Source organism: Kitasatospora sp. NA04385 (genome assembly GCF_013364235.1).
In the GTDB taxonomy this organism is placed as follows: domain Bacteria; phylum Actinomycetota; class Actinomycetes; order Streptomycetales; family Streptomycetaceae; genus Kitasatospora.
In genome coordinates this window covers 7209604-7319186 of the sequence record NZ_CP054919.1, presented here as the reverse complement: position 1 = coordinate 7319186, position 109583 = coordinate 7209604, and the positions used below count along the sequence as shown (strand labels likewise).

General features: G+C 74.5%; 117 protein-coding genes, 4 tRNA genes and 2 pseudogenes (2 of these 123 only partly in view). 65 read left to right on the top strand and 58 right to left on the bottom strand.

The features are described 5' to 3' along the window. Positions 1-520 carry the 3' portion of an SGNH/GDSL hydrolase family protein gene (locus HUT16_RS32440; protein ID WP_176191578.1) on the top strand. It extends 350 nt beyond the left edge of the window, so 520 of the gene's 870 nt are visible here — the last part of the coding sequence; the start codon falls outside the window, past its left edge; it ends in the stop codon at positions 518-520. Between the two features lie 106 nt (positions 521-626). Then, the gene (locus tag HUT16_RS39470) at positions 627-749 is read left to right on the top strand and encodes a hypothetical protein (protein WP_303392116.1); all 123 of its coding nucleotides are present in this window, start codon (positions 627-629) and stop codon (positions 747-749) included. Here the strand turns inward: HUT16_RS39470 and HUT16_RS32435 are convergent. Continuing rightward, a complete protein-coding gene (locus HUT16_RS32435; protein ID WP_176191577.1) occupies positions 746-1606 on the bottom strand; it encodes an SDR family oxidoreductase in 861 nt (286 codons plus the stop codon). The two genes, HUT16_RS39470 and HUT16_RS32435, sit on opposite strands and share 4 nt — an antisense overlap. Before the next feature lie 89 nt (positions 1607-1695). Between HUT16_RS32435 and HUT16_RS32430 the strand changes: the two genes are divergently transcribed. Further along, the gene (locus tag HUT16_RS32430) at positions 1696-2424 is read left to right on the top strand and encodes a TetR/AcrR family transcriptional regulator (protein ID WP_176191576.1); all 729 of its coding nucleotides are present in this window, start codon (positions 1696-1698) and stop codon (positions 2422-2424) included. Positions 2425-2531: 107 nt separating this feature from the next. Here HUT16_RS32430 and HUT16_RS32425 read toward each other — a convergent pair whose 3' ends face one another. Continuing rightward, positions 2532-3068, bottom strand: a complete 537-nt coding sequence (locus HUT16_RS32425; RefSeq protein WP_176191575.1) for a GNAT family N-acetyltransferase — start codon at positions 3066-3068, stop codon at positions 2532-2534. 186 nt (positions 3069-3254) lie between these two features. On the opposite strand from HUT16_RS32425, the gene HUT16_RS32420 reads away from it, so the two are divergent. Continuing rightward, positions 3255-4124, top strand: coding sequence for an NAD(P)-dependent oxidoreductase (locus tag HUT16_RS32420; RefSeq protein WP_176191574.1), 870 nt, complete (start codon positions 3255-3257; stop codon positions 4122-4124). A 93-nt stretch (positions 4125-4217) separates the two neighbouring features. Here HUT16_RS32420 and HUT16_RS32415 read toward each other — a convergent pair whose 3' ends face one another. Together HUT16_RS32415 and HUT16_RS32410 are read right to left on the bottom strand one after the other, a co-directional pair. Next, positions 4218-4793 carry a serine hydrolase gene (locus tag HUT16_RS32415; RefSeq protein WP_176191573.1) on the bottom strand — a complete coding sequence of 192 codons (576 nt, stop codon included), beginning with the start codon at positions 4791-4793 and terminating at the stop codon, positions 4218-4220. Positions 4794-4841: 48 nt separating this feature from the next. Beyond that, the gene (locus HUT16_RS32410) at positions 4842-5189 is read right to left on the bottom strand and encodes a hypothetical protein (RefSeq protein WP_176191572.1); all 348 of its coding nucleotides are present in this window, start codon (positions 5187-5189) and stop codon (positions 4842-4844) included. 493 nt (positions 5190-5682) lie between these two features. On the opposite strand from HUT16_RS32410, the gene HUT16_RS32405 reads away from it, so the two are divergent. The 3 genes from HUT16_RS32405 (at position 5683) to HUT16_RS32395 (ending at position 7994) form a co-directional block, all read left to right on the top strand. Then, a complete protein-coding gene (locus HUT16_RS32405) occupies positions 5683-6768 on the top strand; it encodes an SPFH domain-containing protein (protein ID WP_254898088.1) in 1086 nt (361 codons plus the stop codon). Continuing rightward, positions 6765-7664: an NAD(+)/NADH kinase gene (locus HUT16_RS32400; RefSeq protein WP_176191571.1), complete on the top strand. Its 900-nt coding sequence runs from the start codon at positions 6765-6767 to the stop codon at positions 7662-7664. Before HUT16_RS32405 ends, HUT16_RS32400 begins: the two co-directional genes overlap by 4 nt. A 99-nt stretch (positions 7665-7763) precedes the next feature. Beyond that, positions 7764-7994, top strand: coding sequence for a DUF6296 family protein (locus tag HUT16_RS32395; RefSeq protein ID WP_176191570.1), 231 nt, complete (start codon positions 7764-7766; stop codon positions 7992-7994). Positions 7995-8100: 106 nt separating this feature from the next. Here the strand turns inward: HUT16_RS32395 and HUT16_RS32390 are convergent, their stop codons facing one another. Further along, positions 8101-9096, bottom strand: a complete 996-nt coding sequence (locus tag HUT16_RS32390) for an aldo/keto reductase (protein WP_176191569.1) — start codon at positions 9094-9096, stop codon at positions 8101-8103. Positions 9097-9241: 145 nt separating this feature from the next. Then, complete coding sequence (locus HUT16_RS32385) at positions 9242-9817, bottom strand: TerD family protein (protein ID WP_176191568.1); 576 nt, start codon at positions 9815-9817, stop codon at positions 9242-9244. A gap of 287 nt (positions 9818-10104) precedes the next feature. Between HUT16_RS32385 and HUT16_RS32380 the strand changes: the two genes are divergently transcribed. Both HUT16_RS32380 and HUT16_RS32375 read left to right on the top strand, forming a co-directional pair. Then, positions 10105-10467, top strand: a complete 363-nt coding sequence (locus HUT16_RS32380) for a UBP-type zinc finger domain-containing protein (RefSeq protein WP_176191567.1) — start codon at positions 10105-10107, stop codon at positions 10465-10467. Between the two features lie 147 nt (positions 10468-10614). Further along, on the top strand, positions 10615-10953 hold the full coding sequence (locus tag HUT16_RS32375; RefSeq protein WP_176191566.1) for a MazG-like family protein: 339 nt from the start codon (positions 10615-10617) through the stop codon (positions 10951-10953). A 13-nt stretch (positions 10954-10966) separates the two neighbouring features. On the opposite strand, the gene HUT16_RS32370 is transcribed toward HUT16_RS32375, so the two are convergent. Further along, on the bottom strand, positions 10967-11134 hold the full coding sequence (locus HUT16_RS32370) for a DUF6126 family protein (RefSeq protein ID WP_176184180.1): 168 nt from the start codon (positions 11132-11134) through the stop codon (positions 10967-10969). 152 nt (positions 11135-11286) lie between these two features. Here HUT16_RS32370 and HUT16_RS32365 point away from each other — a divergent pair, with 152 nt between their 5' ends. Further along, positions 11287-12069 carry an SGNH/GDSL hydrolase family protein gene (locus HUT16_RS32365; protein ID WP_176191565.1) on the top strand — a complete coding sequence of 261 codons (783 nt, stop codon included), beginning with the start codon at positions 11287-11289 and terminating at the stop codon, positions 12067-12069. A gap of 99 nt (positions 12070-12168) precedes the next feature. Here HUT16_RS32365 and HUT16_RS32360 read toward each other — a convergent pair whose 3' ends face one another. Next, positions 12169-12579 (bottom strand): organic hydroperoxide resistance protein, encoded by a 411-nt coding sequence (locus tag HUT16_RS32360; protein ID WP_176191564.1) that lies wholly within the window; start codon positions 12577-12579, stop codon positions 12169-12171. A 185-nt stretch (positions 12580-12764) separates the two neighbouring features. On the opposite strand from HUT16_RS32360, the gene HUT16_RS32355 reads away from it, so the two are divergent. Continuing rightward, positions 12765-13247: a MarR family winged helix-turn-helix transcriptional regulator gene (locus HUT16_RS32355; protein WP_176191563.1), complete on the top strand. Its 483-nt coding sequence runs from the start codon at positions 12765-12767 to the stop codon at positions 13245-13247. A gap of 44 nt (positions 13248-13291) precedes the next feature. Here the strand turns inward: HUT16_RS32355 and HUT16_RS32350 are convergent, their stop codons facing one another. Continuing rightward, the gene (locus HUT16_RS32350; RefSeq protein ID WP_176191562.1) at positions 13292-13561 is read right to left on the bottom strand and encodes a DUF2630 family protein; all 270 of its coding nucleotides are present in this window, start codon (positions 13559-13561) and stop codon (positions 13292-13294) included. A gap of 181 nt (positions 13562-13742) precedes the next feature. Between HUT16_RS32350 and HUT16_RS32345 the strand changes: the two genes are divergently transcribed. Next, on the top strand, positions 13743-14132 hold the full coding sequence (locus tag HUT16_RS32345) for an SCO5389 family protein (RefSeq protein WP_176191561.1): 390 nt from the start codon (positions 13743-13745) through the stop codon (positions 14130-14132). Between the two features lie 130 nt (positions 14133-14262). Here the strand turns inward: HUT16_RS32345 and HUT16_RS32340 are convergent, their stop codons facing one another. Continuing rightward, entirely contained in the window at positions 14263-15708 is a 1446-nt protein-coding gene (locus tag HUT16_RS32340) for an MFS transporter (RefSeq protein WP_176191560.1), read from the bottom strand. Between the two features lie 437 nt (positions 15709-16145). Between HUT16_RS32340 and HUT16_RS32335 the strand changes: the two genes are divergently transcribed. Next, positions 16146-16724: a TetR/AcrR family transcriptional regulator gene (locus HUT16_RS32335; RefSeq protein ID WP_176191559.1), complete on the top strand. Its 579-nt coding sequence runs from the start codon at positions 16146-16148 to the stop codon at positions 16722-16724. 8 nt (positions 16725-16732) lie between these two features. Here the strand turns inward: HUT16_RS32335 and HUT16_RS32330 are convergent, their stop codons facing one another. Continuing rightward, positions 16733-17335 (bottom strand): TIGR03086 family metal-binding protein, encoded by a 603-nt coding sequence (locus HUT16_RS32330; protein WP_176191558.1) that lies wholly within the window; start codon positions 17333-17335, stop codon positions 16733-16735. A gap of 58 nt (positions 17336-17393) precedes the next feature. Further along, positions 17394-17960: a DJ-1/PfpI family protein gene (locus tag HUT16_RS32325; RefSeq protein ID WP_176191557.1), complete on the bottom strand. Its 567-nt coding sequence runs from the start codon at positions 17958-17960 to the stop codon at positions 17394-17396. Positions 17961-18236: 276 nt separating this feature from the next. On the opposite strand from HUT16_RS32325, the pseudogene HUT16_RS32320 reads away from it, so the two are divergent. After that, positions 18237-19036 (top strand): annotated as a pseudogene (locus HUT16_RS32320) (tyrosine-protein phosphatase). 7 nt (positions 19037-19043) lie between these two features. Here HUT16_RS32320 and HUT16_RS32315 read toward each other — a convergent pair. Together HUT16_RS32315 and HUT16_RS32310 are read right to left on the bottom strand one after the other, a co-directional pair. Next, complete coding sequence (locus HUT16_RS32315) at positions 19044-19718, bottom strand: VOC family protein (protein WP_176191556.1); 675 nt, start codon at positions 19716-19718, stop codon at positions 19044-19046. A 63-nt stretch (positions 19719-19781) separates the two neighbouring features. Continuing rightward, on the bottom strand, positions 19782-20786 hold the full coding sequence (locus tag HUT16_RS32310) for a PHP domain-containing protein (protein WP_176191555.1): 1005 nt from the start codon (positions 20784-20786) through the stop codon (positions 19782-19784). Positions 20787-20941: 155 nt separating this feature from the next. Here HUT16_RS32310 and HUT16_RS32305 point away from each other — a divergent pair, with 155 nt between their 5' ends. Then, positions 20942-21922 (top strand): diiron oxygenase, encoded by a 981-nt coding sequence (locus HUT16_RS32305; protein ID WP_254898087.1) that lies wholly within the window; start codon positions 20942-20944, stop codon positions 21920-21922. A 63-nt stretch (positions 21923-21985) separates the two neighbouring features. Continuing rightward, positions 21986-23524: an MFS transporter gene (locus HUT16_RS32300; RefSeq protein WP_176191554.1), complete on the top strand. Its 1539-nt coding sequence runs from the start codon at positions 21986-21988 to the stop codon at positions 23522-23524. Here HUT16_RS32300 and HUT16_RS32295 read toward each other — a convergent pair. Then, complete coding sequence (locus tag HUT16_RS32295) at positions 23521-23994, bottom strand: GNAT family N-acetyltransferase (RefSeq protein ID WP_176191553.1); 474 nt, start codon at positions 23992-23994, stop codon at positions 23521-23523. The genes HUT16_RS32300 and HUT16_RS32295 overlap by 4 nt on opposite strands. 90 nt (positions 23995-24084) lie before the next feature. After that, entirely contained in the window at positions 24085-25524 is a 1440-nt protein-coding gene (gene purB / locus HUT16_RS32290) for an adenylosuccinate lyase (protein ID WP_176191552.1), read from the bottom strand. Between the two features lie 84 nt (positions 25525-25608). Here purB and HUT16_RS32285 point away from each other — a divergent pair, with 84 nt between their 5' ends. After that, positions 25609-25965, top strand: a complete 357-nt coding sequence (locus tag HUT16_RS32285) for a DUF6204 family protein (protein ID WP_176191551.1) — start codon at positions 25609-25611, stop codon at positions 25963-25965. Positions 25966-25980: 15 nt separating this feature from the next. Here HUT16_RS32285 and HUT16_RS32280 read toward each other — a convergent pair whose 3' ends face one another. The 4 genes from HUT16_RS32280 to HUT16_RS32265 form a co-directional block, all read right to left on the bottom strand. After that, a complete protein-coding gene (locus HUT16_RS32280) occupies positions 25981-26916 on the bottom strand; it encodes a DUF2797 domain-containing protein (protein WP_176191550.1) in 936 nt (311 codons plus the stop codon). A gap of 11 nt (positions 26917-26927) precedes the next feature. Continuing rightward, entirely contained in the window at positions 26928-27377 is a 450-nt protein-coding gene (locus HUT16_RS32275; RefSeq protein ID WP_176191549.1) for a MarR family winged helix-turn-helix transcriptional regulator, read from the bottom strand. A 115-nt stretch (positions 27378-27492) separates the two neighbouring features. After that, a complete protein-coding gene (locus HUT16_RS32270) occupies positions 27493-27882 on the bottom strand; it encodes a DUF3037 domain-containing protein (protein WP_176191548.1) in 390 nt (129 codons plus the stop codon). Continuing rightward, positions 27882-28637 (bottom strand): HipA family kinase, encoded by a 756-nt coding sequence (locus HUT16_RS32265; RefSeq protein WP_176191547.1) that lies wholly within the window; start codon positions 28635-28637, stop codon positions 27882-27884. Before HUT16_RS32265 ends, HUT16_RS32270 begins: the two co-directional genes overlap by 1 nt. A gap of 153 nt (positions 28638-28790) precedes the next feature. Between HUT16_RS32265 and HUT16_RS32260 the strand changes: the two genes are divergently transcribed. Then, positions 28791-30149, top strand: coding sequence for an NAD(P)/FAD-dependent oxidoreductase (locus HUT16_RS32260; protein WP_176191546.1), 1359 nt, complete (start codon positions 28791-28793; stop codon positions 30147-30149). A gap of 95 nt (positions 30150-30244) precedes the next feature. Here the strand turns inward: HUT16_RS32260 and ykgO are convergent, their stop codons facing one another. The 3 genes from ykgO to HUT16_RS32245 all read right to left on the bottom strand — a co-directional run bounded on the left by ykgO (position 30245) and on the right by HUT16_RS32245 (position 32139). Further along, positions 30245-30367: a type B 50S ribosomal protein L36 gene (gene ykgO, locus HUT16_RS32255; protein WP_030918741.1), complete on the bottom strand. Its 123-nt coding sequence runs from the start codon at positions 30365-30367 to the stop codon at positions 30245-30247. 85 nt (positions 30368-30452) lie between these two features. Beyond that, entirely contained in the window at positions 30453-30809 is a 357-nt protein-coding gene (locus tag HUT16_RS32250) for a hypothetical protein (RefSeq protein ID WP_176191545.1), read from the bottom strand. A 13-nt stretch (positions 30810-30822) separates the two neighbouring features. Next, positions 30823-32139: an aminotransferase class I/II-fold pyridoxal phosphate-dependent enzyme gene (locus HUT16_RS32245; protein WP_176191544.1), complete on the bottom strand. Its 1317-nt coding sequence runs from the start codon at positions 32137-32139 to the stop codon at positions 30823-30825. 34 nt (positions 32140-32173) lie between these two features. Between HUT16_RS32245 and HUT16_RS32240 the strand changes: the two genes are divergently transcribed. From HUT16_RS32240 to HUT16_RS32215, 6 genes are all read left to right on the top strand, one after another. Continuing rightward, positions 32174-32839, top strand: coding sequence for a pyridoxamine 5'-phosphate oxidase family protein (locus HUT16_RS32240; RefSeq protein ID WP_176191543.1), 666 nt, complete (start codon positions 32174-32176; stop codon positions 32837-32839). Beyond that, a complete protein-coding gene (locus HUT16_RS32235) occupies positions 32833-33480 on the top strand; it encodes an FMN-binding negative transcriptional regulator (protein ID WP_176191542.1) in 648 nt (215 codons plus the stop codon). Before HUT16_RS32240 ends, HUT16_RS32235 begins: the two co-directional genes overlap by 7 nt. A 180-nt stretch (positions 33481-33660) precedes the next feature. Next, entirely contained in the window at positions 33661-34995 is a 1335-nt protein-coding gene (locus HUT16_RS32230) for a sugar porter family MFS transporter (protein ID WP_254898401.1), read from the top strand. Between the two features lie 201 nt (positions 34996-35196). Then, a complete protein-coding gene (locus HUT16_RS32225) occupies positions 35197-35481 on the top strand; it encodes a hypothetical protein (protein ID WP_176191541.1) in 285 nt (94 codons plus the stop codon). Positions 35482-35851: 370 nt separating this feature from the next. Beyond that, positions 35852-36646, top strand: a complete 795-nt coding sequence (locus HUT16_RS32220; protein WP_254898086.1) for a ferritin-like domain-containing protein — start codon at positions 35852-35854, stop codon at positions 36644-36646. Continuing rightward, a complete protein-coding gene (locus tag HUT16_RS32215) occupies positions 36643-37449 on the top strand; it encodes a ferritin-like domain-containing protein (protein WP_254898085.1) in 807 nt (268 codons plus the stop codon). Before HUT16_RS32220 ends, HUT16_RS32215 begins: the two co-directional genes overlap by 4 nt. 103 nt (positions 37450-37552) lie before the next feature. Here HUT16_RS32215 and HUT16_RS32210 read toward each other — a convergent pair whose 3' ends face one another. The 7 genes from HUT16_RS32210 to HUT16_RS32180 form a co-directional block, all read right to left on the bottom strand. Further along, positions 37553-38038 carry a DUF427 domain-containing protein gene (locus tag HUT16_RS32210; protein ID WP_176191539.1) on the bottom strand — a complete coding sequence of 162 codons (486 nt, stop codon included), beginning with the start codon at positions 38036-38038 and terminating at the stop codon, positions 37553-37555. A gap of 158 nt (positions 38039-38196) precedes the next feature. Further along, positions 38197-39081: a MurR/RpiR family transcriptional regulator gene (locus HUT16_RS32205; protein WP_176191538.1), complete on the bottom strand. Its 885-nt coding sequence runs from the start codon at positions 39079-39081 to the stop codon at positions 38197-38199. Between the two features lie 130 nt (positions 39082-39211). Next, positions 39212-40516, bottom strand: coding sequence for a cyanophycinase (locus HUT16_RS32200; protein ID WP_176191537.1), 1305 nt, complete (start codon positions 40514-40516; stop codon positions 39212-39214). 97 nt (positions 40517-40613) lie between these two features. Then, the gene (locus HUT16_RS32195) at positions 40614-41828 is read right to left on the bottom strand and encodes a M20/M25/M40 family metallo-hydrolase (RefSeq protein WP_254898084.1); all 1215 of its coding nucleotides are present in this window, start codon (positions 41826-41828) and stop codon (positions 40614-40616) included. Continuing rightward, positions 41825-42577 (bottom strand): amino acid ABC transporter ATP-binding protein, encoded by a 753-nt coding sequence (locus tag HUT16_RS32190; protein WP_176192977.1) that lies wholly within the window; start codon positions 42575-42577, stop codon positions 41825-41827. Before HUT16_RS32190 ends, HUT16_RS32195 begins: the two co-directional genes overlap by 4 nt. Positions 42578-42593: 16 nt before the next feature. Further along, a complete protein-coding gene (locus HUT16_RS32185) occupies positions 42594-43544 on the bottom strand; it encodes an amino acid ABC transporter permease (RefSeq protein ID WP_176191536.1) in 951 nt (316 codons plus the stop codon). Position 43545: 1 nt separating this feature from the next. Then, complete coding sequence (locus HUT16_RS32180; protein ID WP_254898083.1) at positions 43546-44496, bottom strand: ABC transporter substrate-binding protein; 951 nt, start codon at positions 44494-44496, stop codon at positions 43546-43548. Positions 44497-44919: 423 nt separating this feature from the next. On the opposite strand from HUT16_RS32180, the gene HUT16_RS32175 reads away from it, so the two are divergent. Both HUT16_RS32175 and HUT16_RS32170 read left to right on the top strand, forming a co-directional pair. Next, positions 44920-45891, top strand: a complete 972-nt coding sequence (locus HUT16_RS32175) for an ABC transporter substrate-binding protein (protein WP_176191535.1) — start codon at positions 44920-44922, stop codon at positions 45889-45891. A gap of 386 nt (positions 45892-46277) precedes the next feature. Beyond that, the gene (locus tag HUT16_RS32170) at positions 46278-47735 is read left to right on the top strand and encodes a pre-peptidase C-terminal domain-containing protein (protein ID WP_176191534.1); all 1458 of its coding nucleotides are present in this window, start codon (positions 46278-46280) and stop codon (positions 47733-47735) included. An 82-nt stretch (positions 47736-47817) separates the two neighbouring features. On the opposite strand, the gene HUT16_RS32165 is transcribed toward HUT16_RS32170, so the two are convergent. After that, positions 47818-48570, bottom strand: a complete 753-nt coding sequence (locus HUT16_RS32165; RefSeq protein ID WP_176191533.1) for a Gfo/Idh/MocA family protein — start codon at positions 48568-48570, stop codon at positions 47818-47820. 125 nt (positions 48571-48695) lie between these two features. Continuing rightward, on the bottom strand, positions 48696-48851 hold the full coding sequence (locus HUT16_RS32160; protein WP_254898082.1) for a hypothetical protein: 156 nt from the start codon (positions 48849-48851) through the stop codon (positions 48696-48698). Between the two features lie 349 nt (positions 48852-49200). Here HUT16_RS32160 and HUT16_RS32155 point away from each other — a divergent pair. The 4 genes from HUT16_RS32155 to HUT16_RS32140 all read left to right on the top strand — a co-directional run bounded on the left by HUT16_RS32155 (position 49201) and on the right by HUT16_RS32140 (position 49561). After that, positions 49201-49273: transfer RNA gene (locus tag HUT16_RS32155), tRNA-Gln, on the top strand. 10 nt (positions 49274-49283) lie between these two features. Then, positions 49284-49354: transfer RNA gene (locus HUT16_RS32150), tRNA-Ala, on the top strand. Positions 49355-49373: 19 nt separating this feature from the next. Continuing rightward, positions 49374-49465: transfer RNA gene (locus HUT16_RS32145), tRNA-Ser, on the top strand. A gap of 13 nt (positions 49466-49478) precedes the next feature. Next, positions 49479-49561: transfer RNA gene (locus HUT16_RS32140), tRNA-Tyr, on the top strand. Between the two features lie 234 nt (positions 49562-49795). Here HUT16_RS32140 and HUT16_RS32135 read toward each other — a convergent pair. Continuing rightward, complete coding sequence (locus HUT16_RS32135; protein WP_176191532.1) at positions 49796-50329, bottom strand: hypothetical protein; 534 nt, start codon at positions 50327-50329, stop codon at positions 49796-49798. Between the two features lie 191 nt (positions 50330-50520). Here HUT16_RS32135 and HUT16_RS32130 point away from each other — a divergent pair, with 191 nt between their 5' ends. Next, positions 50521-50943: a hypothetical protein gene (locus HUT16_RS32130; protein WP_176191531.1), complete on the top strand. Its 423-nt coding sequence runs from the start codon at positions 50521-50523 to the stop codon at positions 50941-50943. A 360-nt stretch (positions 50944-51303) separates the two neighbouring features. On the opposite strand, the gene HUT16_RS32125 is transcribed toward HUT16_RS32130, so the two are convergent. Continuing rightward, positions 51304-52860, bottom strand: coding sequence for a WD40 repeat domain-containing protein (locus HUT16_RS32125; RefSeq protein WP_254898437.1), 1557 nt, complete (start codon positions 52858-52860; stop codon positions 51304-51306). A 100-nt stretch (positions 52861-52960) separates the two neighbouring features. Next, positions 52961-53491 (bottom strand): annotated as a pseudogene (locus tag HUT16_RS38785) (serine/threonine-protein kinase); the annotation flags it as partial. A gap of 485 nt (positions 53492-53976) precedes the next feature. On the opposite strand from HUT16_RS38785, the gene HUT16_RS32115 reads away from it, so the two are divergent. Further along, positions 53977-54393 (top strand): hypothetical protein, encoded by a 417-nt coding sequence (locus HUT16_RS32115; protein ID WP_176191530.1) that lies wholly within the window; start codon positions 53977-53979, stop codon positions 54391-54393. A gap of 69 nt (positions 54394-54462) precedes the next feature. Here HUT16_RS32115 and HUT16_RS32110 read toward each other — a convergent pair whose 3' ends face one another. Next, positions 54463-55113, bottom strand: coding sequence for a hypothetical protein (locus HUT16_RS32110; protein ID WP_176191529.1), 651 nt, complete (start codon positions 55111-55113; stop codon positions 54463-54465). Positions 55114-55422: 309 nt separating this feature from the next. On the opposite strand from HUT16_RS32110, the gene HUT16_RS32105 reads away from it, so the two are divergent. Next, positions 55423-55644: a hypothetical protein gene (locus tag HUT16_RS32105; RefSeq protein ID WP_176191528.1), complete on the top strand. Its 222-nt coding sequence runs from the start codon at positions 55423-55425 to the stop codon at positions 55642-55644. A gap of 60 nt (positions 55645-55704) precedes the next feature. Here the strand turns inward: HUT16_RS32105 and HUT16_RS32100 are convergent, their stop codons facing one another. The 5 genes from HUT16_RS32100 to HUT16_RS32080 all read right to left on the bottom strand — a co-directional run bounded on the left by HUT16_RS32100 (position 55705) and on the right by HUT16_RS32080 (position 59677). Beyond that, positions 55705-55956 (bottom strand): hypothetical protein, encoded by a 252-nt coding sequence (locus HUT16_RS32100; RefSeq protein WP_176191527.1) that lies wholly within the window; start codon positions 55954-55956, stop codon positions 55705-55707. Positions 55957-56137: 181 nt separating this feature from the next. Next, the gene (locus HUT16_RS32095; RefSeq protein WP_176184178.1) at positions 56138-56599 is read right to left on the bottom strand and encodes a recombinase family protein; all 462 of its coding nucleotides are present in this window, start codon (positions 56597-56599) and stop codon (positions 56138-56140) included. 248 nt (positions 56600-56847) lie between these two features. Then, positions 56848-57144, bottom strand: coding sequence for a hypothetical protein (locus HUT16_RS32090; protein WP_176191526.1), 297 nt, complete (start codon positions 57142-57144; stop codon positions 56848-56850). 136 nt (positions 57145-57280) lie between these two features. After that, the gene (locus HUT16_RS32085; protein ID WP_176191525.1) at positions 57281-58069 is read right to left on the bottom strand and encodes a CPBP family intramembrane glutamic endopeptidase; all 789 of its coding nucleotides are present in this window, start codon (positions 58067-58069) and stop codon (positions 57281-57283) included. A 108-nt stretch (positions 58070-58177) separates the two neighbouring features. Further along, entirely contained in the window at positions 58178-59677 is a 1500-nt protein-coding gene (locus HUT16_RS32080) for a glutamate--cysteine ligase (RefSeq protein ID WP_176191524.1), read from the bottom strand. A 371-nt stretch (positions 59678-60048) separates the two neighbouring features. On the opposite strand from HUT16_RS32080, the gene HUT16_RS32075 reads away from it, so the two are divergent. After that, complete coding sequence (locus HUT16_RS32075; RefSeq protein WP_176191523.1) at positions 60049-60741, top strand: hypothetical protein; 693 nt, start codon at positions 60049-60051, stop codon at positions 60739-60741. A 311-nt stretch (positions 60742-61052) separates the two neighbouring features. Further along, positions 61053-61244, top strand: a complete 192-nt coding sequence (locus HUT16_RS32070; RefSeq protein ID WP_176191522.1) for a DUF5999 family protein — start codon at positions 61053-61055, stop codon at positions 61242-61244. 142 nt (positions 61245-61386) lie between these two features. Here the strand turns inward: HUT16_RS32070 and HUT16_RS32065 are convergent, their stop codons facing one another. Continuing rightward, positions 61387-62094, bottom strand: coding sequence for a GNAT family N-acetyltransferase (locus tag HUT16_RS32065; protein WP_176191521.1), 708 nt, complete (start codon positions 62092-62094; stop codon positions 61387-61389). Between the two features lie 244 nt (positions 62095-62338). Between HUT16_RS32065 and HUT16_RS32060 the strand changes: the two genes are divergently transcribed. The 10 genes from HUT16_RS32060 to HUT16_RS32015 all read left to right on the top strand — a co-directional run bounded on the left by HUT16_RS32060 (position 62339) and on the right by HUT16_RS32015 (position 72804). Continuing rightward, positions 62339-62779, top strand: coding sequence for an ATP-binding protein (locus HUT16_RS32060; RefSeq protein ID WP_254898081.1), 441 nt, complete (start codon positions 62339-62341; stop codon positions 62777-62779). A gap of 59 nt (positions 62780-62838) precedes the next feature. Further along, positions 62839-63939 (top strand): AAA family ATPase, encoded by a 1101-nt coding sequence (locus HUT16_RS39465; protein ID WP_176191520.1) that lies wholly within the window; start codon positions 62839-62841, stop codon positions 63937-63939. A 148-nt stretch (positions 63940-64087) separates the two neighbouring features. After that, complete coding sequence (locus tag HUT16_RS32050) at positions 64088-65608, top strand: hypothetical protein (RefSeq protein ID WP_176191519.1); 1521 nt, start codon at positions 64088-64090, stop codon at positions 65606-65608. Then, positions 65581-65733 carry a helix-turn-helix transcriptional regulator gene (locus HUT16_RS32045; RefSeq protein ID WP_176191518.1) on the top strand — a complete coding sequence of 51 codons (153 nt, stop codon included), beginning with the start codon at positions 65581-65583 and terminating at the stop codon, positions 65731-65733. Before HUT16_RS32050 ends, HUT16_RS32045 begins: the two co-directional genes overlap by 28 nt. 227 nt (positions 65734-65960) lie before the next feature. Then, positions 65961-67487, top strand: coding sequence for a family 16 glycosylhydrolase (locus HUT16_RS32040; protein WP_176191517.1), 1527 nt, complete (start codon positions 65961-65963; stop codon positions 67485-67487). Between the two features lie 154 nt (positions 67488-67641). Next, positions 67642-68580, top strand: a complete 939-nt coding sequence (locus HUT16_RS32035; protein WP_176191516.1) for a carbohydrate ABC transporter permease — start codon at positions 67642-67644, stop codon at positions 68578-68580. Further along, positions 68580-69509, top strand: a complete 930-nt coding sequence (locus HUT16_RS32030; protein ID WP_176191515.1) for a carbohydrate ABC transporter permease — start codon at positions 68580-68582, stop codon at positions 69507-69509. Before HUT16_RS32035 ends, HUT16_RS32030 begins: the two co-directional genes overlap by 1 nt. A 68-nt stretch (positions 69510-69577) precedes the next feature. After that, positions 69578-70888, top strand: coding sequence for an ABC transporter substrate-binding protein (locus HUT16_RS32025; protein ID WP_176191514.1), 1311 nt, complete (start codon positions 69578-69580; stop codon positions 70886-70888). A gap of 210 nt (positions 70889-71098) precedes the next feature. Beyond that, positions 71099-71926 (top strand): IclR family transcriptional regulator, encoded by an 828-nt coding sequence (locus HUT16_RS32020; protein WP_176191513.1) that lies wholly within the window; start codon positions 71099-71101, stop codon positions 71924-71926. Then, complete coding sequence (locus tag HUT16_RS32015) at positions 71923-72804, top strand: SMP-30/gluconolactonase/LRE family protein (protein ID WP_176191512.1); 882 nt, start codon at positions 71923-71925, stop codon at positions 72802-72804. The genes HUT16_RS32020 and HUT16_RS32015 overlap by 4 nt, the downstream gene beginning before the upstream one ends. A gap of 377 nt (positions 72805-73181) precedes the next feature. Here the strand turns inward: HUT16_RS32015 and HUT16_RS32010 are convergent, their stop codons facing one another. Genes HUT16_RS32010 through HUT16_RS32000 form a run of 3 tightly spaced genes read right to left on the bottom strand, consistent with a single transcriptional unit; the run spans position 73182 to position 76018 of the window. Next, positions 73182-73904, bottom strand: a complete 723-nt coding sequence (locus HUT16_RS32010; protein ID WP_176191511.1) for an SDR family NAD(P)-dependent oxidoreductase — start codon at positions 73902-73904, stop codon at positions 73182-73184. Beyond that, positions 73901-74857, bottom strand: coding sequence for a dihydrodipicolinate synthase family protein (locus HUT16_RS32005; protein ID WP_176191510.1), 957 nt, complete (start codon positions 74855-74857; stop codon positions 73901-73903). The genes HUT16_RS32010 and HUT16_RS32005 overlap by 4 nt, the downstream gene beginning before the upstream one ends. 3 nt (positions 74858-74860) lie before the next feature. Then, a complete protein-coding gene (locus HUT16_RS32000; RefSeq protein ID WP_176191509.1) occupies positions 74861-76018 on the bottom strand; it encodes a mandelate racemase/muconate lactonizing enzyme family protein in 1158 nt (385 codons plus the stop codon). A 111-nt stretch (positions 76019-76129) separates the two neighbouring features. Here HUT16_RS32000 and HUT16_RS31995 point away from each other — a divergent pair, with 111 nt between their 5' ends. Together HUT16_RS31995 and HUT16_RS31990 are read left to right on the top strand one after the other, a co-directional pair. Then, positions 76130-76777 (top strand): bifunctional 4-hydroxy-2-oxoglutarate aldolase/2-dehydro-3-deoxy-phosphogluconate aldolase, encoded by a 648-nt coding sequence (locus HUT16_RS31995; protein WP_176191508.1) that lies wholly within the window; start codon positions 76130-76132, stop codon positions 76775-76777. Further along, the gene (locus HUT16_RS31990; protein ID WP_176191507.1) at positions 76774-77709 is read left to right on the top strand and encodes a sugar kinase; all 936 of its coding nucleotides are present in this window, start codon (positions 76774-76776) and stop codon (positions 77707-77709) included. Before HUT16_RS31995 ends, HUT16_RS31990 begins: the two co-directional genes overlap by 4 nt. A 134-nt stretch (positions 77710-77843) precedes the next feature. Here the strand turns inward: HUT16_RS31990 and HUT16_RS31985 are convergent, their stop codons facing one another. Further along, on the bottom strand, positions 77844-78941 hold the full coding sequence (locus HUT16_RS31985) for a glycoside hydrolase family 19 protein (RefSeq protein ID WP_254898080.1): 1098 nt from the start codon (positions 78939-78941) through the stop codon (positions 77844-77846). A 497-nt stretch (positions 78942-79438) separates the two neighbouring features. Here HUT16_RS31985 and HUT16_RS31980 point away from each other — a divergent pair, with 497 nt between their 5' ends. After that, the gene (locus HUT16_RS31980) at positions 79439-81250 is read left to right on the top strand and encodes a glycoside hydrolase family 18 chitinase (RefSeq protein WP_254898400.1); all 1812 of its coding nucleotides are present in this window, start codon (positions 79439-79441) and stop codon (positions 81248-81250) included. Between the two features lie 64 nt (positions 81251-81314). On the opposite strand, the gene HUT16_RS31975 is transcribed toward HUT16_RS31980, so the two are convergent. Continuing rightward, positions 81315-81983, bottom strand: a complete 669-nt coding sequence (locus HUT16_RS31975; RefSeq protein ID WP_176191505.1) for a hypothetical protein — start codon at positions 81981-81983, stop codon at positions 81315-81317. A gap of 107 nt (positions 81984-82090) precedes the next feature. Here HUT16_RS31975 and HUT16_RS31970 point away from each other — a divergent pair, with 107 nt between their 5' ends. Continuing rightward, entirely contained in the window at positions 82091-82762 is a 672-nt protein-coding gene (locus tag HUT16_RS31970; RefSeq protein ID WP_176191504.1) for a TetR/AcrR family transcriptional regulator, read from the top strand. A gap of 222 nt (positions 82763-82984) precedes the next feature. Here the strand turns inward: HUT16_RS31970 and HUT16_RS31965 are convergent, their stop codons facing one another. Continuing rightward, positions 82985-83746: an SDR family oxidoreductase gene (locus HUT16_RS31965; protein ID WP_176191503.1), complete on the bottom strand. Its 762-nt coding sequence runs from the start codon at positions 83744-83746 to the stop codon at positions 82985-82987. A gap of 206 nt (positions 83747-83952) precedes the next feature. Here HUT16_RS31965 and HUT16_RS31960 point away from each other — a divergent pair, with 206 nt between their 5' ends. Continuing rightward, positions 83953-84810 (top strand): helix-turn-helix domain-containing protein, encoded by an 858-nt coding sequence (locus HUT16_RS31960; RefSeq protein WP_176191502.1) that lies wholly within the window; start codon positions 83953-83955, stop codon positions 84808-84810. Between the two features lie 24 nt (positions 84811-84834). Here HUT16_RS31960 and HUT16_RS31955 read toward each other — a convergent pair whose 3' ends face one another. Continuing rightward, a complete protein-coding gene (locus tag HUT16_RS31955) occupies positions 84835-85185 on the bottom strand; it encodes a beta/gamma crystallin domain-containing protein (protein WP_176191501.1) in 351 nt (116 codons plus the stop codon). A 122-nt stretch (positions 85186-85307) separates the two neighbouring features. After that, positions 85308-86060: an SseB family protein gene (locus HUT16_RS31950; RefSeq protein ID WP_176191500.1), complete on the bottom strand. Its 753-nt coding sequence runs from the start codon at positions 86058-86060 to the stop codon at positions 85308-85310. Between the two features lie 373 nt (positions 86061-86433). Here HUT16_RS31950 and HUT16_RS31945 point away from each other — a divergent pair, with 373 nt between their 5' ends. The 4 genes from HUT16_RS31945 (at position 86434) to HUT16_RS31930 (ending at position 90724) form a co-directional block, all read left to right on the top strand. Beyond that, on the top strand, positions 86434-87123 hold the full coding sequence (locus tag HUT16_RS31945) for a serine hydrolase (RefSeq protein WP_254898079.1): 690 nt from the start codon (positions 86434-86436) through the stop codon (positions 87121-87123). A gap of 609 nt (positions 87124-87732) precedes the next feature. After that, positions 87733-88953 carry an alanine racemase gene (locus HUT16_RS31940; protein WP_176191499.1) on the top strand — a complete coding sequence of 407 codons (1221 nt, stop codon included), beginning with the start codon at positions 87733-87735 and terminating at the stop codon, positions 88951-88953. A gap of 191 nt (positions 88954-89144) precedes the next feature. Then, entirely contained in the window at positions 89145-89552 is a 408-nt protein-coding gene (locus tag HUT16_RS31935) for a YciI family protein (protein WP_176191498.1), read from the top strand. Positions 89553-89572: 20 nt separating this feature from the next. Next, positions 89573-90724, top strand: a complete 1152-nt coding sequence (locus HUT16_RS31930) for an RNA polymerase sigma factor (RefSeq protein ID WP_176192971.1) — start codon at positions 89573-89575, stop codon at positions 90722-90724. A 9-nt stretch (positions 90725-90733) separates the two neighbouring features. Here the strand turns inward: HUT16_RS31930 and HUT16_RS31925 are convergent, their stop codons facing one another. Then, positions 90734-91894, bottom strand: a complete 1161-nt coding sequence (locus HUT16_RS31925) for a DUF2510 domain-containing protein (protein ID WP_176191497.1) — start codon at positions 91892-91894, stop codon at positions 90734-90736. 219 nt (positions 91895-92113) lie between these two features. Between HUT16_RS31925 and HUT16_RS31920 the strand changes: the two genes are divergently transcribed. The 3 genes from HUT16_RS31920 to HUT16_RS31910 all read left to right on the top strand — a co-directional run bounded on the left by HUT16_RS31920 (position 92114) and on the right by HUT16_RS31910 (position 95121). Further along, positions 92114-92869, top strand: a complete 756-nt coding sequence (locus HUT16_RS31920) for a gamma-glutamyl-gamma-aminobutyrate hydrolase family protein (protein WP_176191496.1) — start codon at positions 92114-92116, stop codon at positions 92867-92869. A 232-nt stretch (positions 92870-93101) separates the two neighbouring features. Continuing rightward, positions 93102-94136 carry a cation diffusion facilitator family transporter gene (locus HUT16_RS31915; protein WP_176191495.1) on the top strand — a complete coding sequence of 345 codons (1035 nt, stop codon included), beginning with the start codon at positions 93102-93104 and terminating at the stop codon, positions 94134-94136. 82 nt (positions 94137-94218) lie between these two features. Then, positions 94219-95121, top strand: coding sequence for a 5'-3' exonuclease (locus HUT16_RS31910; RefSeq protein ID WP_176192970.1), 903 nt, complete (start codon positions 94219-94221; stop codon positions 95119-95121). Between the two features lie 18 nt (positions 95122-95139). Here HUT16_RS31910 and HUT16_RS31905 read toward each other — a convergent pair whose 3' ends face one another. Further along, positions 95140-95874 carry a LuxR C-terminal-related transcriptional regulator gene (locus tag HUT16_RS31905; RefSeq protein WP_176191494.1) on the bottom strand — a complete coding sequence of 245 codons (735 nt, stop codon included), beginning with the start codon at positions 95872-95874 and terminating at the stop codon, positions 95140-95142. Between the two features lie 396 nt (positions 95875-96270). Here HUT16_RS31905 and HUT16_RS31900 point away from each other — a divergent pair, with 396 nt between their 5' ends. The 4 genes from HUT16_RS31900 (at position 96271) to HUT16_RS31885 (ending at position 101695) form a co-directional block, all read left to right on the top strand. Continuing rightward, complete coding sequence (locus HUT16_RS31900) at positions 96271-97371, top strand: AfsR/SARP family transcriptional regulator (RefSeq protein WP_176191493.1); 1101 nt, start codon at positions 96271-96273, stop codon at positions 97369-97371. After that, entirely contained in the window at positions 97263-99206 is a 1944-nt protein-coding gene (locus HUT16_RS31895; RefSeq protein WP_176191492.1) for an NB-ARC domain-containing protein, read from the top strand. The genes HUT16_RS31900 and HUT16_RS31895 overlap by 109 nt, the downstream gene beginning before the upstream one ends. Before the next feature lie 675 nt (positions 99207-99881). Continuing rightward, positions 99882-101186, top strand: a complete 1305-nt coding sequence (locus HUT16_RS31890; protein WP_176191491.1) for a DUF6271 family protein — start codon at positions 99882-99884, stop codon at positions 101184-101186. Next, entirely contained in the window at positions 101183-101695 is a 513-nt protein-coding gene (locus tag HUT16_RS31885) for a GNAT family N-acetyltransferase (protein WP_176191490.1), read from the top strand. The genes HUT16_RS31890 and HUT16_RS31885 overlap by 4 nt, the downstream gene beginning before the upstream one ends. 89 nt (positions 101696-101784) lie before the next feature. On the opposite strand, the gene HUT16_RS31880 is transcribed toward HUT16_RS31885, so the two are convergent. From HUT16_RS31880 to HUT16_RS31865, 4 genes are read right to left on the bottom strand one after another with little or no spacing between them, the layout of a single operon-like run. Continuing rightward, positions 101785-102579, bottom strand: a complete 795-nt coding sequence (locus HUT16_RS31880) for a 4'-phosphopantetheinyl transferase superfamily protein (protein WP_176191489.1) — start codon at positions 102577-102579, stop codon at positions 101785-101787. After that, on the bottom strand, positions 102576-103385 hold the full coding sequence (locus HUT16_RS31875; RefSeq protein WP_176191488.1) for a hypothetical protein: 810 nt from the start codon (positions 103383-103385) through the stop codon (positions 102576-102578). The genes HUT16_RS31880 and HUT16_RS31875 overlap by 4 nt, the downstream gene beginning before the upstream one ends. A gap of 4 nt (positions 103386-103389) precedes the next feature. Then, entirely contained in the window at positions 103390-103704 is a 315-nt protein-coding gene (locus HUT16_RS31870) for an acyl carrier protein (protein ID WP_176191487.1), read from the bottom strand. Between the two features lie 58 nt (positions 103705-103762). Beyond that, complete coding sequence (locus tag HUT16_RS31865; protein ID WP_176191486.1) at positions 103763-104695, bottom strand: 3-oxoacyl-[acyl-carrier-protein] synthase III C-terminal domain-containing protein; 933 nt, start codon at positions 104693-104695, stop codon at positions 103763-103765. 122 nt (positions 104696-104817) lie between these two features. On the opposite strand from HUT16_RS31865, the gene HUT16_RS31860 reads away from it, so the two are divergent. The 4 genes from HUT16_RS31860 to HUT16_RS31845 all read left to right on the top strand — a co-directional run bounded on the left by HUT16_RS31860 (position 104818) and on the right by HUT16_RS31845 (position 108097). Next, complete coding sequence (locus HUT16_RS31860) at positions 104818-105111, top strand: hypothetical protein (protein WP_176191485.1); 294 nt, start codon at positions 104818-104820, stop codon at positions 105109-105111. After that, positions 105108-106265: a glycosyltransferase gene (locus HUT16_RS31855; RefSeq protein WP_176191484.1), complete on the top strand. Its 1158-nt coding sequence runs from the start codon at positions 105108-105110 to the stop codon at positions 106263-106265. Before HUT16_RS31860 ends, HUT16_RS31855 begins: the two co-directional genes overlap by 4 nt. Before the next feature lie 89 nt (positions 106266-106354). Then, the gene (locus HUT16_RS31850; protein WP_176191483.1) at positions 106355-107308 is read left to right on the top strand and encodes an ATP-binding cassette domain-containing protein; all 954 of its coding nucleotides are present in this window, start codon (positions 106355-106357) and stop codon (positions 107306-107308) included. Between the two features lie 24 nt (positions 107309-107332). Next, the gene (locus HUT16_RS31845) at positions 107333-108097 is read left to right on the top strand and encodes an ABC transporter permease (protein WP_176191482.1); all 765 of its coding nucleotides are present in this window, start codon (positions 107333-107335) and stop codon (positions 108095-108097) included. Between the two features lie 61 nt (positions 108098-108158). Here the strand turns inward: HUT16_RS31845 and HUT16_RS31840 are convergent, their stop codons facing one another. Both HUT16_RS31840 and HUT16_RS31835 read right to left on the bottom strand, forming a co-directional pair. After that, entirely contained in the window at positions 108159-109502 is a 1344-nt protein-coding gene (locus HUT16_RS31840; RefSeq protein WP_176191481.1) for a PLP-dependent aminotransferase family protein, read from the bottom strand. Next, positions 109499-109583 carry the final stretch of an alpha/beta hydrolase gene (locus HUT16_RS31835; protein WP_176191480.1) on the bottom strand. The gene runs 872 nt beyond the window's last position, so only the last 85 of its 957 coding nucleotides appear in the window; its start codon lies beyond the right edge, outside the window; its stop codon occupies positions 109499-109501. Before HUT16_RS31835 ends, HUT16_RS31840 begins: the two co-directional genes overlap by 4 nt.

Genomic DNA, 109583 nt, shown 5'->3' with positions numbered 1-109583 from the left:
CCGGCTGCTGGGGCTGCCCGCCCCACTGGCCCGGCCGCTGGCCCGGCGGATGCGGGGCGTCAACGCGGTGGTGCACGCGCTGTCGGCGCACTACGGCGCGGCGCACCTGCACCTGGCGGAGCTGCCCTGGACGCAGCGGCGCGAGCTGCTGAGCGCGGACCGGCTGCATCCGAGCGCGGTGGGCCACCAGTTGATCGCCCGCGAGTTCCACGCCCTGCTCGCCGCGGCCGGGCATCCGGTCGGGCCACCGCCCGTCCCGTTCGCGGTACCGGCGCCCGGCCGCGGGGCCGACCTGTGGTGGATGGCCACCCAGGGCACCCGCTGGGTGGCGGCCCGCTCCACCGACCTGCTGCCGGGGCTGGTCGCCCTGGCCGCCCTGGAGGCCCGCCACCTGCTGCGCGGCTCGGCCGACCGTCTCGACCGGGCCGGGGCCGAGGCCACCGCCGCGATCGTCACCCGCCTGACCGCCACCCGGCCCCGCCCGGCCGACCGCCTGGAAGCGATCTCCAACGACCAGTAGTCGCACCCCGCTTCCGCGGCCGCCACGACAAACCCCCGCCCGCCCCGCACCCCGGGCGGGAGCCGCCGGACGGAGGGATCAGCCGATATCGGGCCCGCACCACGCGATGGCGGACGAGGAACGCGGCGGGCGTTGGACGTCCACGCCCGAGCAGGCGGAGCGGGCCCTGCCCGGCGGGTGGGCCCACACCACGCCCTACCGGGCCGAGCAGGAACGGCGAGATGCCTAGGCGGCCCAGGCCCGCTCCAGCAGGGCGGGGAAGCCGGCGGGCTCCCGGCCGAGGAGTTCGGCCAGGGTCGGGTCGACGGTGGCGAACTCGCCCTCCCGGGCCGCCGCGAAGATGCTCACCATCAGGTCGGCGATCGGGGCGGGGGCGCCGTGCGCCACGGCCTGCTCGCGGAAGGCTTCGTCGGAGACGACGGTGCGGGCGAAGGAGCGTCCGGTGACCCGGGCCGCCAGCCGGGCGACGGCGTCGAAGTCGAGCGCGGCCGGGGCGGTGAGCGGCGGGGTGGGGCCCTCGAAGCGGCCTTCGTCGGTGAGGATCGCCGCCGCGGCCTCGGCGAGGTCGTCGTGGCCGGTCCAGGCGACCGGGCCGTCGGCGGGCAGGGCGATGTCGCCGGTGTGCCGGGCGGCCTCCAGGAACCGCAGGGCGCTGGCGGTGTAGAAGCCGTTGCGCAGCGCCGTCCAGGGGCGGCCGGTGGCGCGCAGCAGGTCCTCGGTGCGGGCGTGGTCGCGGCAGGCCTGGAAGCACGAGTCGTGGGCGGCGCCCATCTGGCTGGTGTACAGGATGCGGGCGGCCCCGGCCCGCACGGCCGCGTCGATCGCGGCGCGGTGGCCGGTGACGCACTCCTCGCCCGTGCGGTCGAGGGAGACCAGCAGCACCTGTTCGGCGCCCTCGAAGGCGTGGGCCAGCGAGGCGGGGGCGTCGAAGCTGCCGGGCCGGACGCGGACGCCGCGATCGGCGAGGTCCCCGGCCTTGCCGGGGTCCCGGACGCTGACGCCGACGCGGTCGGCGGGAAGTCGTTCGAGGAGGCGTTCGACGATGCGGCGGCCGAGTGCTCCGGTGGCTCCGGTCACGATGATCACGGGGTTCTCCCAACCGTGTTTCCAGTGGAATCAAAACAACGATAACACCGGAACTAACGGTGGAATCAAGAAATCGGTACCATCGATACATGCCCACTCGTGACACCACCGACGGCCCGCGGCGGCGCATCGTCGAGGCCGCCGTCGAGCTGCTGGAGAGCGGCGGCCCCGACGCGATGAGCACCCGCGCGGTCGCCGCCGCCGCCGGAGTGCAGCCGCCCGCCATCTACCGCCTCTTCGGCGACAAGGACGGGCTGCTGGAGGCGGTCGCCGAGCACGGCTACGCGCAGTTCCTGGAGAGCAAGCGCGCCCGGCTCGACCCCGACCCGGAGGACCCGGTGGAGGAACTGCGCCGGGGCTGGGACACGGTGGTGGAGTTCGGGGTCTCGCGCCCGGAGCTGTTCGCCGTGATGAGCAGGGCCACCGGTTCGGAGTCGGGCGCGGCGCACCGCGCGGGCCTGGAGATCCTCCACGGCCGGGTGCGCCGACTGGCGGCCGCGGGGTGGCTGCGGGTCGACGAGGAACTGGCCGCCCAGGTCATCCGGGCCACCGGCCTGGGCGTGGTGGCCACTTGGCACGCCACCCCCGCGGAGCGCCGCGATCCGGCGCTGCTGACCACCCTGCGCGAGTCCATGGTCGCGGCAGTCACCCGTGCCGAACCGGCCGTCCCCGCCGCGGAGTCCGGCCCCGCCCCCGCCGCCCGCGCGCTGCGGGCCGCCCTCCCCGACGACAGCGGCGTGCTGAGCGACGCCGAACAGCGCCTCCTGGCCGAGTGGCTGACCCGCCTGGCCGACGGCGGCGGCACGCCCCGGAGCTGAACCGGCGCCGACCGGCCCCGCACGAGCCGGTCCCACACCGGCCGAACCCGCACCGACCGGCCCCACACCGGCCACCCCGTACGAGCCGGTCCCGCACGGGCGTCAGGTCACCAGAGGTCGCCCTCGCGCCAGTCGCACACCAGGTCGGCGGTGAGGTCCAACTCCCCTTCGCCGCCCAGCAGGTAGATGTCGCCGTCCTCCTCGGGGGTGCGCTGCCGCCCGTGCGGGCCGAGCGCCCAGGTCGGGCCGGGCCAGCGGCGCCAGCCGCGGGCGAGGTAGAACGGGACCCCGGCCTCGCTGGCGCCGAGTGCGCCGATCTCGTGGGCGGCCCGGACGACGCGCTCCGCCTCGTCCATCACCTTCCCGCCGATGCCGCGCCGTTGGCGGTCCCGCCGGACCGCCACGCCCTCCAGGTAGCCGGTCCGCAGGACGCGCCCGCCGTTCAGCAGGCGGCGCTGCACCACCGCCGCATGGCCGATCAACTCGCCCTCCTCCCAGGCGAGTACGTGCATTCCGCCCAGGCAGTGCGACCAGTCCTGTTCGGTCATCTCGTCCGCGCCGAACACCTCGAACAGCAACTCCCGGGCCGCCCGCCGGGCCGCCGGGTCGAGGTCCGCCGTATGCACCGTCCGCACCGTCACCATGCCCGGCATCGTGCCAGAGCGGCGGCGCGGGCGGCGACACCCCGCACCGCGCCGGTCGGGTCCGCGTCATCGGCCCGCGCGCGCCGTAGCATCACCTCGAAGCACCGGAAGCAAGATCCATCGGGTGCGGACCGGCGGGCTCGGCCCGCCGGACCCGGCCCGGTGGAAGCATGGGAGGCACTGCGCATGGACGTCGGTTTCATCGGACTGGGTGGCATGGGCCGGGCGATGGCCCGCCGACTGCTGGCGGCCGGGCACGCGGTGCGGGTGTGGAACCGCTCGCCGGGGCCGGTGGCCGAACTGGTCGCCGACGGCGCCTCCGCGGCCGGGTCGCTCGCCGAGGCGTTCGGGGCGCAGGTGGTGGTGTCGATGCTCTCGGACGACCTGGCGGTCGAAAGCCTGCTGCTGAACGACGAGTTGCTGTCCGGCGCGCGGGCCGCCACGCACGTCAACATGGCCACCGTCTCGCCCGCGCTGGCCCGCCGGGCGACCGAGCTCCACGCCCGGCACGGCATCGGGTACGTCGCGGCGCCGGTGCTGGGCCGGACGGACGTCGCGGCGGCCGGAAACCTGAACATCCTGGCCGCCGGGCCGTCCGCCGAACTCGCGCGGCTGGCACCGCTGTTCGAGGCGATGGGACGCCGCACCTGGCCGCTCGGCGAAGATCCGGCGGCGGCCAACGTCGCGAAGATCAGCGCCAACTTCCTGCTGGTGTCGGCGATCGAGGCGTTCTCGGAGGCGGCGGCGCTCGCCGAGGCCAGCGGGCTCGACCCGGCGGCGCTGCTCGACGTGCTCACCAACTCCCTGTTCCCCGGCCCGGTGTACGCGGGCTACGGGACGATGATCACCGAACGGTCCTTCGAACCGGCCGGGTTCCGCCTGGCGCTGGGCCTGAAGGACGTCAACCTCGCCGTGGCGGCCGGGGCCGACGCCGAAGTCCCGCTCCCGCTGGCCTCGTTGCTGCGCGACTCGCTGCTCCAGGCCGTCGCCCACGGTCACGGCGAGCACGACCTGGCGGCGATCTCCACCACTTCCCGGACCCGGGCCGGAATCTGACGGTCCATCAATTACTTTACAGAGCACGGAACGTACCGGCTCACCCCCTGACGGGATCCGGCCCGGGAGAGGCTTGCTTCTCCCCCGGCCGCCTCACCGCTCCCCGACGGCGGGGACGGAGCCGTCGCCGGTCTCCGGCGCGGTGACGTCGGGGGTGCCGGGGAGGGTCCTGCCGAGATCCTCGCCGGCCTGCTCGGCGAGGACCCGGTGGATCCGCCGGGAGACCCGCTGGACGGTGCCGATGCCGTAGGACTCGGTGGGGTCGTCGTCGGTGAGGACGGCGATCCGGTAGACCCGGGTGGGGCCGGTGAAGACGCCGAGGCTGTGCACGCGCCAGCCGTGGGTGGCGCGTTGCAACCAACCGTTCTTGACGTGCACCGTGACGCCGGGCGGGGCCCCGAACGGCGTGCCCCAGCGCTGGTCCGCCTCGACCTCGGCCATGAGCCGCAGCCCGTACGCCTTGTGCTCGGGGGTGAGGACGTCGGGGTCGGTGGTGTAGACGTCCAGCTGCCTCAGCTCGTCGGCGGCGGTGACCTGGGTGAGCCCGAAACCGTCGGGCGACAGGACCGTGTCGCGCAGGCCCGCGAGGTCGAGGAAGGCCTGCATCCGGACCGGGCCGACGTACTTCCACAGCCGGACCGCGGCGTCGTTGTCGGACCGGGTGATCATCGGCCGCAGGTTCTCCTCCTCGAAGGGGGTCAGCGGCCGGTCCTCGTCCTAGGCGATCCTCAGCACCGCGCCCATGATGGTGACCTTGACGATGCTCGCCGAGTCGAAGTGCCGGGCGGGGTCGAGGAAGCACGACAGGCCGGTGGCGGAGTCGCGCACGGCGAGGGCGGAGGTGGACTGCCGCCCCCGGAGGGCGTCGGCGATGTCGCGGGACAGCCGCTCGGCCAGTTCGGGGTGGGTCCGGGAGGCGCAGTACACGGAGTGGTCGACAGCGGGGACGGGGACGGGGGCGGCCCGAGCGGGGGTCGGAGCGAGGGCGAGGGCGAGCGCGACGGCTGCCGCGAGCGCCCCGGCGAGTCTCGTCGGGCGCGGGTCGGTGCGGTGGCGGGTGGCCATGGAGTGCGGGCTCCTGAATCTGCCGGGACGGGCCCGACCGGGGCGGGCTACGACGGGGGCCGGAAGTCGGCGGCGCCCGGAGCCACCCCGGCGGAAGCCACGGCAGGAGCGGCGGGAGCGGCAGGAGCCGCGGCGGAAGCAGCGGGAGCCGTTGCGGCCAGAGCGGAAGCCAGCAGGAACCCCGCGACCGACACGGCCGACACCGCCGGCAGCCGGGCCCGCCGGCAGCCGGGCCCGCCACGGAGCCCTCCCGCACCCGCAGGGATCGGCCACGACGACGGGGTGCAGGGAAGCACAGGACGGTTTCACGAGCAGCACCCTAGGTCGCCGACCGCACCCGCCCGGCGCCCCCCGCCGCCGGGCCCCGGGAGGCCGCTCGGACGGGTGAAGGGCGGGCGCGAAAAACAAGACGGCCCCCTTTTCGTCGTATTGACGACAACGCCCACCGCCCGTTATCGTCATCGCGACGAAAAGAAAGGACACCGCGACTCCCATGGCCGACATCACGCGCCGCTTCGGCTTCCGCCACCTCCGCTCCACCCCCACCAGCCACATCCGCCACCTGCGCGGCGGGCAGCTCGCCCACGAGGGCACCGGGCTGGCCTTCTGGTTCCGGCCGCTCACCGCCGCGATCTCCGAAGTACCGGCGGACGACCGCGAGTTGGCGATGATGTTCCACGCCCGCACGGCGGACTTCCAAGACCTCGCGGTACAGGCCACCGTCACCTACCGGATCAGCGACCCGACCACCGCCGCCACCCGCATCGACTTCGGCATCGACCCGGACACCGGCAGCTGGCGCGCCGAGCCGCTCGCCCAGCTCGGCACCCTGCTGACCGAGACCGCCCAGCAGCACGCGCTCCAGCTGATCGCCCGCACCCCGCTCGCCGACACCCTGGTCGACGGCGTGACGGCCGTCCGCGAGCGGATCGCCGAGGGCCTGGCTGCCGAACCCCGGCTGGCCGAGATCGGGGTGGCAGTGCTCGCGGTGCGGGTCACCGCCGTCCGGCCGGAGGCCGAGATGGAGCGGGCGCTGCGCACCCCGGCCCGCGAGCAGGTCCAGCAGGAGGCCGACCGGGCGACGTACGAGCGCCGCGCCGTCGCGGTCGAGCGGGAGCGCACCATCGCCGAGAACGAACTCGCCAGCCAGATCGAACTAGCCCGCCGCGAGGAGGAGTTGGTGGCCCAGCGGGGCACCAACGCGCGGCGCGAGGCGGAGCAGAAGGCCGCGGCGGACGCGGTCCGCACCGACGCGGACGCGGCCCGCCGGACCAGGATGGCGGTCGCCGAGGCCGAGGCGACGGGCACGCTGGCCGCGCAGCAGGCCGAGTCGGCACGGGCGCTGGGCGAGGCGAAGGCCGCCGCCGAGGCGGCCTGGCTGGCCGCGCACCAGCAGGCCGGCCCCGAGGTGCTGCAGGCGCTGGCCCTGATCCGGCTGGCCGAGCACCTGCCGCGGATCGACAGCATCACCCTCACCCCGGACGTCCTCACCGGCCTGCTCACCCGCCTCGCCACCCCTGCCGCCCCGACCGCCACTCCCGCCGCCCCGGCCGCCACCCCCGAGGGGCCGGTCCGGTGAGCCTGGCCCCGCGCGTGGTGCTGGTCCACCGGCGCACCGAGTACGAGGAGCTGATCGCCCGGCACGGCACCCGCGGCCAGGCCGAGTTCTTCCTCTCCCGGCGCGGCCGCTCGCTGGCCGAGGCCGAGCAGCGCCACCACCTGGCCCGCGGCGCGCTCGCCGAGGTGTCGGCGGCGGTGCCGCTGGACTGGCGCCAGGCCCGGGTGGAGCGCGCCGACCTGGACCGGTTCCTGTTCGGCCCGGAGGACGTGGTCGTGGTGGTCGGCCAGGACGGCCTGGTCGCGAACGCCGCGAAGTACCTGGCGGGCCAGCCGGTGGTCGGCATCGACGCCGAGCCGGGCCGCAACCCGGGCGTCCTGGTCCGGCACCGGGCCGAACAGGCCGGGGCGCTGCTGCGGGCGGCCGTCCTGCCGGGCGTGGAGCGGCGGCTGGAGCAGCGCACGATGGTGGAGGCTGTCGCGGACGACACCCAGCGGCTGCTCGCGCTGAACGAGGTCTACCTCGGCCAGCCGGGCCACCAGACCGCCCGCTACCGGCTGGCGGCGCCGGGCGGCGCGGCCGAGTCGCAGGCGTCCTCGGGGGTGCTGGTCGGCACCGGCACCGGCGCGACCGGCTGGTGCCGCTCGGCGTGGCTGGAGCGCTCCAGCCGACTGGACCTGCCCGCACCGACCGCGCCGCGCCTGTCCTGGTTCGTCCGCGAGGCGTGGCCGTCCCCGGTGACCGGCACCTCCCGGGTCGAGGGCCTGCTGGACGCCGAGCAGCAGCTCGTCCTGACCGTCGAGTCGGAGCTCCTGGTCGCGTTCGGCGACGGCATCGAGTCTGACGCGCTGCGGCTCACCTGGGGCCAGACCGTCCGGGTCGGCCCGGCCGCGCAGCGCCTGCACCTGCTGGTCTGACCGCCCCGCCGCCACACCGGCCACAGCCCCGACCCGACGAAGCACTACTAGGATGGAACGACGCCCACGCACCGGCACCAACGGGAAGAAGGTCCGGCCATGACTCGACGATTCGCGCTCACGTTCCCCGGGGAGACCGGCGGTCACGCCGAACAGGACGTGGTGGTGGTCGAGGCCACCGGCGCCCGGGGCCCGGGCGGGCACCCGGTGTACGCGGACCCGTCCGGCATCGTGCAGGCCGAGATCAGCGACCTGGGCGAGGTCCGGATGCTGGCCAGCGGCGGCCACCAGACCCCGAACACCCCGCTGCACGCCGAACCCCTGCCCTGACCGCGGCCGCCACCGTCCACCACACCGTCCCGCAGCGCCGTCCCGGACGCGGGGAGCGCCCACCGGCCACCGCCGGTGAGCGCTCCGTGACGTCCCGCGGCGGGTCTTACCAGCGCGAGTGGATCTGGGCCCGCAGCCGCCGGTCGTACAGGTCCCGGACGGCCTGCAGGGTCTGCTCGGGCAGCGGCGGCAGCGCCATCGTCTCCGCGTTCGCCCGGGCCTGCGCGGGCGTGCGGGCCCCGGGGATGACGGTGCTGACGCCGGGCTGCTGGACGATCCAGCGCAGCGCGGTCTGCGCGGAGGTGGCGCCGGGCGGGGCGAGCCGGGCGAACTCGTCGGCGGCCTCCACGCCGGTCTCGAAGTCGATGCCGGAGAAGGTCTCGCCCTGGTCGAACGCGGAGCCGTCCCGGTTGTAGGTGCGGTGGTCGTCCGCGCCGAACACGCTGTCCTTGGTGTACTTGCCGGACAGCAGGCCGGAGGCCAGCGGCACCCGGGCGATGATGCCGACGCCCGCCCGCTCGGCGGCGGGCAGCACCCGGTCCAGCGGCTTGAGCCGGAACGGGTTGAGGATGATCTGCACGCTGGCGACGCCGGGGCGGGCGATCGCGGTCAGCGCCTCCTCGCAGGTCTCCACGCTGACGCCGTACGCGGCGGTGCGGCCCTCCTCGACCAGGGTGTCGAGCCCGTCGAACACCTCGTCGCTGGAGTAGACGGCGCTGGGCGGGCAGTGCAGCTGCACCAGGTCGAGCCGCTCGACGCCCAGGTTGCGGCGCGAACGGTCGGTCCACTCGCGGAAGTTGGCGAGGGTGTAGTTCTCCGGGAGCTGCGGCAGCCGACGGCCGAGCTTGGTGGCGACCAGCAGGCCGTCCCCGTCTCCGGCGCTGCGGCGCTCCTTCAGGAAACGGCCGATCAACTGCTCGCTGCGGCCGTCGCCGTAGACGTCCGCGGTGTCGAAGAAGGTCACCCCGGCGTCCGCCGCGGCGTTCAGCACCGCGAGCGCGTCGTCCTCCAGCACCACGCCCCAGTCCGCGCCGAGCTGCCACGTTCCGAGACCGATCACCGAGACCGGGCGCCCGGTCCTGCCAAGTGCACGCTGTTCCATGCGCCGAGCCTGCCACAGCCCCGCGCGCCGTTCGAACGCCGACACTCCCGACCGGGCGCACGAACGAGAGCGCGAGCAGGCGCGCGAACGGGCCGCCCGCGCGCCCGGAGGCGGCGGAGCGGCCCGTGCGGGCGGGCGCCGCGGGTCAGACGTTGACGCCGTAGTCGAGCGCGATGCCGCGCAGGCCGGAGGCGTAACCCTGGCCGATGGCACGGAACTTCCACTCGGTGCCGTAGCGGTACAGCTCGCCGAAGACCATCGCGGTCTCGGTGGACGCGTCCTCGGAGAGGTCGTAGCGGGCGACCTCGCTGCCGTCGGCCTCGTTGACGATCCGGATGAACGCGTTGCGGACCTGGCCGAAGCTCTGGTGCCGGTTCTCCGCGTCGTAGATGGAGACCGGGAAGACCACCTTGGCGACCTGCGGTGGAACGGCCGACAGGTCGACCTTGATCTGCTCGTCGTCGCCGTCGCCGCCACCGGTCAGGTTGTCGCCGCTGTGCTCGACCGAACCCTCGGGGCTGCGCAGGTTGTTGTAGAAGACGAAGTGCTGGTCGCTGAGCACCCGGCCGGACTCGCCGCACAGCAGCGCGCTGGCGTCCAGGTCGAAGTCGGCGCCCGTGGTGGCCCGGACGTCCCAGCCGAGGCCGACGATGACGCTGGTGAGCCCCGGGGCCTCCTTCGTCAGCGAGACGTTTCCGCCCTTGGCGAGCGAGACTCCCATGTGTGCCCTCCTGTGGTTTCCCCGTACCGGGCCCGGCAGTTCGGCCGGTTCGGCGCGGCGGCCGTCGCCCGGCCCCCTCGGTCGGGCCCGGGCCCCAGTTGAATCTACAGCACTGTAGATCGCTACGGAATCCACCTCCGCACCGCCCGTCCCCTTCCCGGTCACCTTCCCCCCGGAGGGCGCCCCGTCACCTCCGCGCGCCGCTCCGCGCGTCGTCCCGCCGCGCCGGTTCCGCTTCGGCCGCGCGCCCGGCGCCCCGGGCATACCCTGGCCGAGGAGGTGCCACGATGAGCGACGACACGACGATCCCCGGTATCGACCCCGGCGTCCCGCCCAGCGGCGACGGCTGCGTGGAGTGCCTGGCGGGCCAGGGCGAGGGCTGGTGGTTCCACCTGCGCCGGTGCGCCGCCTGCGGACACATCGGCTGCTGCGACTCGTCCCCGTCCCAGCACGCCAGCGCGCACGCCCGCTCGGCCGGCCACCCGTTCCTCACCAGCTTCGAACCGGGCGAGGACTGGTTCTGGAACACCGAGACGGAGCAGTTCTACGAGGGCCCGGCGCTGACCGCCCCGACGGCCCACCCCGTCACCCAGCCCTCCCCCGGCCCGGCCGGGCACGTCCCGGTCGACTGGCAGCAGCGGCTGCGCTGACCCCGGCCCCGCGACGGCCCCGCGATGGCCTCCGACGACGGCCCCGCGCGGGCCCCGTCGCCGAAAGCCGCCCCGCCCGGCCCGGCCGCCCGGTACGGTCGTGGCCGAGGTCGGGGTCGGGGTCGGCGCGAGGATCGGCGGCGGGGCGTGGACGAGCGGCAGTGGGAGACGGTGCGGCGGCTGGCCGACTGGCTGGCCGAGGGCAGCACCCAGCCCCCGGAGATGCAGCGGGTGCTGCAGTGCCTCAAGCTCGGCGAGGAGGCCGGCGAGGTCGCCGAGGCGGTGATCGGCGCCCTCGGCCAGAACCCGCGCAAGGGCTTCTCGCACAGCTGGGACGACGTCGCGGACGAGCTGTGCGACGTGGTGATCACCGCGCTGGTCGCCCTGGTCCGCGTCCACCCGGACCCGCCCGCCGCGTTCGACGCGCACCTGGCCAAGGTCGCCGACCGCGTCCTGCCCCAGCCCGACCGGCCGGACCGGCCCTAGCGCCGGACCGGCCCTAGTGGCGGCCGCCGACCGCGAACAGCAGGATCACGAACCCGGCGAACAGGTGCGTCCCGGCGATGTAGATCAGCGCCCGGACCAGCATCTGCTTGCGGCGCGAGTTCTCCTCGCGCACCCCGTCGCCGGTCACCGCCGCCTTCCCGCCCACCGCGTCACCGCCCACCGCCGTCCTCCGTCCCGCTGCTCCTCCACCGGGCCCGTCCAGCGCCCGGAACCCTTGCAGGGTACCGGCCGGGCCCCCGTGGCGGAGATCACGCTGTGCCACGGGGCACCTACGGTGGCGTAAGTCACTTCACAAGGTGAAACATCTCCCCCATGGCCGACTACCAGGAGATCCTTGACCTCAGTTCCTACGCGGCCCTCGGTGACAGTTTCACCGAGGGCCTCAACGATCCCGGCCCCGATGGCCAGTTCGCCGGCTGGGCCGACCGCCTGGCCGGGATGCTGGCCGCGCGCCGGCCGGAGCACGACTTCCGGTACGCCAACCTGGCCGTCCGGGGGCGGCTGCTGGACCAGATCGTCGCCGAGCAGGTCCCGGCGGTGCGCCGGCTGCGGCCCGACCTGGTGACCCTGTGCGCGGGCGGCAACGACATCCTGCGCCCGGGCAGCGACCCCGACCTGATCGCCGAGCACTTCGAGGCGGCCGTGCTGGAGCTGCGCGAGAGCGCGGGGACGGTGCTGATCTGCACCGGCTTCGACACCCGCAACGTCCCGGTGCTGCGCCACCTGCGCGGCAAGATCGCCACCTACAACGCGCACCTGCGGGCGATCGCCGACCGCAACGGCCTCGCGGTCGCCGACCTGTGGTCGCTGCGGGCGGTGCACGACCGGCGGGCCTGGTCCGAGGACCGGCTGCACCTGTCGCCGGAGGGCCACCAGCGGGTGGCGCTGCTGGCGGCGCGCGCGCTCGGCCTCCCGGTGGACACGGACCCGGAGGCCGCCTGGCCGCCCGCGCCCGCCGTCACGGCGGCCGACCAGCGCCGGGAGAACCTGCAGTGGGCGCGCACCTTCCTGCTGCCCTGGGTGGGCCGCCGGCTGCGCGGCGAGTCCTCCGGCGACCACGTGGAAGCCAAGCGCCCGGAGCTGCTCCCGCTCTGAGATCCCCCCGCGCACAGGGCCCGCGCGCACAGCACTGCGGGCCGCTCCACCCCCATGTGGACGCGGCCCGCAGACCCCGGGCGAAACCCCTGCCCCGCCCTATTCGACGACCAGCTCCACCGGAACGTTCCCGGCCGTGGCCCTGGAGTACGGGCAGACCTGGTGGGCCTGCTTGACCAGCAGCTCACCGGTCTCGCCGGCCAGCGACTCGGGCAGCTCGACCCGCAGCACGACGGAGAGGCCGAAGCCCGCGTCGTCCTTGCCGATGGTGACCTCGGCGGTCACCGACACGTCCGAGACGTCCGCCTTCTGCTGCCGGGCGACCACGCCGAGCGCGCTGGCGAAGCAGGCCGCGTACCCGGCCGCGAACAGCTGCTCGGGGTTGGTGCCCTCGCCGTCGCCGCCGAGCGCGGGCGGCGGGGAGAGCTTGAGGTCGAGCCTGCCGTCCGAGCTGACCGCGCGACCCTCCCGGCCGTTGGCGGTGGCGACGGCGGTGTAGAGCGGGTTCATCGAGGGTTCTCCTTCGTCCGGTCCATCCGATCCGTCCGGTTCGTCCGGCGGATTCTTCGTCCTGCGGCCTGGTCGTGCCACGGCCGGCCCGTCCTGCTCCGACCGCTTCCGGCCTGCCGTCGACATAACTACATCACACAATTCAATTGCGCACAACTGAATCGGCCGCTTGCTACCCTGGGGCCATGACCAGGCACGGCGAGAATCCCCCCTCCCCCCTCGGCGAGGACGCGGACCTGCTGCTGCTCGACCAGCAGATCTGCTTCTCGCTGAACGCCGCCTCCCGCGCGTTCGGCGGCGTCTACCGCACCGCACTCAAGGACCTCGGCCTCACCTACCCGCAGTACCTGGTGATGCTGGTGCTGTGGGAGGACGGGGCGGTGCCGGTCAAGCAGCTCGGCGAGCGCCTGCGACTGGACTCCGGCACCCTCTCCCCGCTGCTCAAGCGGCTGGAGGCGGCCGGGCTGGTCGGGCGCGAGCGCAGCCCGCAGGACGAGCGCTCGGTGATCGTCGCCCCCACCGCGGCCGGGCGCGAGCTGCGCGAGGGCGCACTGGCCGTCCCGCGCCGCATCCTGGCCGCCGCCGGCCTGCCGCTGGACGACCTGCGCGCCCTGCGCGAACTGCTCACCCTGGTCACGGCCAACCTGGACGCCGCCGCCGGGGCCTGACGCCACACACCCAGCCCCGCCGCGCCGCACCGCGCTGCGCCGCGCTACGACTCGTAGCGCTCGACCTCGTCGACGCTGCGCACGCTCGCCCCGTCCGGGTCCTCGCCCGCCCGGACCCGGGCCCGGCGCTGGCGCAGCAGGTCCCAGCACTGGTCGAGCTGCTCCTCGATGTCCTTGAGCTCGCGGTGCTCGGTGGACTGGTCGATCCGGCCCTCGACGAGGGCGGCGCGCAGGTGGCGCTCGGCGTCGACCATCTCGCTGATCCGTTCCAGGATGCGGCGGTCGGTGCCGCCGGTACCGCTCTGCTCGGTCATCGGGGTCTCCTCGCGGTCGTCTGCCACCCACTCTAGGAAGGGTGGGTGGCGGCCGCGAGCCGGACGGCGCGCGGGTGCCGCGCCGAACGGGGGAGCGTAATTGACAGGGCGTCAGCGGAGGGACAGGATCACTTATTGAAAACGACTCCCACTACCACTAAATCGGAAGGCCCGATCCGCCATGTCGCTGGACGTCTCCCCCTCCCTGCTGGACCTGGCCGAGCGCGACGAGGTCGCCGACGCCGACTTCCTCGCCACTGTCCGCACCTCGCTCCCCTACGCCTACCGCCTGGTCAACGACCTGACGGCCGAACTGGCGGTCACCGACGCCGAGTTCGCCGACAACACGGTGGCCCCGAGCGAGGCCGAGCGGGCCCAGCTGCTGCGGGCGCTGGCCAGCGACTCGATCCGCGGCGTGCTGGAGCGGCACTTCTCGGTGAAGCTGGCCTTCCAGAACTGCCACCGCCTGGCGGCCTTCCACCCGCACGCCGAACACACCGCCGCCTACCGGGAGTTCACCTCGCCGCGGGCCCAGCTGCTGAACCAGTCGCCGGAGCTGCGCGACTGCTGAACCAGTCGCCGGAGCTGCGCGACTGCTGAGGGGCGGCCCGGCCCCGCCGCCCGCCCGCCCGGAAGCCGCCGGGCCGGGTGCGCTCGCGCGTCACCCGGCCCGGCGGTCGCCAGTCCCTACCCGCCGGCGCTCAGCCGCCGACCACCTCGTGCTCGGCGAGCGTCGAGCGCTGCGCGGCGGGGGCCTCCACCGGCACGGTCGCGGCGGCGGGGCGCCGGGTCGGGACGAGCAGCGCGGCCAGGGCGGCGGCCAGGCAGAACGCGGCCAGCAGCGCGAAGCCCTGGGTGTAGCCGGTCTCGGCGGGGCGCCCGTCGGCCCGCAGGTGGCCGGTGACCAGGCCGGTCATCAGCGCGGCGCCCATCGAGCCGCCGATGGTGCGGATGTTGGCGTTCATGCCGGTGGCGGCGCCGGTCTGGGCGGCGGGGACGGCCTGCACGATGAGGTTGCTCATCGAGGCGAAGGCGAGTCCGATGCCGAGGCCGAACACGCCGGCGGCGATCGCCACGTCGGCGGGGGCGCCGTGCCGGGCGGCGAGCAGCGCGCAGGCGAGCGCGCCGAGCAGGGCGCCGGTGACCAGCTGGGCCTTGGCGGGGAAGCGCCCGGCCAGCCGTCCGCCGAGTACGCCGGCCACGAACATGGCGGCGACCATCGGCAGCATCAGCAGCCCGGCGCCGGTGACGCTGGAGCCGAAGCCGTAGCCGGCGCTGGACGGCATCTGCACGAAGCCCGGAAGGAAGGCCCAGACCGCGTACATGCCGCCGCCGAACAGCAGGGCCGCGGTGTTGGTGGTCCACACGGCGGGCAGTCGCATCACCCGCAGGTCGATCAGCGGGTTGCGCGAGCGGGACTCGTTGAACGCCCAGGCGGCGAACAGCACGAGGGCGACGGCCAGCAGGCCGAGCACCTTGGCCGAGGCCCAGCCCCACTGGGAGGCCTGGCTGACCGGGAGCAGCAGCGCGACCAGCCAGCCGGAGAGCAGCACGGAGGAGATCCAGTCGACGCTGCCCTCGCTGCGGCTGGGCGACTCGGGCACGTAGCGGTGGGCGAGCAGGATGGTGCCGGCGACCACGATGACGGGCAGCCAGAACAGCCAGCGGTAGTCGAGGGCGCCGACGATCGGCCCGGCCAGCACCATGCCGAGGCCGCTGCCGACGGCGATCACCGCGGACATGTTGCTGATGCCGCCGGAGACGCGTCCGGGCGGGAACTCGTCGCGGATGATGCCGAAGGAGAGCGGGAACAGCGCGCCGGCGATGCCCTGGATCACCCGGGCGACGATCAGCACCGTGATGTTGGGCGCGAGCGCGGCGACCAGGCAGCCGACCAGCAGCGCGACCAGGGCGGCGACCAGGGTGCGCTTCTTGCCGACCAGGTCGCCGATCCGGCCGAGGATCGGGGTGAAGACCGAGGCGGAGAGCAGGTAGGCGGTCATCACCCAGGTGACGGTGGACTGCGTGGTGTGCATCTCCTCCTGGACGATCGGGAGGGCGGGCGTGATCAGCGACTGGAGCAGCGCGTACACGCCGGCGCCGACGGCGAGCACGCCGAAGGTCAGGCGGGGGGATTGGCGGTTCATCGAACCCTCTCGGGACTCGGGGCGGGCGCGCGGGGATCAGGGTGCGCGCCACGGCAGGACAACAGGCGACGGTCGAACGCGGCTCGAACGGCGCGTCGGCGCCGCCGGGCCGGAGCGGCCGGGCACGGATCTGGCGGGTGCGGTGCGGGCGGGCGGTGCGCGGGGTGGCCGTACGGTCACCCGGCGTCGTCGGGCGGGCGGAGGGTACGGCGAAACCGCCGGTCCGCCGGTGTGCGGCGGGCCGAAGTCCGGGCCCCGGTGCTAAAGTCGAGGCGTGCCTCCAGATTAGCGGAGGCACGCCTCCGGTTCAATCCGGTTTCCGGATCGAACCCGTCGGCTCCCCGAACAGCACCCGAACAAGCACCGCCGAACAGCACCCCGGCCGGCCGCGCCCCCACCCCGCCCGCCCGTCCGGATGCGTCGAGAACGAGGTCCCCGTGCCGGATCAGATCGTCGTGAGCGAGTTCCTCGCCGCCCAGCGCCCGCGCCGCGCGGACGCCGCCCGCAACTTCGACGCGCTGCTCGCCGCCGCCCGCGCGGCCTTCGCCGAGCACGGCGCCGAAGCCTCCCTGGAGGACATCGCCCGGCGGGCGGGCGTCGGCATCGGCACCCTCTACCGCAACTTCCCTACCCGCCGGCACCTGTTCGAGGCGGTGTACGCCGCCGAGGTCGACGACCTCGGCCGGGTCGCCGAGCAGGTCGCCGACCTGCCGCCGTGGGAGGCGCTGAACGCCTGGCTGCGCCGGTTCGTCGACTACGCGACGACCAAGCGGGCGATCCGCGAGGCGCTGGCCGGCGAGGAGTCGGACATATTCCAGGCCTGCCTGCAGTCGATGTACTCCGGCGGCACCCCCCTGCTGGAGCGCGCCCAGCGGGCCGGGGAGGCCCGCCCCGACATGAGCATCGAGGACCTGCTGCGGATGGTCTCCGGCATCACCTCGGTGGCCTTCCCCGACGAGGGCCGGCGCGACCACGTCCTGGCCATCGCCCTGGACGGGGTCCGGGCCCGCCCCTGACGGGCCCGCTAGCGCCCCGGCGGGCGGGCGGGGTCGCGGCCGACCAGGCCCAGCAGCCGGGTCGCGGCGTCCGCGTCCGCCGGGACGGGGACCGGCTCGGCGAACAGCCCGGAGGAGGCCAACGCCCCGGCCTGCGGGGTGAGTTCGGCGAGCGCGAACTCGGCGGCGGCCGGATCGATCGTGGCGTCGGCGCCGATCCCCCGGGCGAGGTCCCAGGCGTGCACGATCGCGTCGACCGTCATCTCCCGGGCGTAGCCGTCGGCCCGCCGCGCGCCGTACGACAGCTGCACGGTGCGCTCCAGGGCGCCCGGCCCGGCGAACGCGGCCCGGGCCGCGTCGGCGGCGGCCGTCCAGGCGGCGGCCGGGTCGTCGCCGAGCACGTCGCCGTCGAAGCGGTCGCCGACCTCGGCGACGGTGGCCCCGGCGAGCAGTTCGGGCACCCAGAGCTGCTCGGAGGCCAGGTGGCCGACCAGCTGCCGCACCGTCCAGTCCGCGCACGGGGTGGGCGCCCGCCAGCCGTCGGCGGGGACGGCGCGGACCAGGTCGCCGAAGTGCTCCAGCGCCCGGGCGTGCAGCGCGAGCAGGGCCGGGCCTCCGAGGTGTGCTGCCATGGGGTACACGCTCGCCCGCCCGGGGCCGGGCGGGCAAGCCGACACCCCGCGCGGCCGGTTACTCGACCGGGGCCTTCTCGCGCAGCAGCTTGACGAACGCCCGCATCCAGGACGGGTGGTCCGGCCAGGCCCGGGCGGAGACCACGACGCCGTCCACCACCGCGTCGCCGTCCACGAAGTCCGCCCCGCCCGCCGCCACGTCCGGCTCCAGCGCCGGGTACGCGGCGGTGCGGCGCCCGGCCAGCGAGCCCGTCCGCAGGGTGATCAGCGGGCCGTGGCAGATCTGCGCGAGCGGCTTGTCGTCCTCGACGAACGCGGCGACGATCCGCTGCACCTCCGGGTCGTTGCGCAGGTACTCGGGCGCCCGGCCGCCGGGCAGCACCAGCGCCGCGTACTGCGCCGGGTCGACGTCCGCGAACGCCAGGTCGGCGGGCCAGGAGTAGCCGGCCTTCTCGGTGTACGTGTCGTAGCCCGGGACGAAGTCGTGCACCACGAACTGCAGGGTCTTCTTGGTCGGCGCGGCGATGTCGACCTGGTAGCCCTCCTCCAGCAGCCGCTGGTACGGGTAGAACACCTCCAGTGACTCCGCCGCGTCGCCGGTGATGATCAGGATCTTCGCTGCCATCCGGGGATTCCGTCCCTTCGTCGCACCAGGCACCGCCCCGCCCCGACGGGGCCGGGCGGTGCCCACCCTGCCCGCTGACGCCGCGTCAATCAAGGGGCGCGCGCGGCGCGGCGCGGCGCGGGAGCGCACGCCCCCTCGGCCGCTCCCCGTGCGCTCCGCCGACCGCCGCGGCCGTCCGCCCGGCCGGGGGTACTCCGGGGGCGACCCGCCCGGGACGCGCCTAGCGTGCTGGCAAGGTCCGCCCGTTTTCCCGGGTCCGTCGGCAGGGAGGCCGTCATGCAGCACTCGCACCTCGTGGACTCCGCCACCGTCGCCAACCTCCGCGACCTCGGCGGCATCGACCTGCCCGGCGGGGCCCGGGTCCGGCCCGGGCTGGCGCTGCGCTCCGGCCAGCTGGACCGGCTGGAACCGGGCGGCGACCCGGTGTTCGACGCGCTCGGCGTGCGCACCGTCGTCGACCTGCGCACCGCCGCCGAGCGCGCCGTCTTCCCCGACCGCGTCCCGGGCGGGGCGCACCTGCTGGTCGCGGACGTGCTCGCGGACGGGCGGGCACCGGCGCGGCGGCGGCGCTGGCGGCCGCCCTCGCCGACCCGTCCGGCGCGAACCGGGCCCTCGGCGGCGGCCGGGCCGTGGGCGCCCTGCGCGAGGACTACCGGGCGTTCGTGACCTCGCCCTCCGCCCGGCAGGCGTACAAGCAGCTGCTCACCGCGCTCGCCCACCAGGGCGGCGGCCCGGTGCTCTTCCACTGCACGGCCGGCAAGGACCGCACCGGCTGGGGCGCGACCCTGGTCCTGCTGCTGCTCGGCGCGGACGAGGAGACCGTCCGCACCGAGTACCTGTCGGTGGACCCGGTGGTCCGCGGCCACTACGCCCCGCTGGTGGAACGTTTCCTCGCCGCGGGCGGGGACCCGGAGGTCGCGGACGCGGTGTTCTCGGTCCGCACCGAGTACCTGGCCGCCGCGCTGGAGACCCTCGCCGAGCACTGGGGCGACGCCGAGAGCTACGCCCGGGCCGGGCTCGGGCTCAAGGACGAGACCCTGGACAGCCTGCGCAGCCGGCTGGTCGAGGCCGCCTGAGCGCCCGTCAGCCCGCCGCGCCGGCCGCCCCGACGCAGGCCTCGTTGCCCTCCGGGTCGGCCAGCACCCAGTGGTTCGGCGCGTGCTCGTCCGTCACCAGGCGGCCGCCGGCGGCGATCGCGGCGGCGATCCGCTGCTCGGCGAGGTCGTGCGGCACCCAGACGTCCACGTGCACCCGGTTGCGCTGCGGGCGGGGCTCGTCCATCCGCTGGAAGTAGAACGGCGCGCCGCGGCGGGCCGGGTCGAGCAGGTCCTCCGGGCTGCCGGAGCGGTCCCGGTAGCCGAGCAGCGCCCGCCAGAACGCGACCACGGCGGGCACCTCCAGCGCGTCGACGGTGACCTGGACGGTCTGCACGGCCGCCGGCTCGGCGACCGCGCCGCACTCCCGGGCGGCCGCGGACACCAGCCGGGCCAGCTCGACGTGCCGCTCGGTCAGGCCGTAGTACTCCTCGCCCGCCTCGATCAGCCGGACCGTCACGCCCTCCGGCCGCAGGTCCACGTCCGCCTCGCCGAGCCCCGCGAGCGCCGCGCCGATCGCCCCGACCAGCCGCACCCCCGCCCCGAACGACCCCGTCCGGAAGAACGCGCACGCGCCCTCCCCCAGCACCCGCCAGTCCTCGGTCCCACCCGCCGCGTGGAACGCCTGCGGCCTGATCCTCGTCACTTCGTGCACGTCAGCCATCCGCGCAGCGTACCGGCCCGCACTGACAGGCCCTCAACACCCCCGGGAACGGCCCCTCGGCCGTCACCGCGCCCCCGCCCACGCCAGCAGGTGGTCCACCGACCACGCCGTGATCACCCGCTCCGCGTCCAGCCCCACCCCCACCGCCCGCTCGCAGCCGTCGATCTGGCGGTCGAGCTGGCCCGGCGCGTGCGCGTCCGTGTCGATCGCGAACAGGCAGCCGAGGTCGGCGGCGAGGGCCAGCAGGTCGTCGGGCGGGTCCTGGCGGTCGGGGCGGCAGTTGATCTCGACCGCGGTGTCGTGCTCGCGGCAGGCGGCGAAGACGGCCCCGGCGTCGAACGCGGCGCCCGGGCGGGGCTGCTCGCCCAGGCGCCGCCCGGTGCAGTGCCCGAGGACGTCGACCAGCGGGTTGCGGACGGCGGTGAGCAGGCGGTGCGTCATCGCGTCGGCGTCCATGGGCAGTTCGGAGTGGACGGAGGCGACCACCACGTCGAGGCGGGCGAGCAGCTCCTCGTCCTGGTCGAGCGTGCCGTCCGCGAGGACCTCGCACTCGGTGCCGGTGAGCAGCCGGAACGGGGCGAGCCTGGTGTTGAGGTCCTCGACCAGGTCGAGCTGTTCGCGCAGGCGGTCCGCGGTGAGGCCGCGGGCCGCGGTGGGGTGGGGCGAGTGGTCGGTGAGGACGGCCCAGTGGTGGCCGAGGGCGCGGGCGGTGCGTGCCATCAGCTCGATCGGGGCGGCGCCGTCGGACCAGTCGGAGTGCAGGTGGCAGTCGCCCTGGATCTTCTCGCGCAGCCGGAGCGCGGCGGTGGAGGGGGCGGGTCCGGCGGCGGCGCGCGCCTCGGCCTCCAGCAGGTACTGGGGGGTGCGGCCGACCGAGGCGTCGGCGATCACCCGGGCGGTGACGGGGTCGACGCCGGGGAGGCGTTCGGCCTCGGCGGCGCCGATCGGTTCGGGGGGCAGGGCGGCGGCGGCCGCGACGGCAGCGCGGAACGCCTCGGCCCGGTGGGGGGAGGCGAGTTCGCGCTCCAGCAGGAAGGCGATGCGTTCCAGGGCGGTGACCGGGTCCATGCGGCCAGTCTGCGCGGGGCGGGGCGGGGCCGCATGCGGGCGTGGTGCGGGCGGGCGGGTCGCCGCTGATCTGCCCGGACCCCTTGTTGACAGTCTGTCTCATTGGTTTACTCGTCCCGGAGCCCCCGTCGCCCCCCACCCTCCGGAGCCCGCCCGTGTCCGACACCGCCACCCCGTCGCAGAGCCCCGCCCCGTCGCAGCCGCCCGCCCCGTCACAGCCGCCCGCCCCGTCGCAGACCCTCGCCCGGCAGCGCAACGCCGACCGCGAGCTGAACGCCGCCCGCCTGCTGCGCGCCTCCGCCAAGCACTCGTACGACCCGCTCACCGAGATCGACTGGTCCGCCCCCGTCGACCCGGACCACTACGCGCTGCCCGCGCACCGCGTCGCGCTGTACGGCACCCCGCTGTGGGGGCGGCTGGACGAGCGGGCGCGGGCCCGGCTGAGCGTGCACCAGTTCGCGTCCACCACGGCCGCCGGGATCTGGTTCGAACTGGTGCTGATGGAGGGCCTGATCCGGCACGTCTACGCGGGCGACCTGACCACCGGGCACGCCCAGTACGCGCTGACCGAGGTCGCGGACGAGTGCCGGCACTCCACCATGTTCGCCCGCTACATCACCGCCACCGGCTACCCCTCCGCCCGGCCGACCCGGCGCGCGGACCGGCTGGGCAAGCTGCACTTCCTGCTCAACGACACCACCATGACCTTCGCCGGGGCGATCTTCGTCGAGGAGTTCACCGACGCGATGCAGCGCGAGATGGTCCGCGACGAGTCGCTGCAGCCGCTGGCCCGCGCGGTGGCCCGGATCCACGTGGTCGAGGAGGCCCGGCACATCGGCTACGCCAAACCGGAGCTGGAGCGGCGCTGGGCGGCGATGACCCCGGCCCGGCGGGCGGTGTTCCGGCGGGCGCTGGCGCTGCTGGCCCGGCACGCGGTGGACGAGATCGTGCACCCGCGGGTGTACGCGCTGGCCGGGCTGGACCCGGCCGCGGCCCGCCGGGCGGCGGAGGCCAACCCGCACTGGCGGCAGGCCCGGATCGACTGGGCCCGCAAGGCGCTGGAGTTCTTCGCCGACCTGGGCGTCCTCACCCCGGCCACCGCACGCGCCTGGCGCCGCGCCGCGCTGCTGCCCTGACCGGCCGTCGGCCGCCTGCGCGCCGCCCTCCCCCGCGCCGCCCTCCTGCCCGAGACTCGGTGCGTGAGCGACAACGGGATCGACGACGGGATCGACCGCGGGATCGGCGACGGAATCCGCCTCGGCACGGGCCGCGGCCGGTGGGTGGTGGCGGCGACGGCACTGGGCTCCGGCATGGCGATGCTGGACGGCACGGTGGTGAACGTGGCGCTGCCGCGGATCGGCGCGGACCTGGGCGCGGGCCTGGCGGCGCTGCAGTGGACGGTCAACGCGTACATGCTGACGCTGGCGGCGCTGATCCTGCTGGGCGGTTCGCTCGGCGACCGGTACGGGCGGCGGCGGGTGTTCCTGCTGGGGGTGTGCTGGTTCGCGCTCGCCTCGGCCGGGTGCGCGGCCGCGCCGAACGTCGAACTGCTGGTGCTGGCACGGGCGTTGCAGGGGGTGGGCGGGGCGCTGCTGACGCCCGGTTCGCTGGCGATGCTGCAGGCGGTGTTCGCCGAGGAGGACCGGGCGGGCGCGGTGGGGGCCTGGTCCGGGCTGGGCGGGGTGGCGGCGGCGGTCGGCCCGTTCCTGGGCGGCTGGCTGGTGGACGGCCCGGGCTGGCGGTGGATCTTCCTGCTGAACCTGCCGCTGGCGGCGGTGGTGGTCGCGGTGACGGCCCGGCACGTCCCGGAGAGCCGGGACCCGGACGCCTCGGGCCGCTTCGACCTGCCGGGCGCGCTGCTCGCCGCGCTGGCGCTGGCCGGGATCACCTACGCGCTGACCGAGGCCGGCGCGGGGCTGACCCCGGGCGCGGTGGCCGCCGGGGTCGCGGGCCTGGCGCTGACCGGCGCGTTCGTACTGGTCGAGCACCGCTCGCCGAACCCGATGCTGCCGCTGTCGCTGTTCCGCTCGCGGCTGTTCACCTCGGTCAACCTGGTGACGCTCTGCGTGTACGGGGCGTTCAGCGGGGTGTTCCTGCTGCTGACGGTGCAGTTGCAGATCGTGGCCGGGTTCACGCCGCTGCTGTCGGGGGTGGCGCTGGTGCCGATCACCGTGCTGATGCTGCTGTTCTCCGGCCGGGCGGGCAGGCTCGGCCGGGCGGTGGGGCCGCGGCTGCCGCTGACGGTGGGGCCGCTGGTGGTGGCCGCCGGGGTGCTGCTGATGCTGCGGATCGGGCCGGACGCGAACTACTGGCTGGACGTGCTGCCGGCCGTCACCGTGCAGGGCGCCGGGATGACGCTGCTGGTCGCGCCGCTGACCGCGACCGTGCTGGCCGCCGTGGACGTCCGCCGGGCGGGCATCGCCTCGGGCGTCAACAACGCGGCGGCCCGGGCGGCGGGCCTGTTCGCGGTCGCCGCGATCCCCCCGCTGGCGGGCCTGAGCGGCGACGCCTACCGCGTCCCGGCCGAGGTCGACCACGCGTTCACCACCGCCATGCTGATCTGCGCGGCCCTGCTCGCCACCGGCGCCGTCCTGGCCCTCACCACCATCCGCCCGGACGCCCTGACCCCGCCGCACCCGGTCGCCGAGCCGGACTGCGACTGGTACTGCGCCCCGACCACGCCCCCGATCCACCCGGACGACGGCGCCGGACCCGACCGGGGCCGGGGCCGGGGCTAGAGGGCGAGCTTGAACCCCTCGTGGCTGCGGGCGAAGCCCAGCGCGGCGTAGAAGCGGTGGGCGTCCGCGCGCTGCTTGTTGCTGGTCAGCTGCACCAACGCGCAGCCGCGCGCCCGGGCCCTGGCGACGGCCCGCTCCATCAGCGTCCGGCCGAGGCCCTCCCCGCGCCGGTCGGCGCGGATGCGCACCGCCTCGATCAGGGCCCGCTCGGCGCCGCCCTTGCCGAGGCCCGGGACGTACGTCGCCTGCAGGCAGCCCACGACCGTACCGCCGCCGTCCAGCAGGACCAGCACCTCGTTGCGCGGGTCCGCCTCGATCGCCGCGAAGGCCCGCTCGTACGCCTCCGTCACCTCCACCGCCGCCGGGTCCACCACCCGTTCCTCGTCGGCGAGCAGGGCCAGCACCGCCGACAGGTCGGTGCGGGTCGCGGGGCGCAGGGTGACGGGTCGGGGCCCGGTGACAGCAGACATGGCACCGACTCTAACCGGTGGCGCCGCACGGCCCGCGGCCCGCTCCGGAGGGGTGTTCCGGAGCGGGCCGCGGGGAGAGCCGACGGTGCGTCAGAGGATGTCGCCGGGCGCGTACTTGGCGGCCTCCGGGTGGGCGGCGGCCACCTGCTCGATGCGGCGGACCAGTTCGCCGACCTGGGCGGCGGCGGCACCGGTGAAGGAGAGCCGGTCGGCCAGCAGCGCGTCGAGGGCGGCGTGGTCGAGCGGGATGCGCTCGTCGGCGGCCAGCGCCGGGACGAGGGTGTTCTCGCGGGCGCCCTCGCGCATGGCCAGGGCGGCGGCCACCGCGTGCTCCTTGATGACCTCGTGGGCGGCCTCGCGGCCGACGCCGGCCCGCACCGCGGCCATCAGGACCTTGGTGGTGGACAGGAACGGCAGGTAGCGGTCCAGCTCGGCCTCGACGACGGCGGGGAAGGCGCCGAACTCGTCGAGGACGGTCAGGAAGGTCTCCAGCAGGCCGTCGAAGGCGAAGAACGCGTCCGGCAGCGCGACGCGGCGCACCACCGAGCAGGAGACGTCGCCCTCGTTCCACTGGTCGCCGCCGAGCTCGGCGGTCATCGAGGCGTAGCCGCGCAGGATGACGGCCAGGCCGTTGACGCGCTCGCAGGAGCGGGTGTTCATCTTGTGCGGCATCGCCGAGGAGCCGACCTGGCCGGCCTTGAAGCCCTCGGTGACCAGCTCGTGGCCGGCCATCAGGCGGATGGTCTTGGCCAGGCTGGACGGGCCGGCGGCGAGCTGGACCAGCGCGGAGACCACGTCGTAGTCGAGCGAGCGCGGGTAGACCTGGCCGACCGAGGTGAAGACGTTCTCGAAGCCGAGGTGGCCGGCCACCCGGCGCTCCAGCTCGGCGAGCTTGTCGGCGTCGCCGCCGAGCAGGTCGAGCATGTCCTGGGCGGTGCCGACCGGGCCCTTGATGCCGCGCAGCGGGTAGCGCGCGATCAGCTCCTCCAGCCGGACGTAGGCGACCAGGACCTCGTCGGCGGCGGTGGCGAAGCGCTTGCCGAGGGTGGTGGCCTGGGCGGCGACGTTGTGCGAGCGGCCGGCCATGACCAGCTCGCCGTACTGGGCGGCGAGACGGCCGAGGCGGACCAGCACGGCCACCGTGCGGTCGCGGACGTGCTCCAGCGACTGGCGGATCTGCAGCTGCTCGACGTTCTCGGTGAGGTCGCGCGAGGTCATGCCCTTGTGGATCTGCTCGTGCCCGGCGAGCTCGGAGAACTCCTCGATCCGGGCCTTCACGTCGTGCCGGGTGACCTTCTCGCGGGCGGCGATGGACGCCAGGTCGACCTGGTCGACGACCCGCTCGTAGTCGGCGATCGCGGTGGCCGGCACCTCGATGCCGAGGTCCTGCTGCGCCTTGAGGACGGCCAGCCACAGGTGGCGCTCCAGGACCACCTTGTGCTCGGGGGACCACAGCTGGGCCAGGGTCGCCGAGGCGTACCGGGAGGCCAGGACATTGGGGATCTTGGGCTTCGCGCTCACGTTTCGCAAGCCTAACAGTCCAGGTCGGGCGGGGACGAAGCGCGTCCGGAAACCGGGATGAGCGCGACGGGTGCGGGCGGTTAGGGTCCGGTCATGACCAAGCGCACTTTCCGGATCACGGTCCGCGGCTCCTTCGACGCCCTGACCGACGAGCAGCGGGCCGGGCTGCAGGCCGAGGCCGCCGCGCACGACGTGCTGCGGGCGGAGTTCACCGACGAGGGGCACCTGACGTACGACCTGGCGGCGCGGCCGTTCTTCACCTTCCGGTTCCTGGAGTACGGGGAGGAGGCGGAGGACGTGGCGGCGGCGTCGGTGCGGGCCGAGACCGCGGCGGAGCTGTGGCTGACGGAGCGCGGGTACGGCTACAAGAACCTGAAGTCGCAGGCGCAGGACATGGCGGCCGCCGCGCCGGGGGCGCGGCAGAAGCAGGAGGCCCGGAAGAAGGGCTGACCCGGGCCGGTCGGCTCAGAACAGGGCGTCCTGTTCGGCGGCGGGGCGGGCCCTGGGGAGCAGGGTCAGCCCGTCGCAGCCGGTGGCGCCGGGGTCGGCGTGCAGCGTCCAGCCGGTGAGCAGGCGGGTGTCGAGCAGCAGCGGGGGGCCGTCGGGCCGGTCGACGAAGAGGTGGCCGCCGATGGGGCGGCGCAGCCGGCCGGCCAGGTGGGCGCCGTCGGTGAGGGCCTTGACCTGCTGGTAGCGGTCGGGGGCGCCGTCGGTGAGGCCGTAGAGCTCGACCTGGTCGGTGACGGGGTGGTCGGGCAGCGGGGTCAGCTGGTCGTGGCCCTGTTCGGCGAGCAGGCGGTGGGCCCGGGTGCGGGCGGCGGTGAGCGCGTCGTGGCGCGCTCCGGGGGCGGGCAGGCTCCACCAGGCCGGGTACTTGGCGGCGGCGGGGACGCGTTCGCGGGCCACCCGGCCGTGGGCGAGGGCGAGTTCGGCGCGGCGGACGGCGGGCAGCGGGCCGTGGGCGATGAACGTCCAGGTGAGGGCGGCCTGTTCGAGCAGCCGGGCGGTGCCGCGTTCGGTGGCGGTGAGGCCGACCTTGAGCAGGCCGGGGGCGAACCAGGCGAGGTAGAGGCGGTACTCGCGGCCGTCGTCGAGGATGCGGTCCCGGGCGAGTTGCAGCCCGCGGTCGGCGTTCTGGCAGGGCGGGCACTGGCTGGTGGTGCCCTCGGCGGGGACGGTGGCGCGGTGCGGGCAGGGGCGGTGGCCGCGCTCGGTGTGGGCGCCGGTGCAGCGGCGCGGGCCGGTGATCCGCCAGGCGACGGGGGTGCCGTCGGCGAGCGGCCGGTCGTGGCGCTCGCGGCCGTCGGTGGCGGTGAGCCGGGGCGCGCCGTCCTGCCAGCGCAGCCCCGTGGCGGTCCATCCCGTGCCCTGGTCCCGGTGCATCCGCAGAGCGTACGGCACGCCACCGACGGTCACGGGCGCAGCAGCGGGAGGACCTGGTCGCAGAGGCCGGAGAGGGCGGTGCGCTGGTCGGGGTCGAGGCTGTCGAAGGCGGCGCGGGCCCGGGTCATGTCGGCGCGGATCAGGTCGAGGACGTCGCTGCCCCGGTCGGTGATGGTGACGATCTTGACCCGGCGGTCGGCGGCGGCGGCCTCGCGGCGGGCGTAGCCGAGCGCTTCGAGGCGGTCGACGATGCCGGTGACGTTGGAGGCGTCGCAGCCGAGCCGGCCGGCCAGGGCGCGCATCGGGACGGGTTCGAGGACCGCCTTGAGCGCCTTGGCCTGCGAGGAGCTGAGGCCGTGGCGGGCCGCGGCGACGGCGAAGTCCTGGAAGTAGGCGGCGCCGACGGCCGCGATCTGTTCCATGAGTTCGGTGGTGGAGGGTGCGGTTCCGGCGGCGCCGGTGCCTGTGCTGCTGCCCATGGCGGTCAGGGTACGCCCATTCGTTTCAGTGACTCCAGTATTGAGTCTGGCAAGTGGTTCGCGGATCCGGTGGACGCTTCGTGGCCGTCCGTCCGGCGGGGGGGCGGGGGGCCGCTCAGAGCACCAGACGGTCGAAGAGGTGGTGCAGTTCCGCGTCCGGGTCGGCGGTCAGCCCGGTGTGCACGGGGCCGGGCTGGACGACGGCGCTGCGCGGGGCGGTGAGCCAGCGGAAGCGCTGCCCGGCGCTGTCCCGGGCGGCCGGCCCGGCGGCCTCGCCGCCCGCGCAGACCGCCTCGATGCCGCGCAGCGCGCGCCGCACGCCCGCCACGTCGGCCAGCGCGTCCAGGGCGAGCAGCCGGCCCTGGTCGAGGTGGGTGCGGGCGCCCAGGTACTCGGCGCCCCGGCAGTACAGCAGGACGCCGATGTTGACGCACTCGCCGCGCTCGACCCGGGGGACGGCCCGGATCAGCGCGTACTCGTAGTCGTGGGCGGGCCGGTCGTCCATCAGGACGCCACCTCCGGGAGCCAGTCGCGGGGCCCGGCGAGGCGGGCGGTGAGCTGTGCGGTGTAGGCGGCGCGGACGTCCCCGGGGGTGTCGAAGCCGGGTTCGTCGGCCAGCCAGACGTCCGGGACGGCGGCGACGGCGGCGGGCAGCGCCCGCTCGGCGAGGGCGGCGAGTTCGGCGTCGACGGCCTTCAGGTGGGCGGCGGCGTGCCGCAGCGCGTGGTCGGAGGCGTCGTAGGGCTTGCGGCGCCACTTCTCGGCGCCCGGCCAGCTGTGGTGGAAGATCAGGCTGGCGCCGTGGTCGATCAGCCGCAGCCCGCCGGCCGCGACCAGCAGGTTGGGGTTGCGCCAGGAGCGGTCGACGTTGCCGATCAGGGCGTCGAACCAGAGCACCCGGGCGGCGTCCTCGTCGTCCACCTCGAAGCACAGCGGGTCGAAGTTCAGCGCGCCGGAGACGTACGCCATGCCGAGGTTGGTGCCGCCGCTGGCCCGCATCTGGTCCTGGATCTGGGTCTCGGGCTCGCTGCGGGCGAGCACCGGGTCCAGGTCGACCAGGGCGAGTTCGGGCACCGGCAGGCCGAGGCCGCGGCCGAGTTCGCCGGCCAGCACCTCGGCGACCAGCGCCTTGCGGCCCTGGGCCGCGCCGACCCACTTGAGGACGTACAGGCGGCGGTCGTCGGCCTCGACCAGGCCGGGCATCGATCCGCCTTCGCGCAGCGGCGCCGCGTAGCGGACGGCCGTCACCTCGGAGAGCATCCGGACAGCGTAGCGGCCCCGGAACGGGCATGGCCCGGCACCCGGCGGGCAGGCGGTCGGCAGGCGTTGGAGATGCACCCGCCGTTACCCCGTGCGAGTGTGGCCAACAGTCGTCCTTGCCACTCACGGACCTGCACACAGTAGGGGATGAAGATGGAACGACCTCGGATCCTGATCGTCGGCGGCGGATTCGCCGGACTCGAGTGCGCGCGCCGCCTGGAGCGCAAGCTCGCCCCCTCCGAGGCGGAGATCTCCCTGGTCACGCCGTTCTCGTACCAGCTGTACCTGCCGCTGCTGCCGCACGTCGCGGCCGGGGTGCTGACCCCGCAGTCGGTGGCGATCTCGCTGCGGCGCACGCTGCGGCGCACCCACATCGTGCCGGGCGGGGCGATCGGCATCGATCCGCGGTCGAAGGTGGCCGTGGTCCGCAAGATCACCGACGAGGTGGTCGCGGTGAAGTACGACTACCTGGTGCTCGCGCCGGGCAGTGTCACCCGGACCTTCGACATCCCGGGGCTGCCGGACTACGCGCGCGGCATGAAGACGCTCGCCGAGGCGACGTACATCCGCGACCACGTGATCGCCCAGCTCGACCTGGCGTCCGCGTCGATGGACGAGAACGAGCGGGCCTCGCGGCTGCAGTTCGTGGTGGTCGGCGGCGGGTACGCGGGCACCGAGACGGCGGCCTGCCTGCAGCGGCTGACCACGGCGGCGGTCAAGCGCTACCCGCGGCTGGACCCGGACCTGATCAAGTGGCACCTGATCGACATCGCGCCGAAGCTGATGCCCGAGCTGGGCGACAAGCTGGGCACCACCGCGATGGAGATCCTGCGCGGGCGCGGCGTGGACGTGTCGCTGGGCGTGTCGATCGCCGAGGTCGGCCCGGAGACGGTCAAGTTCACCGACGGGCGCAGCCTGCCGTGCCGGACGCTGATCTGGACGGCCGGCGTGGCGGCCTCCCCGCTGGTGGGGACGCTGGACGCGGAGACGGTGCGCGGGCGCCTGGCGGTGACGGCGGAGATGCGGGTGCCGCAGTTCGAGGGCGTGTTCGCGCTCGGCGACGCGGCGGCGGTGCCGGACCTGGCCAAGGGCGACGGGGCGGTGTGCCCGCCGACCGCGCAGCACTCGGCCCGGCAGGGCAAGAAGGTCGCCGACAACCTGGTGGCGGCGCTGCGCAACCAGCCGCTGCAGCCGTACTTCCACAAGGACCTGGGCCTGGTGGTGGACCTCGGCGGCAAGGACGCGGTGTCCAAGCCGCTGGGCATCGAGCTGCACGGCGCGCCCGCCCAGGCGGTGGCCCGCGGCTACCACGTGATGGCGATGCGCACCAACGCCGCGAAGTACCGCACGGCGGCGAACTGGCTGCTGAACGCCACCGCGGGCGACGACTTCGTCCGCACCGGCTTCCTGGCCCGCCAGCCCGCGCGGCTGCGCGACTTCGAGTACACCGACGCGTACCTGTCCCGCGACCAGGTTCGCGAGCACGCGCAGACGCTGCTGGCCAAGGGCTGAGCCGCGGCGCCGCGCCGCCGTGCGCAGGAAGGCCCCGCCCGGTGCTCCGGGCGGGGCCTTGTGCCGTGCTCGGCCCCGGCGGGCCCGGGCGGCGCTCAGCCCTGGCGGGCCTTGAAGCGCGGGTCCTTCCGGTTGATCACGAAGGTGCGCCCGCGGCGGCGGACCACCTGCGCGCCGGGCTTGGCCTTCAGGGAGCGGAGCGAGTTTCGGACGCGCATGGCGGGTTCCTTCCCGGTCGTCTGGTCACTGCGTCGGGTCCAACCGGGACGGGGCGCCCGCTATTCCTCGCGGACATGACAGCCGTCAGAGCCGGTACGGGTACAGCTCGACGTGCCCGCACGGGACGGCGACCTCGATCCGGCCGGGCGGGGCGGCCAGGTCCAGCAGGACCGGGCCGTCGCCGATCCGCAGCACCCCCGCGCCGTCGAACTCGCCGGTCAGCAGCAGGAGTCCGCCCTCGGTGCGGACCGCCGGGGCGGGCCCGGGGGCGGGGCGGACGGTGGCGTGCTCCTCGTCCACCGTCCACTCGACCCGGTAGGGGCCGGGCGGGTCGGCCGGGTCGCCGCGCCAGCGCGCGCGGGCCGGGCCGTGGGGGGTGCGGACCTCGGCGAGCGGCGGGCCCGGGTCGGCGGGGTGCAGGCGCTCCAGGTGGACCAGCACGGGGGCGGGCCGCTCAGGTGAGCCGGGAGCCGGCCGCGGGGGCGGCCAGGACGGCGGCGAGGTCGGCGGCGAGGTCGGCGGCCTCGACCGGGTCGAGGGTGGAGACGGTGATCCGGATGCCGGGCGGGGAGGCCAGCCGGAAGCGGGCGCCGGGGGCGGTGACCCAGCCGCGGTGCAGCAGCGCGGCGGCGGTGGCGGTCTCGTCCGCGACGGGCACCCAGACGTTCAGGCCGCTGGCGCCGTGGGCGCGGATGCCGTGCGCGGCGAGGGCGGCCAGCAGGGCGTCGCGCCGGGCGCGGTAGACCGGCGCGGGGGCGGGCGGGCGGCGGCGCAGTTCGAGGACGGCGCGCTGCAGCAGGTGGCTGACCCAGCCCGCGTCCAGCCGCTGGCGGCCCAGGACCCGGGCGACGGTGTCGGCGTCGCCGGTGCAGACGGCGACCCGCAGGTCGGGGCCGAGGGCCTTGGCGGCGGAGCGCACCAGCGCCCAGTGCGTGACGGTGCCCCCGGCCAGGGACTGGAAGGGCTGGTCGACCATGCCGTGGCCGTGGTCGTCCTCGATCAGCACGGTGGTGGGGCGGGCCGCCAGGACGGCGCGCAGTTCGGCGGCGCGGGCGGGGGTGAGCGCGGCGCCGGTGGGGTTCTGGGCGCGGCTGGTGACGATCAGGGCGCGGGCGCCGTGGTCGAGCGCGGCGGCGACCGGGCCGGGCAGCGGGCCCCGGTCGTCGACCGGGACGGGGACGGGGCGCAGGCCGAGGGCGGGCAGCAGGTCGAGCAGGCTGCCCCAGCCCGGGTCCTCGACGGCGACGGTGTCGCCGGGCCGCAGGTGTGCGGACAGCACGCGCGCGATGGTGTCCAACGCGCCGGAGCAGACCGCGAGTTCGCCCTCGGGGACGCCGTCGGCGCGGAACTCGGCGCGGAAGTCGGCGAGCAGTTCGGGCTCGGCGACGGGGTGGCCGTACAGGACGGCGGGGCCGGTGGCGGCGGCGGCCAGCGCGGGGCCGAGCGGGGGCAGCAGGGCCGGGTCCGGGTTGCCGGCCGAGACGTCCCGCGCGCCGGCCGGGACGGGCAGCCGGGCCTGGTCGCGCGGGGTGGTGACGGGCCGGGGGCGGACGCGGCTGCCGCGCCGCCCGGCGGTCTCGATGACGCCGCGCTCGCGCAGCAGCCGGTAGGCGGCGGCCACCGTGTTGGGGTTCACGCCGAGCTCACCGGCCAGGTCACGCAGCGGGGGCAGGGCGGCTCCGGGGGCCAACTCCCCCGCGGCGACCGCGCGTTCGACGTCGGCGGCAATCTCGCTGGCTCGCCGACCGGTGATCCGATACTCTCCTAGCACAAAGTCGATTATGCACTAGTGCAGAGGAGTTGTCATGTCGGACAGCCCCGGCGGGTCGTACACCCGCGACGGTCTCACCACCCCCACCCGCTCCAAGGAGCGCGCCGCCTGGGACGAGGAGGCCGTGCACGCGATCCTGGACGCCGGGTACCTGTGCCACCTCGGCTTCGTCCGGGACGGCGCCCCGGTGGTGCTGCCCACGCTGTACGCCCGGGTCGGCCGCCGGCTCTACGTGCACGGCTCGACCGGCAGCCGGCCGCTGCGCGGGGCGAAGGACGAGCAGGGCCTGCCGGTGTGCGTGACGGTGACGCACCTGGACGGGCTGGTGCTGGCCAAGTCGGCCTTCCACCACTCCGTCAACTACCGCTCGGTGGTGGCGCACGGCACCGCGCACCAGGTCACCGACCCCGAGGAGCTGCGCCTGGCGCTGGACGCGATCGTCGAGCAGGTGGTGGCGGGCCGCGCGGCCGACTGCCGGCCGGCCAACGCCAGGGAGCTGGCCGCCACCGCGGTGGTCCGGCTGGAACTGGACCGGGTCTCGGCCAAGACCCGCACCGGCGGCGTCAACGACGAACCCGAAGACCTCGCGCTGCCGTACTGGGCGGGCGTCGTCCCGGTCGCCCCGGCCTACGGCACGCCGCTGCCCTCCCCGCACACCGACGCCGAGCTCCCCGGCTACCTGTGGGGGGCGCCGTGCTGATCCGGGGCTGGGACCGCGGCGCGGAGGAGGAGTGGCGCCGGTGGCTGGCCGCCGGACGGGACTTCGGGACGCTGGCGGCCAACGGCCCCGACGGCCCGGTCCTCGTCCCCACCCACTTCCTGCTGGACGCGGACGCGGGCGAGGTGCTGCTGCACCTGGCCGCCGCCAACCCGCTGCTGGCCGCGGTGCGCGCCGACCCGCACGTCACGCTGGCCGTCACCGACGACTACGCCTTCGCCCCCGGCCGCTGGCGCGGCGCGCCCTACACGCCCACCAGCTACTACGCGTCCGTGCAGTTCTCCTGCACCGCCGAGCCGGTCGAGGAGCCTGCGGCCAAGGCCGCGCTGCTCAACCGGCAGCTGGCGCACTTCCAGCCCGAGCGGCCCGCGGACCGGGTCGAGCCCGGCAACGCCTACTGGGCGCAGCTGACCGGCGTCCGCGGGCTGCGGCTGACGGTGCGCGCGGTCCGGGCGAAGTTCAAGTACGACGACAAGAAGCCGGTCGAGCTCCAGGGCGCGATCGCCGGGCGGCTGGCCGAGCGGCACGCGGCCACCGGGAACCCGCAGGACGCGGGGGCTCGCGAGCAGCTGTTGCGGCGGATGGCCCTGCGGGCCGGTGCCGCTGAGCGATCGTCGGACTGACAGTTCATCGACTCCGGGCGTGTCGGACGCGTACTGCGGGGTAGCCGCTGATCGAATTACCTCCGGATATTTCCGCCCGAAACGGGTGGAACGGGATGTAGGGAGAGAACACTGGCTACCCACTCCGCCGCCAGGGACGAACACCTCGGCCATGTGGTGTTCATCTCCGCAGCCGCCGCGATGGGCGGGTTCCTGTTCGGCTACGACAGCGCGGTGATCAACGGTGCGGTCACCGGCATCCAGAAGCACTTCGGCGTCGGCAACGGCGAGACCGCGTTCGTGGTCGCCATCGCCCTGCTCGGTTCGGCGGCCGGCGCGGTGGTGGCCGGCTGGCTGGCCGACCACTACGGCCGGGTGCGCACCATGCTGCTCGCCGCGGTGCTGTTCGCCATCAGCGGCGTCGGCTCGATGTTCCCGCCCAGCATCGAGGTGCTCGGGGTGTGGCGCGTGCTGGGCGGCATCGCCATCGGCATCGCCTCGGTGATCGCCCCCACCTACATCGCGGAGGTCGCGCCGACCGCGTACCGGGGCCGGCTGGCCTCCTTCCAGCAGATGGCCATCGTGCTCGGCATCACCGTCTCGCAGCTCGCCAACTGGGCGCTCAACCAGGCGGCCGGCGGCGAGTCCACCAACCACCTGGCGGGCGTCCAGGCCTGGCAGTGGATGCTCGGCGTGGAGGCCGTGCCGGCCGTCGTCTACGGGCTGATGGCGCTGTCCATCCCCGAGTCGCCGCGCTACCTGATCGCCGACAACCGGGAGGCGCAGGCCCGCAAGGTGCTGGCCGAGGTCGAGGGCGCGGACGTCGACCTGGACGCCCGGGTCGCCGAGATCCGCCGGGTGCTGAACACCGAGCACAAGCCGCGCCTGAAGGACCTGCTGGGCGGGCGGTTCGGGCTGCTGCCGATCGTCTGGATCGGCATCGGCGCCTCGGTGTTCCAGCAGTTCGTCGGCATCAACGTGATCTTCTACTACTCGTCGTTCCTGTGGCAGTCGGTCGGCATCGACGAGTCCAACTCGCTGCTGATCTCGCTCTCCACCTCGATCGTCAACGTGGTCGGCACGGTGGTCGCGATGCTGCTGGTCGACCGGATCGGCCGCAAGCCGCTGGCGCTGGCCGGCTCGGCGGGCATGGCCGTCGCGCTCGGCCTGGCCGCCTGGGCGTTCTCCTTCCGGGAGGGCACCGGCGACAGCGCGACCCTGGCCAACGCGTACGCCACCACGGCGCTGGTCGCCGCGCACGTCTTCGTGTTCTGCTTCGCCTTCTCCTGGGGCGTGGTGGTCTGGGTGCTGCTCGGCGAGATGTTCCCCAACCGGATCCGGGCGCTGGCGCTGTCGGTGGCCGCCTCCGCGCAGTGGATCGCCAACTGGGCGATCACCGTCACCTTCCCCAACCTCTCCGACTGGAACCTGTCGGCGACGTACGTCATCTACGCCTGCTTCGCGCTGCTGTCCATCCCGTTCGTGGTCTTCTTCATCAAGGAGACCAAGGGCAAGGCGCTGGAGGAGATGGGCTGAGCGGGGCTGGCCGCACCTACCGCATCCAGACCGCCGCGACGGTGGTGAGCGGGCTCGGCAACGCCGCGGCTCCGCTCGCCACCGCTTTCGCGGTCCTGCACTCCGGCGCGCACTGGGGCGGCACCGAGGTCGGCTACGTGACCGCCGCCCGGGCGGTGCCGCTGGTGGTGCTGCTGCTGGTCGGGCACCACGGTGTTCCTGGTGGGCTGGATGGTGACGCTGCGGCAGGAGGTCCCGGAGGAGTTGCTGTCGCGGATGTCGGCGTACGACTCGTTCGGCTCGTTCGCGCTGCTGCCGCTGGGCACCGCGCTGGCCGGTCCGGCCGCGGCGGCGTTCGGCCTGTCCGGGGCGCTGTGGGGGTGCGCGCTGGTCTGCGCGGCGCTGGCCGGGCTGGTGCTGCTGGTGCCCGAGGTGCGGCGGTTGGAGCGGGCGGTTCCGGAGGCGCGCGCCCGGGCGGTGGAACCGGAACCCGTCACTTCCGGGTGACAGCCGCTGACAGCTTGCAACCTCCCGGGGCCCCGGGGAGACGACCGCATGGGCAAGCCGCTGCTGTACCTCGACGTCGACGGAGTGCTGACCCCAGTGTTCCCGCACCCGGACGACGGCTTCGACCGGTGCCGAAGGCGTGGCCGCCGGTGTGATCGGCGCGCCGGACCCGTGCCCCGGTCCGGACGCGGGGCGCGGGCCCGGCGCTTCCCTCTTGCCGGCCCCGGGAGCACCACACGTCGACTCCTCTCCCGCGTTTCACTCCACGGGGTGAACGTACGGACGGTGGCCAAGCCACGGCCCCTCGGGGCCCGAAGGACGGGCGAGCGGGACCCGGATTCAGGTGGGGCCCGGACCGAGACGAGGCATGATGGCCACAGAGCACATCGACTCACGGCTGCTCGCGGAACTGACCGAGCAGTCCGAGGACTTGAACAGCGATGCGCAGCGGATCACCCGCACCGCGCTGACCGAGTTCGGGCAGGTGACCGAACCCCGGCGGCGCTGGTGGCAGCGCAGTGGCGTGCTGGCCGGCACGGCGGGCGTCGCCGCGCTGTGGGGGAGCTCGCGGGCACTGGCGGCCTCGGCCTCGGCGAGTGCGGACGACGTGATGGCGCTGCAGACCGCCGCGTCGATCGAGAACCTCGCCGTGTCGGTCTACCGGACCGCCGCCGCCCTGCCGTTCATCAAGGACGGCAACAAGACGGTGGCCGCGTTCATCAGCAAGACCACCGCGCAGCACCAGGCGCACGCCAAGGCGTTCAACGCGGCCGCGACCCAGGCCGGTGGCAGGGCCCAGGACCAGCCGGACCCGAAGTACAAGGCGGTGGTCGACCAGGCGCTGCCCAGCATCAAGGGCCCCGCCGACGTGGTGAAGCTGGCCATCACCCTGGAGGACGTGGCCGCGCAGACCTACACCAAGAACGTCTCCCAGGTCTCCTCGCCCGAACTGCGCAGGCTGTTCGCCTCGGTGGCCCCGGTGGAGGCCCAGCACCGGGCGGTGCTGCTGGCCGTGCAGGCGCTGCTCGCGGGCAACGCCGCCGACCTGATCACCATCCCCGTCGACCCGGCCAAGCTGCCGGCCGCCGCGGGCAGCGTCGGCTTCCCCGACGCCTTCTACAAGACCGAGAACGCTTCGCCGATCGACGAGGGAGCCGTCAAGTGACCACTCAGGACTGGGAACTCCCGATCAGTGAGGCCGAACTGTCCCGCCTCACCCGGGACATGGAGCAGGCGCACCGCGCCACGCTGCCCGCGATGCGTTCCGGCGCGGTCGACCTGGCCGCCGAACTCCGCACCCGGCCCGGCGCGCAGGCGCTCGACACCGGCCGCCGCCGCTTCCTGCTCGGCGCGGGCGGCGCGGCCGCCGCCGTGGTCCTCGCCGCGTGCTCCAGCGGCAAGTCCACCAACTCGCCCGCCCCGAACGCCTCCTCGACGGCCGCCTCCGGTTCGGCGTCCGGGCAGTACACCGGTGATCTGAAAGTGGTGGCCCTGGCCACCGCGTTGGAGAACCAGGCGGTGGGGGCCTACCAGGCCGCGCTCGACGCGGCGAAGGCCGGGAAGCTCGGCACCGTCCCGCCCGCGGTGGCCACCTTCATCACCACCGCGATGGGCCAGCACGCCGACCACGCCAAGGCCTGGAACGGCGTCCTGACCGGTGCGGGCAAGCCCGCCATCACCGGCGTGCCGCTGTCCAACCAGCCCGCCACCCTGGAGGCGCTCGGCAAGGCCACCACCGTCGGCGACGTCGCCAAGCTCGCCCTCCAGTTGGAGGACCAGGCCGCGCAGACCTACCTCTTCGCGACCTACAACGTCACCAGCCCCGGCGGCATCGCCACCGCCGCCACCATCGCCCCCGTCGAGGCGATGCACGCCGCGATCCTCCACTACGTGCTGGGCCAGTACCCCGTCCCCGACGACTTCCTGCCCGTCGACAAGGCCGCCAGCCCCACCCTGCTCACCGTCTGACCCCGGACGCGGCAGCACCGCTGCGGGCCGGGCCGTTGTCCACAACCAGCCCGCCCCGCAGCGGAGACGGGGCTCCGGCGCCGCCCCGCGCAGGCACGGTGGCTCACCAGCCGGCGGTCCGGGGAGGGCCTTTGAACGGGCCGGTGATCTCCGCGGTGATCCACCCCCCGTAGAACCCGCCCTCCTGCGGACGCACGACCTCGTCGGCCACCGTGCAGCGCTCTACCCGGCCCGGGTAGAACGCCAGGTGGTCGCGGAGCTCCCGGTACCCGGGCAGCGGTTCCGGGTAGCTCCACGCCGCCCGGACCGAGAACCGGCCGCCGACCTCGACGTCCCAGTACTGCGCGCGCCCCTTCCACTCGCAGAGGGTCGAACCGTCGGAGGGCCGGAGCAGTTCGGTCGCCACGTCGCACCGGGGGAGGTAGAACACCGGCGGGTGGCTGGTCTCCAGCACGCGCAGGGCCCGTCGGCTGGAGGCGAGCACCCGCCCGGCGAAGAACACCTCGACGGGCCGGTCGTCCGGCACGACGACGGGCGGCCTGGGGTAGTCCCGGACCGATTCGGCGGTCCGTGCTTCTCTCTCCGCCATGCCTTCCCTCACCTGCTTCCCGTGCGGCGCGTCCTACGGACGCCGACGCTCCTCGCCGACGGAGAACGATGCTCCACCGCCGCGCCGGTGCGGTCCACTCGCACCGTTCGTGCACCGTCCGCGAGTCCGCCGGGACCGGGCCGCGACCGGGCGGGGCCTCAGGTGAGGCCCGCCCGGGTGGCGGTCTCCTCGTTGTGGCGCATGTGCCGGTGGGCCCGGTCGCCGAGCTCCGCTATCAGTCCGGCGACGAGGCTCTCGACCACGGCCAGCGTCGGCACCAGGCTGTCGTACGGCGAGGGGGCGCCGACCTGGCTGGAGAAGACGACTTCGGCGTGGGTGCTGACGGGCGAGAGCCAGGTGTCGGTGAACAGGACGACGCGCCCCCCGGCCTCGCGGACGAGTTCGGCGACGGTGACCTTGTCCTCCTCGTAGCGGCGGTAGTCGAAGACGACGAGGACGTCGCGGCGGGTGAGCGAGGAGAGCAGGGCGGTGCGCTCGACGGGCCGGTCGGGGAGGAAGCGGACGTCGTCGCGCACCTGCATCAGGTGGAGTCCGAGGTACTGGGCGAAGAGGTTCGTGAAGCGGCCGCCGGCGAGGGTGATGCGCCGCTTGGGGTCGCCGAGGAGCTGGACGGCCCGGTCGAGGTCGTGCGGGGTGACCTCCGCGAGGGTGCGGTCGACCGCCGCGGTGAAGACCTCGCGGCCGTGGGCGAGGAGGTTCTCGGCCTTGGCCCCGACGGCCGCGGGGTCGGCTGCGGCGTTGCCGTAGTTGCCGCTGCTGTAGAGCGTCACGGGCGAGGCGTGGCGTTCGTCGAGTTCCGCGCGCAGTGCCGCCTGGAAGTCCGGGAAGCCGCGGTAGCCGAGGCGGTTGACGAACCGGATGACGGTGGGGGCGCTGACGTCGGCGCGCTCGGCGAGGGTGGCGATGGTCTCGAACCCCGCGGCCGGCCACCCGGCGAGCAGGATCCTGCCGACCTTGCGCTCGGCGGGGCTGCAGTCGCCGAGTCGTTGGCGGATGTCCTCGGCGAGCGTGACGGTGGGCATGGACGGGGTTCCCCTTCCCGGGCTGCGGGCGGTCTTCGGTGGTGCGGTGCGGAACGCCTCTCCGCAGCCTAGCGAAGTGCCGGGCTGCGGAGATCACGAACGGCTCGGGTGCCCCGGAGCGGGGCCGGAATCAGTCGGCGGCCGGGCGGACGCCGACCTCCAGGTCGGTGAAGGAGGCGGCGGTGGTGCCGTCGGCGGTCCACGCCCGGGTGTCGCCGCGCTTGCGGAAGAGCACCTCGAAGGCGGGGGCGGATTCGAAGGTGGAGGCGGTCGCGGTGCGTTGGGCGGTGGTCGCGGTCAGGGCGCGGGCGGTCCCGGAGAAGGAGTAGGGGACGCCGTCCGGGTCGTCCAAGGAGTAGAAGGCGTCGCGGTTGGGCGGCACGGGGGTGGCGGAGGGCCTGGTGAGGGGGTGCTTGCCCGCCGCGGGCTGCGTGTGCCGGGTGCGCGGGTCGTAGCGGTCGCCGTCGGTGAGGTAGCTGTAGCGGACCCCGTCGATCGTCCAGTGCCCGCCGGTGGTGCCGGTCCGGGCGGAGCGCAGGTCGAACACCGAGACGCCGTGGGTGCCGAGGACCCGGAGGGTCTCGGCGCGGGTGCCGGCGTGCTCGACCTCGATCGCGGTGTCCTCGTCGAGGGCGAAGACCCGGTCGTGGCCGGTGTCGGCGGCCAGGCGGATCGCGCGGCCCTCGCGGCCGTAGGTGCCGGTGTGGGTGTCGAGCAGCCCCGCGGCGAAGAGGCCGAAGCCGCCCTGCGGGAGGTAGCCGAGCCTGGTCGGGTCCGCGAAGTAGCCGGGGGCGCTGCCGTCGCGCAGGGCCTGGTAGCTGTCGCCGCCGGTGACCATGTCGGGTCCGGAGGCGATCTGCGCGCCCGCGCTGGAGCCCGCGACGACGGCTCCGGCCGCGAGCTTGCGGCGGATGGCCGCCATGACCCTGGAGTCGGTGTGGGCGTCGCCGTGCAGGAGGCTGGTGATGTAGCGGTACTGGTCGCCGCCGCCGAAGAAGAAGCCGGTCATGGACTCGACCCGGGCGACCACCGCGTCCGCGTCGGCCGCGTCGACGTGCTCGATGTCGATCGGTATCCACTCGGCGTCGGCCGCGCCGTAGTGCTCGAAGAGGGCCGCGTAGTAGAGGCCGTTGCAGCGGGAGTTGGAGCACGTGTCGGGGTCGGCGGCGTCGGGGTCCTGGCTCTCGGGGACGGAGGCGGCGGTCAGGACGCCGATGCGCGCCTTCCCGGCGCCGCCGGCCTTCTGGACGATCTCGCCGTAGATCTCGCTGTTGCCGTCCTGCAGGCCGCCGCCGACCAGGACGAGCGTGCCTCCGGCGGGGCGTCCGGCGGCGGGACGGGCGAGGGCGGGCGGGGCGGCCGCGGCGAGGGCGGCGAGGGCGGCGGCGAGGACGAGGGCGGCCCTGCGCGGGCGGGCCGGGAGGTGACGGTTCATCCGTGGGCTCCGGGGAGTCGGGTCGGTGGGCCCGCGCCCGACAGGTGGTGCCGGGCGGCGGGCCCGCCGGAAGGCGGGAGAGGCGGTGCGTGCGGTCTCAGGCGTGCCTGAGCCGTTCGACCAGGGTGGCCAGCAGGGCGATCCGGGTGGGCACGCTGGCGGTGTCGAGCCACTCCTCGGGGGTGTGGTCGGCCCCGCCGACGGGGCCGAGGCCGTCGAGGGTGGGAACGCCGAGGCCGGAGGTGAGGTTGGCGTCGCCGACGCCGCCGGTGGCGGCGCCGCCCACGGTGAATCCGAGGTCGGCGGCGGCGGCGCGGGCCAGGGCCAGCAGGTCGCGCGCGTCCGGGCCGAACTCCATCGGCGGGCAGAGGTCGAGCTGCTGGACCCGGGCGGTGGTGCCCGGGACGGCGGTGCGGCCCGCCGTCCCCCGGATCGCGTCCAGGGCGGTGCGCAGGGCGTCGCCGGTGGCGGCCCTGACCTCGACCTGGAGCTCGGCCTCGGGGCAGACGATGTTCGGCCTGGTGCCGGCCCGGACGACGCCGACGTTCAGGGTGACGTCCGGCCAGGTGCCGTTGAGGGCCTGCAGGGCGACCACCAGGTGGGCGGCGGCGAGGGCGGCGTTGGCGCCCCGTTCGGGTTCGATGCCGGCGTGCGCGGCCCGTCCGGTGACGGTGACGAGCAGGTCGGCGACGCCCTTGCGCTGGACGACCAGGTCGCCGTTCTCCCGCGCGCACTCCAGGCCGAGCGCGAAATCGGCTCCGTGGCAGAGGAGTTCGGTCACCGGGCGGCTGGCGGGCGATCCCACCTCCTCGTCGGGGGTGGCGATCAGGACGAGTTCGGCGAAGGAGGTCCGATGGTGGCGGACCAGCAGTTCGGCGGCGGTGACGCCGGCCAGCAGGCCGCCCTTGTCGTCGCTGACGCCCGGCCCGTGGGCGCGGGTGCCCTCGGCCCGGAAGGGCCGGGCGGCGGCGGTCCCGTCCTCGAAGACGGTGTCCATGTGGCCGATCAGGACGATCCGGGCGCCGCCCTCGTCCGGCGGCAGGGTGCCGGGCAGCCGGCCGACCAGGACGTCGCCGTAGGAGCGGCCGCCGACCGGTTTCGTGGGGATCCGTTCGGTGGCGAACCCGATGCCGTGCAGGCGGTGGGTGAGCCAGTCCGCGACGCAGTCGACGCCGTGCGGACTGTGGCTCCCGGAGTCGACGGCGACGAGGTCGGCGAGGTCGGCGAGGTAGCGGGGCAGGGCGGCCCGGGCGGCGTCCAGCATCGCCGCGGCGTGCGGGGCGAGGACGGCCCGGGTGGGGGCGGCGCTCACAGGACCTTGGACAGGAAGGCGCGGGTGCGCTCCTGCTCCGGTGCGACCAGCACGGTGCGGGGGTGGCCGGCCTCGACGACCACGCCCTCGTCCATGAAGACGGCGGTGTCGCCGACCTCGCGGGCGAAGCCGATCTCGTGGGTGACGACGACCATCGTCATGCCGTCGGCGGCCAGGTCGCGCATCACGTCCAGGACGTCGCCGACGAGTTCGGGGTCGAGGGCGGAGGTCGGCTCGTCGAAGAGCATCAGCTTGGGCTCCATCGCCAGTGCCCGGGCGATGGCCACCCGCTGCTGCTGACCGCCGGAGAGCCGGGCGGGGTAGTGGTCGGCGCGGTCGCCGAGGCCGACCCGCTCCAGCAGGCGCAGCGCCTGGGCGCGGGCGTCGGTGCGGTTGACCCCGGCGACCCTGACCGGGGCCTCGGTGATGTTCTCCAGCGCGGTCAGGTGCGGGAAGAGGTTGAAGCGCTGGAAGACCATGCCGATCTCGCGGCGGCGCTCGGCGACCTCGGCCTCGCGCAGTTCGTGCAGCCGGTTGCCGGACTGCCGGTAGCCGACCAGGTCGCCGTCGACGGTGAGGCGGCCGCCGTCGACCTTCTCCAGGTGGTTGATGCAGCGCAGGAAGGTGGACTTGCCGGAGCCGGACGGGCCGAGCAGGCAGCAGACCTGTCCGCGCTCGACGGTCAGGTCGATGCCCTTGAGGACCTCCAGCCTGCCGAAGTGCTTGCGCACGCCCTCGGCGTGCACCATGGGGCGGGCCATCGGTTCAGCCCTTCCGTTCGCGGGTGGTGGGGAGCAGGCCGGGGAGGCCGGTGAGCATCCGCCGCAGCGGGGAGACGTGCCCGGCGCGGGCGGTGCCGCGGCCGTAGTGGCGCTCCAGCCAGGCCTGCGGCACGGACAGCACGGTGACCAGCGCCAGGTACCAGAGGGCGGCGACCACCAGCAGCGGAATGATCCGGTAGTTCTGGTTGTAGACGTCCTGGATGTTGGACATCAGGTCGTGCGCGGCGATCACCGAGACGTACGCGGTGGTCTTGAGCATGTTGATGGTCTCGTTGCCCATCGGCGGGATGATCACCCGCATCGCCTGCGGCAGCACGATCCGGCGCATCGTCAGGGCGGGCTTCATGCCCAGCGAGTGGGCGGCCTCGGTCTGGCCCGGGTCGACGGACTGGATGCCGGCCCGGACGATCTCCGAGGCGTAGGCGGCCTCGTTCAGGCCCAGCGCGAGCAGCGCCGCGACGGAGGCCGGCAGCAGGTCGTTGGTGTCGAACTCGACGAAGGTGACCGTGGTGAACGGGATGCCGATCATCAGGTGCTTGTAGAGCGCGGCGGCGTAGCCCCAGAAGAGGATCTGGACCAGCAGCGGGGTGCCGCGGAACAGCCAGACGAAGCCGGTGGAGAGCCCGTACAGGACGGGGTTGGCGGACAGCCGCATGACGGCGACCAGGGTGCCCAGGCCCAGGCCGACCGCCATCGCCGCGGCGGTCAGCCACAGGGTGGTGAACAGGCCGTCGAAGATCAGGTCGGCGAACAGGTAGTGCCCGACGACGTCCCACTTCAGGTTCGGGTTCTTGGCGAGCGAGCCGATCAGGCCGACGAGGCCGAGCAGGGCGACGGCGGCGGCGGTCCACTGCCCCCAGCGCCGGACCGGGACGGCCACCAGGTCGTCCGGCCGGGCGGGGGCCGCCTCGGCGGGGCGTTCGGTGACGGGCATGTCAGTCCACCGCACCGTTCTTGGTGGCCTGCTCGACGGCGATCGAGGCGACGCCGTACTTGTCGTAGATCTTGGCGAGCGAGCCGTCGTCGATCAGGGACTGCAGGGCCTTCTGCACCGCGTCGGTCAGCTGCGGCAGGTTCTTGGCGACGGCGATGCCGTTCGGGGAGGCGTTGTAGCCGCCGAGCGCGGCCGGGTCGTCGACGACCTCGAACGCGGCGCCGTCGTCGGCGGTCTTCGCGGTCCAGCCGGCGGCGGGCTTGGTGAGGACGTCGGCGACCACCTTGCCGGAGCGCAGGGCGAGTTGGGCGTCGGAGTCCTTGGGGAAGGTCTGGACGTCCATGGCGCCCTTGCCGAGTTCGCGGCACTTGTCCTGGTGCTTGTCCAGGAGCTTCTGCTGGTTGGTCGCGGTCTGCACGGCGACGGGGTGGCCGCACAGGTCGTCGAGGGTGGTGATCTTCTGCGGGTTGCCCTTGGCGACCAGGACGCCGCTGCCGGAGACGGAGTAGTCGACGAAGTCGACGACCTGTTCGCGCTCCTTGTTGTCGGTGATGGCGCTGATCGCGGCGTCGTACTTGCCGGCCTGGAGGGCGGGGACGATACCGTCGAACTTCTGCGCCTGGAAATCGAACCGGACGCCGAGCCTGGCGCCGACGGCCTGCCCGAGGTCGTAGTCGAGGCCGGTCAGCTCCTTGCTGCCCTCGGAGACGTACATCTCGAACGGCGGGTAGGGGACGTCGGTGGCGACGCGGACCTTGCCCGCCTTCCTGACCGCCTCGGGCAGCGCGTCGTGGAGGGCGGGGTCGGCGCTGATGCTGACGCCGGCGACCGTGACCGGGCCGGTCGCCGCGGGACCGCCGGTCCCGCTGCTCCCGCAAGCGGTCAGGGCGAGGGCGCCGCACAGGACGAAGGCGGCCGGCAGGGCCGATCTGCGGGGGGCGGAGGGGTTCACGGAGCAACCTTTCGAGGACCTGAGCGGCGCCGAGGGGCCGCGCCACAGGCCAGGACGTTACAGCCAAACCAGCTTGATGGCCATATGTAATGAGAGTTACGAATCCGTAACTCTCGACGAACCTCGGGAAAAACGCCGGCAGCCGCCCGGACGGCCAGCGCCGCAGCTCATAAGGCCGTTACACCCCATCGGGCCCGTCGCGGTTCTGTACGTTTCGCTCCAGCATCAGTGACCAGCAGAGCTTTCGTAACGAATCAATAGGTCGGCACCCGGCGGCCGACTGCACGGACGACCCGGCCTTTCAGCCCTCCGGCACTGTTGCGCGAACGTAACTTCCGATACATACCTGCCAAACATGAGTCAGATGTAACTTCTGTTCGCGCCGCGCACACTCCTCGAGGCGCACGATCGAAGGGCTCCCCCATGACCTCCTCCCGCACCGCCACGATCAGAGTGATCGCCTCCACGGCCCTGGCGACCGCCTGCGGCCTCGCCCTGACCGCCTGCGGATCGTCCGCCGCCGACCCGGCGCCCGGCGGCGGGTCCGCCTCACCGGCCACCACCGTCGTCAAGGGCGTCACGATCTCGTCGGACCCGAAGCTCACCGACAGGCTGCCCGCGGCGGTCAGGAAGGCGGGCAAGGTCCGCGTCGCCACCGACGTCCCCTACCCGCCGTTCGAGATGTACGTCTCCGAGGGCAGCCAGGAGATCACCGGCATCGACCACGACCTGGGCCAGGCGATCGGCGCACGGCTCGGCGTCCGGTTCGAGTTCACCGGCCAGAAGTTCGACGGCCTCCTCCCGGCGGTGCAGGCCGGCAAGTTCGACGCCGTCATGTCCGCCATGACGGACAAGAAGGCGCGCGAGGAGGCCGTCGACTTCGTCGACTACGTCAACGCCGGGCCGGGCTGGCTGGTCAAGGAGGGCAACCCCGACGGCATCAAGGTGGTCACCGACGCGTGCGGCAAGAGCGTCTCGGTGCAGGCCGGCACCAACCACCAGAAGATCCTCGACCAGCGCCAGGAGCTCTGCAAGCAGGAGGGCAAGCCGCCGATCACCGTCCTCGCCTTCCCGAAGGACTCCGAGGCGCAGCTCGCGCTGCGCTCGGGGAAGGTGTCCGCCGACTTCCTCGACGAGGTGACGGCCGCCTACGTGGCGGACACCGCGGACGGGGGCAGCACGTTCGACACCGTCCTCGGCGAGGCGGCCGTCGGGCCGACCAGCGCCTCACCGATCGGGATCGGCGTCTCCAAGTCCGTCCCCGGGCTGAAGGAGGCCGTTCAGGCCGCACTCCAGTCCCTGATGGACGACGGCTCGTACGGCAGGATCCTCGACGCCTACCACGTGCCTAGCATCGCCATTCCGCGGGCCACGATCAACGGCGCCCTCGACTGACGACCCGTCGCTCGGCACCGCGGCCCGCCCTGCCCAACCACGAGGTCAGGGTCCTCGAACGGGCCCTCGCCCGCGCGGACCGGACCGGCCGCGCACCGTACGGGTGCCCCGCGGCCAAGGAGGAGTTCGGCCTGGCGGTGCTCGAGGCGATGGACTCCGGACTCCCCGCGGCCGGTCCGCGGCGCGGGGGCGTCCCTGGCGGCCGAGTACCACCGGCTCGCGGCTTCGGCGCCGCACCGCCGCGGCCCCGCCACAGGTCCTTGAGAGAAGCTTTGCCATAGCAACAGGAATTACATCTACTGCACGTATTTCAGTAGCTGTAACTTACGGTACGCACCCCTCCCCACGGCGGTGCCCTACCCTCCCCCACACCCAGGAGAGCTCCCATGCGCCCAGCTCTGCCCCGTCTCAGGTCCGCCAGATCCGCCGCGCTCCTCGCGCTCGCCCTGACCGCCGCCGGGGCCGGCGCGGTGGCCGCCCCCCGGTCCGCGCACGCCTCGGTGACCCGGATCCGTCTCGGCAGCTCCTCCGACGTCAGCCGCACCTCCTGGAACGGCCCCGCCTTCACCTTCAACGGCGACGGCGCCGTGGTGCCCGCCACCGCCGGCAAGGCGATCGCTGCCATCACCGGCGGAAGCGGCAGCATCGACGTCACGGTGCTCGCCGACTCCGCCGCCACTGGCAGCAGCCAGACCCCCGAGTGCGACGTGTTCATGGGGCTGTCCGGCGTCAACTCCTGCACCACCGACGTCGTCACCTCCGCGGCCGACGGCAACAGCTCCCAGGTCAACACCGACGTGCGCAACGCCGAGTTCGTGTACTTCGCCGGCGGGAACCAGTGCGTCTACGCCTCCTGGAAGGGGACCTCGCTGCAGGCCTCCGTCCAGTCCGTGGTCGCCAAGGGCGGCGGCTCCGGCGGCGGCAGCGCCGGCCACCACATCAACAGCGCCGTCGTCTACGACGCCTGCACCGCGAGCACCGACTCCCCCACCGCCCTCGCCAACCCCTACGACAGGAGCGTCACCTTCACCACGGGCATGTTCGCCTGGCCCAACTACGCCGACACCGTCAACGACTCGCACTTCGTCACCCGTGACCGCATGGGCCGCACCATGGCCTTCGTCGCACGCGCGGTCAAGGACGGCCTGACCACCTCCGGCAAGGCGTGGGGCGTGGGCGTCGAACAGGGCGGCGGATCGCTGTTCCTGGACAAGAACGGCCTGGCCACCCTCTCCGGCTCGGACGCCTACGTGGTGCTCGGCGACCACCAGCCCGAGCAGGCCGTCTCCGGCAAGCCCCTCACCTACTCGAACTTCAAGATCTGGCACCTCACCGCCGGACAGACCTTCGACTTCAAGAACCGTCCCACCTGCGGCTACTACACCCGCAGCGTGACCAACGGCACCCCCGACGCCAACCTCTACAGCGGTACCCCGACCACCGACTGCGGCGGCGGCACCGGCACCGGCACCGGCACCGGCTCCTCCCTCACCGAGACCGAGCCGAACGACAGCACCGGCGCCGCGAACGACATCACCGGCCTCGGCTACCCGGCCACCGTCACCGGCAGCATGAAGTCCGGCTCGGACCGCGACTACTACAAGCTGTCCCTGACCTCGGGCCAGACCGCCACCGTCACCTGCACGGTCCCCTCCGCCTACGACGCGGACCTGTACTTCATGAACGCCAACGGCAGCACCCTGACCCGCTCGGTCAACAACGGCAAGGGAGCGGGCGAGTCGCTGAGCTGGACGGCGACCAGCAGCGGCACCTACTACGCCGACCTGGAGGCGTACAGCGGCTCGGGCAGCGCGACCTACTCCTGCAAGGTCACCAAGGGCTGACCGCCGCGGCTGCCGCTGCGGGACGACGGGGCCGGTACCGATCGGAGTCGGTACCGGCCGCGGCCGTTCCACGAACGGGGGTTCAGGGAGCGAGGGTGGCGGCGTACGGGTCCCAGTCCTCGGGAAGGGCCTGCGGCGACGGGGCGCCGCCCGCCACCTCGACGGGCGAGCCGGCTGCGGCGGCGGCCTCGATCGCCTCCATGACGGCGAGGACGTGCAGGGCGAGTTCGCCGGTGGCCCGGTGCGGCTCGCCGGAGCGGATCGCGCGGGCCATGTCCAGGACGCCGATGCCGCGGCCCGCCGTGGTGCCGGTGGCCGCGACTTCGCGGCCGGGGCCGCCGTCCTCGATCCGCGAGGGGCCGTCGAAGTGGTTGGGGTCGGGCAGGACGAGGGTGGCGTCCGTGCCGGTGACCTCGACGAACCCGAGCCGCAGTTGCGGGGACTCGAAGCTGAAGACCGCGGTGGCCGAGCCGCCGTCCGCGAACTCCAGCAGCGCCGAGACGTGGGTCGGCACGGTCACCTCGAACTCGGTGCCCGCCCGGGGGCCGGAGCCGATCGTGCGGCGGTCGCGGGAGCGGGAGCCGACGGCGCTGACCCGGCGGACCGGGCCGAGGGCCGCGACCAGGGCGGTCAGGTAGTACGGGCCCATGTCGAACAGCGGCCCGCCGCCCGCGCGGTAGAGGAACTCGGGCGCGGGGTGCCACGACTCCGGGCCGGGGATCTGCATCAGGCTGAGCGCGGTCAGCGGCGCGCCGATCGCGCCGGAGCGGATCAGCCGCAGCGCGCTCTGCAGACCGGCGCCGAGGAAGGTGTCCGGTGCCCCGCCGACCCGCACGCCCGCGGCCCCGGCCGCCTTGAGCAGTTCGCGGGCGCCGGGCGCGCAGCGCGGGGTCGTCCTGCGTGCACCCGTCGCGCATCTCCAGGTGCAGCGCGGAGTGGGTGGTTCCCCGCAGCAGTTCGTCAATTCTCGTCGTCGCGCTCGGCGACATCCAGTGCCTCCCTGATCGCCTGCGCGAGCCGCGCCGGCACCCGGACGACGGCCTCGTGGCCGGGGATGCGGCCGCTCTCCCGGCACCCGGCCTCCGTCGCCGCGTCGGCCTTCCACCCCTGGATCACCAGGTCCTTCGTCTCCTCGTCGACATCTCGGCTGCCCGCGGCCGATCCCGTACAGCAGAGCGATTCGGGCCAACTCTGCTGACACCCACCACGCTTGTGCAGCGCGGCGGCCCGTCGGGGAAAACCCGTTGCCCACGCCCCTGGCTCTGCCGCAGAGTAGGGGCATCAGCCCGGCACCGCCCAGTGGAGAGGAACGCGAGATGAGCACCAGCCAGTCGTATCAGCGTTCTTCGAGTTCCCAGCAGAGCCAGGGACTTCCCTCCGCGCGGTAGACGGGCCCGACAGCGCCCGGCCGCCCACGGGGGACTCCCCCGCCTGGGCGGCCTTTCTGTCTGCCGCCCTCCCGCAGTGCCGGATGGTGCAACTGGCAGCACGCCTGACTCTGGATCAGGAAGTTCGGGGTTCGAATCCTCGTCCGGCAGCGCAGCACCTGGAGAGTTGGCCGAGTGGCAAGGCAGCGGCTTGGCTCAACCCCCGCGCGCGTTCGATCCGCACACTCTCCGCGCGACAACCGCAGTTCATGGAGGAGCCAGCCGACAGGTGGCGCCGGCCTCGGTCTCGAAAACCGTTGGGGCACGCGAGTGCCCGTGTGGGTTCGACCCCCACTTCCTCCGCTTTCTCCATCAAGGGCGAGCTGGGCATTGGAGAGCCCAAGGGCCTGTAAAGCCCCCGCTTCGGCTGTGCCGGTTCGAATCCGGCCTCGCCCACCACCATCCGGTCTTCCCGGCTCCCCTGCGGGGTGTTCACAGCCCCGAACGCGGTTAGCAGGAGCAGCAACGGGTTTTGTCGTTCTCACGGCCCGGGGGCAACGCCCTCAACCTGAGCGATGGCGCAGGAGAAGCCGATCGCAGCGAGCCCCGCTTCTGGTGGCCCCGGGGACGGCACTGACGACGGCGTCACGGCGACATCCCGGTTCGCAGTCGAGCATTCGTTCGTTGGCCAGCTCACCAGCCCGGCCATCCTCCTACGAGCGTGAGCTGATCGGCGCCGGGTTCGAGCTGACAACGCTCTCGGTGGGCACCCGGCTGGGCAGCCGCAGCCAGCCCCCGAGCTGGGCTCACGGCCGAGTCTTCTCGCTCCGCACCCCCGATGAGAGGAAGTCGCTCCTCGACCTGGCCGATTGGGCGGGAACGTAGAGCCACCTCGACCCACCGGGCACCCGGCGCCGAAGCGCGGCACCCGGCCAGTGGTCGAGTGCCGTCCTCCGCGGTGCGCAGCGTCCGGGCGGCTTTGTCCGGGTCGGGGTGGCTGGTCCATCGGCAGTCGAAGCCGTCGAAGACCTCCACAAACTGGACGCCGTGATCGCGGGCGACCGCGAGGGTGCCGGCGCTGTGGGCGACGGCGGTCCGGGCAAGGGTCGCAACGAGCTCCGGCCGGTCGAGGCCCGCCTCGTCGCCGGCGGCGAAGGCCAACTGCCCGGCCTGGTCCTGGTCGTAGGCGGCCAGGACCTTGTACGCATGGAGGCGCCGCAGGTCCACAGGCGCTGCCCTCCGGGCAACCGCGCCCCCGCGCCGCAGATCAGCCTGGCCGCCACCCGCTACGGGGCTTCCGACGGCACCATGCCGCCGCGCGGCCGGTCACCCTCTTCCGGAGCCCGCAGGGGTACCCGATCGGGTGGTGTTCACCGATCGCCTGGCGGCTCCGGCGGTCGTCCTGTATCCCTGTGCAGGTGACCGATGTGGAGTCCCCCGACACCGAGCAGAGCACCAACGCCAAGGCAAGCCGGGCCAGGTCGGCCGCTGCGGCCGTGAAGGGCTTCGCCCGGAAGCACCGCAAGACCATCGCGGGCGCGGGAGTGGGGCTGGCCGTGATCGGGTCAGCCGTCCTCCGGGAGTACCTCAACAGCCAGTTGCCCCCCGGGCCCCCGCACGAGTTCGACGCTCCGGAGCACCTTCCTCGATCCGACGGCCAGCGCCAGCCGGTGTCCCAGCATTCGGTGCAGGGGCACTTCATGAGAATCAGCGGCCGGCCGAGCGAGCGCGCCAAGGCGAACTACGCCGCAGCACTTGCTGCCGGGTTTGACGGCCCCCCGGAAATTCCGCCCGGGTGGACCTGGCGTGATGAGCACGATCGGGGCTCCGACGCGGCGTAGGCGAGGCCTGCCCGCTCTGCCGCGCACAGCTCGTCGGTGACCTCCTGCCCCCGGCCCCGGATCATGTCGCGGTGGAACCGGCCGAGGTCCGCCGACTTCTCCGTCTTCGCGTCGATCGACTGCGCCCGCTCCGGGCTGCCCTCCTTGGGCCCGGACGGCGGCTCCGAGCCGCCGGAGAGCGCCACGACCCCGGCGATGATCCCGCCCAGCAGCAGCAGCGGGCCGCCGCCGCTCCCCCGTTCACGTCCCGAGCTGTGCCGTGACCAGCGGGCCAAGGGGGGAATGCGACGGCCCGCCTTCGACAAGCCAAGGGGGCGGCATGGGGGCTTTCACCGCCCGCCTGGGTTCAGCCCCGTTGGCTCAACCGACCTTCCAGCGTGCCAGTCTGTAGCCGAAGTTTCCGACCAGGACCTTGCTGTCGGGGCTGAAGACGAGAGAATCCGGCATCATGGACAACGTGGGGTCGAGGCTCTTCGCCTGGTCGAGTCCGCGGATGGGGTTCCAGGTGGCCGTGGACCAGATCCGGACGCCTCCGGTCTGCTCAGCGGCGGCCAGCGAGCCACCGTCCGGGCTGAAAGCCAGCGCGCAGACCGGATCCGAGGTGAAGGGCAGCGTCTCGACCATCGCACGGGTGGCGACGTCCCACACCTTCACCTCGCCGCGGGAGACTGTGGCGAGGACTTTGCCGTCCGGACTGACCGCGAGAGCGATGACACCGTCCCCGGCGTGTTCGATCGTTGCGGTAAGGGTGCCCCGGCGGACGTCCCAGAAGCGCAGCAGATCATCCCGGTCCAAGTCGGTCGAGGCGATGATGGTCCGGCCGTCCTGGGCGAACGCCATGCTCGCCACATCCCCTTCGGCCTTATACGTCGGGTTCTCGATCGGATTGACGAGCGTGGCGACCAGTGAACGGCTCTGGACGTCCCACAGGGTGATCACGCGGTTGCCGCTGTACGCCAGGGTCTTACCGTCCGGGCTGAACGCGAGGTTCGAGAATCCGGCGCTCTTCTGGTCCTTGTCGCCTTGGATGGTGGCGGCCTTCTGCCGGGATGCCACGTCCCACAGCGTGATCGTCGCGAAGTTGTCGACGCTGGCGAGCAGCGTACCGTCCGGGCTGAACCTCACAGCGGAGGTGAGATTCTCGATGCCCGGCAGGTAAGAGTTGCCGAGGGTGGCTGCGACAACCAGGTCGGTGCTGTTCCACAGCATCAGGACACTGTCAAAGTCACCTACTGCGAGGAGCTTGCCGTCAGGACTGTAGTCCAAGGCGGACAACATGGTCTTCCACTTGAAAGAGGCCCTGTAGGCGAGTTCCTCCGGAGTGCTGGACGGCGTCGGGGTGGCCGTCGGACTGGATGATGTGCTCGGACTGGCCGTGACCGGCGGTGAGGTGCTCGGCGAGGACGTCGGCGGCGGGAGCGTCTCCGAACCGCCTGCTTCCGGGGAACCCGAGGTCCGCATCAGTGCGAGTGGGACCGCGGTCGCCGCCACGGCACCCGCGCCGAGTGCGCCGAACAGGAGCGTTCGTCGGCTCGGGCGCCGGCGCGCCGCCGAATCCTCGTCGACACCCTCATCCGCCGGAGAGTCCGCCGCACCGGGCGTCGGGAGGAGCGGTGCAGGCCCGGCCGGAACCTGGGGCGCGGTTATGGTCGACAGATCCTGGTTCGCCGTACGCCGGGCCAGAACAACCGTTCCCGTGTCGGACGCCACCAGTTGCCCTTCGGCCCCGTCCAAACCGAGCAGGCGCACGATGGTGGCCTGCTGCTCGTCGATCCGGGCGTGTACAGCATCGGGCCACGGCCGTACGGACGGGTTCAACAGCCCGAACGTGCCGGCGATCTCCTCGAGCGTGGGACGTAGCAACCGGTCCTTGGACAAGCACCGCGCGACGAGGTCGCGCAGCTCCTCCGGGACCATGGAGAGGTCGGGCTCGGTGTGGACGACGTTGTAGAGCGTCTGCGGCGCTAGAGGTCCCGGCGAACGGGCTGCGGCCGGTGGACGCCTGGACCAGCACCGCGCCGAGCGAGAACACATCGCTGGACGGTGTCAACTCACGTCCTTCGGCCTGCTCCGGGGACATGAAGGCCGGGGAGCCGACGAGCCAGCCGGTGTGGGTGATCTCGGTGCCACCCTCACTGTCGGTGGCACGGGCGATCCCGAAGTCGATGACCCGGGGCCCGTCGGCGGCGAGCATGACGTTGGACGGCTTGAGGTCACGGTGGATGAGCCCGGCCCGGTGGATTCCGCCCAGTGCGGCGGCCAGCCCGACGGTCAGGCGCACGACCGCCTCCGACGGCAACGGCCCGGTCTCCGACACCACATCCCCCAGGGACGGGCCGGGGACGAAGACCGACGCCAGCCACGGCAGCGGCGCGTCCGCGTCCGAATCGACCACAGCCGCCGTGTACGCACCGGACACCCGCCGTGACGCCTCCACCTCACGGCGGAAGCGCGCCCGGAATCCGTCGTCCTCCACGAACTGCGAGCGCACGACCTTGACCGCGACCAGCCGCCCGTCCGGCGCGACGCCCAGCAGCACCCGCCCCATGCCGCCCCGCCCCAACTCGGCCACCAACCGGTACGGACCGACCGTGAGACGGCCCGCATCCCCCAACGGCTCCATCGGCCCCCCGATGCGTTGACGTCTCGACTGCAACTCCGGTCATCCGAGCCCCGGTTGCTTGCACTGGCGCGAGCATCTCATACCCCGACACGGCAGCGGAGGCTTCGGCGGCTTTTACCGCGGGGCGGTGAGGGGCCCGTCCTCAGTACCGGAGAGTGCCACGTCACAGCGGCCCCAACGGTGGCGGTAGCCCTAGGGTGAGTGACCGCAAGCCCTACAAGAGTGACCTGTCCGATGAGCGGTGGGCGCTGATCGAGCCGGTGGTCTCGGCATGGAAGGCCGGGCGGCCGGAGGACCCGCCCCTGGTCGTGATCGACAGTCCTCGGAGTCCAGGGTGCGCTGGGCCATGATCGACGTGATGGCGCGCCGGCTCACCGGCCAGACCACGCCCACCTGGCGCGGGTGACCGCGTGGATGACCAGGTCACGGCGCTGGTGGAGCGGATCGACGCACGCGAACGGGAACTCGTAGGCGGTGCGGAGCGGATCCGCGCGCAGATGGACGAGCTCACCGCGCGCCTGCGGGAACTCGACGAGGGGGTCGAGAGCCTGGCGGTGACCCGTAAGACGCTCCTCGCCCTCCCGCCGGCGGCCCCGGAGCCGGCCGAGGAGCCGCCTGTCCTGCCGGCCCGCCCGGCCTACCAGCAGATCATCGACGTCTTCGCCGACGCTGCTGGACCGATGCGTGCCCGCGACCTGCGCCAGGCCCTGGACCTCCCGCTCAAGCCGAAGACCATCGAGCGCACCCGGCACAAGCTCAAGCGCCTGGTCGGCCTGGGCGCCCTCGCCGAGACCGAACCGGGCCTGTTCACCCGGCGCCGCCCGTAGCGGCCCTCCGTTCCAGGCCGCCCGTCCGTCGCGGCTGCCGCACTTGCCATTCGGCTCACGACGTGATCGCTAGTGACCCGTCATGCGGAGCCACTGCATCGTTGTGACGAGCTCTTCGCCGAAGTCCTCGCAGAGCGCGAGCAACTCGCGACCCGTGGACGAGTCGAGCAGCCCTGCGGAATCGGGGAGAACCCCGAGAGCACCGTGGCAGGCGGTCTCGACAGCGAAGTGGCGCGACGCGAAGTAGCCGTCGCTCGCCCGGTCCGCCAGGTCGGCGAGGTACTGGTGGTGGGCTTCCTCCGCGGGGTGGGAATGGAAGGAGCCCTCGACGAGACCGTCGAGGTAGGTCGCCAGGCCGGCCGAGGCTTCGACCACTCGCTCGACTTCGTCCACGCCGGGCTTGTCCAGCAGCTCGCCGAAGGTCAGCAGGTTGCTGATGGTCTCCAACTGGAAAAGCTCGACCGTGTCCGGGTCGACTTCGGACGTGAAAAGTGGGGCCGTGCACAGCTCGGCGATTGCTCGCCGGTATGCGTCATCCGACTGTTCGCCAGCGGGTGACGCTGCCAGTCGGAACAGCGACTCCACCACAGACCGGTCGACGCCCCACCCTGCATCCAATTCGAACGCGAGTATCGGTGCATGCCACCGCCACAGGGCCAGGGCGGCAGCCTGACGCTGGTGGACGGGCTTCAGGTCCGCCAATCGCTCGATCCGCACCACGTTCTTGAGTCAGCCCTTCTGGATCCACCGTCTCGCCCGCCCCGCCTCGGGACACTGTAGAAGCCGCCGAAGAACCACGTGACCGCCGGGACGGCGCCTGACCTGACCCAATACGGGAATCGGGCATACCGGTTCAGAATGTCCTCCGAGAGCCGATCCGCAGGGCTGAGCCCATAGCCCCATCCCATTGCCGTTCACGCTCTTCTCCATGCGCTGCTCCCTCTGGGGGAGCTCCCCCAACTGACACCCGACCTGGTGAATCTCACAGAACGGGCCAGGTGGGAGGCGCTGCGGTGGTTTGATAGCAAAATGCGCGAGCCCGAATGCTGGGTGATCGCCGAGGTGGTTCTCAGTGTGCTCCAAGCCGATCGGCGAAACGGTGAGTATCTGCTGACGCAATATGTCAGCACAGCCGAGGCACGGGCCCTGCTGGACTCCCCGCGCGTTCCCGCCGACGCCGTACCACTGCTGGCCGACATCGGCCGGACCCGCGGCCTCGCCCTGGCCATCCTTCAGACCCTCGTCTCCTGACGCACCACGGCTCTCGGCCCGCACTGCCCGCCCAGTGCTGACCGGAGGCCGTTTCGTCGTTCAGGAGCCCCCCGAAGCCCTCCCTCCACGCGGCGCCTTCCGGGCGTTCTCCACGTCCTCCACAGCAGCACGGCGCAGCTTGATGAACGTCTCTTCGCCGTCGCGGTCGGCATAGGCTCCTCCGGCGTTGAGCCGGTGGAGTCGGGCGACTGCTTCCTCGGCCGGCCGGAGTTGGCCGCGGGCTTCGACTTCCTCCGCGGTTTCTTCCGGCGGGGAGAGTTTCACCCGGCTTTCGGCGACGGCCAGCAGCACCAGGTCCAGCGGGTCGGCAGTGGTCGGCTTCTTCCGCCGCGCTGCTGCCAACACCCGCTCTACAGCCGTGCGCAGGCCGTTGACCGGCTTGGAGCAGGTCCAGACCGCAACCGGTAGGACTGCCCGTGCATCGTCGCCGTGTGGCCCGTCTTCGGGTCCCGGCCCCCGCCGTCGCACCGCATCAGCCCCGACGCCGGCCGGCGATCGTGGGGGCCGCGCTGCCCGTCCACGGTCGGCAGGTTCTTGCGCCGTCCGAAGCCCGCCGCGATCCGCCGGTGCTTGTCGTAGACCTCCTGCGGGATGCCCTCCACCCCCTTGGCGAACACCCGCACCGGGTTCCGCAGGATCTCCCCACCGTGTTCGAGCGGAAGGGCCCGCCCCGGGTGGACCGGTAGCCGTCAGCCGTCAGGCCGAGGGCGATCTTCCGATTGGACTCCCCCTCCGCCGCTTCCGCGTGAATGCCTTCGATCAGCGGCCACGCCTTGCTGTGCTTCAGCTTGCGCTTCTTCGTGACCTTGAGCCCCAGCGGCGGCGTGGTCAGCCGCTTGCCCGGCACGTCCAGGATCTTCAGCGACAGGACGTCCCGGATCGCCGGACCCCGGACGATCTGCGACTTCCGCAGCAGCAGGTCGACGTCCCGCACCGGCCCCGCAGGCTTTCGCGCCACGGCTCCGCTCTCCAGTCAGCGGCACACATCCGCACGCTGGAGGTGCTCGGCCGCCAAGTGGGCGCCGATCCTGCGGCACGCGCAGGGCCGCCCGTTCGCCTGGGTGGACGACTGCATCCCGCCGTACCTGGTGCGGCGCAGCGTGCTGCGGCGGCCGCCGTCCCGGGCCTGGCCGAACCCGTGGGCCTGCTGAGGCCCCGGGCGGGCGTCAGGGCGTCGGGGCGTCAGGGCTGCGCGGCCGGAGGGACCTGCGGGGCGGCGGGCTGGGCGGGCTGGTCGCAGACCTCGACCCAGATCCGCTCCCAGCGGGCGGTCTCGGTGTGGCCGAAGCGGTCGCCGAGCCGCAGGATGCGCAGCACGGCGAGCGTCTGGGTGCGGTCGGGCTGCTCGGTGACCCGCACCGAGAGGCGGGTGCAGCCGGCGCGGGAGCGGTCCAGGGTCGGCTCGGTGCCGGTGAGCTTGTGCAGCGCGTCCCCGATCCAGCGCACCCGCTCGTCGGCCGGGCCGGACAGTCCGTCCATGTCGTGATCCCCTGTCGTGCGTACCCCGGTACCGCGGTCGTCGGGAGCCAGCCTACCGCCGCGCGATGACGGGCCGTCAGGTCCGCGGGGGCGGGCGGCCGCCCGGGGGCGGGCGCGGGCCCGGGGGCGGGCGGGGTCAGGGCAGCCAGCTGACGTGGCCGGCCAGCAGGGCGTAACCGACGAAGGCGGTGGTGTCGATCAGGGCGTGCGCGGCGACCAGCGGGCCGACCCGCTGCCAGCGGCGGTAGAGCAGGCAGAAGACCACGCCCATCACCATGTTGCCGACCAGGCCGCCGATGCCCTGGTAGAGGTGGTAGGAGCCGCGCAGCACCGCGCTGGCGGCGACCGCCGCGGGCCAGCCCCAGCCCAGCTGGTTCAGCCGGCGCAGCAGGTAGCCGACCACCACGACCTCCTCCAGGACGGCGTTCTGCCAGGCGGAGGCGGTCAGGACCGGGATCCGCCACCAGACGTCGGGCAGGCCGGAGGGGGCGACGGCGAGGTTGAAGTCGGCGGCCTGGGCGACCAGGTAGAGGGCGAGGCCGGAGCCGCCGATGCAGGCGGCGACCACGGCGCCGCGGCCGAGGTCGGAGAGCTTGTGGCGCAGGTCGAAGCCGAGCGCCCGCAGCGAGCTGCCCTCGCGGACCAGCAGGTAGCCGACCAGGACGACCGGCATCAGGCCGCGGGCGACGTAGTAGAGCTGCCAGGCGAGGTCGAGCCAGGGCCGGCCGGGGGCGCGGGAGGCGTTGAGGGTGGCGACCTGGCTGCCGAGGTCGGCGGACTCGGTGAGCGAGCCGACGAAGCTGATCAGCGAGCTGATGCCGCTGGCGCCGAGGGAGAGGCCGAGGACGATGAGGAGTTCGACGGCGAGCAGCCGGCGCGAGGGGGTCTGGGGGGTGGTGGCGGGCTCGGCCGAGGCGGTGGTCACGGGTCTCCCGGGGGCGGACGATCGGCCCGGGGCCTGCTGCCGCCCCGGGCCGATCATCCTTTCACAGGAGGATGAGCCGCCGGTGAAGCGCCGTGGCCGGGACGGGCGTCAGTCGACCGGCCAGGTGTGCACCGGCTCCCCGGTGCGCATGCACTCGACGTAGCGGCGGGTCATGGCGGCGATCGCCTCGTTCGGGCCGAGGCCGTGGTGCTCGCGCAGCCGGTGCACGGTGGCGGCCTGCCAGGCGGCGCCGTTGGTGCGGCGCAGGCAGCGCTGCTCGATGATGCCGAGGTAGCGGTCCCGGTCGCGGGCCTCGATGCCCCACTCGTCCAGGCCCTGCTGGGCCAGCGGCAGCAGTTCGTTCAGCACCAGGTCGGTGGCGGGGAGCTCGACCTGGCCGCGGGCGCCGCGGCCGGTGCGGGGCCACCACTGGACGGCGTCGATGCCGTGCCGGGCGCCGCTGCGGAAGTTCTGCTCGGCCAGTTCGAAGGGGAGCCGGCTCCAGATCGGGCGGGGCTGCTCGGCCAGGGCCCGGACCAGGCCGTAGTAGAAGGCGGCGTTGGCCAGGGTGTCGACCACGGTCGGGCCGGCGGGCAGGCAGCGGTTCTCCACCCGCAGGTGGGCGACGCCGTCGGCGACGTCGTACACGGGGCGGTTCCAGCGGTAGATGGTGCCGTTGTGCAGCCGCATCTCGCCGAGCCGGGGGACGCCGCCGGAGGAGAGCACCTTGACCGGGTCCTCGTCGTCGCAGATCGGCAGCAGCGCCGGGAAGTAGCGCAGGTTCTCGGCGAACAGGTCGAGCGCGGAGTCGACCCAGCGCTCCCCGAACCAGGTGATGGGGCGCACGCCCTGGGCCTTGAGCTCGGCCGAACGGGTGTCGCAGGCCTGCTGGAACAGCACCGGACGGGTCTCGCGCCACAGCTCGCGGCCGAACAGGAACGGGGAGTTGGCGCCGAGCGCGAGCTGCACGCCGCAGATCGCCTGGGCCGCGTTCCACACCGAGGCGAACCGGGCCGGGGTGACCTGGAGGTGCAGTTGCAGCGAGGTGGCGGCGGCCTCGGCGACCATCGAGACCGAGTCGACGGCCAGGCGCTCCACGCCGTCGATGTCGAGCGCGATGTCCTCGCCGCGGGCGGCCAGGATCTGGTCGCTGAGCAGGCTGTAGCGGTCGTTGCGGCTCATCGCGTCCAGCCCGGCGTGCTCCAGGTCGAGGGTGGGCAGGATGCCGACCATCACGATCCGGGCGCCCGCCTCGGCGGCCCGCCGGTCGGCGTAGCGCAGGGCGGTGTCCAGCTCCTCGCGCAGGTCCTCGAAGACGTGCCCGCCCAGGCGGCGGGGGGCGACGTTGACCTCGATGTTGAACCGGCCCAGCTCGGTCTGGAAGTCCGCGGAGGAGATCGCGTCCAGCACCCGGTCGTTGCCGAGCACCGGCAGGCCCTGCTCGTCGGCCAGGTTCAGCTCGATCTCCAGGCCCATCATCGCCTTCGGGCGGTCGAACCGCTCCTCCCCGAGCATCCGCTCCAGCACGTCCAGACAGGACTGGAGCTTGCGGCGGTACAGCTGCCGGTCGGCCAGCTCCGCCCTGGTCGCCACGACCTTCTCGCCCACGGGTGCCTTCCCTCCCCTCGGTCGACAGTGCCCCAGCATCATGCCCAGGTCGAAGATCGATATCCCGCGATGCGAACACCCGCGCGAGACGGGGTTTCTGACGGTGCGTCAGTCACGGCTCGACTTGTGCGGCGCAACTGAACGTGATATGAAGGTCACCCTGCGCACCTGTTCGAATGGAATTCGCACGCCGCTCAGGCCCGGTCAGGGCCGTCCGAGACACCCACGATGCCGAGGGCTCTCGTCGACGACCCGCCCACCCCACTCGGCGCCCATGCACAACCGGACACGGCCAGACACCTCACCTCATGTCGGCGCCATGCCGGTATGCCGCAACGGCACGCCGATCACGCACGGAGAGGCGACCAGCCATGACCCTGCACCTGCCCCAGCCCCCGGCCGGCGCGATGCGCGCCGCGCTCCGCGCCCTCGCCCCCGAGACGGAGCTCCCGCCGTCCTCGGCCGCCGTCCTGCGCCATAGCGCCGGCCGCGCCCGACCGCTGCTCGCGCTGCCCGTCCACGCCCTCGGCGGTCCCGCCCCGAGCGGGCCCGCCTCCCGGCTGGCCGGGGCCGAGTGCACCGGCTGGCGCTTCCTGCTGCGCGACACCTCCCCCGAGCGGGCCGCGCCCGCGCCCTGCGGGCACGGCGGCTGTGCGGGCGCCGACACCGGTGGGGCGGAGCACCCGCCGCTGACCGTCGGCGAGTTCACCGAGGACGGGCTGGACGGGGTGGTGGCCGCCGCCGAGGTGGTCGACGGCCCGGACGGCCCGGTGTTCTCGCACCTGAGCGCCGGCCCGTTCCTGGACTCCACCGTGCGGGCGCTGCGCCAGGCCTGGCAGCTCACCCACGGCGCGCCGGTGCGCTACGAGCCGCGGCTGCTGCCGCTGCCCGAGCACTACGCCTCGGCGCTGTGGCTGCACGGCGGCCGCCCCGGGGAGGATCTGCTGATCCCGCTGGCCCCCGCCCCGCTCGGGGTGGCGGCGCACCAGGCGCTGCCCGCCGCCGAGCTGCTGGCCCGGCTGGAGCGCTCCCCCGCCGCCCGGGCGACCGCACTGATCGGCTGACCCGGCGCGCAGGCCCGGCCGACGCACCGGCCGACGCACCGGCCGGGAGGCTCCGCACCACCCCGACGGGCCATGTCGGCCTGATCCGATCGGATCAGGCCGACATGGCCCGTTCGTGCGCGGATCCGTTCGTCTCCCGCCCGGTCGGGTGATCTCGCGCGCTCTTCTGTGGCGCATGTCACCAAATGGCTGCGCGAGCGCCCGCGGAGTCGGACACTGGTGACGGTCGGGTGGAGGACCAATCGTCCTACCCGGCTGACGCCGTTTCACACCTGATCCGGTGCAAATTTTCAGCGAAGCGAGGTACAAGGATGTGCCAGCACCGAACCGAGTGTCCGTCCGCCGATTCGGCTGACCGCGAGGCGGCCGTGCCGGTCGCGCGCCACCCCGAGCAGGGCTGGAGCCTGCTGTGCAACGGGGTGCTGATGTTCGACGACACCGGTGAGCTGCTGCCCGACGGCCGGGTGATCGCTCCCCGCCGGAGCCTGCTGATCGCGGCCTGAGCCTCCCGCCCCGCCGTCCCGCCCGCTTCCGCTTCCGCTTCCCCGGCCGGTGCCCGCCCGGAGTGCCCCTCCCGGCGGGCACCGGCATGTCCGGGCCCGGAGGGCGGGCGCAGCGGTCGGGAGCCGCCGTCAGGAGCCGCCGTCAGGAGCCGCCGGACGGGCGGGCGGCGGGGGCCGCCGGGTCGTACCAGAGGCTGACCATCGGGGAGCGCAGCGTCCAGCCGAGGCCGGTGTAGAGGGCGCGGCCCTCGGTGGTGCCGACCAGCACGGCGGTGCGCGCGCCGGCCGCGTGCGCCTCGTTCTGCAGGGTGCGCATCAGGACGGTGCCGAGGCCGCGGCGGCGGTGCTCGGGGGCGGTCTCGATCTGGTCGGCGACGGCGAGCAGCGGGGCGTCGACCCGGCCGCCGAGCGGGGTGGCGGGGGCGAGGCCGATCTGGCCGCGGGCGGCGAAGGCGCCGTCGGCGGTGCGGACCAGGGCCCGGATCGCGCCGCCCCGGCTCCAGGTGGTGATCCGGTAGCCGGCCGGGGCGGCCGCCCGCTCGGGGCGCAGCGCGAGCGTCATCAGGTACCCGGGGGTGTCCTGGTGCCAGCCGCGGCCGATCCAGGGCAGGACCTCCTCGTCCTCGGCGAACACCTTGAGCCACGTCCAGGGGGCGGTGGTGCTCCCGGCGAGGCTGCGGACCTGCTCCTCGGCGGGCTCGGGCAGCACGTGGCGCCACACCTGGCGGGTCTGGCCGACGTCGATGCTCCAGCCCCAGGGCGCGGGGACGGGGTCGGCGGCGCCGCGGGAGACCACCCAGCCGCTGGTCCAGGCCCGGACGAGTTCGGGGACGGTGGCGTCGTCGGACACGGGCACGCTCCAGGGGTGTAATGGTCTCTAATGGCATCTGAAGCTTACATCCGACGGGGCGGGTCCGTCACCGGGGTTCCCGGCACACGCCCGGCACACGCCCGGCACGCGCCCGGCACAGGGTCGGCGCAGGGCCGCGACCGGCCCGGGGAATTGTTGGGGGGCACCCCCTGACGCCGCGGCCGCTCCCGGGTGGGACAACGGAAGGGAGAGGACGTACCCGCACCTTCTGGATGTGATCGCCGTGCCCGGATCCGACACCTCGACCGTCGTACCGCCCGCCGCCGCTCCCGCACCGGGGCGGGCAAGGCGGCAGTGGGCGATCGCGCACCGGCCCGACGCCCTGGGGCCGGTGCGGCAGCAGGCCCGGGCGTCGCTGGCCGCCTGGGGGGTGGAGCAGGCCGCCGCCGAGGCCGTCGTGCTGGTGGTGTCCGAACTGGTGACGAACGCGGTGTGCCACGCGCTCCCGCCGGTCGGCCTCCGGCTGCGGCACGACCGGGCCGACCGGCGGCTGTGGGTGGAGGTCAGCGACGGCGGACCGGCGGCCGGTGGCGCCGCCGGGGCGCTGCCGCCCGACGAGCACGGCCGGGGCCTGCTGCTGGTGGCCGCGGTCGCCCTGGAGCACGGGGCCCGCCCGCACCGGGGCACGGCGGTCGTCCGCTGGGCGTGCCTCGCGGCGGACTGACCTCGGCCGTCGAACGGCCCGGGCGTGCCCGGGCCGGACGGAACGGCCAAGATGGGCGTGTGAGCGCCGAACCCGGTCCGCCCCCGGCCGCCGCGGAGGACGCGGTCCTGCTGGAACGCGGCCGCGAGGCGGCCGCCCTCGACGCGCTGGTCGCCGCGCCGGTGCGGGGCGAGGGGACGGCCGTCCTGCTGGAGGGCGTGGCGGGCATCGGCAAGAGCGCGCTGCTGGCGTACGCCCGGGCCCGCGGCCGGGCGACCGGGCTGCGGGTGCTCACCGCGCGGGCCACCGAACTGGAGACCAGCTTCGCCTTCGGCGTGGTGCGCCAGCTCCTCGAACCCCTGCTCGCCGGGGCGGCTCCCGAGCAGCGCTCGGCCCTGCTGGCCGGGCCCGCGGTGGCCGCCGCCGCGGTCCTCGGGTCCGCTCCGGACGGGGGCTCCCAGGGCGCGCCGGCGCCACCGGCGATCGGTGACTTCGCCGCGCTGAACGGCCTGTTGTGGCTCGTCGCGAACGCGGCCGAGGAGCGGCCGCTGCTGCTCGCCGTCGACGACCTGCACTGGTGCGACCCGGCCTCGCTGCGCTGGCTGGCGTTCCTGCTGCCGCGGCTGGCCGAGCTGCGCGTCGCGCTGGTCGCCGCCGTGCGCAGCGACGAGGGCGGCGACAGCCGGTCGCTGCTCAACCAGGTCGCCACCGACCCCGCCCTCGCCGTGCTGCGCCCGCGCCCGCTCGGACCGGCCGCCACCACGGAGTTCCTGTCCCGGGCGCTGTCCCGGGACGGCATCGACCCCGCGTTCGTCCGGGCCTGCTACCACGCCACCGCGGGCAACCCCCTGCTGCTGCGCGAGCTGGCCCGCGCCGTCCGCGAACAGGGCCTGCCGGCCGACGCGGCCCACGCCGGGTACGTGGTGGACCTCGGGCCCCACGCGGTGGCCCGGCTGGTCGAGCTCCGGCTGGACCGCCTCGGGCCGCGGGCGCGCCGGCTGGCCGCGGCCCTCGCCGTCCTCGGCGACGACGCCCCGCTGGCCGACGCGGCCGCACTGGCCGCGTCGAGCCCGGCACCGCGCTGCACTGCCTGGACGAGATCGGCCGCCCCGGCACCGTCCGCGACGCGGTGGACCCGGACGGGCACGGCCCGCGCCGGGTGCGGTACGTCCACCCGCTGATCCGGGCCGCCGTGTACGCCGCCGTCCCCGCCGCCGACCGGGCCCGGCTGCACCGGGGGGCGGCCCGGCTGGTGGAGGACCGCACCGGCGACCCGGCCCGGATCGCGGCGCACCTGCTGCACGCCGCCCCGCCGCCGACCCGCACGCGGTGGAGCTGCTGCGCCGGGCGGCCGAGCGGTCCGCCTCGGTGGGCGCGCCCGCCGAGGCGGCCGTGTTCCTGCACCGCGCGCTGGAGGAGCCGCCGCCCGAGCCGGACCGGGTGCCGCTGCTGCTGGCGCTGGCGGAGGCGACCATCACCCAGGACATCGCCGCGGCGGCCGGCCACCTGCGCGCCGCGCTGCGGCTGGCGACCGGGCCGGTGGAACGGGCCAGGATCGCCGCGCTGCTCGGCGAGGCCGCGACGTACGTGCAGCCGACCGAGCAGGCCATGGCCGATCTGGAGCGCGCGGTGGCGGAGCTGGAGCGGGAGGAGGGCGGCGTCCCGGCGGAGGACCTCCGGCGCCGGCTGGCCGCCACCATGCTGTTCACCGCCTTCGCCTCCCGTTCGGGGCGCGGGGAGCTGCCGGAGCGGATGCCCCGGCTGCGCGGGCTGGCCGAGCACCCGGGGCCCGGCGCCCGGATGCTGGACTGCGCGATCGCCTACCAGGACGCCATGACGGGTCGGCCGGACGCGGCGGAGCGGGCCCGGCGGGCGCTGTCCGGCGGGCTGCTGGAGACCTCGGAGCACACGGTGACCGCGCTGGCGCTGGCCCTGGCGGTGCTGCTGCTAGCGGAGGACCCGGACGCGATGCCCCGGCTGGACGCCCTGATGGCCGACGCCCGGCGGCGCGGCTCGCTGCGCATCCTGGCCTCGGTGAGCACCGTGCGGGCCCGCGGCTGGCTGCTCGCCGGGCAGTTGGCGGAGGCCGAGACCGATGCCCGTGCAGGGTGGGACGCGGCCCGGATCTACGAACGGGCGGGCCTGCGGACCACGGTGCTGGGCCCGGTGGTGCGGGCCGCGCTCGGTGACACGCTGATCCTGCGCGGGGAGCTCGACGAAGCCGGGCGGGTGCTGGCGGCCGCGGGGCCGCCGCACCTGCTGGGCGGGCCGCGGGCCCGGCTGCGGCTGGCCGCGGCGACGCTCCGGCGCTGGTGGCGCGGGAGGCGTTGGAGGTCGGCCGGTCCGCCCGGGAGCTGGGCGTGCTCAATCCGGCCGTGGTGCAGTGGCGGGCTCCGGCGGCGGTGGCGCTGCACGCCGAGGGCCGCACGGAGCGGGCGCGGGAGCTGGCGGAGGAGGAACTGGAGCTGGCCCGGCGCTGGGGGGCGGCCGCTCCGGTCGGCCGGGCGCTGCGGCTGGCGGCCGCCCTGGCTCCGAACCGGTCGGGCGCGTTGGAGCTGCTGCGGGAGTCGGTCGCCGTGCTGGAGGGTTCGACGGCCCGGCTGGACCGGGCGGCGGCGCAGGCGGACCTGGGGACGGCGCTGCACGCGGCCGGGCTCACCGCCGAGGCCCGTTCGGTGCTGCGGGCCGCGCTGGACACGGCCGACCAGTGCGGCGCGCACCCGCTGGCGGAGCGGGTGCGCGCCGCGCTGCGGGCGGCGGGCGGGCGTCCGCGGCGGGCGGCGCTGTCCGGGCCGGGGGCGCTCACCCCGAGCGAGCTGCGGGTGGCCGAGCTGGCGGCGGCGGGGGTGACCAACCGGGTCGTCGCGCAGCAGCTGTTCATCACGCCGAAGACGGTCGAGGTCCACCTGTCGCGGATCTACCGCAAGCTCGGCATCGCGGCCCGCACCCAGCTCGCGGCCGCCCTGCGCGGCTGATCCCGCCCCCGCGCACCCCCTTACCCGGTACCCCGATCTTTGCCGCCGTCCGCAGGTGCGGGGTGGTGCCCGGCGCCCGGGGGGCTTTGGATCGTCCTTTCGGCCGGCTGCCGTCCACCCCCGCCTCCCCATGGATGCTCTGATCAGATGTTGCATGGCTATTGCGGAAAGTGGATTAGATGACCACCATATGAGCCACCACCCACAAGCACGAAAGGCGGTCCCCCATGACTGCTGGCCAGATCAGAAGCCTGCGTCGCCGCTCCCTCGCCGGTTCCCTCTGCCTCGCCGCCGCCCTCGGCCTGCTCAGCGCCGGCGGAGCGGCGAGCGCCGCGGACGCCGCGCCCTGCGTCAACCCGACCGGCGTGACCTACCCGCTGCCGTGCCTGAAGCAGGTGTTCGCCGACGACTTCGACGGCACCTCGCTCGACCCCGCGAAGTGGAACGTCCGGCAGACCTCCTGGTCGAACGACTCCAACGTCTCGGTGGGCGGCGGCAAGCTGAGCATCGACATGAAGCGGGTCGGCCCGTCCGCCGGGAAGGACGGCTTCCGCGGCGGCGGCATCTCCTCCAAGCAGCGCTTCGGCTACGGCTACTACGAGATCACCGCGACCCTCCCGCAGCTCACCCCCGGCTGGCATCCGGCATTCTGGACCCAGATGTGGGACGGCGCCGAGGGCCGCCCGGTGTACGACCGGCCGTTCACCGAACTCGACGTGTTCGAGGTGCAGTCGGTGGCGCCGCACGGCACCGTCCCGGCCGGCACGAAGCTCGACGGCGGCGTCATCACCTGGAACAACAACACCTCCGGGAACGACATCAAGAACTCCGAGTTCAAGCCGCGCTTCCCCTGGAAGAAGGCCGACGGCACGCCGCTGTGGAACGAGCAGCACCGCTACGGCCTCTACTACACGCCCACCGCGCTGACGTACGTGCTGGACGGCAAGCCGATCGGCACCGTGCCCAACCCGGTCCAGGACCCGATGCCGGGCACCGCGAGCTACCCGGCCGCGGCCTACAACTCGCCGATGTCGATCTGGATCTCGGCGGTGCTGACCACGCCCGCCTACATCGGCGCGGACGTCCCGGTGGGCACCAGCTTCGGGAAGTACCAGGTGGACCGGGTCGCCTACTACGCGCCCGACGGGCAGGTCCCGCCGGTGAACGACCCGACGCCGCTGCCGGACGCGTTCACCACCGTCACGGAGGACTTCGCCGACGGGGCGGCCCGGTGGTGGAAGAAGCCCGGCTCGACCTGGTCCACCGTCCCGGTCGGCACCGGCCGGGGCCTGCGCCACCCCTCGGCGCAGGGTGACGCGATCGCCCTGCTCGGGCAGCCCGTCGCCGACCCGCCGCTGCCCAACACCCTGCCCTTCGCGCCGGACTGGACCAACGTCGCGGTGGAGGCCGACGTCACGCTCGACGGCACCGGCCAGGGCGCCGGGCTGATGGCCCGCGCCAAGGACGACCAGAACTACTACTACCTGCAGCTGCTGCCCGCCAAGCAGCAGGTGGCGCTGGTGCGCAAGGCTGACGGCGTCTCCACCGTGCTCGCCACCGCCCCGGCCGCCGTCAGCCCCGGCACGGCGTACCGGTTGAAGCTGACCGTGAAGGACAACACCCTGACCGGCTCGGTCGACGGCGTGCAGAAGCTCACCGCGGACGACTTCGCGTTCGGCACCGGCCGCGTCGGCCTCAAGGGCTACCAGCAGGCGTTCACCGTCTCCGGCCTGAAGGTCACCGCGCTCGGCTGACCCGCCGCCCGGACGGGGCGGCGGCCTCCCCGACCTGCCGCCGCCCCCATCCCGCAGCCCCTCCGCAACAGATCCATATAGTAGATCTGCAATCCATTTACTGGATATGACTTCTGGGATACGGTGACGTGTCGTCACAGTATGAGGAGTGAACATGACGATAACCACCGACCCCCCGCCCGTCCGGGCCGTGGACCGCACCCCGCGCGCCGCCGCGCGGCCCCGGTCGGCGGGCGCCCGGGACCGCACCTTCGGATTCATGCTGGCCGCGCCCGCCCTGACGCTGTTCCTGGTGGTGGCCGTCTACCCCCTGCTGGCCGGCGTCGCGACGAGCTTCTACGACCAGTCGCTGATCCGCCCCGAGCGCAGGTTCGTCGGGCTGGACAACTACACCGCCGTCTGGCCCGACTTCGTGGACCGGCTCGGCACCACCCTGGTCTTCTCCGGGCTGGCGACGGTCCTCCCGCTCGCCGTCGGACTCGCCCTCGCCGTGCTGCTCAACGCCCGGCTGCGCGGGCGCGGCCTGCTGCGCGGCGCGCTGATGCTGCCGTGGCTGCTGCCCGGCGTGGTGGTCTCCTTCCTGTGGGCCTGGATCTTCAACGACAGCTACGGGGTGCTCAACCACCTGCTGTCCGGCCTGGGCCTGCCCGAGGTCGACTTCCTCGGCCGCCCCGCCACCGCGATGCTCGCCGTGGTGATCGCCAAGACCTGGAACTCCTTCCCCTGGGTGATGGTCGTCGCCCTCGCCGCCCTGCAGTCGCTGCCGCGCGAGCAGTTGGAGGCGGCGGCGCTGGACGGCGCCACCCGCGGGCAGCGCTTCCGGCACGTCTCGCTGCCGCACCTGGCCGGCCCCGTCGCCCTGGTCGCGATGCTGGAGTTCATCTACAACTTCGGGTCCTTCGACATGATCTTCGTGATGACCGGCGGCGGCCCCGGCACCTCGACGATGACCCTCGCCGTCAGCCTCTACCGCTACGCCTTCACCGAGTTCTCGCTCGGCCGGGCCGCCGCCATGGGCGTGCTGTGGCTGGTCTCGCTGTCCGTGGTGTGCGCGGGCTACTTCCTGCTGGACAAGAAACTGGAATCCCGCTGATGGCCCTGCCCACCTCCCGTTCCACCGACGCGTCCACCCGCGCGTCCCGCCACGTGTCCCGCCGCGCCTCCCGACGCGCCTCCCGCCACGTCGGCGAGGGCATCACCGCGCCCGCCCTGGGCCCGTGGGGCCGGATCGGCCTCACCGCGCTCGCCCTGTTCGGGCTGCTGCCGGTCTACTGGCTGTTCGCCACCGCGTTCATGCACCGCACCGACGTGTTCGCCGCCGACCGCCCGCTGTTCCCCGTCCACCCGACGCTGGAGAACTTCCGCGCGTTCTTCGACGACCCGGCGCTGCTGCGCGCGCTCGGCAACTCCGCGGTGGTCTCCACCGCCACCGCCGCGGTCTCCGTCCTGGTCTCCGGGCTGATGGCCTACTCGCTCTCCAAGTTCCGCTACCGCGGGCGCAACGCCATCATGGTGATGTTCCTGCTGGGCCAACTCCTGCCCGGCGCCCTGCTGCTGGTCACGCTGTACCTGATGTTCAGCGCGGTCGGGCTGCTGCACACCTACACCGCGGTGGTGCTGGCGTTCACCACCTTCACGCTGCCGCTGTCCGCGTTCCTGCTCAAGGGCATCATCGACGGGCTGCCCGGCGAGCTGATCGAGGCGGGCCGGGTCGACGGGCTGTCGAACACCGCGATCCTGTTCCGGATCGTCTTCCCGCTGATCACCCCGGGCCTGGTCACCGCGGGCATGTTCGCCTTCATGCGGGCCTGGAGCGACCTGCTGTTCGCCCTCACCCTGGCCGGGCCCGACCGGCAGACCCTGCCGGTCGGCCTCACCACGGCCTTCATCCACGAGGGCGCCGCCGACTGGCCGGCTCTGATGGCGTCCTCGGTGGTGACCTCGCTGCCGCTGGCCGTCGTCTTCGTCGCGCTGCAGCGCCACTTCGTCTCCGGCCTCGCCGCCGGGGCCGTCAAGGGCTGACCACCCGCCCGCCCGCACCCTCCTCCCGCCCCACCCCTCCCTCACTCCCCCGTTCCCCAGGAGCAGCGATGTCCCTCACCCCCGACACCCACCGGCCGCTGTCCCGCCGCGGCCTGCTCGCCGGCTTCGGCGCGCTCGGCGTCCTCGGCGCCGCCGGCCTGGCCGGCTGTTCGACGCCCGCCCCCGGCACCTCCTCGGCCGGCGGTGCCACCGACATCGGCACCATCAACTTCTACAACAACGTCCTCGGTGAGGAGTCGCAGAAGGCGGCCTGGCAGGCCGCCGTGGACGGCTGGCAGAAGAAGAGCGGCAAGAGCGTCAAGCCGGTGATCTACCCGTACGACCAGGCGTCCACCCAGCTGGCGCTGGCGGCGAGATCCGGCGACTTCGCCGGGGTCGGCCAGGCCGGGCCCTGGCAGGTCCTGGTGCCCACCGGCATCCTCGCGGACGTCTCCGACCTGGCCGCCGGGATGAGCCTGCCCAGCCGGATCATCGACTCGCTGCGGATCGACGGCAAGCTCCACTACCTGCCGGTCAACGCCTCCGGCATCGGCCTGGTCGGCGACGGCCGGATCGCCGACCAGGTCGGCCTGCGGGCCGGGCTGAGCGTGGAGGACTTCTCCGCCGCCCTGGAACGGATCAAGAAGCAGGACGCCAAGCTCATCCCGTACGCCGCCGTCACGAAGAACCCGGACCTCAAGGACGCCGTCCACTGGATGTGGGGCTGGGGCAGCCCGGTGGTCACCGACGACCGCAAGGTGACCATCGGTGACGCCGAGTCGGTGGCCGCCGTCACCTGGTACAAGCAGTTGCAGGACGCCGGGCTGATCAAGTCCGGGGTGGCCCGCGGCGACGCGCGCATCCTGTTCGCCCGCGGCCAGGCCGTGCTGTACGACGACGCCCCGCTGGCCCGGAAGTTCGTCACCACCAACGGCGGCAGCGCCGAACTGGCCTCGGCCGTCCGCCCGTTGCAGCGGCCGCAGGTCAAGGGCGCGCCGTCCTTCAACCGGTTCTGGGGCAGCGGCCTGTTCTGCAGCTCGGGCAAGGGCGAGCGGACCAGCAAGGACTTCATCGCCTACGTCGCCGGTGACCTGGGTGCGGCCACCGCGCTCTACCAGCAGTCGGCGCTGGCGCCCGCCGACGCCACCGTCGCCGCCCAGGTCCCCGGCCTGGCCCAGGACACCTTCCAGACCCTGTTCCGGACCGAGATCGCCGACCACTCCCGGGCCGCGGCCTGGGACCGGCTCTCGGCCTACGCGCAGATCGACACCGCGATAGGCGACGGCGTCGCCGCGATCCTCGCCGGGCAGAGCGGGGTGCAGGCCGGGCTGAACGAGCTGCGGAAGAAGGTCCAGGACGTGCTCGCCCAGAACCCCTGAGCCTGCCCCGCCGCCGCCCTCGGGCACCACACCGCCCGGCACCACCGCCCGCACCCGCACCGCCCCGCCGCCCGCCCCGGGCGGCGGGGCGGCCGCCGCTGGCCGGGCTCCGCGGTGGCACCCGGGCGGCACTCATGATATGCAAGCGTGTTGCAACTCGTGGATAGCCGATGGCGCAGCCGAGAGTGCCGCGCCCGACCAAGGAGGGTCATGACCACCGAATCCGGGGCCGGTACCCAGGCCGTCGAACGCGCCATGTCACTGCTGCTCTGCTTCTCCGACGAGGACAGCGAACTGCGCATCTCCGAACTCTGCGCCCGGACCGGACTGGGCCAGTCGACCGTCTCCCGGATGGTCGCCTCGCTCGACCGCCTCGGCTTCGTCGTCCAGGACGCCCGCACCGGGCTCTACCGGCTCGGCCCGACGGCGGTCACGCTCGGCTCGGTCGCCCTCAACAGCTCCCCGCTGTTCCGCACCGCCCGGCAGATCGCCCAGAACCTCGCCCAGAGCACCGGGCTCGGCGTCAACCTCGCCGAGTTCCGCGACGACCAGCTGTTCTACCTGTGCAACTTCGAGGGCGCGCGGGCCCCCAAGAACTTCACCATGGCCGGCCGCACCGCTCCCCTGCACGCCACCGGCATGGGCAAGGCCGTCCTCGCCGAACTCGACCCGGCCTACGTCCGCGGCTACTACGCCGAGGGCCGGGCCGACGCCTACACCCCGCACACCCTCACCGACCTCGGTGCGATGGAGGACGCGCTCGCCGAGGTCCGCAGCCGCGGCTGCGCCACCGAGGTCGAGGAGCTGGCCTTCGGCCGGGCCTGCGTCGCCGCCCCGATCCGCGGCCGCGGCGGCAACGTGGTCGCCGCCCTGTCGCTCAGCGGCCCGCTGTCCGAACTCGACCTGCCCAACCGGCGCCAGGAGTGGGCGCTGACGGTCATCGAGGCCGCCGACGAGCTCTCCGTCGGCCTCGGCTTCTCCGTCACCCGCGCACCGCAGCCCCGGCCGGCGGCCGCCGTCGCCGAGTCCGCGGGGTGACCCCGCCGCTGCGCCGCACCGGGCTGCCCCGCACCCGCCTCGGCGAGTCGCCCCGGCTGGACGCCGCGACCTCGACCCTCAGCTGGGTCGACCTGGTGGCCGGCCGCCTGTGGCGGGCCGACGCCCGCCCCGACGCGGACGAGGTGCTGAGCGCGCCCGTGCTGCTGGCCGAGTTCCCCGGCGAGACCGGCTGCGCCGTGCGGGTCGCGGACGGCGACGACTGGCTGGTGGCGCTCGGCGGCGCGGTCGTCCGCTGGCGGCCCGGCACCCCGCCCGGCGCCGCCCCCGTGGTCGCCCGGCCGGAGGCCGAACCCGGCCCGGCGCGGCTCAACGACGGCGCCGTCGACCCGCGGGGCCGCCTCTGGGTCGGCTCCATCGGCCACCGCCGCCCGCTGGAACCGGTCGCCCGCCTGCACCTGCTCGGCCCGGACGGCACGCCCGCCGTCCTGCTCGACGGCATGCTCGCGGCCAACGGCATCGGCTGGAGCCCCGACGGCACCCGGGCGTACGTGGTCGACACCGGCCGCCGCCTCATCCACCGCCTGCGCACCGACCGGCCCGGCCCGCCCCGGCCCGACGGCCCCCCGCTGCCCGTCCCGCAGGGGCTCCCCGACGGCCTGGCCGTCGACGAGGAGGGCTGCCTGTGGGTGGCGCTGTGGGACGCCGCCCTGGTGGTCCGGCTCGCCCCGGACGGCACCGAACTGCGCCGGGTGGCGATGCCCTGCTCCCGCCCCACCGCCTGCGCCTTCGTCGGCCCGCACCTGGTGATCACCACGGCGACCGTCGAAGGCGAGGACGCCTCCGGCTGGACATACACCCTGAACGTCGGCGTCACCGGCCCCGCCGCCCACCGGGCACTACTCCCCGCCGGGGGCTGAGGCGAGGAGGCGCCGCTGCGCGGAGCGCTGGAGGCACGAGGGAAAGCGAGCCCGGCCCCGCCGCGCACCGGGCGGCCTTCGCGACCGAGGGCTGACGCCCGGGCGTGCCGCTGCGCGGGGCATCGGAGCTGGGGAGGGAAAGGTCTCACGGGGTGCCCGGCGGCCGGGAGCCAGCCCCACCGCCCATCGGGGGCTGAGGCGGAAAGGCGCCGCTGCGCGGAGCGTCGGAGGCACGGGGAAAGGTAAACCGGCCCCGCCGCGCGCCGGGCGGTCTTCGCGGCCGGGGGCGGGATGGGCGGGCCGTGAGGTCGGTTCGGTGGGCGTGCCGGTGCCCCGGCCGCTCGTGGCGGGCGAGCGGGCGGGGCACCGGGTGGCGGTCAGGCTCCGTCGTAGAGGCGGGCCCGCAGGTCGGGGCGGAGGAAGGCGGCGGGGGAGGCGATGGACAGGCCGCCGTCGACGGGGAGCACGACGCCCGTGACGAAGGCGGCCCCGGCCAGGAAGAGCACCGCCTCGGCGACCTCCTCCGGGCGGCCCACCCGGCCCAGCGGGTAGCCGTCGGCGACGTGCGGCAGCTGTTCGTTGCCGATCATGCCGGGTGCCACCGCGCTGACCCGGATGCCCCGCGGCCCGTAGTCCAGGGCCAGTTGGCGCACCAGTCCCTCGACGCCCGCCTTGGCCGCCGCGTACCCGGGCAGCCAGGGGGCGGCCAGGGTCGCGTTGACCGAGCCGACCGCGACGACCGCCCCGCCGGCGGGCAGCACCCGCAGGGCGGCGGCGGCCGGGAAGAAGGCGGTGTCCAGGGTGTTGTCCAGGGCGGCGCGCCACTGCTCGGGGTCGATCTCGTGGGCCCGTCCCGGCGCCATCACGGCCGCCGCCAGGACCAGCACGTCCAGGCCGCCGAGCAGGTCGACGGTGCGGGCCACCGCCCGCTCCGCGCCCTCGGGGGTGCCCGCGTCCAGGACCAGGGTGTCGGCGAGCGCGGGGTTCGGGTCGGGCTCGACGCTGACCCCGACCACCCGGTCGCCGCCCCGGACGAACGCCTCGGCGATCGCCCGTCCGATCGGGGAGGAGCTGCCGATCAGCAGCACGGCGCGGCTCATCCGACGCTCTCCCGCTCCTCGGCCGCGCGCCGCCCGGCCGGCACCCGGCCGGACGCGGGCACCAGCTCCAGGTCGGCCAGGACCTCGTCCAGCGCCCGGGCGGTCAGCGGGTCCAGCTCCTGCGCGGGCAGCCGGACCGCGGCGGAGGCGATCACCCCGCGGCGGCGGAGCACCTCCTTGTGCACCGCCCACGCCTGCCCGGGGCGCATGCCGAGGTGGATCAGCGGCAGCAGCCGGGTGAAGCCGGCCCGGGCGGCGGCCCGCCGTCCGGCGGCCAGGTCGTCGAGGACGGGCCGCAGCAGGTCGGTGAACTCGCAGGCGGGCATGGTGCCCACGCTGCCGTTGTCGTACTCCTCGCACAGCGCGGCCGCGTTGAGGCCGCCGAGGACGGCGAACCCCGGGCCGGCGGCGGCGGCCACCGCGGCCATCTTCACCGGGGTGGGCGGGGCCTCCACCTTGACCGAGGTGATGCCGGGGACGCCGGCCAGCACGCCGATCGCGGCGGCGTCGACGGCGACGCCGGTGACCCCGGGCGCGTCCTGCACCATCACGGTGGCGGCGGTGGCACCGGCGAGCTCGCCGTAGAAGTCGATGACCTGCTGGCGGTTCGGCTTCGCGAGGAACGGCGGCAGGACCATCAGCTGGTCGGCGCCGCCGTCCGCGGCGAGCCGGGCCTGCTCGACGGCGACCACCGTGCCGGTGCCGTTGACGCCCGCGACCAGCGGGACCTGCGGTCCGGCCACGGTGCGGACCTCGCGCAGGATCACCCGGCGCTCCTCGGCGGTGAGGGCGAAGCCCTCGCTGGCCATGCCGAAGACGGCCAGCCCGTCCGCGCCGGCCGCCAGCTGGAACTCGACCAGGGTGCGCAGCGAGAGCAGGTCGAGCGCGCCGCGGTCGTCGAAGGGCGTGGCGAGGATGGGCACCAGCCCGGTGGGGGTGTGGGTGGGGGGCACGGGTCAGCTCTCCTCGGCGAGGCGTTCGACGGTCTCGGTGTCGATCTCGATGCCCAGGCCGGGGCCGTCGGGCAGGGTGAAGCCGGACGGACCGGCGGTGATCGGGGTGCGCAGGATGCGCTGGGCGTAGGGCAGCGGGGTCGGCTGGTACTCGAAGAACGGGCAGTCGGCGGTGGCGGCGGAGGCGTGCAGTCCGGCGGCCAGGGCGATCCCGAGGCCGACCGAGTGGTGGTAGGCGACCGGGACGTGGTGGGCGTCGGCGAGCGCGGCGACCGCGGTGGCCTCGGTGAGGCCGGTGCGGGCCACGTCCGGCTGGGCGACGCGCAACGCCCGGCGGGTGATCCAGTCGCGGAACTCGTAGCGGTTGCGCAGGCATTCGCCGACGGCGACGGGGGTGGCGATCCGTCCGGCCAGCTCGCGGTGGCCCTCGACGTCCTCGGGGGCGATCGGGGCCTCGAAGAACAGCGCGCCGCGGCGGTCGAGTTCGCGGCCCAGCCGGAGCGCGTCGGCCAACGAGTAGACCCAGTGGGCGTCCAGGGCGATCCGGACGCCGGGGGCCGCGGCGGCGACCGCGTCGTAGGTGGCGAGGTCCGCCTCGACGCCCTGCCCGGCGGCGAGCTTGATCGTGGTGGCGCCCTCGGCGGCCAGCCGGGCCGCCAGCGCGGCGCGGCGCTCGTCGGTGGGCTCGGCCAGCCCGGAGACGTACCCGGGGATCTCGGTGCGGTACCCGCCGCCGAGGAGTTGGGCCACCGGCAGGCCGGTGACCCGGCCGAGCAGGTCCCACAGGGCGATGTCGAGACCGGCCATCGCGTCGGCCTGGTGGCCGGTCAGGTGGCCGCGCTCGCGCATCAGGTCGCGCATGGCGTCCCACAGCGGGCGGACCGCGCGCGGGTCGCGGCCGGTCAGCCAGGGGCCGAGCATCCGGTCCACGATCGCCCCGGCCACCTCGGGCGCGACCGGGGCGAGCGCCTCGCCCCAGCCCTGGTGGCCGTCGTCGGTGGTGAGGCGGATCAGCAGGGTCTCCATCCGGGCGGAGTAGAGGCTGCGCCAGGGCGGGCGGGTGAAGTAGCCGGTTTCGGCGGGTCGTTCGCCGTCCTCCGCCGCGTAGGGCCGGTCGACGGGCTGTTTGAGGATGAAGGTCTTCACCTCGGTAAGGCGCATAGCGGCTCCAGTGATTGTGTGATCCATATTATGACTTGGCTATCGCGGATTGTGAAAGTAGCATCCACCGAAGCCGGGGTGCGAGGAACCCCCTGACCATCCGAGGAACCCATGGACCTGCTCGCCGAACTCACCCGCCGCAAGATCCTGGCCATCGTCCGCGCGGACAGCGGCCCCCTTGCCGTCGAGTGCGTCCGCACCCTCGTCGAGGCTGGCATCACCGCGGTGGAAATCTCGCTGACCACACCCGGCGCGCTGCACGCGATCGCCGCCGTCCGCGCGGAGGCCCCGCCGCACGTGCTGATCGGCGCGGGCACCGTGCTCACCGTCGCGCACGCCGAACTCGCCGCCGACGCGGGCGCCTCGTTCACCGTCACCCCCGGCGTCACCCCCGGCGCCCACCGCACCGTCGGCCTCGGCCTCCCGCTGCTCTGCGGCGCCCTCACCCCCACCGAGGTCGCCGCCGCGCTCGCCCTCGGGGCCGCCGCCGTGAAGATCTTCCCCGCCTCGGCCCACGGCCCCGGCTACCTCCGCGACCTGCTCACCCCCCTGCCCGACGCGCCGCTGATCGCCGTCGGCGGCATCGACGCGCAGGCCGCGCCCCGCTACCTCGACGCCGGAGCACGGGCCGTCGGGGTCGGCTCGCCCCTGCTCGGCGACGCCGGGCGGGGCGGCCCGCTCGACGCGCTCGCCGGACGGGCGGCCGGACTGCTCCGCGCCGTCGGGCACGCGGGCGCCGCCGGGGAGGCGGTCCGATGAGCGGCGTCCTGACCATCGGCGAGACCATGGCCGCCCTGCGCACCGCGGCGCCGCTGCGGCTCGGCGGCCCGGCCGAGCTCTCCATCGCCGGTTCGGAGAGCAACGTCGCCATCGGCCTCGCCCGGCTGGGCCACGAGGCCCACTGGCTGGGCGCGGTCGGCGCCGACCAGCCGGGCGAACTCGTCCTGCGGACGCTGCGCGCCGAAGGCGTCGGCCTCCGGTACGCCCGCACCGCGCCCGACGCCGCCACCGGCTTCATCGCCTTCGACCGGGCCGCCCACGACATCACCCGGGTCAGCTACCACCGCCGCGGCTCGGCCGGAGCCGCGCTCACCGCCGCGGAGGCCGAAGCGGCCGTCACCGCCTGCGCGCCCGGCCTCGTGCACCTCACCGGCATCACCCCCGCGCTGTCCGACACCGCCGGGGCGGCCGTCCTGGCCGCCGCCCGCACGGCCCGCGCCACCGGCGCCCGGGTCAGCCTGGACGTCAACTACCGCGCCCGGCTCTGGAGCAGGGCCGACGCGGCGGCCGCGCTGCGGGAGCTGCTCCCGCTGGTCGACACCGTCTTCGCCTCCGAGGACGAGCTCGACCTGCTCACCGACGCGGCGGACCCGGTCGCGGAGCTGCTGGCCGGCGGCGCGGCCGAAGTCGTGGTCACCGCCGGGGCGGCCGGCGCCAGCGCCCACACGCCCGGCCGCAGCCGGCACCGGGCGGCCGTGCCCACCACGGTGACCGACAGCATCGGCGCCGGTGACGCCTTCGTCGCCGGCTACCTCTCCGCCGCGCTCGACGGCCTGCCGACCGACGNCCGCCTCGCCCGCGGCGTCACCGCCGGCGCCTTCTGCGTCGGCGGCCGCGGCGACTGGGAGTCCCTGCCGACCCGCGCGGACCTCGACCTGCTCGCCCGCGGGAACGGCACCGCCCTGCGCTGACCCGGCGGCCCGGGCGACCGCAGGCGGGCGGCGGGGCGGGGGCGGGCAACGCGGCGCGCCCCACCCGCCGCTTGGGGAAGGGCGGGTGGGGCGCGGTCAGGTGGCGCCCCCGGCGGGGGCGCGCTGGCGGTGGGTCAGCAGCTGAGGTTGTTGCCGGTGGGCACGCCGAGGATCGAGGTGAAGCTGGTGTAGGCGTTGATCCGGCTCTGTACCTGGGCGGGGTTGCCGCCGTTGCACTCGATGGAGCCGTTGATGGAGCGGATGGTCTCGCCGAAGCCGGCGCCGTTGACCATGGCGTTGTGCGCGGTCATGGTGCCCGGGCCGTTCTGGGTCATCCAGTACCAGATGCCGGTCTTCCAGGCGACGGCGGCGTCGGTCTGCACCAGGTTCGGGTTGTTCAGCAGGTCGATGCCGAGCGCGTCGCCGGCCGCCTTGTAGTTGAAGTTCCAGCTGAGCTGGATCGGCCCGCGGCCGTAGTACGCGGCCTGCCCGGCCGGGCAGCCGTAGGGCTGGCTGGTGTCGCAGTAGTGCGGGTAGTTCGCGGTGTTCTGCTCGACCACGTAGACCAGGCCGCCGGTCTCGTGGTTGATGTTGGCGAGGAACGCCGCCGCCTCCTGCTTCTTCACGGTGTCCGAACCGGTGCCCGCGAACGCCGGGTAGGCGTTCAGCGCCGCGACCAGGCCGGAGTACGTGTAGAAGGGGTTCCGGTTCGGGAACATCTGGTTGAACTGGGCCTCGGAGACCACGAAGCCGCCCGGGTTGACGGTGCTGGACGGGCTCGGGCTGGTGGTGCCACCGCCGGTGCAGGTGTACGGGCTCCAGAACCAGGTGGAGATGGTCGGGTCGTAGCCCGGGTTGTCGTGGGTGGCGATGTAGTACTGCCCGTTGGGCGCGTACTTGACGATCGAACCGGTGGCGTACTGGGTGCCGGCCACCCAGGTCGGGTGGTTGCAGGTGGTGGGGGTCGTGGTGGTGCCGCCACCGCCGCCGCAGGCGCCCTGGTCGGCCCAGACGCCGGAGCCGCCGGTGCTCGGCGCCTCGCCCTGGGTCCACCACTTCGCGTTCCAGTTGTGCCCGTTGTACGAGGCGGACATGCCGCCGGTGTAGACCTGCGACGCGGAGTACGGGGTGGTACAGGCGGCCGCCGCGTTCGAGGTGCTGGGCACCATCACGGCCAGACCGGTCGCGGCCAGCGCGCCGGTCAGCAGCGCGGCGATCTTTTGCTTGTTCACGTGCCACTCCTCGTGGGGGGAAGGACGGGGCTGGGCAGGGAACCCGCGGCGCACTCAACTCCAAATGGTCCAGACCTGTCAATAGGTCAGAAACAAGAACGTGCCGAAGGCGCGGGGAATGACAGGAATCTTTACTGTTATTCCCGGTCCGGCTCCGGCATTGCCGGATCGGCCGCTCCCTGTACGACCCACCCACCCCCACTAGCACGGACGGCGCGGATTCCGGAAGCGGAACCGCACGTTCAACGGCCTTTTCCGAAGGCCCGAGTTGATCGTCCGTCAAACAATGGTCTGAACCTATTGACGATGTGGTCCAGACCTTTCTAACCTCCGGATGGCAACTGTGGTGAGCGGCCGCCCCGACCGGACACTCACAGGCGGCGCAGTTCCGTCCCCATTCGGCGTCCCCCCTCGGACGCCATGGATCAACGGAGGAGCACCCCTTGCGCACAAAACCCCCACACTCCGCCGGGCCCGCCCGGCGCTTCACCCGGCTGGTGGCCGTCGCCGCCGCCCTCGTCCTGCCCGCGGCCGGCCTGGTCGCCGTCGCGGCCCCCGCCCAGGCGGCCGGCACCGCCACGGCGACCTACACCAAGGGCTCCGACTGGGGCACCGGCTTCGAGGGCAAGTGGACGGTGTCGAACACCGGCACCGTGCCGCTGACCAGTTGGACCGTCGAGTGGGACTACCCGGCCGGCACCTCGGTGGGCTCGTTCTGGGACGCCGACGTCACCTCCTCGGGCACCCACTGGACGGCGAAGAACAAGAGCTGGAACGGCACCCTCAACCCCGGTGCCAGCATCAGCTTCGGCTTCAACGGCACCGGCTCGGGCGCCCCGAGCGGCTGCCGGCTCAACGGCGGCAGCTGCGACGGCAGCACCGGCCCGACCGACCCGGCCGACGCCCCGCCGTCCGCGCCCGGCACCCCCACCGCGAGCAACGTGGGCGACACCTCGCTGACCCTGAGCTGGGCCGCCGCGAGCGACGACAAGGGCGTCAAGAACTACGACGTCTACCGCGGCGGCACCAAGGTCGCCACCGTCACCGGCACCTCCTACGCCGACTCCGGCCTCACCAAGGCCACCTCCTACAGCTACACGGTGATCGCCCGCGACACCGCCGACCAGACCGGCCCCGCCTCCGGCGCGCTCAACGTCGCCACCACCGGCGGCGTCGTGGTCGACCCGGGCGGCAGCACGGTCAAGCTCGGGTACTTCACCGACTGGGGCACCTACGGGCGCAACTACCAGGTGAAGAACCTGGTCACCTCCGGCACCGCCGCGAAGATCACCCACATCAACTACGCCTTCGGCAACGTCACCAACGGCCAGTGCGCGATCGGCGACTCGTACGCCGACTACGACCGGGCCTACACCGCGGCCGACAGCGTGGACGGCGTCGCCGACACCTGGGACACCGGCGCCCTGCGCGGCAGCTTCAACCAGCTGCGCAAGCTGAAGAAGCAGTACCCGAACATCAAGGTGCTGTGGTCCTTCGGCGGCTGGACCTGGTCCGGCGGCTTCGGCCAGGCCGCCGCCAACCCGGCCGCGTTCGCCGACTCCTGCTACAAGCTGGTCGAGGACCCGCGCTGGGCCGACGTCTTCGACGGCATCGACATCGACTGGGAGTACCCCAACGCCTGCGGCCTGTCCTGCGACACCAGCGGCGCGGCCTCCTACCGCAACCTGATGCAGGCGCTGCGCAACCGGTTCGGCACCGGCAACCTGATCACCGCCGCGATCTCCGCCGACGGCAGCAACGGCGGCAAGCTCGACCAGGCCGACTACGCGGGCGCCGCGCAGTACGTCGACTTCTACAACGTCATGACGTACGACTTCTTCGGCGCCTGGGACGCCAAGGGGCCGACCGCCCCGCACTCCCCGCTCACCTCGTACCCGGGCATCCCGATCGCCGGGTTCAACTCCGAGGCCGCCATCACCAAGCTCAAGGGCAAGGGGATCCCGGGCTCCAAGCTCAACCTCGGCGTCGGCTTCTACGGCCGCGGCTGGACCGGCGTCACCCAGGACGCCCCCGGCGGCAGCGCCACCGGACCGGCCGCGGGCACCTACGAGCAGGGCATCGAGGACTACAAGGTCCTGAAGAACAGCTGCCCGGCGACCGGGACCGTGGCCGGCACCGCCTACGCCCACTGCGGCAGCAACTGGTGGAGCTACGACACCCCGGCGACCATCGCGGGCAAGATGGCCTGGGTGAAGCAGCAGGGCCTGCGGGGCGCCTTCTACTGGGAGTTCAGCGGCGACACGGCGAACGGCGAACTCGCCGGCGCGGTCGACGCCGGACTGCGGTAGCACCGGACCGGAGCCGTGGGACGGGGACCGCCTCCCCGTCCCACGGCTCCACCGCGTCCGCGGCTCAGGCCGTCCGGCCGACCCGCGGACGGACCCGGCGGCGGACCGCCCAGGCCGCCCCGCCCAGGGCGAAGCCGTAGACGGAGACCAGGCCGTGGCCGTTCTCCTGGGCGATCCACATCGCGAGGCCGAGGACCGGGACGCCCGCCGCGAGGGCGATCTCCTTCGGCAGCCGGGTGCGGGTCAGCAGGGCGAGGGCGAGGGTGGCGCCGAGGAAGTAGGTGGCGCCGGAGCTGCCCGCGAAGTTGCGCGGGTCGGTGCTGGGGCCGTCGCCGAGGCCGAGCAGGGTGTCGATCCGGCCGGGCAGCACGACGCCGGCCAGGAAGAAGCCGAGGGTGAGCGGGCCGCCCCAGTACCAGTGGGCGAGCGCGGCGACGGCGGCGAGCGTGGCGAGGTTCCACAGGCCGCCGGACAGGCCGCCGTTCTGCATGAACACCGAGGTGAACTCGCGCCACCAGCCGGACCTGGCCGGATCGGCGTCCAACGCGTCCATCGCGCCGGACCAGAGCAGCTGGAGCAGGACGCCGGCCACCGCCAGGACGGTCAGGACGGCCGCCGCCCAGGGCACCGGCCGGGAGCGCAGGGTGTCCCGCCCGACCACGCCCAGCCCGCAGTTGAGCATCATGACCATCAGCGCGGCCGTGGTCACGTTGAAGACGATCGCCCCCACCACCCGCCCCCTCCCCGCCCGCGACGTTTTCCAACGCCGTTCGAAAATCTGGTGGCGCAAAGCTAGCACAGTTTTCGAACGGTGTTGGAAAACGCGGTACGGTGAACGCCATGAAGCTCACCAAGGAGCGCATCGTCGACGCGGGCATGGCGGTCTTCGCCGAGGTCGGCTACCAGAACCTGTCCATGCGCCAGGTCGCCGACCGCCTGGACGCCCATGCCGGCAGCCTCTACTACCACGTGCGCGGCAAGGACGAACTGCTCGCCCTGATGGCCGACCGGATCTGCCGCCACGCCCACGACGCCGGCACCGCGGCCCTCGCCGCGCTCCCGCCCGACGCCGACTGGCGGGACTCCGTCGAGGCCCAGGCCCGCGCTCTGCGCCTGAGCGTCAAGCAGCACCCCGGCGGCGCCCAGCTCTTCGCCGAGAGCCCCGGCATGCTCAGCACCGGCGCCCTCTCCCTGATGGAGCGCCTGCTGCGCACCTTCCTCGACGCCGGACTGCCCGCCGACCACTGCGCGATCGCCGCCGACGTCCTGCTCAGCCACGTCACCGGTTTCGTCCTGCAGGAACAGAACCAGCCCGCCGTCCCGCCGACGGTCACCGCCGAGCAGTACGCCCGGCTCCGCGAGCAGTTCCCCCTGCTGACCGGCCCGCTGATGGAACGGCTGGGGCAGGACGAGAAGTTCACCCGGAGCGTGCGGCTGCTCTGCGCGGGCTTCGCCAGCCTCCACGGGCGACGGGAGGGCACCGGCGAGGAGCCCGGCGGGGCGGACCGGTGACGTGCACCACGATGCGCAGCGGCCGATTCCCGGTCGACTTCACACGGGGGATCCGACGACGGGTCAGTGACAGGAACTGGACGCTCCCGGCGGGGTGGAGGCGTACGTCCACCTCCCGGCGGGCGAGGTGCGCGGCGCGGTCGTGGTCTGCTCCGAGCTGTACGGGGTCAACGCCTACCTGCGACGACTTCGAGCCGCCCGCCCCGGCCGCCTCTGCGGGGGTCAGCCCCGGCGGCCGGGGAGCATGGACAGGGCCTGGGAGCGCCGGGCGACGAGGTCGTCGTAGGTGCCGTCGCGCTCGGCCCAGCGGTGCATCAGGACGCCGTCGACCAGGACCTCGCGCGGGGTCGGGTCCTGCCCGAGCAGGCGCATCACCTCGGTCGCGAAACCGTCCAGCGGCAGCGCGTGCGGGTTCACCTGCTCCTGCCCGGCGGTGGCCACGGCCGGCGGCACCAGCTCGACCACCTCGACCCCGGTGCCGTCGAGCTGGGCGCGCAGCGCCTCGGAGTAGGCGTGCACCCCGGCCTTCGAGGCGGCGTAGCTGGGCATCGGCGGGAACGGCAGGAAGGCGATGCCGGAGCTGACGGTGACGATGGCCCCGGCGCCCCGGCGCACCAGGTGCGGGGTGAAGGCGTCGACCACCCGGACGGTGCCGAGCAGGTTGGTGTCGATCGTGGTGGCGGCCGCCGCGAAGTGCGCGGGGTCGCGCAGGTCCTCCAGGAGCATGACCCCCGCCATGGTCACCACGGTGTCCAGTTCCGGGTACCGGGCGAGCACGGCGTCCCGGGCGGCCGCGACCGAGGCGCCGTCGGTGACGTCGATCCGGACGGTGCCGAACCCTTCCGCGGCGAGCGCCTCCAGCGCCTGCGGGCTGCGGCCGCCGACGGCGACGGTGCTGCCCGCCGCGGCGAACCGGCGGGCCAGCTCGCGGCCGATGCCCGAGGTTCCGCCGACGACGAGAACGGTGCGGTGGGAGAGGTCCACGGGGTCTTCCCTTCGATCCGGTGCGCCGACGGCACCCGGCCGCGGCGCGGGCGGTGGCGCGCACCGCCCTGCGAGGTCCGCCGCCCCGGCGCGGGGCGGCACCGTTCCAGCCTGCGCGGAACCGGCCGGCCGCGGGGAGGCCCCCGCGTACCCGGGTCCCGGCAGGGCCCCCCTCCAGGTCGCGCGCGCCGCACTACGGTGGCGGTATGGACGACGAGGCATCCGGCAACCGGCTCGGCGACTACCTGCGCGCCCGGCGTGAACTGGTCTCCCCCGAGCAGGCGGGGATCCCGCCCGGCGGCAACCGCCGGGTGCCCGGCCTGCGCCGGGAGGAGGTCGCCCTGCTCGCCGGGATCAGCCCCGACTACTACCTGCGCCTGGAACGCGGCCGCGACCGCAACCCCTCGCCCCAGGTGCTCGGCGCGCTGGCGCGCGTCCTGCGGCTGGACGAGGTCGAGCGGACGTACCTGCTCGGCCTCGCCGCGGCCCGGCCGCGGGCGCCGCGCCGCAAGCGGCCCGAGCACGTCCCGGCGCGGGTGCACGAGCTGCTCGCCCAGCTCCCCTTCCCCGCGTTCGTCGAGGGGCGGGCGTTCGACGTGCTGGCCGCCAACCCGATGGCCCGCGCGCTCTCCCCCCGCCTGCGGCCCGGCGAGAACCGGCTCCGCTCGCTGCTCCTCGACCCCGAGGAGCGGTCCTTCCACCGGGACTGGGCGGGGGCCACCGCCGACTTCGTCGCCGCCCTGCGCACCTCCGTCGGGGACGACACCGACGACCCCCGGTTCGTCGAGCTCGTCGGCGAGCTCGCGCTCTCCAGCGCGCGCTTCCGCACCCTGTGGGCCCGCCACGACGTGCGCGACCTCGGTGGCGGCACCACCACGCTCCACCACCCGGTCGTCGGCGAGCTGCGCCTGCACCGCGACAAGCTGCCCGTGGCGGACGTCATCCTCGTCGTCTACTACCCCGACCGGGGCGGCGACAGCGACGAGAAGCTGCGGCTGCTGGCCGCGCTCGCGGCCGACGAGCCGGAGGGGGCGGGACCGGGTGCCCCGGCGTCCGGCGGGTGAGGGCCGGACGCCGGGGCGGGCCGGTCAGAGGATCTGGATGGACTTCACCCGCGGGGGGTGGTTGGGGAAGGTGATGTCGTGCCAGCGCTCGATCTTCACCGAGTCGCCGTTGACGTCGTAGTAGATGAGGTCGTTGTTGCCGGTGGAGATCCGGTCGACCCACCAGCTGCCGAAGTCGGTGCGGCCCGCGTTGGCGTAGCAGTCGACGCTCTGGCTGCCGTTCAGGTGGGACCAGATCTTGAGGAAGTTCTCGCCGCCCTTGCACTCGACGTGGTTGATGGCGTACGCGTCGCCGGGGACGGCGACGGTGAGGGCGGTGGCCGCGGCGAACGCCAGGACCGCCGAGAAGGCGGTCCGCTTGGTCCTAGAGAACACGGGGTCTCCTTCGGTGCGAAGCCCGCTGACACAGCGTCAGCGGGCCTGGGAGACCTCAACGTAGCGAGGCGTGCCGCACCGCCCGGCTCACCACTCCGGACACGAACCGGTGCTGCGAGACTTCACCCGTTCGTGTTCGCAGCGTAGAAGGGCCGCTGCTCGGGGTGGCGGGCCAGGAAGGCCAGCCGGAGCCCCTGGTCCAGGCGCACGCGCAGGGCCGGGTCGGCGGCCAGGGCCGGGCCGAGGCGGGCGGCGAGGGACTGGACGGCGGCGGGGTCGGCGGCCGGGTCGGACAGCACCAGGGCGAGGGTGGCGTCGGCGTCCGGGGCCGGGACGAGGTGCGCGGCGGCGACGGCGGGTTCGGCGGCGAGGAGGGCGCGCAGGGCCCGGTGCACCTCCGGGTCGCGGTGCGGCGGGAGGTAGCCGCGGTTCTCCGCGACGGCGCGCAGCCGAGCACCGGACAGCCGGTAGGTGACCGGGCCGGCCGGGTCGATGAGCAGGGTGTCGGCCCGCTCGGAGAAGGCCACCATCGCGGCCTGCGGGGCGACCACCGGGGCCGGGCGGGCGTCGGCGCGCCAGGCGGCCATGCTGGCCAGCGAGGTGAACGCGGGCAGGGCCCGGCGGCCGTCCGCGGCCTCGACCACCGGGACGGCCATGTCGCTGGTCTTCTCGTGCTTGTGCCCGTTGGCGTCCACCTCGACCTCGCCGAGCAGCGCCACGATCGGCACCATCAGCCGGCTCGGAGTGAGGGCCGCCAGCAGGTCGGGCTCGGTGGCCGGGTCCTGCCGCCAGGCGGCGAGGGCCGCGGCGAGGGCGGGGTCGGCGGTGCCGTCGTCCGCGGCGAAACCGGGATCGGGGATGTTCTTGCGCTCCACCCCGTGAGCGTATGCCACGTTTATCCGCAGGACGGACGGCGCAGGACGCGGGGCAGGCAGCGCGGGACAGGCTACGCAGGCTGGGCGGCGCGGGACGGACGGCGTAGGGCAGACGCGGAGGAGACGGGCTGCGCAGGGCGGACGGCGCGGGACAGGCGAAGCAGGACAGGCTGTGCGGGACGGGCGACGCAGGGCGGACGCGGAGGAGGCGGGCGGCGCAGGACAGGCTGTGCGGGGACGGGCGGCGCAGGGCGGACGCGGAGGAGGCGGGCGGCGCGGGACAGGCTGTGCGGGACGGACGGCGCGGGACGGGCGGCGCAGGACAGGCTGTGCGGGACGGACGGCGTAGGACGGACGCGGAGGAGGTGGGCCGGTGGAACGGCGTGGGCGGTTGGCGGTGGCGGCGGTGGTGCCCGGGACGGGGGCGGCCGCGGTGCGCGGCGGCGGGCTGTTCGTGACGGCGAGCACGGTGAAGGTCGACCTGGTGGCGGCGCTGCTGCTGCGCCGCGGCGGCGCGGACGGGCTGACCGCCGGGCAGCGGGAGCTGGCCGAGCTGTCGATCGTCCGCAGCGACAACGCGGCGGCCAGTGAGCTGTACCTGCTGGTCGGTGGCGCGGACGGGCTGGACGCGGCGTACCGGGCGCTCGGCCTGGTGGAGACCGTCGCCGGGCGGGACGGGTACTGGGGGCTGACCACGACCAGCGCCGCCGACCGGGTCCGGCTGCTGCGGCGGGTCTTCACGGCGGACGGGGGCGCGCTCCCCGGGCGGCGCTGGCTGGCCGGGCTGATGCGGCGGGTGGTGCCCGAGCAGGCGTGGGGCGTCTCGGCGGCGGGGGCGGGCGCGCTGAAGAACGGCTGGCTGCCGCGCAGCGCGACCGGCCGGTGGGTGGTCGACAGCTTCGGCGCGCGGCCGGACGGGACGCTGGTGGCGGTGCTCTCCGACGGCTGGCGGGAGCTGGCGGAGGGCGTGGCGGCGGTGGAGTCGGCGGCACGCTGGGCGGTGGCGGCGCTCGGCACGGACGGCCCGGGGACGACGGGAAGCCTTGCCGGAGAGCCGAGTTGACGAGGTGTTGAGCCCGGGCGGGTGGCGGCGGGGCGACGATTGCCCGCCGGGCTGGAACCGGGCAGCCGATCGAGCTGCCGGCACGGAACACCGCGACCGACCCGACACGCGGCGGCGGCAGTCGGAGAAGCCCACCCGGGCGGGTGGCGGCGGGGCGACGGTTACCGGCTGGGCCGGAACCGGGCAGTCGGTCGAACTGCCAGCACGGGACACCGCGACCGACCCGACTCTGCCCTACGCCGTCCGTCCCGCGCCGCCCGCCCTGCGCCGCCCGCCTCCTCCGCGACGGGCGGCGGCGGCAGTCGGAGGAGAGGACCCGGGCGGGTGACAGCGGGGCGGTGGTTGCCCACCGGGCCGGAGCCGGGCGGCCGGTCGAGCTGCTGGCGCGGGACAGCGCGGCCGGCCCGACACGGGTGGCGGGCACTCGCGGGGCGGTGTGGTTCTCCCGGGTGCCGGGCAGCGGGGTGTGGCAGTGGGGCCGGGCGCCGGGGCGGGTGGTCGACCGGGGTGGGGCGGAGCCCACGCTGCACCGGGGCGCGGGCCCGCGCGTCGCGGATTGGGGGCCCTACGGATCTACCGTCCAGTAGGGGGATGTGGCAGTCTGCGGCCATGGCACTCGTTGAGACCGCTGCGACCAGCGGAACCGTCTCCGACCGGGCCCGGTACGACCGGGCGACGGCCCACCTGGACGCGCCGCTGGCGATCGTGGACCTGGCGGCGTTCGACGCCAACGCGGCGGACCTGGTGCGGCGGGCGGGCGGGAAGCCGGTCCGGGTGGCCTCGAAGTCGGTGCGGTGCCGGGCGCTGCTGGAGCGGGTGCTCAAGCTCGACGGCTTCGCCGGGGTGATGAGCTTCACGCTGGCGGAGACGCTGTGGCTGGTGGAGTCCGGCTTCACCGACGTCCTGCTGGCGTACCCCTCGGCGGACCGGGCCTCGTTCGGGCGGCTGACCGCGGACCCGGAGCTGGCCCGGCAGGTCAGCGTGGTGGTGGACGACGCGGCGCAGCTGGACCTGATCGACGCGGCCCGGGAGGGTTCGGCGACGGTCCGGGTCTGCCTGGAGCTGGACACCTCGCTGCAACTGCTGGGCGGCCGGGTGCGGGTGGGCGCGCGGCGCTCGCCGCTGCGCACGCCCGAACAGCTGGGCCGGTTCGCCGAGCTCGTCAACGCCCGTCCGGGGTTCGAGGTGGTCGGGCTGATGGCGTACGAGGGCCACGTGGCGGGGGTCGGGGACGCGGTGGCGGGGCGTCCGCTGCGGTCGGCGGCGGTGCGGCTGATGCAGGCGAAGGCCCGGAGCGAGCTGGCGGCGCGGCGCGCCGAGGTGGTGCGGCGGGTGCGCCGGGTCGCGGACCTGGAGTTCGTGAACGGCGGCGGCACCGGCAGCGTGGAGTCGACCGTCGCGGAGGCCGCGGTGACCGAGGTCGCGGCCGGTTCGGGCCTGTTCGTGCCCCGGCTGTTCGACAACTACCGTTCCTTCCACGGCCGTCCGGCCGCGCTGTTCGCCCAGCCGGTGGTGCGGCGCCCCGGGGTCGGCGTGGTGACGGTGCTGGGCGGCGGCTACCCGGCGTCCGGCCCGGCGGGCGCGGACCGCTCCCCCGTCCCGTACCTGCCGGCCGGCCTGCGCTACGACCCGCAGGAGGGCGCGGGCGAGGTGCAGACCCCGCTGCTGGGCTCGGCGGCGGACGACCTGCTGATCGGCGACCGGGTGTGGTTCCGCCACGCGAAGGCGGGCGAGCTGTGCGAGCGCTTCGAGCGCCTGCACCTGATCGAGGGCGACACGGTCACCGACACCGTGCCCACCTACCGGGGCGAGGGCCGCACCTTCCTCTGACGCTCCCCGCTGTCGGTGCCGCCCCCGCCGCGCCGCTCGATCCGCCGTTCCGGCCTCGGCCCGGCCTCGGCCGCCGGTCCGGAAAAACTCTGCGGATTTTTCTCCGGGTCCGTGTCGAGAACGCGTGGGCGGCTCCGTCCCAGGGGTGGAAGCGGTCAGAATGGGCCGCACCGGAGCGAGGAGTGAGATCCATGGCCAAGTACCTGTTGCTCAAGCACTACCGCGGCGCGCCGACGCCCGAGGGCTTCGTGCCGATGGAGCGGTGGACGCCCGCGGAGGTCACCGCGCACATCCAGTACATGCGGGACTTCGCGGCCAAGCTGGAGGGGACCGGCGAGTTCGTGGACGCGCAGGCGCTCGCGCCCGAGGGGACGTGGGTGCAGTACGGCGGGGAGGGGAAGCCGCCGGTGACCGACGGGCCGTTCGCGGAGACCAAGGACCTGATCGCGGGCTGGATGGTGATCGACGTGGACAGCCACCAGCGGGCGCTGGAGCTGGCCGCCGAGCTGTCGGCGGCGCCGGGGGCGGGCGGGGAGCCGATCCACGAGTGGCTGGAGCTGCGCCCGTTCATGTCCGAGCCGCCGACCGTCACGGAGTGACCGCGGTGGCGTCCCCGGCCGTGGACGAACGGCTGCTGCGCGTGCTCACCCCCGAGGTGCTGGCCGTCCTGGTCCGGCGCGGGGCCGACTTCGCGGCGGCCGAGGACGCCGTCCAGGAAGCCCTGCTGGAGGCCTTCCGGCGCTGGCCGCAGGAGCCCGTCCGGGACCCGAAGGGCTGGCTGGTGACCGTCGCGTGGCGGCGCTTCCTGGACGCGGCGCGGGCCGACAGCGCGCGCCGCCGCCGGGAGGACGCGGTGGAGGAGGAGCCGGGGCCCGGGCCGGTGCCGGACACCGACGACTCGCTGCGGCTGTACTTCCTGTGCGCGCACCCGTCGCTGACGCCGTCCTCGGCGGTGGCGCTGACGCTGCGCGCGGTCGGCGGGCTCACCACCCGGCAGATCGCCGCGGCGTACCTGGTGCCGGAGGCGACCATGGCGCAGCGGATCAGCCGGGCCAAGCGCACCGTCGCGGGCGTCCGGCTGGACCGGCCGGCGGACGTGGCGACCGTGCTGCGGGTGCTGTACCTGGTCTTCAACGAGGGCTACTCGGGGGACGTCGACCTGGCGGCCGAGGCGATCCGGCTGACCCGGCAGCTCGCGGCCCGGATCGACCACCCGGAGGTGTCCGGCCTGCTGGCGCTGATGCTGCTGCACCACGCCCGCCGGGCCGGGCGCACCGGGCCGGACGGCGGCCTGGTGCCGCTGGCCGAGCAGGACCGCACCCGCTGGGACACCGCCGCGATCGCCGAGGGCGTCGCCGTGCTCCAGGCGGCGCTGGCCCGCGACCGGCTCGGCGAGTTCCAGGCCCAGGCGGCGATCGCCGCCCTGCACGCGGACGCGCCGACCGCCGCCGAGACGGACTGGGTGCAGATCGTCGAGTGGTACGACGAGCTGGCGGCGCTGACCGACAACCCGGTGGTGCGGCTCAACCGGGCCGTCGCCGTCGGCGAGGCGGACGGCCCGCGCGCGGGTCTGGCCGCCCTCGCCGCGCTCGACGGCTCGCTGCCCCGCCACACCGCCGCCCGGGCGTACCTGCACGAGCGGGCCGGCGAGCTGCCGGTCGCCGCCGGGCTGTACGCGCGGGCCGCCGACGAGGCCGGGACGGCGGCCGAGCGGGAGCACCTGATCCGGCAGGCCGCCCGGCTCAACACGCTGCTGCGCGGCGGGGGCTGAGCCGGTCGTTCAGGTGGTGGTGCCCGCGCCGCCGCCGAGGGAGCCGGCGTCGACCTTGGCGATGCCCTTCAGGATGCTGTCCATCTGGTCCAGGCCGGGCGCCTTGTCGGCGATGTCGAAGCCGAAGTGGACGGCGGTCAGCGCCTTGCCGTCGGCGGTCGGGAAGACCACCGTCTCGACGTAGCCGGGGTTGCCCTTCGCCGCGTCGACCTTCCAGCGCACCAGGTAGCCGTCGCGCCCGGCGACCTTGACGGCCTCGTTCTTCAGCTCCTGGTGGCCGTTGAGGTCGCCGTAGGCCTGCTTCGCGGCGTCCGCGATGTCGTCCTGGGCGGCCTGCTTGGCGTCGGTGCCCTTGAGTCGGGTGGTGGACACGCCGCCCAGCGAGCAGTTCTCCGAGCCGTCGACGCAGGTGTAGCTGCCGGTGTAGATCCCGGCGTAGCCGCCCTCGACGGTGCCGCCGTCCCAGCCGCTCGGGATCGGCAGCGAGATGCCGTTGACCAGGTCGAGGGCGGTCGTGGCGCTCCGCCCGCTGCCGCCGCCGTTGCCCTGGCCGTTCTTGCCGCTGCCGCTGCCGCCGCCGTTGCCCTGGCCGTTCCCGCCGGTGCTGCCGCCGCCGCCTTCGCCGAACGGGTCGAACGGGTTCTCGGGGGTGGTCTTGCCACCGTTCCCGCCGCTGCTGCCGTTCCCGCCGCTGCCGCCGTTCCCGCCGCCGAAGCCCCCGAAGCCGTTGCCGCCGCGGCGCGCGTCGTTGCTCTGCGCGGCGGTGGTGTCCTTCTTGTCGCGGTGGCCGTCCATCACCAGGTAGGTGACGCCGGAGCCGATCACGAGGCCGAGCACGGCGGCGACCGAGGCGGCGACCAGCACCGGCTTGGACGGGCCGGTGCGGGCCGGCTTCGCCCCGAACTGCCCGGCGTACGGGGGCAGCGGGGGGTAGTTCACGGTCTGCCCGGAGGCGTCCAGCACGGTGCCTTCCAGGACGGCGGTGTCCTCCGTCCCGGGCGCGGCGCTGCCGGGCGCGGTGCTGCCGGGCGCGGCGTCCGCGGGCGCCGCCGGGGCCGGGCGGGTCTCGGCGGTCCAGCCCTTGCCGTCCCACCAGCGCTGGGGGCGGGGGTCGCTGTCGGTGTCGACGGGGTCCGGGTACCACCCGGCCGGAATCTGCTGCTCGCTCACGACAGAGACCCTAGGGGGCGGCGGATAAGCGGGAAATCAGCGAGGGGGTGCAAACGGGGGTCCGCCGATGAGATTCCGGTGAGAATCGCCCGACCGCCGCTCCGCCCGGCGTCCTCCCGCACCTCGCGGGGCGTGCGCTGTGCTCCACGCGCCTGAAGGGGCGCGCGAGGGGGGTGGGTCGCGCGGCGGGGCGCACGGGCGCGCGGCAGAATGCCCGCCATGACCTCTCGCCCCGTGATCGGCATCAGCACCTACCTCAACGACGCCGCCTGGGGGCGGTGGGACCTCATGCGCTCGGTGCTGCTCCCCGTGCGCTACCCGGAGCTGGTGCGCGAGGCCGGCGGGATCGCCCTGATGCTGCCGCCGGACGCGCCGGAGCACGCGGCGGCGGTGGTGGCCCGGCTGGACGGCCTGGTGATCGCGGGCGGCGAGGACGTCGACCCGGGCCTGTACGGCGAGCGCCCGCACCCGCGGACGGTGGCCACCGCGGCCGCGCGCGACCTGTGGGAGGCCGCGCTGATCCGCGCGGCGCTCGCCGCCGGCACCCCGCTGCTGGGCATCTGCCGGGGCATGCAGCTGCTGAACGTGGTGTGCGGCGGCTCGCTGGTCCAGCACCTGCCGGACGTGGTCGGGACGGGGCTGAGCCACGTCGGCGAGCCCGGCGAGTACGGCCGGCACGCGATCCGCCCGGTGGCCGGCACCCTGCTCGCGGACCTGCTGCCGGAGGAGTCGGTGGTCGTCCCGACCTTCCACCACCAGGCGGTGGCCCGCCTCGGCGAGGGCCTGACGGTCAGCGCGCACGCCGAGGACGGCACCGTCGAGGCGGTCGAGGGCGCGGGCTTCACGGTCGGCGTCCAGTGGCACCCCGAGCAGGGCGAGGACCTGCGGGTGGCCCGCGCCCTGGTCAACGCGGCCCGGCTGGCCCCGTTCGCCGCCCCGGCCAGCCCGGAGGGCGCCGTCCTCCCGTCGCTCTGAACCCGGCCCCGGCCCCGGGGCGCAGGCCCGGGCCGCGCCGGGCCGCGCCCGCTCGGCCCAGTGCGGCGTCCCCCGTTGGGCTGGTTCCGGCGGGGGCCCGGAGCGGTGCGGGCCCGGCGGTGGCGCGGCAGGGGCCCGGCGCGAGAACGACAACGGTCACCGGTGCCACCTTTGGATCTTCCTCCGTTCTGGGGTTCACTTCGGGTGCGGGCACCAGAGCGGAGGGACACCGATGGCCGGGCACGACCACGACCACGACGACCGGCACGGTTCGCACGCCGGGCACAGCCACGCGGTCTCGGCGGACGCGGACCGCAGGTGGCTGTGGAGCGCGCTGGTCCTGCTGGTGGTGTTCATGGCGGGCGAGGTGGTGGTGGGTTTCGCCGCCCGCTCGCTGGCGCTGATCTCGGACGCGGCGCACATGCTGACCGACGCCGCCTCGATTGCGCTGGCCCTGGTGGCGATGCGGCTGGCGGCGCGTCCGGCGCGCGGCGGCTACACGTACGGGCTGAAGCGGGCCGAGATCCTCTCCGCGCAGGCGAACGGGGTGACGCTGCTGGTGCTGTCGGCCTGGCTCGGCTACGAGGCGGTGACCAGGCTGGTCCACCCGCCGCAGGTGCGGGGCTCGCTGGTGCTGGTGACGGCGCTGGTGGGCGTGGTGGTGAACGTCGCCGCGACCTGGTGCCTGTCGCGGGCCGACCGGTCCTCGCTGAACGTGGAGGGCGCGTTCCAGCACGTGCTGACCGACCTGTACGCGTTCGTCGCGACGGCGGTGGCGGGTGCGGTGGTGCTGCTGACCGGGTTCGTCCGGGCGGACGCGATCGCCTCGCTGGTGGTGGTGGCGCTGATGCTGCGGGCCGGGACGGGGCTGGTGCGGGACTCGGCGCGGATCTTCCTGGAGGCCGCTCCGGCCGGGGTCGACCCGGACGCGGTGGCGGACCGGCTGGTGGCGGCCCCGCAGGTGGAGGAGGTCCACGACCTGCACATCTGGGAGATCACCTCCAACGAGCCGGCCCTCTCGGCGCACATCCTGGTCACCCCGGGCGGCGACTGCCACGCGGTGCAGCGCGAGCTCCAGCGGCGGCTGCGCGAGGAGTACCGGATCACCCACGCCACCCTCCAGGTCGACCACGTCGGCGAGCAGGGGCCGGACGGGCTGCTGCAGATCGCGCCGAACAGCGCGGCCGCGGCGGCCGGGGAGGAGGCCCGCGAGCACTGCGGGGAGGCGCACGGGCCGGTGCACCGCGCGGGGCCGCACCCGCACTGACGGCGCGTCAGCCGCCCGGCCGCGACCTGTCGGCGGGATGCGGCATGATCGGGGGGTGACCGCACCGACCGCGCCCCGCCTGATGCTGCTGGACACCGCCAGCCTCTACTTCCGCGCCTACTTCGGCGTCCCGGACTCGCTCCGCTCCCCGCAGGGCGAGCCGGTGAACGCCGTGCGCGGCCTGCTGGACTTCATCTCCCGCCTGGTCCACGACCACGGCCCGGACCAGCTGGTCGCCTGCATGGACGCCGACTGGCGCCCGCAGTGGCGGGTCAACCTGATCCCCACCTACAAGACGCACCGGGTCGCCGAGGCCGCGCAGGACGGCGAGGAGGAGGTGCCGGACACGCTGGCCCCGCAGGTCCCGGTGATCGAGGAGGTCCTCGACGCGCTGGGCATCGCCCGGATCGGCGTCCCCGACTACGAGGCCGACGACGTGATCGGCACCCTGGCCACCCGCGCCACCGGCCCGGTGCAGATCGTCACCGGCGACCGGGACTTGTTCCAGCTGGTCGACGACGCCCGCGCGGTGACGGTGCTGTACCCGGCGAAGGGCGTCGGGTCCGCGCTGGTGATGGACGACGCGGCGCTGCGGGAGAAGTACGGCGTGCCGGGCTCCGGGTACGCGGACCTGGCCGTCCTGCGGGGGGACGCCAGTGACGGGCTGCCCGGGGTGAAGGGGATCGGGGAGAAGACGGCGACGCAACTCGTCCAGGAATACCGGGACTTGGCGGGCGTCCGGGCGGCGGCGGCCGATCCGGCCTCGAAGCTCACGCCGGCCCGGCGCCGCAACCTGCTGGAGGCGGCGCCGTACCTGGACGTGGCGCCGACGGTGGTCCGGGTGGCCAGCGACGTCCCGCTGCCCGCGTTCGATCCGGAGCTGCCCCGGGTGGCCCGCGATCCGCGGGCGCTGGAGTGGCTGGCCGGGCGCTGGGGGCTGGGGACGTCGCTGACCAGGCTGCTGGAGGTGCTGGCCGAGCGGTGAGGCCGCGGCGCGCGGGGGCTAGATGTAGCCCTCGCGCAGGGCGTAGGCCACCGCGTGGGCGCGGTTGCGCAGGTGGAAGCGCGTCGTGACGGTGTGGATGATGTTCTTGATCGTCCGCTCCGAGTAGAGCAGCTTGACCGCGATCTCCCCGGTGTCCATGCCGTCGGCGACCAGGCGCAGCACGTCCACCTCGCGCGGCAGCATGCCGAAGTCGGCGGGGCCGTTCTCCTGCGCCTGGCCCTCGCCGCCGCGCTGGCGGCCCATGCAGCCGATCAGCTTGCCCAGCAGGTCGGGCGGGAGGTCGCCGTGGCCGCGGTCGGCGGTGAGGACGGCCTGGCGCAGGCGCTCCCGGGTCACCTCGCGGCGCCACAGGATGGTGGTCACCCCGAGCGAGACCACGCCGAGCAGTTCCGGCTCCTGGATGCGGTCCAGGACCAGCACCACCCGGGTGCGCCCGGCCCGGACGAGCCGGGACAGGCTGCCCAGGGCCGCCTCGTCGAAGTCGTCGGCGACCAGCAGGGCCACGCCGCTGCCGCCCTGCTGGTCCCCGTCCACCAGCGACACCTCCGGGCACTGCCGGAGGAAGCTCACCACTCCGGCCCGGGAGAGCGGGTCCAGGGCGTGGACGGCCACCGGAACCGTCCGGGTGGTCTGCGTCGGGACCGCCCGGGCGGCCTGCGGCGGGACCGTCCTGGTGGTCTGCGGCCGGATCGGTCGGGTCGTCGTACGGACGTCGTCGGCGTACTGGAGCACGGCGCTGGTATTCCTTTCGTTGCGCTCGGCGGTGCGCCCACCGCCCCCCACAGGCGGCGGCGCACCGTCAGAACCGGTCGGTCGGCGTCGTCCGCACGCGACGCCGTCCCTCCCCCCGCGGCCGGTCCGGCACCGCGGGAGCTCTCCCGTCCGCCGGAGGTCCGGCGGCCACGGACCAAGCTATCCGCCGCCGGTCAATAAAAGATTGACGGATGCGCATCTGCGCCGTCGGTTCCCGTTCGGCGGGACTTTTTTCCTTTTCCTCCGGGCGGGCGGTCCGCGGCGCCGCGGAATCGAATGCGCGGGGACGGCCGGCGGCCGAGGACCGCCCGCGGCGGTGGAATTGCACCCGCCCCGGCGCCGCGGTCCGCCGGGGCGAACCGCTACCTTCTGACGATGACGGAAATCGGAGAGCCCCGCGGCGCGTCGGCCCCGGATGCGGACGGCGGGGAGCGGCTGCGCCTGTGCCTGCTCGGGCCGGTGCAGGCCTGGTGCGGGGAGCGCGAGTTGGAGCTCGGCCCGCCGCAGCAGCGGTCGCTGCTGACCGCGCTGGCGCTGCGGGCCCGCCGGATCGTGTCCGTCGACGAGCTGCTCGACGCGCTGTGGGAGGAGCCGCCGGCCCGCGCCGCCGCGATCGTGCGGACCTACGTGTCGCGGCTGCGGCGGGTGCTGGAGCCGGACCGGGTGCACCCGACGGTGCTGGTGTCCTCGGGCAGCGGCTACGTGCTGCGGCTCCCGGCCGACTGCGTGGACGCCGAGGTGTTCGAGGACCGGGTCGCCGCGGCGGGCCGGGCCCGCGCGCTGGGGGACACCTCCGGGGCGCTCGGGCTGCTGCGGGAGGCGTGCGGGCTGTGGCACGGCGAGCCGCTGGCCGGGCTGCCGGGGCCGCTCGCCCAGGCGCACCGGGCCCGGCTGGTCGAGCGCCGGCTGAACGCCGTCCAGGCCTGGCTGGAGACCGAGTTGGAGACGGGGCGGCACGCGGAGGCGATCGGCGAGCTGACCGTGTGGGTGAGCCGGTACCCGCTGCTGGAGCCGATGCGCGAGCTGCTGATGCTGGCGCTGTACCGCGGCGGGCGGCAGGCCGAGGCGCTGGGCGTGTACGCGGACGCCCGGCGCGCGCTGCTGGAGCAGCTGGGGGTCGATCCGGGGCCGCGGCTGCGCGAGCTGCACCTGGGCATCCTGTCGGGCGATCCGAAGCTGGCCGCACCGGCCGCGCCCGCCGTACCGCCCCCGCCGGCGGAGCCGCCCGCGCCGCCCGCCCCGGCGCGGCCNGCCCGCCCGCCGCGCCCGTCCCGCCCGCCCAGCTGCCCGCGGACGTCTCCGACCACACCGGCCGGGAGGAGCTCTGCGCGGCGCTGTGCGCGGACCTGGCGCCGGACGGCCCGGCGATGCCGGTGGTGGGGGTCTCGGGCCTGGGCGGGGTGGGCAAGTCGACGCTGGCGGTGCACGTCGCGCACGCGGTGGGCGGGCAGTACCCGGACGGGCAGCTGTACGTGAACCTGCGGGGGGCGGGGGCGTTCCCCGCCGACCCGGGCGAGGTGCTGGCGGGTTTCCTGGGCGCGCTGGGGGTGGCCGACGCGGCGCTCCCGCCGGGGACGGCGGAGCGGGCGGCGCTGTTCCGCTCCCGGGTGGCGGGGCTGCGGGTGCTGATCGTGCTGGACGACGCCCGCGACACCCGGCAGGTCCGGCCGCTGCTGCCGGGCAGCCGCTCGTGCGCGGTGCTGGTGACCAGCCGGGCCTGGCTGTCGGGGCTGCCGACGACCCGGCAGGTCGGCCTGGAGCCGCTGACCCCGGAGGAGTCGGTGCGGCTGCTCGCGGCGATCGCCGGGCGGGCGCGGGTGGCGGCCGAGCCGGCGGCGGCCCGGCGGCTGGCGGAGGCCTGCGGGTTCCTGCCGCTGGCGGTGCGGACGGCGGCGTCCCGGCTGGCGGCCCGCCCGGCCTGGCAGCTGTCGCACATGGCGGACCGGCTGGCCTCCGAGCGGCGGCGGCTGGCCGAGCTGGAGGCCGGGGAGCTGGCGGTCGCCGCGTCGTTCCGGCTCAGCTACGACCAGCTCGACGCGGAGGGCGCCCGGGCGTTCCGGCTGCTGTCGCTGGCGGACGGCCCGGGGGTGTCGTCGGCGGCGGCCGCGGTGCTGCTGGGGCTGCCGGAGCCGGCGGCCGAGCGGCTGGCCGAGGCGCTGACCGACCTGGGGCTGCTGTCCTGCCCGTTCCCCGGCCGCTACCAGTACCACGACCTGCTGCGGCTGTTCGCCCGCGAGCTGGTGCGGGAGGTGGACGGGGAGGCCGCCGGGCGGGCCGCCGTCGAGCGGCTGCTGCGGCACTACCTGGCGACGGTGGCGGGCCTGTACCGGGTGGTGCGGCCCGGCTACCCCTTCGCGGACCTGGTGGCGGCGGGGGCCGCCGGGCCGGGGTTCACCGGGCCGGGGTTCACCGGGCCGGCCGAGGGGCTGCGCTGGGCCCGGCAGGAGGTGCCCGCGGTGCTGGCGGTCGCCGGGCAGGCCGCCCGGGACCCGGACGGCCCGCTGGCGCTGGTCGCGGACCTGACGCTGCTGCTGGTCCAGCTGATCGACCTGGGCACGGCCGTGCCGGAGCTGTGCGACCTGGCCGGGCGGGTGGCCGGGGCCGCCGGGGCGGCGGGCCTGCCGGAGAGCGAGGCGCGGGCCCGGTACACGCTGATGTGGGCGCAGCGGGAGTTCCAGCGCACCTCGCAGGCCCGCTCCGAGGCGGCGCGGGTGGTCGCGCTGGCGCGGCGGACCGGGCAGTCGGCCCTGCTGCCGGGCGCGCTGGTGGTGCTGGCGCTGACCAGCCTCCCGCACTGCACGGACGAGCAGGTGGCCGCCTGGTGCGACGAGGCCGTCGCGCTCGCCGCCGAGCTGGGCAACCGGTCGGCGCGGGCCTTCGTGGAGGGGATGGCGGCGCTGGCCGACCTCGCCGTCGACCGGCCGGAGTCGGCCCTGGGCCGGGCCGAGCGCAGCCTGGCGGCCTTCCGGGGCCTGGGGGACTTCGTCGGGCAGGTCCACATGCTGTACGCCCGGGCGGGGGCGCTGCACGGGCTGGGCCGGTTCGAGGCGGCGGGCCGGGACTACGAGGAGTGCCTGGGCGCGCTGCGCGCGCTGGGCTCCTGGGACCGGATGCCGGGCGTGCTGGTGTCGCTGGCCGGGTCCTACCGGGCCGCCGGGCGTCCGGCCCAGGCGCTGGAGGCGGCCGAGCAGGCGCTGGCGATCGCCGAGCGGGTCGGTCTGGAGCACCGCCGGGCGGGTGCGCTGGCCGCCGTCGGGCAGGCGCTGTCCGACCTCGGGGAGCAGGACGGCGGCCCGGCCTGTCTGGCGTAGCGCGGCGGCTCCGGCAGGCTCTTCGGCGGCGGGCTCCGGCGGCGGCTCGGCAGTAGGCCGACGGCGGTTCGGGAGCGGGGCCGCCGTCGGCTTCCGGAACATTTCCCCCGCAAGTCCGTGATCTCGCCGAGATATTCTCCGCAGGCTGCGCAACGATCATCACGGTTGCATTTCGGCGTGAACGCCGGAGCGGCGCCCGGACGTTCGGGGGGAGCATTCGGCCGGGCCGGGCTCCGGTTCGCCGGACTTCGGGTGCGGAAGTCGGCCGGCCGGGTCGGCGGCGATTACCCGCCGGATTCCGCGGGCCCGTTCTCCGTTCACCCGAAGCACCCCCGGTGAACCCCGGCGAACCCCGGCGGACCCCGGCGGACCCCCGGAGCGCGCCCGCGCCGTTCCGTCGGGCGGGGCGGCCGCGGGGCCCTTCCGGGGGCAGGGCCGGCTGCCCCATCGGGCAGTGTCGGCGGGCGGCGGGGACGGGCCGGGAGCCGTGCGTTGACACCCCGCTCCGGTCTGGTCCACCGTGGTGAAACCAGGCCGTCCACGGTGCCGCCGCCCCCTCCGCCCCCGCCGGGGAGCCCGTCCGGGACGGCCCGGCGGGCCGGTCAGAGCACCTGCTCCCCGCTCGGCGGCCGGGCGCCGCAACGCATCTGACGATCAGACGGAGATTCCCACACCATGCAACGAGTCTGCCTCGCCCTGCCCACCATGCGGGCCTGTCCCGGCACCATCGTGGACCTCGTCGAGGAGGCGGCCTACGCCGTCGAGACCTTCGGGGTCGAGGTGCACCTGCTCGTCCTCGACACCACCGAGGGCGCCGAGTTCGCGAAGAACGCGGACGCCGTGGCCGCGCTGGCCCCCTCCCCCGGCGTGTTCGTCCACCACCTCGGCAACGAGGCGCAGCGCGGGTTCTTCCTCGACGTGGCGCGGCGCTCCGGCGGGGCCGACCCGGAGCTGCTGCTCGACCTGATGCTGCCGCAGGACGTCGCGTACGGCTCCTGCGTCAACCGGATCTTCCTAGGCGCGGCCGCCCTGGGCTGCACCTCGGCGCACCTGCGCAACGACGACTTCGACTACCGGGTCGTCGACGGCGCGAAGATGTTCCCGATCCACCACGAGCTGCTGTCGATCGGCAAGCCGGCCGGCGAGGCGGTGGCCGGGGTGGCCCGCTCCGCGCTCGACCCGGCGGACGCGGAGAAGCCGGTGATGCTGGTCAGCGCCGCCTTCATGGGCGAACTCAACGTGGACATCGGCGAGATCAACGAGCTGGAGCCGGAGGTCTACCGGGACCTGGTGCGGCTGTGGACCCCGCGGGTGTGGACCCGCGAGCAGCAGGACGCCATGGTGGACGTCTCCTTCAAGGGCGCCGAGGAGGAGACCTTCGACCCCGACGACTCGGTGCTCGGCGTGCCGGACATCTGGGACGTCTACATGTGCAACGTCGCCATCGACCACCGGGGTTACGAGGTGCTGCCGCTGGTGCCCTCGCTGCGCACGATCGGCGCCGACTACGCGCTGCTGCACGCCCTGGTGCACGCCAAGCTGCCCGCCGTCATCCACAAGCGGCACATCGTCAACTACTACACGCCCGAGCGCCGGATCGGCGCCGGGTTCGTCTCGTACCAGCTGCGCTTCGTCAAGATGCTGCTCTCGATGCTGTACCTGTACCCGGTCTACGGCCAGATGATCGACCTGGGCACCGGGCTGCTGGACGAGCGGCACGAGCTGAAGGTCGAGCCGGTCCTCGGCCTGGTGCGCAGCACCGTCGACCTGGAGCGGGACACCAACGAGACCTGCCTGGACGAGGTGGACCGCCTCTACCGCAAGCTGGGCGGCAAGTACGCCGAGCTGGCGGACGTGGTGGCCGGGCAGCGGCAGCAGCTGCTGGACGAGGCCCGGGAGGACGCGGTGCGCTGGGCCGTGCTGATCGAGAACTGGGCGCCGATGGTGGCCGCCGCCCGCGAGCGGGGGCTCGCCGGGTGAGCGGGGAATTCCTGATCCGGCAGCTCGCCGACGGGGACTGGGACGCCGTGGTCGCGCTGGAGCACGACGCCTACGCGGCCGACGGCCTCTCCGAGGGGCGGGCGGCGCTGCAGTCCCGGGTCGCCTGCTCGCCGGGGACCTGCTTCGTGCTGGAGCAGGTCGGCACCGGCGCCGTCCGCGGCTACCTGCTGAGCCTGCCGTACCCGCCGCTGCGCTGCCCGGACCTCGCGGTGGCGGAGGCCGGGGCGTTCGCCTCGGACAACCTGCACGTGCACGACCTGGTGCTGGCCGAGGAGCTGCGCGGCCGGGAGCTGGCCGCGAACCTGATGGAGCACGTGCAGGCGCGGGCGGCGGAGGGGGGCTTCCGGCAGATCTCGATGGTCGCGGTGCGCGGCTCCGACATCCTGCTGCGCTTCTACGGCTACCGGGCGCACCGGGAGGTGGCCGTGCCCGCCTCCTACGGGCGGCGCGCGGTCTACATGTCGCGGCCGGTGGACTCCGCGGGCTGACCGCCCGCACGCGTCGGGCCCGACCGGGTTGGCCACCGGTCGGGCCCGACGTGCTTGTCCGGCACGGGAGTTCGGGCGCTCACGGGAGTTCAGGCGCTCCAGGTGCGGTGGCGGACGGTGAAGGGGCGGTCCGCGTCGACGGCGACCGCGGCCCGGTACGGGCCCGGCACCGGGACGTCGGCCAGCCAGAGCGGGCCGGGCCCGAGCGGGGCGGCGTCGGCCAGCCGCAGCGGGGAGGGGCCGGCCAGCGGGAGGCCGAGGCCCTGGGCGAGCCGTCCGCCGTGGACCTTGACGCAGGCCTCCCGGCGGCACCACAGCCGGGTGAAGCGGTCGGCGCCGTCGGCGGGGGTCGGCGCCGCCAGGACCAGGGCCGCGTCGGCGGGCGGGAAGTGGCGGCGGGCGATCCGGGCGCCGACGGCGGGCCGGGCGAGCCGCTCGACGTCCGCGCCGACCCGGCGTCCGACGGCGAGGGCCAGCAGCGCGAGCGCCCCCGATCCGGACCAGTTGACCCGGATCGGCTCGGCGGACGCCGGGAGGACGGGGGCGGGCTTGCCGTGCGGGCCGTACCGCCACGCCAGGTCGGCGGGGGCGGTGCCGAGCCGGGCGGCGACCAGCAGCCGGACGGCGCCCCGGGCCACCGCGAACCGCTCGCCCTGGCGCGGGTCGCGGGCCCGGTCGGCCCGCTCCCGCTCCTCGGCGCCGAGCAGGCCGTACAGCCGGTGGACCACGTCCGGGGGCTGGTCGGTGGGGATGCTCCAGACCTCGACGACGTCGACGGCGGCCGCGGCGTCCCGTGCCGCGCCGTCCCGTGCCGCGCCGTCCCGTGCCGCGGCGTCCCGTGCCGCGCCGTCCCGTGCCGCGCCGTCCCGTGCCGCGCTGCTCACGGCAGGGTCAGGGTGCTGAGCCGGCCCAGGCGCCGGTCGTGGTCGGCGACCAGCAGTGGGCCGGGACCGGCGAGGCGGTCGGCCAGCAGGGTCCAGACGCCGGTGAAGGGCTGCCCGGGGCGGGCCGCCTCGGCGCCCTCGGTGTCCTCGGCGCTGCCGTGCGAGGCCAGGTCGGCGGCGAGCAGCAGCCCGGCGCCCGGCCCGAGCCGGCGGTGCCGGTCGAGGACGGAGCGCAGGGCGTCGGCGCCGTCCGGCTGGTCCTGTCCGCGGACCCGCAGGCCCTCCCCCGGCGCCTCCTCGCAGACCAGGACGACGGCGCGGTGCTCGGCGGGCAGTTCGACGGGTTCGGCGGGCCGGTGGTGCAGGGCGCTCTGCTCGGCGAGCACGATCACGGCCCGTCGGCAGCCGCCGGTGCGGTGGTGGGCGGCGGCGATCCGCAGCGCGGTGAAGGCGGTGGCGCTGCCCTGGTCGCAGACGGCGAAGGCGGTCGGCTGCCCGGGGCAGTGGCGGCTGAGCTGGAGCGAGGCGGGCGCGGCGGGCCGGACGTCCGGGGAGGAGAAGGCGAGGATCAGCAGATCCGCGGGTTCGCCCCCGGGCAGGGCCCGGGCCAGCAGTCCGGCGCCCATCTCGGCGTAGTCGTGCCCGGCGCCCTCGGTCAGCAGGTCCTCGCGCAGCGGCAGGGCGTACGGGCGGACCAGGTCGGCGGTGAAGGTGCGCAGGTCGGGGTGGAGCGCGGCCGCGGCGCGGCCGTCGAATCCGGCGGCGACCGCCCTGGTCACCCGCAGGCCGCGGGTCTCGGCGGGCACCGGGTCAGTCCTCGTCGGCGTGGTGCCCGACGACGTAGTCGGTGAGGCTGTCGAGGGTGCGGACGTCGTCGACGACGAGGTGCTCGACGTCGACCTGGATGGCGAGCGTCTCCTCGATGTCGAGGACCAGTTCGACGATGCCGGAGGAGGTGAGGCCGTAGTCGTCGAAGAAGCAGGCGTTCTCGGGGATGTCGGCGAGTTCGACGCCCAGGACGCGCGGCAGGACCTGCTCGATGCCGCGCCGGATGCGCTCGCGCACCTCGGGGTCGGCCGGCGCGGTCGCGGGCAGGGCGGCGGTGGGCGGGGCGGATTCTGACATGGGTGGACCGTTCGGTGGGTGGGTGGCGGGGAGGAACGAGGGGTGCGGCGGCGGTGCGTCAGTGCTGCAGGACCATGGCCGCGAAGGTGGCGCCGATGCCGGCGGCGGCGATCAGGTAGTGGTCGCCGGGCCGCAGCGCCCCGCCGGTGGTGGCGGTGCGGAGGTTGACGAAGGCGTCCGCGGCGAAGCTGTGGCCGACCGCGGGGACGTTGTCCAGGACCACCCGCTCGACGGGGTAGTCGAGTTGGCGGCAGGTCATCCGCCAGGAGGCCTGGTTGACGTTGTGCGGGATCAGCAGCGCGATGTCGGCGAGCTCCAGGCCCGCCCGGTCGAGCGCGGCCCCGATGGTCTCGACCAGGACGGGCTGGTACTCGCGCTGGTAGCGGACCATCAGCTCCGGGTCCTCGGCGGGTCGGCCGTAGAACTCGGGGCGCTGGCGGACCGCGTAGGAGAGCACCCGGTTCCGGTCGCCGCCGGGGCTGACCAGGCAGGCCGTCGAGGCCTCGGCGAAGATCGTGGTGTCGGGCAGGAGTTGGGCGTCCCGGGTGAAGGTCTTCTCCCCCGCCACCACCAGGGCCAGCGCCGACGGGTCGCCGTCGTCGGCGAGCAGCCGTCCGGCCAGGTCGACGGCCAGCAGCGAGGCGGCGCAGGCCTGTTGGGTGACGGTGAACGCCTCGGCGCGGACGAGGCCGAAGCGCTCCCGGAGCCGGTGCAGGGGGTTGAGCGGGTAGGGCTCGGCGACCGGCGTGTTGCGGGCGTGCAGCAGGTACCGGACGCGGTGTTCGTTGCCGCGCAGTTCGGGCAGGGCCCGGACGGCGGCGTCCAGCAGGTCGAGCAGCGTCCCGTCCGGGTCCAGGCGCACCTGGTCCAGGCCGTGGAAGCGGCGGAAGAGTCGGAGTTGACGTGGGGTAAGGCCGATCCGGGCGCCCACGTCCTCGATCGGTTCGAGTCGCGGGGGGAGGTGGACGGCCACTGCCTCCAGTGCGGTCACCCCGGTTAGTATTCCCACGCTCCGTGGGTCGCACAAGCGATCACCGATCCGGAGCCCCCTCCCTCACCCCGTTGCCGTCGAGCCGGTGGAGCCTTCCGATGACTGATTCCCAGCCTTCCTTCGTGCACCCAGAAACCGCTTCCGACCTGGCCTCCGCGCCGCCCGGCGCCCTCGATCCGGGGTTGCTGGCCGCGCTGGCCGAGGCCGCCGACGCTCTGCCCGAATGGGCAGACTCGCTCGCCCCGACGGACCGACTCGACGGCGATCTCGCCCTGGACGAAAGCGAGTTCGCCGTGCTGGACGCGCTGCTGCGGGAGCGCTTCGGCACCGACCTGGGCGCGCTGCGGGCCGGTCTCGACCTGGACGGCCTGGCCGCGCTGACCGTCGGCGACCTGGCGGAGCTGGTGCGCCGGTGAGCCGCTTCCTGCTGGTGGTGCCCCCGCTGGCCGGGCACGTCAACCCGGCGGCCGGGATCGCGGACGAGCTGCTCGCGCGCGGCCACGAGGTGGCCTGGACCGGCACCGAGACGATGTTCCGGCCGCTGCTCGGCCCGGACGCCCGGGTCTTCGGCACCGGCAACCGGATGTTCCGGGCGATGGGCGGCCACGGCCTGGCCTCGCTGCGCTCGCTCTGGGAGGGCTTCGTCGTCCCGTACGCCAGGTTCACCCTGAAGCCGCTGGACGCGGTGGTGCGGGAGTTCCGGCCGGACGCGCTGCTGGTGGACCAGCACACCCCGGCGGGCGCGCTGGTCGCGCACCGGCACGGGCTGCCGTGGGCGACGCTGGCGCCGGGGGCGATGGAGCTGGGCCGCCCGTACCGGCACCTGCCGCGGGTGGAGGCCTGGACGGCGGGCCTGCTGGCGGGGCTGTGGGAGCGGGCGCAGCTGCCCGCCGGGGAGTTCACCGACCCGCGCTGCTCGCCGCACCTGGTGCTGGCCACCACCGGCCGGGCGCTGCTCGGCGCGCTGCCGCCGCTGCCGCAGCTCGCCGCGGTGGGGCCGGTGCTGACGGCGCGTCCGGCCTCTCCGGCGTTCCCGTGGGAGCGGCTGGAGCCGGGCCGGCGCACCGTGCTGGTCACCATGGGGAGCATGTCGGACGCGGTCGGCGTGGACTTCCTGCACCGCACCGTCGCGGCGCTGGCGCTGCTCGGCGACGGTGTCCGGGCGGTCGTCGCCTCGCCCCGCGGGGCACTTCCGGCTGCCCTTCCGGACTCCGTCACGGTGGTCGATCGGGCACCGGTGCTGGAGCTGCTGTCCGGCGGCCGGTTGGACGCGGTGCTCTGCCATGGTGGGATGAACACCGTGGTCGAGTCGCTGGCGCACGGTGTCCCCGTGCTGGCGGCCCCGATCCGCAACGACCAGCCGTTCGTGGCGCAGCGGGTCGTGGAGGCCGGGGCCGGCCTCCGGGTCCCGTTCGCCCGGGTCAGTCCGCCGGTGATCGCCGAGCGGCTGCGGCGGGTGCTCGACGAGCCCTCCCACCGGGCGGCCGCCGAGTCGATCGGTCGTCAACTGCTGTCCGGGGGCGGGGCGTCGGCCGCCGCCGACCGGATGGAAGCGCTGGTCGCCCCCTGATACCGCCTCGCGTCCGCCCACCACCGTCCCATGAGCGGTGGCCGGCGGGCGCGAGGCCCCCGCACCCCATCCCAGCCCGGGAGTTCTGGTTGATCGAGACCAAGGGACTTCGCAAGTCCTATCCGTCCGGAAAACACGGCCGCACCGTGGTCGACGCCGTCCGCGGCATCGACCTGGACGTCCAGGCAGGTGAGATCTTCGGCTTCCTCGGCCCCAACGGCGCCGGGAAGACCACCACCCTGCGCATGCTCGCCACGCTCATCCGCCCGGACGGCGGCGAAGCCCTGATCGCCGGCGCCGACCTGCTGGCCGACCCGGCCGAGGTCCGCCGCCGGATCGGCTACGTCGCCCAGGGCGGCGGCACCGCCGACGCGGTCACCGGGCGGGAAGAGCTCGTCCTGCAGGCCCGGATGTACGGCAGCCGCAAGGCCGACGCGCTGCGGCAGGCCGAGGACGCGCTGAAGGCCTTCGACCTGACCGAGTTCGCCGACCGGCACTGCAGCACCTACTCGGGCGGCCAGCGCCGCCGGGTGGACATCGCCCTCGGGGTGATCCACTCCCCGCGGGTGCTGTTCCTCGACGAGCCGACGGTGGGCCTCGACCCGGCCAGCCGCGGCCAGGTGTGGGCCGAGATCGAGCGGCTGCGCACCGAGGGCATGACGGTGGTGGTGACCACCCACTACCTGGACGAGGCCGACGCGCTCTGCGACCGGGTCGCGATCGTCGACCACGGCCAGGTCGTGGTCGAGGGCACGCCGGAGGCGCTCAAGCGCGAGATCTCCGGCGACGTCGTCCTGCTCGGCCTCACCGCCGGGGAGAGCGGGCCCGCCGCCGACGCCCTGCGCGGGCAGCCGTACCTGCACCGGCTGGAGCCGGGCGAGGACGGCCTGCGACTCTACCTGGACGACGGCGCGGCGGCGATCCCGCAGGTGCTGAGCGTCCTGAACGGGGCCGGCATCGTCCCCGGGACGGTGCAGCTCCAGCGGCCGAGCCTGGACGACGTCTTCCTGGCCCGCACCGGCCGCTCCATCGAACAGTCCTGACGAGAAACCCCTGGGGTCCCTTCCGTGAAGCTCGCCCGTGACACCTGGCTGGTCTTCCAGCGGCAAGTAGTGCTGATGTGGCGCACCCCGATCTGGATCGTGGTCGGCATCACCCAGCCGGTCTTCTACCTGCTGCTGTTCGCCCCGCTGCTCAAGCAGGTGCTGGCGCCGATGGGCGCGAGCACCTACGCCGAGGCCTACCAGATCTACGTCCCCGGCCTGTTGGCGGTGCTCTGCATCTTCGGCGGCCTCTACACCGGCTTCAGCCTGCTCGGCGAGCTGAAGGCCGGCATCATCGAGCGCTCCCGGGTGACCCCGGTCAGCCGGCTCGCCCTGCTGCTGGGGCGGGCGCTGCGCGAGACGCTCGGACTGCTCGTCCAGGCGGTCGTCATCACGCTGGTGGCGCTGCCGTTCGGCCTGCGGGTCGAGCCGCCGAGCCTGCTGCTGGCCTACCTGCTGCTCGGCCTGCTGGCCCTGATGACCTCGGCCGTCTCGTACGGGATCGCGCTGGCGCTGCCCAACGACGCCGCGATGGCGCCGGTGGTGAACACCATCGCCCAGCCGATCGGCCTGCTCTCCGGCACGCTGCTGCCGATCGCGCTGGCGCCGGTGTGGCTGCAGACGGCGGCCAAGTGGAACCCGTTCTACTGGGCGGTGGAGGGCATGCGGGCGCTGTTCTCCGGCCATCCCGGCGACAGCGTGGTCTGGCAGGGGCTGCTGATCGTCGCGGTGCTGACGACCGCGGCGGTGTGGTACTCGGCCCGGCTGTTCTCGGCCCGGATCCGCTAGCCGCACGCAGGGGAGGGGGGAGAGGCCGCGGCTTCTCCCCCCTCCCCTGCGTGCTGCGCGTTCAGCGCGCGGCGGCCCGGACGAAGTCGGCCAGCCGGGCCACGCCGGTCTCGATCTGCTGCGGGCTCAGCGCGCTGATCGACAGCCGCAGTCGGCGCTCGCCGCCGCCCGCCGGGTAGAACGGGGCCATCGGCGTCCAGAGCACGCCGTGCTCGCGGGCGCAGCGCTCCATCGCCGCCTCGTCGGCGGTGAACGGCACCTGGAGCACGGCGAAGAAACCGCCCTCCGGCTCGTTCCAGGAGACGCCGAGCCGCTCCCGTTCGGCGGCCGGGAAGTGCCGCTCCAACTCCCGCAGCAGGACGGCCAGGTTGGCCGCGTAGTGGGCGCGGGCCGGGGCGTTGGCGGCCCGCAGCCGGCAGTCGTGCCGCAGCAGCATGCCGCCGATCACGGCCTGGCTGAGCGCCGGGGTGTTGACCGTCGTCATGCTCTTCAGCTTGGCCAGTTCGTCGGCGAGCAGGGTGGTGCGGCCGTCGGGGGCGACCACCTCCTGGTCGGCGACGACGTAGCCGAGCCGGGCGCCGGGGAAGCAGGTCTTGGCGAAGGAGCCGAGGTAGACCACCTGGCGGCGCCGGTCCAGGGCCTTCAGGGTGGGGCGGTCGCCGGGCTCGCCGGGCTCGCGGGTGAAGAAGCCGTACGGGTTGTCCTCGATCACCAGCAGCCCCTCCGCGGCCGCCGCGTCCAGCAGTTCGGCGCGCGCAGCGACCGGCATGCTGGTGCCGGACGGGTTGGCGAAGTCGGGGACGACGTAGAGCGCCCGCGGGCGGCGGCCGGTGGCCCGGACGGCGCGGGCCGCCGCGCGCACGGCCCGCGGGTCCGGGCCGCCGTCCGGCCCCTCGGGGACGGGGACGGTCGCCAGGTCGAGCAGCCGGGCGGCGCCGGTGACGCCGACGTAGCAGGGCGAGCTGACCAGCAGCACGTCCTCGGGCGTGGCGCACAGGGCGCGCAGCACCAGCAGCATGCCCTCCTGGGCGCCGACGGTGAGCACCAGCGCCTCGGGGGCCGCGTCCAGGCCCTCGTCGTTGGCGAGGGTGCGGGCGACCAGGTCCGCGACGATGCCTTTGGTCGGGCCGTACTGGAACAGCGCGGTGCGCACCGCGCTGCCGCCCAGGCCGCGTTCGGCGAGGTGGGTGAGGTAGGCGTCCAGGTGGGCGTGGACGTCCTCGGGTTCGAAGAAGCCCTCGTGCGGGCGGCCGGGGGCGAAGGAGAGCGCGTCCGGGTAGCGCTCGGTGACCTCGTTGAGGAAGGTCATCGCGTCCAGCAGCGGGTCGGACAGCGAGCCGTGCAGGTCGGACAGCGACAGCACGGTGGCGGTGGTGGTCGTGGCGGTCGTGGTGGTGGTCGTCATCGCAGGGCCTCGCGCAGTCGGTCGGCGGCGTAGTGCTGGGCGGCGCGGCCGTCGTCGAGCACGCCGGACATCGCGAAGAAG

Coding starts and splice junctions, on each gene's coding strand:
- HUT16_RS32355 (WP_176191563.1), top strand. CDS start 12,765: ATGACCAGGCACGGCGAGAATCCCCCCTCCCCCCTCGGCGAGGACGCG.
- HUT16_RS31960 (WP_176191502.1), top strand. CDS start 83,953: ATGGACGACGAGGCATCCGGCAACCGGCTCGGCGACTACCTGCGCGCC.
- HUT16_RS31870 (WP_176191487.1), bottom strand. CDS start 103,704: ATGTCAGAATCCGCCCCGCCCACCGCCGCCCTGCCCGCGACCGCGCCG.
- ykgO (WP_030918741.1), bottom strand. CDS start 30,367: ATGCGCGTCCGAAACTCGCTCCGCTCCCTGAAGGCCAAGCCCGGCGCG.
- HUT16_RS32020 (WP_176191513.1), top strand. CDS start 71,099: ATGACCACCGAATCCGGGGCCGGTACCCAGGCCGTCGAACGCGCCATG.
- HUT16_RS32025 (WP_176191514.1), top strand. CDS start 69,578: ATGTCCCTCACCCCCGACACCCACCGGCCGCTGTCCCGCCGCGGCCTG.
- HUT16_RS32040 (WP_176191517.1), top strand. CDS start 65,961: ATGACTGCTGGCCAGATCAGAAGCCTGCGTCGCCGCTCCCTCGCCGGT.
- HUT16_RS32170 (WP_176191534.1), top strand. CDS start 46,278: ATGCGCCCAGCTCTGCCCCGTCTCAGGTCCGCCAGATCCGCCGCGCTC.
- HUT16_RS32425 (WP_176191575.1), bottom strand. CDS start 3,068: ATGGTGACGGTGCGGACGGTGCATACGGCGGACCTCGACCCGGCGGCC.
- HUT16_RS32200 (WP_176191537.1), bottom strand. CDS start 40,516: ATGAACCGTCACCTCCCGGCCCGCCCGCGCAGGGCCGCCCTCGTCCTC.
- HUT16_RS31940 (WP_176191499.1), top strand. CDS start 87,733: ATGGCACTCGTTGAGACCGCTGCGACCAGCGGAACCGTCTCCGACCGG.
- HUT16_RS32035 (WP_176191516.1), top strand. CDS start 67,642: ATGACGATAACCACCGACCCCCCGCCCGTCCGGGCCGTGGACCGCACC.
- HUT16_RS31920 (WP_176191496.1), top strand. CDS start 92,114: ATGACCTCTCGCCCCGTGATCGGCATCAGCACCTACCTCAACGACGCC.
- HUT16_RS32000 (WP_176191509.1), bottom strand. CDS start 76,018: ATGCGCCTTACCGAGGTGAAGACCTTCATCCTCAAACAGCCCGTCGAC.
- HUT16_RS31890 (WP_176191491.1), top strand. CDS start 99,882: ATGCAACGAGTCTGCCTCGCCCTGCCCACCATGCGGGCCTGTCCCGGC.
- HUT16_RS32310 (WP_176191555.1), bottom strand. CDS start 20,786: ATGGACCCGGTCACCGCCCTGGAACGCATCGCCTTCCTGCTGGAGCGC.
- HUT16_RS32330 (WP_176191558.1), bottom strand. CDS start 17,335: ATGGCAGCACACCTCGGAGGCCCGGCCCTGCTCGCGCTGCACGCCCGG.
- HUT16_RS31935 (WP_176191498.1), top strand. CDS start 89,145: ATGGCCAAGTACCTGTTGCTCAAGCACTACCGCGGCGCGCCGACGCCC.
- HUT16_RS32420 (WP_176191574.1), top strand. CDS start 3,255: ATGGACGTCGGTTTCATCGGACTGGGTGGCATGGGCCGGGCGATGGCC.
- HUT16_RS32405 (WP_254898088.1), top strand. CDS start 5,683: ATGGCCGACATCACGCGCCGCTTCGGCTTCCGCCACCTCCGCTCCACC.
- HUT16_RS32230 (WP_254898401.1), top strand. CDS start 33,661: ATGGGCGGGTTCCTGTTCGGCTACGACAGCGCGGTGATCAACGGTGCG.
- HUT16_RS32185 (WP_176191536.1), bottom strand. CDS start 43,544: ATGCCCGTCACCGAACGCCCCGCCGAGGCGGCCCCCGCCCGGCCGGAC.
- HUT16_RS32315 (WP_176191556.1), bottom strand. CDS start 19,718: ATGGCTGACGTGCACGAAGTGACGAGGATCAGGCCGCAGGCGTTCCAC.
- HUT16_RS32285 (WP_176191551.1), top strand. CDS start 25,609: ATGACCAAGCGCACTTTCCGGATCACGGTCCGCGGCTCCTTCGACGCC.
- HUT16_RS32380 (WP_176191567.1), top strand. CDS start 10,105: ATGAGCGACGACACGACGATCCCCGGTATCGACCCCGGCGTCCCGCCC.
- HUT16_RS32010 (WP_176191511.1), bottom strand. CDS start 73,904: ATGAGCCGCGCCGTGCTGCTGATCGGCAGCTCCTCCCCGATCGGACGG.
- HUT16_RS31915 (WP_176191495.1), top strand. CDS start 93,102: ATGGCCGGGCACGACCACGACCACGACGACCGGCACGGTTCGCACGCC.
- HUT16_RS32360 (WP_176191564.1), bottom strand. CDS start 12,579: ATGAACCCGCTCTACACCGCCGTCGCCACCGCCAACGGCCGGGAGGGT.
- HUT16_RS31995 (WP_176191508.1), top strand. CDS start 76,130: ATGGACCTGCTCGCCGAACTCACCCGCCGCAAGATCCTGGCCATCGTC.
- HUT16_RS32190 (WP_176192977.1), bottom strand. CDS start 42,577: ATGGTGCACGCCGAGGGCGTGCGCAAGCACTTCGGCAGGCTGGAGGTC.
- HUT16_RS32395 (WP_176191570.1), top strand. CDS start 7,764: ATGACTCGACGATTCGCGCTCACGTTCCCCGGGGAGACCGGCGGTCAC.
- HUT16_RS32210 (WP_176191539.1), bottom strand. CDS start 38,038: ATGGCGGAGAGAGAAGCACGGACCGCCGAATCGGTCCGGGACTACCCC.
- HUT16_RS32105 (WP_176191528.1), top strand. CDS start 55,423: ATGCGCGAGCCCGAATGCTGGGTGATCGCCGAGGTGGTTCTCAGTGTG.
- HUT16_RS32070 (WP_176191522.1), top strand. CDS start 61,053: ATGTGCCAGCACCGAACCGAGTGTCCGTCCGCCGATTCGGCTGACCGC.
- HUT16_RS32295 (WP_176191553.1), bottom strand. CDS start 23,994: ATGTCTGCTGTCACCGGGCCCCGACCCGTCACCCTGCGCCCCGCGACC.
- HUT16_RS32415 (WP_176191573.1), bottom strand. CDS start 4,793: ATGATCACCCGGTCCGACAACGACGCCGCGGTCCGGCTGTGGAAGTAC.
- HUT16_RS32175 (WP_176191535.1), top strand. CDS start 44,920: ATGACCTCCTCCCGCACCGCCACGATCAGAGTGATCGCCTCCACGGCC.
- HUT16_RS32125 (WP_254898437.1), bottom strand. CDS start 52,860: ATGGTCCCGGAGGAGCTGCGCGACCTCGTCGCGCGGTGCTTGTCCAAG.
- HUT16_RS32240 (WP_176191543.1), top strand. CDS start 32,174: ATGTCGGACAGCCCCGGCGGGTCGTACACCCGCGACGGTCTCACCACC.
- HUT16_RS32340 (WP_176191560.1), bottom strand. CDS start 15,708: ATGAACCGCCAATCCCCCCGCCTGACCTTCGGCGTGCTCGCCGTCGGC.
- HUT16_RS31840 (WP_176191481.1), bottom strand. CDS start 109,502: ATGACGACCACCACCACGACCGCCACGACCACCACCGCCACCGTGCTG.
- HUT16_RS32220 (WP_254898086.1), top strand. CDS start 35,852: ATGGCCACAGAGCACATCGACTCACGGCTGCTCGCGGAACTGACCGAG.
- HUT16_RS39470 (WP_303392116.1), top strand. CDS start 627: ATGGCGGACGAGGAACGCGGCGGGCGTTGGACGTCCACGCCCGAGCAG.
- HUT16_RS32270 (WP_176191548.1), bottom strand. CDS start 27,882: ATGGACGACCGGCCCGCCCACGACTACGAGTACGCGCTGATCCGGGCC.
- HUT16_RS32345 (WP_176191561.1), top strand. CDS start 13,743: ATGTCGCTGGACGTCTCCCCCTCCCTGCTGGACCTGGCCGAGCGCGAC.
- HUT16_RS31970 (WP_176191504.1), top strand. CDS start 82,091: ATGAAGCTCACCAAGGAGCGCATCGTCGACGCGGGCATGGCGGTCTTC.
- HUT16_RS32365 (WP_176191565.1), top strand. CDS start 11,287: ATGGCCGACTACCAGGAGATCCTTGACCTCAGTTCCTACGCGGCCCTC.
- HUT16_RS32325 (WP_176191557.1), bottom strand. CDS start 17,960: ATGGCAGCGAAGATCCTGATCATCACCGGCGACGCGGCGGAGTCACTG.
- HUT16_RS32075 (WP_176191523.1), top strand. CDS start 60,049: ATGACCCTGCACCTGCCCCAGCCCCCGGCCGGCGCGATGCGCGCCGCG.
- HUT16_RS32385 (WP_176191568.1), bottom strand. CDS start 9,817: ATGGGAGTCTCGCTCGCCAAGGGCGGAAACGTCTCGCTGACGAAGGAG.
- HUT16_RS31910 (WP_176192970.1), top strand. CDS start 94,219: ATGCTGCTGGACACCGCCAGCCTCTACTTCCGCGCCTACTTCGGCGTC.
- HUT16_RS32030 (WP_176191515.1), top strand. CDS start 68,580: ATGGCCCTGCCCACCTCCCGTTCCACCGACGCGTCCACCCGCGCGTCC.
- HUT16_RS32275 (WP_176191549.1), bottom strand. CDS start 27,377: ATGGGCAGCAGCACAGGCACCGGCGCCGCCGGAACCGCACCCTCCACC.
- HUT16_RS32390 (WP_176191569.1), bottom strand. CDS start 9,096: ATGGAACAGCGTGCACTTGGCAGGACCGGGCGCCCGGTCTCGGTGATC.
- HUT16_RS32410 (WP_176191572.1), bottom strand. CDS start 5,189: ATGGCCACCCGCCACCGCACCGACCCGCGCCCGACGAGACTCGCCGGG.
- HUT16_RS32090 (WP_176191526.1), bottom strand. CDS start 57,144: ATGGACGGACTGTCCGGCCCGGCCGACGAGCGGGTGCGCTGGATCGGG.
- HUT16_RS32430 (WP_176191576.1), top strand. CDS start 1,696: ATGCCCACTCGTGACACCACCGACGGCCCGCGGCGGCGCATCGTCGAG.
- HUT16_RS31895 (WP_176191492.1), top strand. CDS start 97,263: ATGCCGGTGGTGGGGGTCTCGGGCCTGGGCGGGGTGGGCAAGTCGACG.
- HUT16_RS32265 (WP_176191547.1), bottom strand. CDS start 28,637: ATGCTCTCCGAGGTGACGGCCGTCCGCTACGCGGCGCCGCTGCGCGAA.
- HUT16_RS32260 (WP_176191546.1), top strand. CDS start 28,791: ATGGAACGACCTCGGATCCTGATCGTCGGCGGCGGATTCGCCGGACTC.
- HUT16_RS32350 (WP_176191562.1), bottom strand. CDS start 13,561: ATGACCGAGCAGAGCGGTACCGGCGGCACCGACCGCCGCATCCTGGAA.
- HUT16_RS32205 (WP_176191538.1), bottom strand. CDS start 39,081: ATGCCCACCGTCACGCTCGCCGAGGACATCCGCCAACGACTCGGCGAC.